The 82272-nt window shown below is 58.2% G+C and carries 76 protein-coding genes and 1 pseudogene; 16 read left to right on the top strand and 61 right to left on the bottom strand.

Annotation, left to right across the window (positions count from 1 at the left end):
• The 3 genes and pseudogenes from HMPREF1153_RS12725 to HMPREF1153_RS07580 all read left to right on the top strand — a co-directional run.
• Positions 1-172: pseudogene (locus tag HMPREF1153_RS12725) on the top strand (IS110 family transposase); the annotation flags it as partial.
• A gap of 193 nt (positions 173-365) precedes the next feature.
• Positions 366-1331, top strand: a complete 966-nt coding sequence (locus HMPREF1153_RS07585) for a hypothetical protein (RefSeq protein WP_009646345.1) — start codon at positions 366-368, stop codon at positions 1329-1331.
• A 282-nt stretch (positions 1332-1613) separates the two neighbouring features.
• On the top strand, positions 1614-1814 hold the full coding sequence (locus tag HMPREF1153_RS07580; protein ID WP_009646335.1) for a DUF1858 domain-containing protein: 201 nt from the start codon (positions 1614-1616) through the stop codon (positions 1812-1814).
• Between the two features lie 127 nt (positions 1815-1941).
• Here the strand turns inward: HMPREF1153_RS07580 and HMPREF1153_RS07575 are convergent, their stop codons facing one another.
• The 54 genes from HMPREF1153_RS07575 to HMPREF1153_RS07305 all read right to left on the bottom strand — a co-directional run bounded on the left by HMPREF1153_RS07575 (position 1942) and on the right by HMPREF1153_RS07305 (position 64551).
• Positions 1942-2478: a YbjN domain-containing protein gene (locus HMPREF1153_RS07575; RefSeq protein WP_009646308.1), complete on the bottom strand. Its 537-nt coding sequence runs from the start codon at positions 2476-2478 to the stop codon at positions 1942-1944.
• 90 nt (positions 2479-2568) lie between these two features.
• Positions 2569-2991, bottom strand: a complete 423-nt coding sequence (locus HMPREF1153_RS07570) for a resolvase (RefSeq protein WP_009646304.1) — start codon at positions 2989-2991, stop codon at positions 2569-2571.
• Positions 2988-4223, bottom strand: a complete 1236-nt coding sequence (locus tag HMPREF1153_RS07565; RefSeq protein ID WP_009646295.1) for a DUF3084 domain-containing protein — start codon at positions 4221-4223, stop codon at positions 2988-2990. Before HMPREF1153_RS07565 ends, HMPREF1153_RS07570 begins: the two co-directional genes overlap by 4 nt.
• Before the next feature lie 67 nt (positions 4224-4290).
• Positions 4291-5382, bottom strand: coding sequence for an LptF/LptG family permease (locus HMPREF1153_RS07560; RefSeq protein ID WP_009646330.1), 1092 nt, complete (start codon positions 5380-5382; stop codon positions 4291-4293).
• 10 nt (positions 5383-5392) lie between these two features.
• Positions 5393-6112 carry an LPS export ABC transporter ATP-binding protein gene (lptB, locus tag HMPREF1153_RS07555; protein WP_009646291.1) on the bottom strand — a complete coding sequence of 240 codons (720 nt, stop codon included), beginning with the start codon at positions 6110-6112 and terminating at the stop codon, positions 5393-5395.
• Between the two features lie 34 nt (positions 6113-6146).
• Positions 6147-6923: an LptA/OstA family protein gene (locus HMPREF1153_RS07550; RefSeq protein ID WP_009646281.1), complete on the bottom strand. Its 777-nt coding sequence runs from the start codon at positions 6921-6923 to the stop codon at positions 6147-6149.
• On the bottom strand, positions 6920-7480 hold the full coding sequence (gene lptC / locus HMPREF1153_RS07545; protein ID WP_009646292.1) for an LPS export ABC transporter periplasmic protein LptC: 561 nt from the start codon (positions 7478-7480) through the stop codon (positions 6920-6922). The genes HMPREF1153_RS07550 and lptC overlap by 4 nt, the downstream gene beginning before the upstream one ends.
• Entirely contained in the window at positions 7470-8387 is a 918-nt protein-coding gene (locus HMPREF1153_RS07540; protein ID WP_198003331.1) for a lysophospholipid acyltransferase family protein, read from the bottom strand. Before HMPREF1153_RS07540 ends, lptC begins: the two co-directional genes overlap by 11 nt.
• Positions 8388-8476: 89 nt before the next feature.
• Positions 8477-9037 (bottom strand): KdsC family phosphatase, encoded by a 561-nt coding sequence (locus HMPREF1153_RS07535; protein ID WP_009646313.1) that lies wholly within the window; start codon positions 9035-9037, stop codon positions 8477-8479.
• A complete protein-coding gene (kdsA, locus tag HMPREF1153_RS07530) occupies positions 9038-9871 on the bottom strand; it encodes a 3-deoxy-8-phosphooctulonate synthase (protein WP_009646311.1) in 834 nt (277 codons plus the stop codon).
• Positions 9872-10027: 156 nt separating this feature from the next.
• Positions 10028-10762, bottom strand: coding sequence for a 3-deoxy-manno-octulosonate cytidylyltransferase (gene kdsB / locus HMPREF1153_RS07525; RefSeq protein ID WP_009646350.1), 735 nt, complete (start codon positions 10760-10762; stop codon positions 10028-10030).
• A complete protein-coding gene (gene lpxK / locus HMPREF1153_RS07520; RefSeq protein ID WP_009646353.1) occupies positions 10759-13266 on the bottom strand; it encodes a tetraacyldisaccharide 4'-kinase in 2508 nt (835 codons plus the stop codon). The genes kdsB and lpxK overlap by 4 nt, the downstream gene beginning before the upstream one ends.
• A gap of 12 nt (positions 13267-13278) precedes the next feature.
• Positions 13279-15048 (bottom strand): lipid A export permease/ATP-binding protein MsbA, encoded by a 1770-nt coding sequence (msbA, locus tag HMPREF1153_RS07515; protein WP_009646320.1) that lies wholly within the window; start codon positions 15046-15048, stop codon positions 13279-13281.
• Positions 15045-16196 carry a lipid-A-disaccharide synthase gene (gene lpxB / locus HMPREF1153_RS07510; RefSeq protein ID WP_009646314.1) on the bottom strand — a complete coding sequence of 384 codons (1152 nt, stop codon included), beginning with the start codon at positions 16194-16196 and terminating at the stop codon, positions 15045-15047. Before lpxB ends, msbA begins: the two co-directional genes overlap by 4 nt.
• Positions 16197-16346: 150 nt before the next feature.
• Positions 16347-17153 carry an LpxI family protein gene (locus HMPREF1153_RS07505; RefSeq protein ID WP_009646300.1) on the bottom strand — a complete coding sequence of 269 codons (807 nt, stop codon included), beginning with the start codon at positions 17151-17153 and terminating at the stop codon, positions 16347-16349.
• A gap of 18 nt (positions 17154-17171) precedes the next feature.
• A complete protein-coding gene (gene lpxA, locus HMPREF1153_RS07500; protein ID WP_006190689.1) occupies positions 17172-18035 on the bottom strand; it encodes an acyl-ACP--UDP-N-acetylglucosamine O-acyltransferase in 864 nt (287 codons plus the stop codon).
• A gap of 221 nt (positions 18036-18256) precedes the next feature.
• Positions 18257-18700: a 3-hydroxyacyl-ACP dehydratase FabZ gene (fabZ, locus tag HMPREF1153_RS07495; protein WP_006190687.1), complete on the bottom strand. Its 444-nt coding sequence runs from the start codon at positions 18698-18700 to the stop codon at positions 18257-18259.
• Between the two features lie 83 nt (positions 18701-18783).
• Positions 18784-19611, bottom strand: coding sequence for a UDP-3-O-acyl-N-acetylglucosamine deacetylase (gene lpxC, locus HMPREF1153_RS07490; RefSeq protein ID WP_009646301.1), 828 nt, complete (start codon positions 19609-19611; stop codon positions 18784-18786).
• Between the two features lie 273 nt (positions 19612-19884).
• On the bottom strand, positions 19885-20376 hold the full coding sequence (locus HMPREF1153_RS07485; protein ID WP_009646319.1) for a deoxycytidylate deaminase: 492 nt from the start codon (positions 20374-20376) through the stop codon (positions 19885-19887).
• Positions 20373-22121 carry a methyl-accepting chemotaxis protein gene (locus tag HMPREF1153_RS07480; protein ID WP_009646307.1) on the bottom strand — a complete coding sequence of 583 codons (1749 nt, stop codon included), beginning with the start codon at positions 22119-22121 and terminating at the stop codon, positions 20373-20375. Before HMPREF1153_RS07480 ends, HMPREF1153_RS07485 begins: the two co-directional genes overlap by 4 nt.
• Before the next feature lies 1 nt (position 22122).
• Positions 22123-22569 carry a universal stress protein gene (locus HMPREF1153_RS07475; RefSeq protein WP_006190680.1) on the bottom strand — a complete coding sequence of 149 codons (447 nt, stop codon included), beginning with the start codon at positions 22567-22569 and terminating at the stop codon, positions 22123-22125.
• A gap of 120 nt (positions 22570-22689) precedes the next feature.
• Complete coding sequence (fliB, locus tag HMPREF1153_RS07470; protein WP_009646324.1) at positions 22690-24114, bottom strand: flagellin lysine-N-methylase; 1425 nt, start codon at positions 24112-24114, stop codon at positions 22690-22692.
• A complete protein-coding gene (rfbG, locus tag HMPREF1153_RS07465) occupies positions 24111-25199 on the bottom strand; it encodes a CDP-glucose 4,6-dehydratase (protein ID WP_009646337.1) in 1089 nt (362 codons plus the stop codon). Before rfbG ends, fliB begins: the two co-directional genes overlap by 4 nt.
• Positions 25200-25213: 14 nt before the next feature.
• A complete protein-coding gene (locus tag HMPREF1153_RS07460; protein WP_009646343.1) occupies positions 25214-25897 on the bottom strand; it encodes a glycosyltransferase family protein in 684 nt (227 codons plus the stop codon).
• On the bottom strand, positions 25894-26706 hold the full coding sequence (locus HMPREF1153_RS07455) for a hypothetical protein (protein WP_232208245.1): 813 nt from the start codon (positions 26704-26706) through the stop codon (positions 25894-25896). Before HMPREF1153_RS07455 ends, HMPREF1153_RS07460 begins: the two co-directional genes overlap by 4 nt.
• Before the next feature lie 109 nt (positions 26707-26815).
• Positions 26816-28114, bottom strand: coding sequence for a glycosyltransferase family 9 protein (locus tag HMPREF1153_RS07450; protein WP_009646333.1), 1299 nt, complete (start codon positions 28112-28114; stop codon positions 26816-26818).
• Positions 28115-28184: 70 nt separating this feature from the next.
• A complete protein-coding gene (rfbH, locus tag HMPREF1153_RS07445) occupies positions 28185-29525 on the bottom strand; it encodes a lipopolysaccharide biosynthesis protein RfbH (protein WP_009646347.1) in 1341 nt (446 codons plus the stop codon).
• A gap of 4 nt (positions 29526-29529) precedes the next feature.
• On the bottom strand, positions 29530-31056 hold the full coding sequence (locus HMPREF1153_RS07440; protein ID WP_232208244.1) for a glycosyltransferase: 1527 nt from the start codon (positions 31054-31056) through the stop codon (positions 29530-29532).
• A gap of 87 nt (positions 31057-31143) precedes the next feature.
• Entirely contained in the window at positions 31144-32442 is a 1299-nt protein-coding gene (aepX, locus tag HMPREF1153_RS07435; protein WP_009646296.1) for a phosphoenolpyruvate mutase, read from the bottom strand.
• Between the two features lie 10 nt (positions 32443-32452).
• Positions 32453-34555, bottom strand: coding sequence for a sulfatase-like hydrolase/transferase (locus HMPREF1153_RS07430; RefSeq protein ID WP_009646342.1), 2103 nt, complete (start codon positions 34553-34555; stop codon positions 32453-32455).
• A complete protein-coding gene (locus tag HMPREF1153_RS07425; RefSeq protein WP_232208243.1) occupies positions 34555-35292 on the bottom strand; it encodes a phosphocholine cytidylyltransferase family protein in 738 nt (245 codons plus the stop codon). Before HMPREF1153_RS07425 ends, HMPREF1153_RS07430 begins: the two co-directional genes overlap by 1 nt.
• A 26-nt stretch (positions 35293-35318) precedes the next feature.
• Positions 35319-37088, bottom strand: a complete 1770-nt coding sequence (locus tag HMPREF1153_RS07420; protein WP_009646282.1) for a glycosyltransferase family 2 protein — start codon at positions 37086-37088, stop codon at positions 35319-35321.
• A gap of 30 nt (positions 37089-37118) precedes the next feature.
• On the bottom strand, positions 37119-38555 hold the full coding sequence (locus tag HMPREF1153_RS07415; protein ID WP_071530765.1) for an O-linked N-acetylglucosamine transferase, SPINDLY family protein: 1437 nt from the start codon (positions 38553-38555) through the stop codon (positions 37119-37121).
• A 22-nt stretch (positions 38556-38577) separates the two neighbouring features.
• Entirely contained in the window at positions 38578-39447 is an 870-nt protein-coding gene (locus HMPREF1153_RS07410; protein ID WP_009646289.1) for a CDC27 family protein, read from the bottom strand.
• A 178-nt stretch (positions 39448-39625) separates the two neighbouring features.
• Complete coding sequence (locus tag HMPREF1153_RS07400; protein WP_009646349.1) at positions 39626-41089, bottom strand: O-linked N-acetylglucosamine transferase, SPINDLY family protein; 1464 nt, start codon at positions 41087-41089, stop codon at positions 39626-39628.
• Positions 41086-46137: an O-linked N-acetylglucosamine transferase, SPINDLY family protein gene (locus HMPREF1153_RS07395; RefSeq protein WP_009646331.1), complete on the bottom strand. Its 5052-nt coding sequence runs from the start codon at positions 46135-46137 to the stop codon at positions 41086-41088. The genes HMPREF1153_RS07400 and HMPREF1153_RS07395 overlap by 4 nt, the downstream gene beginning before the upstream one ends.
• Positions 46112-48496, bottom strand: a complete 2385-nt coding sequence (locus HMPREF1153_RS07390) for a glycosyltransferase (protein WP_009646299.1) — start codon at positions 48494-48496, stop codon at positions 46112-46114. The genes HMPREF1153_RS07395 and HMPREF1153_RS07390 overlap by 26 nt, the downstream gene beginning before the upstream one ends.
• A complete protein-coding gene (locus HMPREF1153_RS07385; RefSeq protein ID WP_156810562.1) occupies positions 48493-51324 on the bottom strand; it encodes a glycosyltransferase in 2832 nt (943 codons plus the stop codon). The genes HMPREF1153_RS07390 and HMPREF1153_RS07385 overlap by 4 nt, the downstream gene beginning before the upstream one ends.
• Complete coding sequence (locus HMPREF1153_RS07380; protein ID WP_009646305.1) at positions 51321-52667, bottom strand: glycosyltransferase family 2 protein; 1347 nt, start codon at positions 52665-52667, stop codon at positions 51321-51323. Before HMPREF1153_RS07380 ends, HMPREF1153_RS07385 begins: the two co-directional genes overlap by 4 nt.
• Positions 52668-52797: 130 nt before the next feature.
• Complete coding sequence (locus tag HMPREF1153_RS07375; protein ID WP_009646316.1) at positions 52798-54102, bottom strand: flagellin N-terminal helical domain-containing protein; 1305 nt, start codon at positions 54100-54102, stop codon at positions 52798-52800.
• Between the two features lie 329 nt (positions 54103-54431).
• Positions 54432-54770 (bottom strand): hypothetical protein, encoded by a 339-nt coding sequence (locus tag HMPREF1153_RS07370; protein WP_009646283.1) that lies wholly within the window; start codon positions 54768-54770, stop codon positions 54432-54434.
• Complete coding sequence (fliS, locus tag HMPREF1153_RS07365; protein ID WP_009646340.1) at positions 54767-55216, bottom strand: flagellar export chaperone FliS; 450 nt, start codon at positions 55214-55216, stop codon at positions 54767-54769. Before fliS ends, HMPREF1153_RS07370 begins: the two co-directional genes overlap by 4 nt.
• Positions 55217-55240: 24 nt before the next feature.
• Positions 55241-56953: a flagellar filament capping protein FliD gene (fliD, locus tag HMPREF1153_RS07360; protein WP_009646294.1), complete on the bottom strand. Its 1713-nt coding sequence runs from the start codon at positions 56951-56953 to the stop codon at positions 55241-55243.
• 12 nt (positions 56954-56965) lie between these two features.
• Entirely contained in the window at positions 56966-57493 is a 528-nt protein-coding gene (locus tag HMPREF1153_RS07355) for a flagellar protein FlaG (protein ID WP_009646354.1), read from the bottom strand.
• Between the two features lie 129 nt (positions 57494-57622).
• Positions 57623-57847: a carbon storage regulator CsrA gene (gene csrA / locus HMPREF1153_RS07350; RefSeq protein WP_006193745.1), complete on the bottom strand. Its 225-nt coding sequence runs from the start codon at positions 57845-57847 to the stop codon at positions 57623-57625.
• Positions 57848-58318 (bottom strand): flagellar assembly protein FliW, encoded by a 471-nt coding sequence (gene fliW / locus HMPREF1153_RS07345; protein WP_006193746.1) that lies wholly within the window; start codon positions 58316-58318, stop codon positions 57848-57850.
• An 11-nt stretch (positions 58319-58329) separates the two neighbouring features.
• Positions 58330-58920, bottom strand: coding sequence for a DUF6470 family protein (locus HMPREF1153_RS07340; RefSeq protein ID WP_009646288.1), 591 nt, complete (start codon positions 58918-58920; stop codon positions 58330-58332).
• A 28-nt stretch (positions 58921-58948) separates the two neighbouring features.
• A complete protein-coding gene (gene flgL, locus HMPREF1153_RS07335; RefSeq protein ID WP_037370207.1) occupies positions 58949-60289 on the bottom strand; it encodes a flagellar hook-associated protein FlgL in 1341 nt (446 codons plus the stop codon).
• A 10-nt stretch (positions 60290-60299) separates the two neighbouring features.
• Complete coding sequence (gene flgK, locus HMPREF1153_RS07330) at positions 60300-62045, bottom strand: flagellar hook-associated protein FlgK (RefSeq protein WP_009646336.1); 1746 nt, start codon at positions 62043-62045, stop codon at positions 60300-60302.
• A 68-nt stretch (positions 62046-62113) separates the two neighbouring features.
• Entirely contained in the window at positions 62114-62587 is a 474-nt protein-coding gene (locus HMPREF1153_RS07325; RefSeq protein WP_009646284.1) for a flagellar protein FlgN, read from the bottom strand.
• Positions 62588-62591: 4 nt separating this feature from the next.
• Entirely contained in the window at positions 62592-63077 is a 486-nt protein-coding gene (gene flgN / locus HMPREF1153_RS07320) for a flagellar export chaperone FlgN (protein ID WP_009646310.1), read from the bottom strand.
• A 40-nt stretch (positions 63078-63117) separates the two neighbouring features.
• The gene (locus tag HMPREF1153_RS07315; protein ID WP_009646328.1) at positions 63118-63411 is read right to left on the bottom strand and encodes a flagellar biosynthesis anti-sigma factor FlgM; all 294 of its coding nucleotides are present in this window, start codon (positions 63409-63411) and stop codon (positions 63118-63120) included.
• Positions 63412-63615: 204 nt separating this feature from the next.
• Positions 63616-63957 (bottom strand): flagellar protein, encoded by a 342-nt coding sequence (locus HMPREF1153_RS07310; protein WP_009646338.1) that lies wholly within the window; start codon positions 63955-63957, stop codon positions 63616-63618.
• Positions 63958-64191: 234 nt separating this feature from the next.
• On the bottom strand, positions 64192-64551 hold the full coding sequence (locus tag HMPREF1153_RS07305) for an arsenate reductase family protein (RefSeq protein ID WP_009646290.1): 360 nt from the start codon (positions 64549-64551) through the stop codon (positions 64192-64194).
• 266 nt (positions 64552-64817) lie between these two features.
• Between HMPREF1153_RS07305 and HMPREF1153_RS07300 the strand changes: the two genes are divergently transcribed.
• Both HMPREF1153_RS07300 and HMPREF1153_RS07295 read left to right on the top strand, forming a co-directional pair.
• Positions 64818-65165, top strand: a complete 348-nt coding sequence (locus HMPREF1153_RS07300; protein WP_232208242.1) for a type II toxin-antitoxin system Phd/YefM family antitoxin — start codon at positions 64818-64820, stop codon at positions 65163-65165.
• Positions 65162-65503 carry a type II toxin-antitoxin system RelE family toxin gene (locus HMPREF1153_RS07295; protein ID WP_009646327.1) on the top strand — a complete coding sequence of 114 codons (342 nt, stop codon included), beginning with the start codon at positions 65162-65164 and terminating at the stop codon, positions 65501-65503. Before HMPREF1153_RS07300 ends, HMPREF1153_RS07295 begins: the two co-directional genes overlap by 4 nt.
• A gap of 22 nt (positions 65504-65525) precedes the next feature.
• Here the strand turns inward: HMPREF1153_RS07295 and HMPREF1153_RS07290 are convergent, their stop codons facing one another.
• The 4 genes from HMPREF1153_RS07290 to HMPREF1153_RS07275 are packed head-to-tail and all read right to left on the bottom strand — an operon-like array spanning position 65526 to position 68420.
• Positions 65526-66143 carry a Type 1 glutamine amidotransferase-like domain-containing protein gene (locus HMPREF1153_RS07290; protein ID WP_009646329.1) on the bottom strand — a complete coding sequence of 206 codons (618 nt, stop codon included), beginning with the start codon at positions 66141-66143 and terminating at the stop codon, positions 65526-65528.
• Positions 66144-66152: 9 nt separating this feature from the next.
• Positions 66153-67274: an aminofutalosine synthase MqnE gene (gene mqnE, locus HMPREF1153_RS07285; RefSeq protein WP_198003330.1), complete on the bottom strand. Its 1122-nt coding sequence runs from the start codon at positions 67272-67274 to the stop codon at positions 66153-66155.
• Between the two features lie 9 nt (positions 67275-67283).
• Complete coding sequence (locus HMPREF1153_RS07280; protein ID WP_009646293.1) at positions 67284-67796, bottom strand: ECF transporter S component; 513 nt, start codon at positions 67794-67796, stop codon at positions 67284-67286.
• 60 nt (positions 67797-67856) lie between these two features.
• Positions 67857-68420, bottom strand: coding sequence for a beta-class carbonic anhydrase (locus HMPREF1153_RS07275; protein ID WP_009646303.1), 564 nt, complete (start codon positions 68418-68420; stop codon positions 67857-67859).
• A 207-nt stretch (positions 68421-68627) separates the two neighbouring features.
• On the opposite strand from HMPREF1153_RS07275, the gene trxA reads away from it, so the two are divergent.
• Positions 68628-68936, top strand: a complete 309-nt coding sequence (gene trxA / locus HMPREF1153_RS07270) for a thioredoxin (RefSeq protein ID WP_009646309.1) — start codon at positions 68628-68630, stop codon at positions 68934-68936.
• Positions 68937-69100: 164 nt separating this feature from the next.
• Here the strand turns inward: trxA and HMPREF1153_RS07265 are convergent, their stop codons facing one another.
• A complete protein-coding gene (locus HMPREF1153_RS07265) occupies positions 69101-71203 on the bottom strand; it encodes a methyl-accepting chemotaxis protein (RefSeq protein WP_009646322.1) in 2103 nt (700 codons plus the stop codon).
• Positions 71204-71416: 213 nt separating this feature from the next.
• Entirely contained in the window at positions 71417-72289 is an 873-nt protein-coding gene (locus HMPREF1153_RS07260; protein ID WP_009646321.1) for an NAD(P)/FAD-dependent oxidoreductase, read from the bottom strand.
• A gap of 215 nt (positions 72290-72504) precedes the next feature.
• On the opposite strand from HMPREF1153_RS07260, the gene HMPREF1153_RS07255 reads away from it, so the two are divergent.
• The 3 genes from HMPREF1153_RS07255 to HMPREF1153_RS07245 all read left to right on the top strand — a co-directional run bounded on the left by HMPREF1153_RS07255 (position 72505) and on the right by HMPREF1153_RS07245 (position 75137).
• Positions 72505-72855, top strand: coding sequence for a hypothetical protein (locus HMPREF1153_RS07255; protein ID WP_009646348.1), 351 nt, complete (start codon positions 72505-72507; stop codon positions 72853-72855).
• A gap of 147 nt (positions 72856-73002) precedes the next feature.
• Entirely contained in the window at positions 73003-73914 is a 912-nt protein-coding gene (locus HMPREF1153_RS07250) for a PD-(D/E)XK nuclease family transposase (protein ID WP_009646306.1), read from the top strand.
• A 26-nt stretch (positions 73915-73940) separates the two neighbouring features.
• Positions 73941-75137, top strand: coding sequence for a glycoside hydrolase family 3 protein (locus HMPREF1153_RS07245; protein WP_009646334.1), 1197 nt, complete (start codon positions 73941-73943; stop codon positions 75135-75137).
• 490 nt (positions 75138-75627) lie between these two features.
• Here the strand turns inward: HMPREF1153_RS07245 and HMPREF1153_RS07240 are convergent, their stop codons facing one another.
• Positions 75628-76272, bottom strand: coding sequence for a lactate utilization protein (locus HMPREF1153_RS07240; protein ID WP_037370195.1), 645 nt, complete (start codon positions 76270-76272; stop codon positions 75628-75630).
• A 172-nt stretch (positions 76273-76444) separates the two neighbouring features.
• Between HMPREF1153_RS07240 and hisC the strand changes: the two genes are divergently transcribed.
• From hisC to HMPREF1153_RS07205, 7 genes are all read left to right on the top strand, one after another.
• Positions 76445-77497: a histidinol-phosphate transaminase gene (gene hisC, locus HMPREF1153_RS07235; RefSeq protein ID WP_009646318.1), complete on the top strand. Its 1053-nt coding sequence runs from the start codon at positions 76445-76447 to the stop codon at positions 77495-77497.
• Between the two features lie 67 nt (positions 77498-77564).
• A complete protein-coding gene (locus HMPREF1153_RS07230) occupies positions 77565-78539 on the top strand; it encodes a polysaccharide deacetylase family protein (protein WP_009646332.1) in 975 nt (324 codons plus the stop codon).
• A 107-nt stretch (positions 78540-78646) separates the two neighbouring features.
• Entirely contained in the window at positions 78647-79720 is a 1074-nt protein-coding gene (locus tag HMPREF1153_RS07225; protein ID WP_232208241.1) for a serine hydrolase, read from the top strand.
• A gap of 104 nt (positions 79721-79824) precedes the next feature.
• A complete protein-coding gene (locus HMPREF1153_RS07220; RefSeq protein ID WP_006193774.1) occupies positions 79825-80229 on the top strand; it encodes an Asp23/Gls24 family envelope stress response protein in 405 nt (134 codons plus the stop codon).
• Between the two features lie 91 nt (positions 80230-80320).
• Positions 80321-81007 carry a DUF4234 domain-containing protein gene (locus tag HMPREF1153_RS07215; protein WP_009646344.1) on the top strand — a complete coding sequence of 229 codons (687 nt, stop codon included), beginning with the start codon at positions 80321-80323 and terminating at the stop codon, positions 81005-81007.
• A gap of 54 nt (positions 81008-81061) precedes the next feature.
• Positions 81062-81433, top strand: a complete 372-nt coding sequence (locus HMPREF1153_RS07210) for a DUF4234 domain-containing protein (RefSeq protein ID WP_009646315.1) — start codon at positions 81062-81064, stop codon at positions 81431-81433.
• 3 nt (positions 81434-81436) lie between these two features.
• A complete protein-coding gene (locus tag HMPREF1153_RS07205) occupies positions 81437-81913 on the top strand; it encodes a DUF2752 domain-containing protein (RefSeq protein ID WP_009646351.1) in 477 nt (158 codons plus the stop codon).
• The last annotated feature ends 359 nt before the right edge of the window (positions 81914-82272 follow it).

The raw sequence follows: 82272 nt of genomic DNA, 5'->3' as shown, positions 1-82272 counted from the left end.
AGGACTCTTGATGCGTTCTCCCGATGATGCAGTCTACAACTTCATGGACAAGAAACGCTCCGAGGGAAAGCCTTACTACGTCTATATGACGGCAGGAGCGAATAAGTTCCTGCGCATCTACTACGGGCGCGTAAATGAGTATTTGGCAAGCCTTTCCAAAGAACAAGAATAGCATTTCACTACCGTCCCTTTGGTCGGCGCTCCTGCGGCGACCTATTTGTGTTGCTCAAATTCCACTTGCCACAACTCCTCATCTTTTTTCATCTAAGGGCTTGACTTTTTATTTGCAGGCTTAAGTTTTCCTCCCAAATAAACGAATAAATCAAGGGAAGATATCTAATCTTTTTTTAATGAGGAGGCTCATCATGCAGATATCCAGATTTCTGATGTCACCCGTCCTGCAGCGTCGTGCTGCAGGCGGCATGACTGCTGCAGCCATGCAGAACAAAACGGAAAATCTCGTGCAGTCGTCCAACGGTGCTCCTGCTGCAAATCCTACCGACTCGAAAAAAGCCAATCCCTTGGAGGAAAACATTTCACGCTTGCAGGCACGCATCGAAGAAGTTAAGGGCAACGACGAGATGCGCCCGGAGGCGAAGGACGCCCTGCTGAAAACGATGATGCAGCAGCTTGCCGATTTGCAGAAGCAAATGGCGGAAGCGATGCGGGCGGACAAGAAGAGCGAGGACGAAAGCGATGCGTCCGGCAGCGCTCGTGACCGCTTCGGCACGGCGAGCGTGCAGGACAAAAAGGTCGACAAGAAGAGCCGAGAAGATACACGCCTCGCCGATCTGCTTTCTGCAGGAGCATCGCTGCAGCAGTCGAAAGAGAGCGGCGCATTCGCAGCAAAGGCGCAGTCTGCAGCACAGCGCATGGAGCGCGAGCTTGACTATGCGACAAACCATCCCATAGAAGCGCTTCGGCTGACGAATCCGGAGGCCATGCAAAACAGGCAGAAGGAAATCGCCTCGCTGCAGCTCGGCATCAACCAGATGCGAGCCGCGCAGGCGTACGGAGTCCAGGCAGCCAACGCGCCGGCATCCGACGCCCCTGCCCCTGCCGAGGACGCAGATCCGAACGCGAGCGCTGCTCCTGCGGCGAAAGACGCAGAGGCCGGCCAAGAGGTGACAATGTCCTCCGACAAGAACGTGGACGACGAGATTCAGAAGCTCAAGGCCAAGAAGCAGCAGATGCAGGCGCAGCTCGCCGAAGCAGCCTCGCCCGATGAGAAGACGGCGATTCAGCAGCAGCTGCGCCAGTTGGACGCGCAGATCAAGGGCAAGGATTCCGCCGCCTATCGTCAGTCGCACGCCCACTACTGGCAGGCATAGCGTACGAAATGCAAAACACGGAAAAGGAGCTGTCGCAAGCATGTACGACAGCTCCTTTTCGCATCCTATAGATGCGCTGCATTCCACGCAACATGACAGCAACTATTCTCAAGAATCGAAATATCCTCTAGCTATCGGCTAGGAAACATGATATAATTTAGCCAGTAGTAAGGTGTTTTTCGTATGCGGCTCTGCCGTATACTCGCCCTTACAAGGAACCAATCAACCGGCTGACTTCTGTCGGCTTCTTGGGAGTTTCCCTGTAACAAAGGAGGTTTTTGTATGACCATAACGAAAGATATGGGCATCGGAGAGGTTGTCCAGAAATATCCCGCCACCGTTCCCGTATTCATGAGTGCCGGCATGGGTTGCATCGGCTGCGCCGCCTCGCACTTCGAGAACATCGAGCAGGGTGCACTCGCGCACGGCATCGACATCGACGCCTTGATGAAGGGTCTGAACGAAGCTGTCACCGCGGGCTGATTTGCACGAAAAAAACTGCCGCAAGCCAGAAGGCTTGCGGCAGTTTTTTCATGCGCTTTCCAAGCAAAGAGGGCTGCTCCAAGAAGCGAAATCTCGCTTTTCGGAGCAGCCCCTCTTGATTCGTTTCTCAGTTGTCCGCCCAGATGGTCTTCATCGTATCGCCGAAGGTCTCATCGAGGTGCTGCAGGATGACGTCGAGAATCGTGCGCACGATGTCCGGCTCGAATCCCTCGTCGGAGGCGGGCAGGCAGGCATCGAGGACGAGGCTGCCGTCTTCCACCGTGTAGTACTTGAACACCTTGTAGCGGCTGTTCATCTCGTTGATGTATGCCGCGAGGTCGCTCTCGTTCTTCTCGTTGACGACCTTGCTGCCGACGATGACGCGCACAATACCGTAGATGGAGGCGTCAAGGATGACGATGACGGGCAGGAACTGCCCCTTGATTTCCATCGAGGAGCGGTAGAGCACCGTACCGTACTCATCGCCGACTTCCTGCTTCTGGAACGCCTGAATGTCAAGCTCCTTGAGCATCGCGTCAAACTTCGCGGCTTTTTCGGATTTGACAGCTTCCGCAGTCTCCACTGCCTCTGCTATCTTTGCTGCCTTCGTCGTCTTCTTCGCGCCTTTCGTTTCTACCTCGAGGTTTTCTTCTTTTTCTGCCATGTGAACTCTCCTTTTCATTGTGGAAGGATTGTGCTGCCCAAAGGTTCGTCAACACATCTTTAACATTTGCGGAAACCAAGTTTCCTGCTCTCAAACATCGCTTAACGGCGCTTTTTCAAGAAAGCGCCGTGCAAGGATGATGGCAACAAAATCATCGACAGGCTCGGGCGGCACGAGCATCGAGGCGGGCAGAAGCCTCCGCCAGCCACGCGGCGGACGTGCCTGCCAGTACGCCCGCTTCGCCATGTCCGTCGTACGGTACTCGTCGACAAGCACCACGCGCAAACCAGGCACGGCCTCTTCTATGCGTTCCTTCGCTTCCTTGCTCGTCGTGCCGTTTCCAAGCACAAGAACAGTAAACGCATACCTAGAATGTTTATCGTTGATTTCACGCGCAAGATTAAGCGTCTCGATCACTTTTTGGAAAAGCACCACGCCATGTACATCGAGAACCGCAATCCCGCACTTCTCGCGACCGGGATCGACGGCGGCGAGCGTCCCGTTCTCCATCATTCGGCTGCTCGCTCAACCTTGATGTTGAGCCGCAGAGGACCGAGTGCATCAGTGTCATCTCGCGCATAGGCGGAGAGGAGGATCATGCCGTAAAGCGGTTCGAGTGTCTGCATGATGCCATACATCTGCTCACCATCGATGACGCCGACCGTGCCGCGGATCGGATCGGGCAGAATGCCGTGTGCCGAAGCAGCGGCATTCACGCGCTTCAAGAAGTCCATGACGACTTCCTGTGATGCCTGCGCACCGCCCGTACCCGTCAGACGGTACGATTGCGCGAGGATGAATTCTCCCTGCCGATAGACGATGCTGTTCGGATGCAAGTCGAGGGCGGCGCGCACGGCTTCGCCGCGCACGAGATTGCCCGCTGCGACGATGCGCACGACCATATCGCCTGGACCTTTAGCTATGCGTGCGACGGCGTCATCGACCTCGGGCGAGTAGACCCAGATCTCGCCGTCGGGCAGATCTTTGCCGAGGTGTGCTGAGACGTTGCGGCTCGCGAGCTGTGCGAGTGCAGCGACATCGGCGCGCACATCGTCCTCGGGCCGTCCGCCCTTGATGACGCCCGCCGCGATGACCTCGCCCGCGCGATAGACGATGTCGCCCTCGCGGATGATCTCAAGCCCGCGGCGCAGCTCCTGCGTGCGCGTTTCCAGCGCCTTCTTATCGCCGGCAAGCTGCGCGTTGCTCGTCGCAAGCGCCGCATTCTCCGTGCCAAGCGTTTCGTTCGCCGCACCGAGCGCATCGTTTTCTGCCGCAAGTGTACGGTTCACCCCATCGAGCGCAGTGTTTTCCTTTGCGAGCTCATCGTTCTTCGCTGCGAGCGCACGGTTGCCCGCAGAAAGCTTTTCGGCTTCCTCCTCTAGTGAGCGTACACTGCCCTTGAGATCGGCAAGCGCCTTGTCCGCCGCCGCCTGCTCGGCGCGCGCCGACGTAAGTTCGGCCGACGCATCCTTGAGCTTTTCCTCCGTTTCCCGCATCGAGCGGTTGAGCTGCTCCATGCCGAAGAGCGCCGTGCGCACGTTTTCTGAAGCGGCGGCAAGGATGATGAACGTCAGCGTCGTGATGACGAAGCCCGTGACGATGGTAACGATGGTCGACGTATGACGCGGCCTGAGGCCGAAGAGAGACAAGCGCTTCTTGCCGACCTTCGTGCCCACGCGGTCGCCGATGACGGCAATGACGCCACCCGTGATGATCAGCACGAGTATCAAGACGATCCCGTACATCAAGACATGCTCCTTTCTCTCCCGAGAGTTTTCCCTTGGCAAGGCGGGAAAATCCGCCTTTTCCTTATCAGTGCGCCGCCTCGCGCATCAGATACGCTCCAATGAGAAGCCCTGCGACATTCGGCAGCCAGACGGCGTAAGCGGGGTTCAGTGCACCCGACTGCCCGAGCGCCCCCGCGAGCGTCATGAGAACGTAGTAGCAAAAGAAGATCAAGAGGCTCAAGCCGATGCCGCGCGAGGAGCTGCTGCGCGTCGGCTGGATGCCGAGCGGCACGCCGATGATGGCGAAGACGAGGCTCGCCATCGGAATCGTGATGCGCTGATAAAGCTCCGTCTCCAACTTCTTCGTATCGACGAACTGCGTGCGCATGAGTTCGATCTGCTGACGCAGCTCCTTCATCGTCAGCTCCTCCGGCTTCTTCTGCTCACGCACGATGCGCCCGGGACCAGCGTTGATGGGCAGCACCTGCTTGTCGAAGCGCATCGTATGCTCCGACTTGCCGCCGGAAACCTCGTAAATCGCTCCCCGATACATCGTCCACTGCGTGCCCTCCCACTTCGCATAAGCGGCATCCTGCACGTACTTCGTCTCACCCTGCTCGAACGACTGCAGCGTCACGCCTTCGAGCGTTTCCGTTGCAGCATCGTAGCGACGCGCATACATGAGGCGCTGCATCTCGCCGTCCTTGATCTCCTTGATAACGATATGATCCTGCGACTTGGGTGCGGCGTTTCCCTGAATCTCGTAGGCGATGACATTCTCATAGGCGTTGTTCGCTCGCGGTACGACATACTCCGTGAAGAGGATGGAAAAGATGCTGACGACGACGCCGAGCACAATGACGGGCGCAGCGATGCGGTAGAAGCTCACGCCGCACGACTTCATCGCCGTGATCTCACTCGAACTCGACAGCCTGCCGAACGTCAAGAGTGCCGCCAAGAGCATCGACATGGGAAATGTATAGATGGCGATAGCGGGCAGGCTAAAGATGAACATCTTTACGACAGAGCCAAACGATGCGCCGTATTCCGTAATGTACTGTGCGATGCGAAAGAGTGTGCCTGAGCCAACGAATACGGCAGACGTGCCGCATATACCGAAGAAGAAGGCGAGGCAGACCTCACGAAAGATGTATTTGTCCAAAAGTCGTATCTGCATAAGGACGCTCCTATAACGTGAAGTTGTCGCCAAGGTAGAACTTGCGTGCGAGATCGCTCGCAGCGATGGTCGCACTGTCCCCTTCGAGGAGGATCTTGCCGTCGTTCAGGATGTAAGCGCGGTCGACGATGTGCAGCGTCTCGCGCACGTTGTGGTCGGTGATGAGGATGCCGATACCGCGCCTGCGCAGATACGCGATGATCTCCTGTATGTCGGCGACGGCAATGGGATCGACGCCGGCAAACGGCTCGTCGAGCAGGATGAACTGTGGCTCGATGGCGAGGCAGCGCGCGATCTCAACGCGGCGGCGCTCACCACCCGAAAGCTCCGTACCGAGACGGTTACGTACATGGCCGATGCGGAACTCCGCGAGCAGATTCTCCATCTTCTCCCTGCGTTCCTGCGCGGAGAGCTTCGTCATCTCCAGGATCGAGAGGAGATTTTCCTCGACGGTCATCTTGCGAAAGATCGAGGCTTCCTGCGCGAGGTAGCTGATGCCGAGACGCGCACGCGCATACATGGGCATGCTCGTGATGCGCACATCGGAAACGAAGACATCGCCCGAGGTCGGCCGCTCAAGCCCCGTAATCATGTAGAACGTCGTCGTCTTGCCCGCGCCGTTGGGCCCTAGAAGCCCGACGATCTCGCCCTTGTCGACGCGCAGGGACACATGATCGACGACACTGCGCCGCTTGAACGTCTTGACCAGATCTTTCGCTTCCAGATGCAAGACCCTCCACCTCTCTTCTTATATTGAATCCTTCTCATTCTACCGCAAGATTGCCCGTGTTGGCAAGGTAAACCGTCAGATGCTTGCTCTTGAGCATGTTATTTCCCTGATATGCCCAGGCGTTGCCATCGAGCACGCACTTGCCCTTGCCGTCCTCAGCTTTGGCAAAGTAGTCGACCGTATCGCCGCCGCCCTCGAAGCTTCTCGGTGGACTGACGACATGCACGTTGCCCGTGCCGCGGTAATGCTCTTCTGTCAGCCAGCCTTCCATGCGATCTGCCGTGAAGGTGCCGTCCGCCGTCGTCATCGTGCCGCCCGCCGGAACGAGCATGTAGTTCGCCGACTGCGTAAATTCGGCGCGCGCGCCTGTAAACGTCTTATCCGCCTTCACGGCACGAACGTCACCTTCCGCGACGTAGCGATCCTTATCAAATACAGAGAGGCTTGCAGCAGTCAGACAAAGATCATCCTTCGTGATCTCTGCACCGCCCGTCGCATGGATGGCGTCGACAGATTCGAGCGTCACGGTCTGTGCCGTCAGACGCATCGCATCGCGCACAGCGATGACGCCGCCCGTGATCTCGCCCTGCTGTGTCTTCGTGTTGTAGCTGGCTCTCGCCCCTGTGATGGTCGCCGCGCCTCGCTTCAATGTAATGCCGCCCTCCGCCGTGATCTCGCCCGTCGCCATGTCGTAGCTGACGCTCTCTCCCTCCAAGGACGATGGCTCATCCGCCGCCTGCAGCGTCCCCATGTTCAGAGCTGCAGCCAAGGCGGCAGCTACGAGTGCAGCCTTCCCTTTTCTCTTCCTCAATTCGCTCCACTCCCCTTTTCAATCCGCGCCTTCTTGCCTTCCTTGCCACTCGCCGTGAACTTCGCGAAGCCGTCTGAGCTTTCGATGCGCTCCGCGCTCACGCGAAGCTTCTCTTTATCCTGCGTGAGCAGGACGTCGCCGACAGCGGCGAGCGTCTCCTTTTCTGACGACCAGATGACCTCTCGGCTCGTCAGGTGTATGCCGTCCGATGTCTCGATCCTCACGCCGCCGTCGACGGTAAGATCCTTAGACGTCAGATCATAATGAGCACGAGGCGCAGTGAGCTTCAGTTCGCGCCCGCCTTCCTCATGAAAAACGCCTTCGATGTTTCTCGCCTCTGCCACCTTGCCATCAGCATCCGCCTCGATCGATTCCGCCGTCAGCTGCCAGACGGTACGCCCGTCCTTCTCCAAGCTCAGCGTATTTCCCTCATAACGCAACGTGCGCGCAGGATCGTTCAAGGCCGGAACCTCGGGAACGGAGAGCACTGCCCATGCGAGTGCAGCGGCGAAGAGGGCTGCGGCGAGGACTGCGAGAAGAGTCTTCCTATGCTTCATCTTTCCCTCCTTGCAGCATCGCGCCGTGGCGCTTCTCCTTCTTCATCTCAGGCGGCGTATTCCAGCGTTTCTGAAACCACAGCCACTGCGTCGGGTTCTCGCGGATGACCTCCTCCATAAGGCGCGTCATGCGCACGGTCAGGTCGTAGAGATCCTTTTCCGTATCGCCCGTGTCGACGTACTCCATGCGCTCATAGACGCGCACCGTATGCTTGCCGTCGGGGCGGCGCAGGATGAACGCGGGAACGACGGGCGCACGAAACTTGCGCGAAAAGACGGCAGGTCCCAAGGGCGTCGCAGCCGTCTTGCCGAGAAACTCGATGAAAGCGCCGCCGGGACCTGCATCCTGATCAGCGAGAAAACCGAGGATCTTGCCATTCTTCAAGGCGCGCCCCGCCGCCAAAAGTTCGCTCGTGCCGCGCGAAAAGATCTCCGCACCGATCGTCGCACGAAGATCATCGAGGACGCGCGAATACTCGGCATTCGGCTGCGTCTTAGCGATTGCCGTGACGGGCAGGCCCGACAGTGAGAAAGCGGCGGACAGCCACTCCCACGTGCCGATGTGACCCGTGAGGACGACGACGCCGTGCCCTTCGGCTAGCGCGTCTTTAAGGCGCTCCAGGTGCTCGATCTCGATGTATTCATGCAGGTTCTCTCGGTTGAGCTTCGGCATGTAGAGAATCTCCAGCATGTTTTGCGCGAGGTTCACGAAGGAGGCGCGCACGATTTTCCGTGCTTCCTTCTCCGAAATGGAAAGCCCCTGCATCATCTGGCGCACGGCACGCTCGCGCTGCTTCTTGATGATCATATAATAGAGCCTGCCGAGCAGCGCGCCGAGTAAGAGCAACGCGCCGTGCGGCAGGAAGCGCAGCGCACGGCTCAGCGCCATTAACGAGTTGTAGAGCATGAACATTCACCTGCTGTCTTCAGATATGTGAGATCTTGGGCGCACGCACGTCCGCCTCATATAGCGCTGCGTCGCCCTTGCCAAAGCCATCACTGCGAGACGTTTGTGACCTTCGCCGGCGCGGTGAAGCGTGCGACGACGTTTTCCCAGCGCCTCTGCGCCTTCAGAAGGAACTCGATGATCTCGCGCACAGCTCCCTTGCCTCCCGGCTTTCCGGACACAAGGCATGCGAGTCTCTGCACCTCGGCCACCGCATCAGCGGGCGCGGCAGGAAAGCCGACCTGCGCCATAACAGCGAGGTCGATGAGGTCATCGCCGACATAAGCGACCTCATCATCTTGAAGACCATGGCGCTCCTTGATCTCAGCATAGGCGCTACGCTTGTCGGCGTGCCCGAGGTAGACATCCCCGATCTTCAACTCGGCGGCACGTCGGGATACAATGGCAGAGTCGCGCCCTGTGATAATCGCCGTACCGAAACCTTCGTTCTGCCACTGGCATATACCGAGACCGTCGCGCACATGGAACGGCTTCATCAGTTCGCCCATCTCACCCGTATAAATGCCGCCATCCGTCAGGACACCGTCGACATCGAAGATGAGGAAGCGCACGCGACGCGCACGCTCCATCGCATCTGCAGAAAGAATCATTTAGACCAGCTTCCTTTTCACCACGTCGTAGATTGCCAGCACTTCCTTCAAAAGCTCTTCGAGCTTGTCGAGGTAGAGGCTGTTCGGGCCATCGCAGAGCGCCTCCTCAGGATTGTCGTGCACTTCCATGAAAAGTCCGTCGACGCCAGCGGCGACGGCGGCGCGTGCCAAAGGCTCGACGAATTCGCGGTTGCCGCCTGACGATGTGCCCGCGCCGCCCGGCAGCTGCACGCTGTGTGTCGCATCGAAGATGACGGGAGCACCAAACGTGCGCATGATGGGAAAACTGCGCATGTCGACGACGAGGTTATTGTAGCCGAACGAGGCGCCGCGCTCCGTCAGAAGGATGTCAGAGCAGCCGCCTTCGTGCAGCTTGTCGACGACGTTTCCCATGTCGCGCGGCGCGAGGAACTGCCCCTTCTTGACGTTGACGACGCAGCCGGACTTTGCCGCCGCGTAGATGAGGTCTGTCTGGCGGCACAGAAACGCAGGGATCTGCAGCACGTCGACAACCTTCGCCGCAGGCGCGATCTGCGACTCCTTGTGGACGTCGGTCACGACGGGCACATCGAGCTCTTCCTTGATCGCCTGCAGCATTTCGAGTCCCTTCTTGAGCCCCGGGCCGCGGAAGCTGTTGAAAGACGAGCGGTTCGCCTTGTCGAACGAGGCCTTGAAGATGTAGGGGATGCCGAGCCTCGATGTGATTTCCTTGATCGTGCGTCCGATCAAAAGGCAGCGCTCCATCTCCTCAAGGACGCACGGCCCCGCCATGAGCACGAGCGGGCTTCCCCCGCCGATCGTGAAATCTCTGACCTTCACCTTGTTCATCATCATAGTACCGCCTTTCTCTTAAGGAGTCACGGATAAATTCAGTCGCCCAGCTTCACACATCCGAGCGACTTCATTTTATCAGGGTTTCTTTAAAAATGCTTAAAGATTCGCTGATAGATTCTTTCACCGCACCGCGTTTGTCCAAAACACATTTATTTTTTACGCCAGCCCCTGCTCTCGATAGATCTTGTTCACAAGTGCAAGGTCTTCCGGCGTATCAACGCCGACGAAGCGGCAGTCCGTTTCCAGCACGCGGATGCCATAGCCGTTTTCCAGCGCCCGAAGCTGCTCCAGCGACTCCGCCCTCTCCAAGGGCGTCGGTTCAAGGCGCGCGTAGCGCAGCAAAAAGTCGCGCCGATAGGCATAGATGCCGATGTGCTTGTACACGGGGCCAGCCGCTGCACGCGGATAGGGCACGAGCGAGCGCGAGAAGTAGAGTGCGTAGCCAAGCTTGTCCACAACGACCTTGACGTTGTTCGGATTGAGCTGTTCCGCCGCGTCGTCCATACGTGTCATGACAGTAGCCATCGGCAAGTTCTCATCCATCTCAAAAGGCGCGATGAGATCGTCAATCACGGAAGGTTCGATCAGAGGCTCGTCGCCCTGCACGTTGACGATGAGGTCGACCTCAGGGTATGCCTCTGCCACCTCAGCAAGCCGATCCGTGCCCGTCGGATGGTCGGCACGCGTCAGGATTGCTTCGCTGCCTTCCGCTCGCACGGCATCGTAGATGCGCTGGTCGTCCGTCGCCACGATCACCTTCTCGGGTTTTTGGGCGCGGCTCGCACGCTCCAGGACGCGGCAGATCATGGGCTTGCCGCAGATGTCGGCAAGCGGCTTGCCCGGCAGACGCGTCGACGCGTAGCGCGCCGGAATCACGCAAAGTGTCCTCATGTTTCTTCTCCTCCCTTTCGCAAGGCAGCGATCCTTTCCTGCAGATGTGCGGCGAGCATATTCTGAAACTCCTTCGCTCCCTCCTGAAACGTGACCTCGACGCAGATGACGAATACAGGGATCGGCACCTTCGCCTCAATGATCGTCAGCGGAATCTTCACGGCGTCTTTCTCCGTAATGACGATGGCTTCCGCCCCGAGGGAGATCGCCTGATCGAGGACGTCCTGCAGTTCCTTCGTCGTATACTCGTGGTGGTCGGGGAAGCGCAGGCTTTCGACGATCTTTGCGCCGATGTCGAAGAGCGTCTGCTCGAACGACATCGGATTGCCGATGGCGGAGACCGCCATGACGCGTTTTCCCGCAAGCGTCTTGATGTCGACGCCCTCGCCTGCGATGTCGCGATGCCAGTCCTTGAGGTTGACGAAGCGGCGCGGCTGATGGATGCTCTCCATGATCAGCGCCTTTTCGTTGTACTTGCGTATCGTGTTCTTGATGTGCTCGCGCGAGACGCCGACCGCCTGATCGACCTTCGTCAAAAGGCACACGTCGGCGCGCTCGATGTGCGAAACAGGCTCTCGGAGCGTGCCGCGCGGCAGCATGTAGCCGTTGCCGAAGACATTGACCGCGTCGACGAGCAGGATGTCCATGTCGCGGGCGAGCTGCCAGTGCTGGTATCCGTCGTCCAAGATCGCTACCTCGGCGCCGAAGTGCTCGATCGCATACTGTCCCGTAAGTGATCGCTCGGCGCCGATGAGCACAGGCACTTCAGGCAGATGCTTGGCAAGCATGAAGGCTTCGTCGCCCGCCTCGATCGCGTCCATGTAGAGCTTTTGCCCGTCCGAGACGATGCCGACGTCGCCGCGCCACTTCGCACGGTAGCCGCGATTCAAGATGACGACGCAATATCCCATGTCGCGGATCGCAGTCGCCAAGTACTGTGCAGTCGGCGTCTTGCCCGTACCTCCGACCGTGATGTTGCCGAGGCTGATGACATAGCAGGAGAGATGCTTGCGCTTGAAAAGCCCCGCCTTGTAACCCCAGAGCTTTAGATTCACGAGTTGGCGATAGATGAGAGAAAAGCTGTAGAGCGTCCCCATGATGATGCGCAGGCAAAAGCCATCGGCATGACGGCGGCGCATGAGGTCGGTGACATAGGTGCGAAAGTTCTCGACGCGCTCCGTCGTGCGCACCTTGCCCGCGCTCTCGCCCTGTTCGAAGTCCTCCAAGAAGCTCCTCAAGATCACGGCGGTCTTTCGGGATGCGCCCTTGTTCTCGCCGATGATGGCGAGCGTCTCGCGCTCCATGCGCCGCCTTTCCCCTTCGTCCTCGAAGAGTCTGCAGACAGCTGCAGAAAGCTCCTCTCCATCGTGCACCGTGATGCAGGCGTTCCTCTTTGTAAAGAGTACATGCGTATCCTTGAAGTTGAACATGTTGTGCCCAACGATGATCGCCTTGCCGTGCGCTGCAGGCTCCAGGATGTTGTGACCGCCGTGCGCGATGAGGCTGCCGCCGACGTAGATGACGTCGCCGATGCTATAGACCTTGCCGAGCTCACCGATCGTATCGAGGATCACAATGTCGTGATCTTCGCTCGGCTCTTTCAAAAGTTCTGTACGGCGCGCGACGGAAAATCCCTTGTGTCTGCAGAGCGTGGCGACTTCCGTCGTGCGCAGAAGCTCCCTCGGCGCAATGATGAGCTTGGCCTCGGGGAACTTTTCCCGAAGTGCGGCGAACGCCTCGAGGACGGGCGTCTCCTCACCGCGATGCGTGCTGCCTGCGAGAAAAATGCCACCATTCTTGCGAAGTCCCATTTCACGCAGGAGCTTTTCCTTCTCCGCGAGGCTCACGTCCGTGTACGTCTGATCGAATTTCGTATTCCCCGTGACGGTCACAAGCTCAGGCGGTGCGCCGAGGCGCATGATGTACTCGGCGTCGATGGGTGACTGCATGGCGAACTTTCGGACCGTGCCGATCATGTCATCAAGGACACTGTGCAGATGCTTATAGCGCTTGACGCTCTTGTCGCTGATGCGCCCATTGACCATCATGACGGGAATCTTGAGCTTCTTCGCCATCCGCAGGAAGTTCGGCCAAAGTTCCGTCTCGACGGGCATGAAGACGCGCGGATGGATGCGGCGCAGAATGCTGCCAGCACGCCACGGCAGGTCGAGTGGGAAGTAGATGATGCTGTCCGCATCTTTGATGATGCGGTTTGCCATCTCGTAACCCGCTGTCGTGACGACGGAGACGAGGATCGGACTCTTCGGGAATTCCTTGTGGAACTCGCGGATCAGGGGGCTGGCGGCGACGATCTCGCCGACGGACGCCGCATGAACCCAGATGCAGTTCTTCTTCGCCACCTTGTCGAGCGCGTGCTCAGGAAAGAAGCCGAGGCTCTGGCGCACACGCTCGACGAAGCCGCGCTCGCGCACGGCGCGAACGAGGAACACGGGTATGATGAGGACGACGGCGAGGATCGCCGCGAGATTGTAGAGTAACCGCATATTTCCTCTCCTTCATGTAGCGGGCTGCAAAGCTCCTTCACCCTTCTTTTCGCCCTCTCCCTCGCCTCGGAACTGGATATTGTAGAGCGTGCTGTAAAGTCCGCCCGCTGCCAGAAGTTCCTCGTGCGTTCCCTGCTCGACGATACGCCCGCCGTCGATGACGTAGATGCAGTCGGCATTGAAGATCGTCGACAGCCGGTGCGCGATGGCAAAGGACGTCCTGCCCACCATGAGCTTATCGAGCGCCGCCTGCACGATCTTTTCGCTCTCCGTATCGAGCGCCGACGTCGCCTCGTCAAGGATCAGGACGCGTGGATTCTTCAGAATGGCGCGTGCGATCGCAATGCGCTGACGCTGACCGCCCGAAAGATTCAAGCCGCGTTCACCGATCTTCGTCTCATAGCCTTGGGGAAGCTGCAAGATGAACTCCTCGGCGTTCGCCGCACGCGCCGCCTCCTCAATTTCCTCGTCCGTCGCTTCGAGTCTGCCGTAGCGGATATTCTCGCGCACGCTGCTCGAAAAGAGCATCGTTTCCTGCGGCACGATGCCGATCTGCTCGCGCAAAGAGTCGAGCGTCACGTCGCGCACGTCGTGACCGTCGATCTCGATCACACCTTCGTTCACCTCATAGAAACGCGGGATGAGGTTCGCGATCGTCGACTTTCCCGCGCCCGAAGGGCCGACGAAAGCGACGAGCTGTCCGGGACTCGCCTCAAGCGACACATGGGAGAGCGCGGGAGCGCCCTCCTTGTAGGAAAAGGACACGTCCTTGACGGCGACGCGTCCTTCGATTTCGGGCAGCGGAACGGCACCTTCCTTGTCATGAATCGTCTCTTCCATATCGATCACGTCAAAGACGCGATCGGCCGCCGCCATCGCACGCTGCACGGTGCCGTAGATGCGGCTGATGCGCTTGACCGGGTTCGCGAGATTCACGGCATACGTCAGAAACGCAACGAGAGCGCCTGCCGTCAGATCGCCTTGCACAACCTCGTAGCCACCGATCCACAAGATAAAGGTGACCGTGATCGCCGCTAGGAACTCCACGGTCGGGGTCAGGAGACTCGTAAGCTGCACGTTCTTCATCTCAGCCTGGAAATTCAACTCATTCTGCCGATGAAAGCGTTCAATCTCGTAGCGCTCGCGCACGAAGGACTTGACGACGCGCACGGCAGAGATGCTTTCCTGCAGAAGCGAATTGATGTCGGCAAGCCTTTCCTGTATGACGATGCCCGACTGCTTGAGCTTTTTGCCAAAAATATTCATCGCTTGTCCGACGAGCGGCACGGTGATGAGCGTGATGAACGTGAGCTTCCAGTCGAGATAAAACATGAGCACGATGGAGCCAACAAGCACGGAGCTTTCCGTCACAAGCTCGATGAGCTTGTCAACGAGAGCATTCTGCAATGCCTGCACGTCGTTCGTCACGTAGCTCATGATCTCCCCCGTCTGATGGCGGTCGAAGTAGGCGAGCGGCATGCGCTGGAACTTCTCGAAGAGCGCCTCGCGGATGTCGATGACGACGCGCTGCCCAACGAAGGAAACGAGGTAGCTCTGCCCATAGTAGAATATGCCGCGGAAGAAAAAGACGACGATGATGCCGACCGCGATGAGGTTGAGCATCGCCATGTCGCGCTCCATGAGCACCTTGTCGATCATGTCCTTGATGATCCACGGCACATAAAGGTTCGCTGCCGCCGCAAGCACGATGCAGACGATGGCAAACGCCAGATGCTTCACATAGGGCCGTATGTAGTTCATCAAACGGATGTAGTTCTTCATGCTTCCCTCTCGTTTTCCCTTCCTGCGGCCGCCGCGAGCACATGCGCCGCGACGCGCACGGAAGCGCCCGGAGGTCCGAGCTGCAGCACGGCGACCTTGAGACGCGCCATGACGGAGTCGCGCTGCGGCTCGCCCTTATAGAGCTTCGCAGCTTCCTCGGCGATGCGCTCCGGCGTCACCTCGTCCTGCAGCAGCTCCGGCTCCGCCTCCTCTCCGAGGATGATGTTCGGCAGGCTGAAATGGTCGATCTTCACGAGCATCCTGCCGATGGCGTAGTTGAGCCTGCCCATGCGGTAGCAGACGACGGCGGGCAGATCCATAAGCGCCGCTTCCATGACGACCGTTCCCGATGTCGCTATGGCGAAGTCGGCGATGCCCATGAGGTCGTAGACGTGCTCCTCCGTCAGTTCGACGGAAGCGCCCGACTTTTCGATATGGCGTTCGAGCTCTTGGCGCTCGAGTCCCGGCGCGACGGGCAGGAAAAAGCGCGTCTCGGGGCGCTTCTCCTTCAAGATTTGCACCGCCTTGAGCATGTCGGGCAGAAGAAACGAGATCTCCTGCCGTCGGCTGCCGGGCAGGAGCAGCACGGCACGCTCGCCCTCCTTGAGTCCGAAAAAGGCGCGCGCCGCCTCCGGTTCCATATCGGCGCGTACGGTGTCGACGAGCGGGTTGCCGAGGAAGGAGACGTTCGCGCCCGCCGTGACGTAGGGGCCGATCTCGTGATGGAAGATCGTGACGATCTCCTTGGCGATCGCCGCGCACTTCTTCGCACGCCCCTTGCGCCATGCCCAAGCCGACGGCGGGATGTAGGAAAAGACGGGGACGCCGAGTGCCTTCGCCTTCGCCGCAAGCCGCCAGTTGAAGTCGGGATAGTCGATGATGAGAAGGAGATCGGGCTTTTCCTCGCGCATGGACTCGACGAGCGTCTTTTCCAACTGCAATAGGCGACCGAGTCCCAGGACAACCTCCCACACGCCCATGATGCTGTAGTCGCGACAGTCGCGCACGAGGCGCACGCCCGCCTCCGCCATCTTGGCTCCGCCGAAGCCGAAAAGCTCCACGTCCGGCTCCATCTCCAGAATTTCTTTCGCGAGGCGTGCGCCGTGCAAATCGCCTGACGCCTCGCCCGCCGACATCATGATCTTCATCTTGCCCCTCCTCTTCGAAAAGCACGGACAAACACCGCCCCCATCTTCACGCATCTGCCATCTGCGCAAATCCGGGAACTTCATTTTATCAGCGCTTCTTTAAGCCGAAAAAGCGCGAGGATGCAGATCTTGCATCCACCGCGCAAATCGTCAAATCGCCGCGATCGCTATGCCGTTTTCGTCAGCGAGCGCCGTGACCTTCGCTTGATCGACGACGAGTACCTTGCCCGCCTCGATGGCGAGGGCTTTCGCCCCGGCGGCGATCATCGACTCGATCGTCGCCGTGCCGATCGCCGGCACATCGAAGCGCATGTCCTGCTGGGGCTTCGCCGCCTTGCCGACGGCAGCGCCGCCGCCCGAAAGCTCCCCGCCGCGCCTTATGCAGGCGTCCGTCCCCTCGATCGCTTCGAGCGCCATGACCGCCTTCGCCTTGACGACGGCGGTTTGCCCGATGTCGAGCCGGCCGATCTCCTTTGCCATGGCGAGCGCCATTTCCATATCGGCGCGTTCCTCTGCGGTAGGTTCACGCTTCGTCAGCGTGCCCGCAGGCGGCATCAGCGTCTTTAAGAGAGCCGTCTGATCGAAGGCTTCCAAGCCTTCCTTCGCAAGCTCCCTGACGAAGGCGAGCATGATCGTGTCGTCCTTCTTGTCGGGCAGCGACATCAGGAGCTGCATCATGCGCATGTCGGGCTGCTCGTGGCTGCCCGTAAAGAGAAGCTCCTTCGTAACCTTGCCGAGAAGCGTCACCTTCGTCACGCCGCGCTCCTTGAGGTAGTCGATGATCGCGCCGAGCTGTGCGACGTTAATCGCGCGATGATCGGAAGCGACTTCCGCAAGTTCTTTATCCGTGCCCGCGAGAAGCGAAACGGCGCTTACCTCGATGCCGAGCGCCTTCGCCGCCTGTGCGCAGACGACTGGCAGTCGCCCCACGCCGGCCAAAAGACCGATCTTTTCCAAAGATTTTCCCTCCGATTTCTATTCGTTCTCGCGGCGCTCGCGGCAGATGCCGCGATCCACGTTGCGCAGGAAGCGCAGGAAATGCTCGACCTCTTCGGACGTCTCGACCTCCTGCTCGATGACGGCGATCGCCTGTGCGAGGCTCAAGCCCGAGCGGAAGAGGATCTTGTAGGCGCGCTTGATATTGCGCCGCGCCTCGACCGCGATGCCCGCACGCGCGATGCCCACGCTGTTGAGTCCGACGACGCGCGCCGGATGACCGTCGACAATCGTGTAGGGCACGCAGTCCTGCACGATCTTCGACATGCCGCCGATCATGACGTTGCGGCCGATCTTCACGAACTGGTGAATGCCGCACATGCCGCCCAGAACCGCGCGATCTTCGACAATGGCGTGGCCTGCGATCATCGCCGCGTTCGACATGATGACGTGATTGCCAACGACGCAGTTGTGCGCGACATGCGTGCAAGCCATGAGCAGGCTGTCGCTGCCGATGCGCGTCTCCTCGCCCTCGCCCGTCGCACGGTGGATGCTCGAATACTCGCGGATCGTCGTGCGGTCGCCGATGATCGTATAGCTCTTCTCGCCCTTGAATTTCAAGTCCTGCGGCTCCGCGCCGACCGAAGCGAACTGAAAGATATGGCTGTCTTTGCCGATGCTCGTCCAACTGTTGATGACGGCATGCGGCTCGATGCGCGTGCCCTCGCCAATCGAGACGTTCGCACCGATGACGGCGTGCGCACCGACCTTGACGTTCTCAGCGAGCGTCACATTCTCTTCAATCACAGCATACGGACCGATCTCCACGCCCTTCGCCACATGGGCACGAGGGCTTACGACCGCTGTTTCGTGGATATATGCCACTACTTTGCTGTCCATCATTTTTTCCACCCCTTATTCCACTCGAAAAGAGCTGACAGGATTTTCAATCTATGCTTTCTATAGAAATCGCTGAAACTATCCGCGATTCCTGTGCGGATAAAGCGCCATATTGTTATAATCCTGCAAATCCTGTCGTTTTTTGCCTGTGATATTCAGGCAAAATCGGCAATTTTCGGGGGTTGATAAAAGACTGGCACTCATTTTCCCGGCAAATCTACCCCTTAAGAGAGATTTTCAGCTCTTTGCAGGGCAAAGGTGAAGTCCGCTTTGGCGACGAGCACACCGTCGACGTAGCCGTCGGCATGAAGCTTGCCAAAGTCGCCGTGCACCTTCGTGATCTTCGCCTTCGTCACGAGCTGATCGCCGGGCACGACGGGCTTCTTGAACTTCACGCCCTCCATGCCGCCAAAGAGTGCAAGCTTGCCGCGATTCTCCTCGGGATAGAGCATCGTGATGCCGCCGACCTGTGCCATGGCCTCCAGAAGGAGCACGCCGGGCATGATCGGCGAGCCGGGGAAATGACCGCGGAAGAAGTCCTCCATCATCGTCACGCACTTGATGCCCGTCGCCGACTCGAACGGCACGAGTTCGATGATGCGGTCGACGAGAAGCATCGGCGGGCGATGCGGCAGGATCTTCTGAATTTCATTGATGTCCAAAATCATATAGTTTCGCTCCTTCTTTCTTAATTGAAACCGACACGAAATGCACCGGATTTCACCGTAAGCAGAAACACCTTTCTGCGCTTTCACACCAGCGAGGCGCAGAGCGCCTTCGCGAGCTGCGCATTCAGCGCATGACCCGACTTCACGGCGAGAATATGCCCGCGCACGAAGCCCGCGAGACGCAGATCGCCGATGAGGTCGAGGATCTTGTGGCGCACAAGCTCGTCGGGGAAGCGCAGCTCGTTGAGCCAGCGCTCATCGTTGTAGACGATGACGTTTTCAAGCGTGCCGCCGAGTCCGAGTCCCGCTTTCTTCAGCGCCTCGACCTCGCCTTCATAAGCAATCGTACGCGCAGGGGCGATTTCCTTCTCGTAAGCGTCCTCTCGCACGAGGAAATCCCGGTACTGCGTGCCGACGAGCGCATGCTCGTTGAGCGACGTAAAGCTCACACGCAGGCCGCCGCCATAGGGAACGGCAACGAGGAAGCGTTCGCCGTCGTCGATGCGGTAGACGTGGTCGATGACGATCTCCTGCCGCTCCTTTTCCTGCTGCACCTTCCCCGCTTCTTTCAAAAGAGAGAAAAAGACGAGCGAGGAGCCATCCGCGACGGGAGGCTCCTCGGCATCGAGTTCGACAAAGCAGTTGTCGATGCCGAACGCCGCGAGCGCACTCATCAGATGCTCGACCGTGAAGACGCGCACGCCGCCCTCAGAGAGCGTCGTCGCGCGCACCGTCGACGTCACATGCGGCGCGGTCGCGCGAATCTTCGGCTCGCCCGCAACATCCTTGCGTACGAAGACGATTCCCGCATCGACAGGCGCCGGCAGGAGTGAGAGATGCACGAGGACGCCGGAATGAAGCCCCACGCCGTCGTAATCAACGCGCCGGGCGATCGTCGTCTGAAAGGGCAATAGAAATCCTCCTCCGCTGGAAAATGCAAAAGCCGGCAATATAAAGTCGCAGCTGCCAAATGCAGCCCTCCGTTTCAACGTTCTATTATTGTACCATGAAGCCCCAAGAAGTCAAGCCGAAGGCGCAGACTGATTGGCTAGGCTTCTGGTAAGGGCGGCGCACTATGTCCACAAAGTGGACGTTTGTGCGTGTAGCTTACCATGAAACCCCAAGAAGTCAAACCCGAAGGGTGCAGACTGATCGGCCAGGTTTCTGTAAGGGCGGCGCACTATTCATCCTTCCTGCTCGCCTTTTGGCAGCGCAAAATTCACGGGCAGCTCTTCGATGTCCGTTTCCAGCCGCCGATAGTGAACGCCGGCAGCAGCGAACATGCGTTTCGAGGCGCGCGTGCTGTCGGTCGCCGCGTACTTGTCCGACAGGTAGATGACCTCCTTGATGCCGCTTTGGATGATCGCCTTGCAGCACTCGTTGCACGGAAAGAGCGACGTGTAGATGCGGCAGCCCTTCAAAGATGTGCTCGCGTTCAATATGGCGTTCAGCTCAGCATGCACGACATAGGCGTACTTCTTGTCACCGAACTCGCCCGTGCTGCCCCACGGAAACTCCGCATCGGAACAGCCGTTGGGCATGCCGTTGTAACCGACGCCGACGATGTGCTTGTCCTCGTTGACAATGCAGGCGCCGACCTGCGTGTGCGGATCCTTGCTGCGGTACTTGGAAAAAAGGGCGATGCCCATGAAGTATTCATCCCACGATATGATCATGGCTTTTCCTCCCCTCGCATCTCAGGCGATTCCGCCACGTCGTCTGCGGCATCCGCGTCGCTCGCTTCAGACGTTCCGTCCGTGCCTCCCGCCGCTCCAAGCGTCGGCAGAACCGTACCCAGAAGGGCGCGCAGGCCATCGGCAGCGGCGTGCAGTTCGGCGATCTTCGCTTCCTCGCCCTCCTTGATTGCGAGGAGTTTCCCCGCATCCTGCGCCATCTTCTCATGCAGCGCACGCGCCTCGGCAAGAGCCGGCAGGAATCTTGCCGTCCCGTTTCCGCGTCCTGCCGTGCGCCTTGCTGCCTCCTCCAGACGCGCCGCCGTATCGGCGAGCGCACGAAGCGCCGTGCGGCTCTCCCGTGCGCCTGCACCGCCCGCCTCGATGGCCTCGGCCGCCTTGGAGACGTCACTGGCGAGCGCCGTCAAAAGCTCTGCCGCATTTGTGGAAAGCTTGCCTGCATCCTCCGACAACCGGCGCACCTCGTCGGCGACAGCAGCGAAGCGCCTGCCCGCATCGCCCGCACGCGCCGCCTCGACCGCCGCGTTGAACGCGAGGAGGTTCGTCTGGCTCGCAAGCTCCGCGACTTCGGCGAGCGTATCGCCGATCGCCGCCGCACGTTTTCCCAGATCGCGCGCCATCTCGTCCGCCGCCTTCAACTCCTTCGCGAGCGCGTTCGTGCGCTCTGCCGCATCGTGCGCCGCCCTCCGATTCTCGCCCAATTGACGGCGCACTTCTTCGGCTTCTTTCTGTGCTTTGTCCGACGCATCTTCGTCCATGCCGTCCGCAGCTTCGGCGAGCACCGAAGCCGCTTTCTCCGCCCGCTCCTTCAATGCCCCCACCTGTGCGAGAGCTGACTCCATCGCCTGCGCCTGTTCCTGCGACCCCGCGAGAAGTTTCGTACAAAAGGCGCCCATGCGCGAAAGCGTCTCCGATGGCACGGCCTCGAACGCTGCATCTCTTTGAGGCGTCCCCAATTCCTGCGCGGCAAACACTTCACCAGCAGGAACATCCGAAACCTCGGGCAAAGGAGCCTGTTCCTCTTCTTTCTGCCCCTGCAGCGGGAGTGCGATGCGCCCGGCATAAGCGAGCAGAAGCCCCAATCCCGTGAGCACGAGCAAGAGCAGCAGCAGCCCCGCCAGAGTCATGGAGTTCGTCAGTGCGCCGAGCGAGCGTTCCTCCTCCGCCTCAGGCACGCCGACGAAGATCATGCCGACCGCCTCGCCGTCCGCATCGAAGAGCGTACGATACGAACCGACGGGTCGCCTGCCGCCGAAATCAGAGCGGCCGAGATACGGCGTGCAGCCCGTGAGCACGATCCTCGTGACAGCGGCGTCCGCCTTCTGTCCAACAAGTCTCTTGCCGCTCATCTCATACGTCGAGGATGCGACTGCATCGCCGACGAAGAGCGCGACGTCCGATCCCGTAACCTCTTTCAAGTGATCGACGAAACTGCCATTGTCGTTGAGCAGTCTGCCTCCCTTGTAGATGCGTCCGTCCTGCACCGTCCAATCGCCGGGATGCGTCGAGTCGATCAGCAAGAGAATGCCGCGCATGTCAGCGTCGACCTTCTCCTTCCAGATCGTCGCGTTCGACGTGCGTGCGCTGTCGTAGGCGCGATAGCCGAGCGCGAGGAACGCTGCGAGAAAAAAGACCGCAAAAAGGACGACGCCGCGCCTCAGTCGCGCTGCGTCATCCTTGCTCTGAAAGAATCGGGAAAGGAAGCTTTTTTTCTTGTCGTTCTGCATATCAGCGAACCACCATGACGGGGCAGTGGACGTGCTGCAGTACATACTGGCTGACGCTGCCCATCAAGAAGCCCGTCAGACGGCCGAGACCGCGGCTGCCCATGACGACGAGGTCGTAGCCTTCATCGTCCGCCGTCTCCACGATGACCTCGGCGGGCGAGCCAAGTTCCACTACACTGTTCGTGCGGATGTCTGCGGGCACCTCTCGCAGGATTTTCGCCAGTTCCTTGTAAGCGCCCTCTTTCAGAGCCGCAGGATCATAACCGTCCATGCTCACGCGCTCGAAGGCCGCGACCTCGGCATTGAGATCGACGACCGAGAGCAGCATGAGCGTCGCCCCCTGCAGCCGCGCGATGTGCGCCGCCTGCCGCACGGCCTGCTGCGCCTGCTCCGAACCGTCATAAGGCACGAGAATCCGCCGGATCTCGCTGTCCTTAAAATCCATCATCTTGCTTACCTCCCGGAATCTCCCAAACTCCCATAAGTGTTTTTTATTTCGCCAACGAAGGGAAAAATTCCTCTTTTTTCTGCGGCTTAGCTGCCAATTTCTCGCACCCCGCTGCGTTGATTAAACAATGTGCTCGCCGTCAAGCAAACTAAGCAAACGCCCGCCGGGCAACAGGCGGGCGATCTCTTCCGCCAACGCATCGATATAACCGTAAAAGTGATTCGTGCGCACGGCAAGCCATTCGACAGCGGCAAGGATGCACTTCTTTGTACGATCATCCTCGTCTTCTGCACTCTCCACGCCAGCAAAAGCCGTCCGCACCACGCTGTGCGGCGCAGACACGCCGCCCCCATCGAGCGAGGCATCCACAAGAAGCAGGAACTCCAGCAGCTTGTAAAGCACGACGAAGACCTCATAGTTTGCCAGAAAGCTCGTGCCTCCTGTCAGAGGGTAGCGTCCGAGCATAAATTCATTGACGAGCCAGTTTTCCAAGGCATTGCCGTACTTTGAAAGGATGCCCTTCGCATATTGTCTGCGTCGTTCCAAAAAAGCGGCGATGCTGCTTTGCCGAGCCTGCGTCGCGCCCGTATGCGCCGCATCTGCCCGTTCTCCCGCCGCGTCGCCATCCCCTTCGCCGAAGGCTCTGCGAATCCTCGCCAAATATGCCGCCGTTTCGGGCAAATCATCTTCCGTCGCCTTCGCCAGAGCAGGGAAGAGCCGTTGGAAGAAGCGCAAATACAGCGCCACATCGAAGGGATTCGTCGCGAGAAGAGCCTTTGCCTCCCCTGCGGCGGCATCGGCGATGGCGGCGGCATCCCTTGTCAGTTCTTCCGCCGCCCCCTGCTCGACATACGCTTCGGCACGCGCGAGCAGGAGTCCGAGCGCCGCGAGACGCGCGTCGAGCGAGAGGCGACGCTCGGACAAGAGCGCGATTCCGGCAAGCTGCAGGCTGCGGAAGGCCGCCGCCGACAGCGGTGCGCCAAGCGGCGTGCGGTCAACATAATCGGGGCGCGGTGCGGCGACTTCCATCCACTCGAACGCCAGCGGCTCTTCGGCAAACAAGACTTCCTCTGCCGCCACAGGACAGCTTAGGCACAGGGCGCGGTCAAGCGTATCGCCAACCTCGTGCATCTTGCGCGGATACTCAGCGCAGACGTCGGAGATCGCGCCGATGCCGAAGCGTCGCTGCAGCGAGCAAAGTCCGTCAGCGCGCAAAAAAACGCAGCGTCCGTCTTCGTGGCGCATGATCCAGCCGCCCGTCGCCTCGCTGCGTTCCAAGCCTTTTTTCAATTCGTGCAGAAGCTCCGGCCGCCCCTCATAGCGCGCCAATGTCGCTGCATCGAGCGCGACGCCCCACTTCGCACAGCAGCAGAGCGAGCCGCATCGCCTGCCGTCGCAGACGAAGTGGCGCATGTAAACGAGCTGCAGGCACAATCGCGGTGCAGCGGCGGGCGCAAGGATAGGCGCAGCGTCCTTCCTGCCGCCTTCCCTTCTCTCCTCGCCCCAAGCCGCAATCTTTTCCGGACACTCGTCTTGCCGCTTCACGCCTCCGCCTCCTCGAAGTAGGCGGCGATCTGCGCCTCCATGACGTCGCCGACGTCCTCGCCTGCCCGCCATGCTTTCGCCCAATCGACAGTATGCTCGATCGCCTCCTCGATGTGCCAGCGCGGCTGCCAGCCGAGACGCGCCTTGATGCGCGAGGAGTCGAGCTTCAGGAAGCCCGCCTCGTGCGGCGCGGCGCACTCCTCCTCAGCACGCCACGAAGCGCCCTCGCCCCAAGCGCGGCAGAAGAGCTCGGCCAGATCGCCCGTCGTCACGCAGTCGGAGTCCGCAGGCCCGACGTTGTAGCTTCCGGCAAGCGACGCATCGCATGCCTGCGCGTGCGCGATGCGCAAATACGCAGAGAGAGGCTCCAAGACATGCTGATAGGGCCGCGTCGATGCGGGATTCCTGAGGACGACGGCGCGTCCTTCGCTCGCCGCGCGTATGCAGTCGGGCACGATGCGCTCGGGCGAGAAATCTCCGCCGCCGATGACATTGCCCGCGCGCGCCGTCGAGATGCGCACGCCGCCGTCCGCGAAGAAGCTCTGACGATAGCTCGCCGTTACGAGCTCTGAGCAGCTCTTGCTGTTTGAGTACGGGTCGAAGCCCATGAGACGCTCGTCCTCGCGGTAGCCCCACTCCCATTCCTTGTTTTCGTAAACCTTGTCCGTCGTCACATTGAGAAAGGATCTGACCGTATCGCTTTCCCGCACACATTCGAGGACGTGTGCCGTTCCCATGACGTTCACGGCATACGTCTCGACGGGCGTGCGGTAGCTCTCGCGCACGAGCGGCTGCGCCGCAAGATGCACGACGACCTCGGGACTAGCCTCGCGAAAGGCCGCGCGAAGAGATGCGAGGTCGCGCACATCGCCCTCGATCGAGCGCATAGAATCCGCCAGCTTCAGCTTCTCAAAGAGCCGTGCGCCGTCCACCGTCGGCGAAGCGAGCGAAAATCCTGTAAGATGCGCTCCTGCGCCGAGCAGCAGTTTCGAGAGCCATATCCCCTTGAAGCCCGTATGCCCCGTCAAAAGCACGCGTTTGCCGCGATAAAAGGCAAGGTCATCCTGCCGCGTCATTTTCTTCATCTGCGCTCCCCCTCTCAGCCACGCTGCAATTCTTTTCCGTATTCGGCAAGAAAGACCTGCCGCGCCGTCTCCCATGCGTCATCAAGGCGCTTGCGCCCCGTCTCATGGATGCACGGCGGTTTTTCAAAATGCGGAATCATGAGGCGCATGCCGCGCCGCCGATACTCCATGGAAGCCGAAATGTCATAAAAGTGCCAGCCCGTGAAAATATCTTCGCGCCACGGCACATCCGTCCGCGTCGCCAGAACCATGCCGTCGAGTGCCTCCACTTCGATGCCCGCAGCTGGTACAGGACGCTGCTCCAACAGATTCATCGCCTCAGGATCGCGGATCTGCCAAACCGAGCCATAGCACTCTTTCGAGTTCCACCATACGCCATCGGGTGACATGTGGCGGCAGCCTGTGAGACCAATAAGCCCCACCTCTGGTTTCTCACGAAAGATTTCCAATAGCCGGAAGATGATTCTTTTTTCCGTCAGCAAGATGTCCTGATGCATGTACACCTTATACTGTGCCGACGATGCCCGCCGCGCCGCCTCGTAGCCCGCCGCCATCGACGGTGCACCGCGCACGGGAACAAGCTCCGCCGAAACGCCCTGCGGCAGATCGAGATGCCTGAGGTAGCGCACGCACTCGGCGTACATCTCCTCATCGTTCACGCATGAGATGAAGGCGATCTTCTTCGCATCTTCGCTCATCGAAGCAGCCCCTCCTTTCGCAGGATGTCGCACATGGAGTCGGCATCTCCCGCCGTATTCAAGACAAACTCTTCGAGGTAGCCGCCGTCGATTCTGCTTTCAGCGAGCAAGCGCCGCAGAGCTTCGACGGTTTCCGCCGCTTCAATGCCGTTTTCCAATCTATGCAGCAGACGCGCCAAGAGACAGCGCTCCGCATCGGTGTACCGCTTCTTGAGGCGTGCCGTGCGTGCATCGAGTACGGAAAGCCGCACGACCCACCACGATGTCTCCATCTCCTGATGTCCGTTCTGCACGCCGCAAGCCTGCATCACCTCCAGCATCTCCGCCGTCCCCTTTTCTATGACCTGACGCACGGCGAAATCCTCGTAGTGCGCAAGCTTAGCAAGGCGCACTAATTCGGGAAAGGAGAAGAGCCGTCCCTGCCCATCGAGCAGAGGATTCGCCCCATAGCGCAAATCGCCCGCAAGCCACGCGCGAAAGACACTCCAATGCCAAGGATTTCGGAATGGTACGACGACCGCGCCTTTCTGCGGCACGAGAAAATCCTGCAGAGACTCCAACAGGCTTTCGGGCGCAGACAGTTCCTCGACTCCCGGTGCAAGCACAATCCATGAAAAGCGACCGTGCCACGCGGCGGGCAGAGCTTCTTCCCACGCTGCCGCTGCAAAAGCGCAGTTTGCAAAGTCTTGCTGAAAGCGCCTCTGCCACGCCGCGCTCATGCCGATAAGCAGTGCGTCTGCCGCCGTCCTCTCGGAGAAGAATGCTGCCATTTCCGCATAAAGCCTTTCATCGAAGGGCATTTCTATCATGCCGCGCCACCTTCCCCTCGCCGCTATTTTTTTTTGCGTCTTTTTTACGAGGACGCTACTCGGGTTCATTTCCATCATGCCGCGCCGTCTTCCTCTCGCCGCCCCTCCGTTACGCTTCTTCCGCGACGAAGACCGGCTCTCTTTTTCCCTCTTTCACCTGCTGCAGCAACAGACGATACGCTTCCAGCACTGTCTGCGGCTCGATCAAGGCGATGCAGTGCGCTTCCCCTGTGTGCTTGCAGCCGTAGGCGTCGCGCGGCTCCTCGGCGCAATCCGCCAGAGCCCTTGCGGGCTGCACGATGACGGAAGCCGTGCGGTAGGGATAATGGTGCATGGGAATCGCCTTTTCATCGAGCGGCAGATCGGCGCCGTAGCAACAGATCTCCAGCACGGGCAGACCAATGACCGCCGCTATATGCAGGAGGCTCGTATCGTTGCCGATGTACGCCGAACAGAGCGTGACGGCAGAAGCCGTCTCGCGAAAGTCGAGCGCGCCCGCGAGGGAAAGCGCCCGCTCCTCGCCGAGCGCACGGGCTACTTCCGCCGCTTCCGTCGCATCGTCCCTGCCGCCCAGGAGCAGGAAGAACGCCTCGCTCTCCTCTGTCAAAAGCAGGCGCAAGAATGCAGCGTAAGCGGCGGACGGCCAATGCTTGCGCCGCGTGCTGCCGCCCAGACCGATGGCGAAGAGCTTTCGCCCTGCCGAAGGTGCTCCGAGATATGAGAGCTTTTCGCGCACGCCCGCGATGTCCGTCTTCGTCAGCCAAAGCTCCAGCGAGCGATCGGCCACGGGAGCGGCAAGCATCTGATCGAGCACATCGAAGCACAGGTCAGCCATGTGCAAAAGACGCGCAGGCTCTCTCAACGGACGCGTCAAAAGCGCGGCACAGTCCTCGCGCGAAAGTCCTCCCTCCGCGAAGTCCCCTGCATGACCGATGCGCTCCTTCGCGCCTGCCATGTAGGCGAGAAGGTAGGCGCTCGCATAGTGCCCGAATACGAAGGCGAGATCGAAGCGCTGCCCCAAAAGATGCTCCGCCGCATACCCGGCATGCGCTGCAAAAAGCTCTGACACATGTCGTAGCACGGGAAGCTGCTCATTGCCGAGCAGGAAGTCGATGTACGGACATTGCTCGGCAAGCTTGAATCCCGGCGGAAAGATCATGAGCGTAATCGCCGCCGCAGGATAGAGGCGGCGAAGCTCGCGCAGAGCGCCCGAAAAGCACAGGAAGTCGCCGACGCCCGCATCCATGATGACGAGCATCTGCATCTTCTCGCCTGCGGTGCGCGGTGTGCGGTACCCTTCCGCCGCAAAGACAGGCTCCATGACGCGCATGAAATCCCGCGCGGGAAAAGGCTCATCGGGCGAAAGACGCTCGCCAAAGACCTCGAATGCCTCAAGTATCGTTTTCATAAAGCCTCCTGCGCTTGCAAGATACAAAGCCGCGTGACGAATCCGCTTCCCTGCCGCGCCGCAATTTTCTCTATCCGTTGAGGACGCTGTGCAGGACCTCCGCCATATAGTCAATCTGCTCTGCCGCCATGCCCGGGTAGACGCCGAGCCAGAAGGTATCGCGCATGATGCGGTCGGTCGCCGAAAGCTCGCCGACGACGCGGTAGCCACTTTTCGCTTCACGTAGGCGGTCAAAGCACGGATGCTTGACGAGGTTGCCCGCGAAGAGCATGCGCGTCTGTATGCCGTGCGCTTCGAGGGCACGGACGATCGGCTCTCTTTCGACGCCCTCGCGGCAGGTCAGGAGGAAGCCGAACCAGCTAGGCTCACTGTGCGGACACGGCTCGGGCAAGATGAGCTTTTCTTCGATGCCTTGAAGCGCCGCCTTGAGGCGTGCAAAGTTTTGCCTGCGCTTTTCGACGAAGGAGGGCAGCTTCTTGAGCTGCGCGCAGCCGACCGCCGCCTGCATATCCGTGACCTTGAGATTGTAGCCGAAGTGCGAATAGACATACTTGTGATCATAGCCCTTCGGCAGTTTGCCGTACTGCCCGTCGAAGCGGTGGCCGCAGAAGCCGTCCTCGCCCGGCGGGCAGATGCAGTCGCGCCCCCAGTCGCGCAAAGAACGCAGGATGCGGAAGAGCAGCGCGTCCTTCGTATAGACGGCACCGCCCTCGCCCATCGTCATGTGGTGCGGCGGGTAGAAGCTCGACGTGCCGATGTCGCCGACCGTGCCCGTATAGCACTGCTTGCCGTCAATCTCATAGCGCGAACCGAGCGCGTCGCAATTGTCCTCGACGAGCCAAAGCTCGTGCTTTTCGCAAAATGCCTTGACCGCCCGAAGGTCGAACGGGTTGCCGAGCGTGTGCGCGAGCATGACGGCACGCGTCTTGGGCGACAGCGCCTCTTCAAGCCGCGTGACGTCGATGTTGTACTGCGGGATCGTCACGTCGACGAAGACGGGCACGGCGCCGTACTGGATGATCGGCGCGACCGTCGTCGGGAAGCCCGCCGCGACCGTGATGACCTCATCGCCCGGACGCACGGCGCGCTCGCCGAGGAGCGGTGAAGTCAGCGCCATGAACGCCAGCAAGTTCGCCGCAGAACCCGAATTGACGGCAAGCGCGTGACGCGTGCCGAGAAATGCGGCCAGCCCCTTTTCAAACTGTACGGCATAGCGTCCCGCCGTCAGCCAGAATTCCAAAGAGCTGTCGACGAGGGCTTCCATCTCCTCGTGATCGTAGACGCGCCCCGCGTAGGGAATGCGTGCGCCCTTCGTCCATGGCTCAGGCTTGTGGTATTCGTCGGCGTACTCGCGCACGAGCGCGAGGATCTTGTCATGAAGTTCCTGACGCTTCTCTTCTCTTTCTTTCATAACGTCATCTCCCTCTCGCACGCAAAAACATCTCGATGAGTTCCGCCTGCTCGAACATCTTCTTGCGTCTCATGCCGCTCTCCTGCGCCGCACGCTCGCGCAGGAGCTTCACCCAAGCGCGCGCGCATGCAGCGTGGATGGCAGGATCATTGCTCGACTGCCCCTCATGCTTGCGGAAGTAGCTGAGCGTATCGACGATGTAGAGAAGATCGCCCTTCTCCAGCAGGCGAATCCAGCACTCGACATCGACCAGCGCACTTCGAGGCTCCTCCGTCAGAACCTCGCGCACCGTTTCCTTCGCCGAGCGCGGCAACAGAACAGTCGTATACTCTCCGATGAAGTTCGCCTGCTTTTCGAGAAGCCCGCAGATCGCCAAATCGCCCGGGATGCGTGCGGTTTCCTCGACGGGCAAGGGGTCGATCGCCGGATCGGGGACGATGTTTCCCGCCTCGTCAATGGCGCAGCGATGCGAGGTCACGAAGGCAATGCCGTCCTCCATGCTCAAAGCGTCCGCCATGCGCTCGATCTTCTCGGGCGCATAGAGGTCGTCATCGAAAAGATAGGCGAAATACTCACCGCGCATTCGTTCGAGCGGCCTCACCCAATTCTGCATGGCGGGGAGTCCTGCATCATGCGTATAGTGTATGCGCTCATCGTCGGCATAGGCCTTCATCAGCTCTTCCGTCCGCGCATCCTCGCTGTTGTCGCTGACGATGACCTCGATATTGCGATACGTCTGCGCGAGCGCACTTTCGAGCGCCTGCTTGAAAAGTTCCGGTCTCTCGTGCGTCGGGATGATGATGCTCACCAAAGGCAGAGCCTCCGTCGCGTACTCCGCAAGGAACGCCTGCCTTCCTTTCTCGTCTGCGGGGAAGCTCTCACCCAAGAACTCCACGAGCGGCTCTTCCTGTCCCACGACGGCAGAGCGCAGCCCTTGACGACGAAACTCCAAGCACTGCGCCGCATCAAAGAACGCCGCGCCATGAAAGAGATCCTCGCGCCACGGCAGATCGACCTGCGTCGCCATGAGGAAGCCGTCGACGGCGAGCACATTCTCCATCTCGCCGAGCACCCGCCCCCAGGACACCGTGCGCGCACCCTCGGCAAGCCGGAGGGCGCCGATGCGCCGCGTCGAATGAAAGGCGATGCCGTCGGGCGGCAGGCGCTTCGTGCCTGAAACACCGAGTATGCCGAGATCGACGTGCTTTTCAAAGAGGCGGACGAGGCGCACCAAGAGATGCGAGTCCAGGATGCGCACGCGCTCATCGAGATAGACCTTGTACTTCGCGGCGCTCGCTTCCATCGCCTGTCCGTATGCCGCCGCCATGCCGGCCTTGCCCTCGACTTCGACGAGTTCCATCATGAAGCCCGCCGGCTGCTCCAGAAGTCGAATCGACATCAGGAGATCTTGGGGAAGTTCCTCTCCCTGACGTGCGACGATGACGGCAATCTTCTTCGCGTCCTGCACAATTTCCTGTCGAGGCTGCATTTCCTGCTCCTCCATCTCCTCTTCCCTCTTTTCCTTATTCATCCATGCACGCTCCATCCTTTCATCCGTTCATCGCCCACAGCTTACTTTCGTACGTTAGCCGCCCGCGTCTCCGTCTATGCAAAACAACTAGACATCGTCGATCAGGCGGATGATGTCCTTGAAAGGCATGAGATCCGCATCCGCCTCAAGAGCACGATGGTGCTTCAAGATGGACATTGCTGTGCGCTCCATCGCGGGAAAGGCGCTGCGCGTCAGTTGGTTCGCATAGATGACGATGTTCACGCCGTGCACGGCGAGTTCCGCTTCCGTCACCGCGCTGTAGGATGTCGGAACAGCGACGAGCGGCACAGTCGGATGCGTCTTGCGGAAAGCGTCAGCAAAGGCGAATACCTCGTCCGGCTCCTTCTTGCGCGAGTGGATCATGATACCGTCCGCACCCGCCGCCACATAGGCGGAAGCGCGTTCCAAGGCGTCTGCCAGTCCCTTTTCAAGAATCAGGCTCTCGATGCGTGCGATGATCATGAAATCATCCGTTCGCTGCGCCTCCTTGCCCGCCCGAATCTTCGCCGCGAAGTGCTCGATCGTATCCTGCTGCTGCTCGACCTCCGTGCCGAAGAGCGAGTTCTTCTTGAGGCCGATCTTATCTTCCAGTATGACAGCGGAAACGCCCATGCGTTCCAACGTGTGTACATGGTAGACGAAATGCTCTGTGAGTCCGCCCGTATCGGCGTCGAGGATGATGGGTTTCGTCGTGACGTCCATGACATCATCGATCGTGCGGATGCGCGACGACATGTCGACAAGCTCGATGTCGGGCTTGCCCTTCGCCGTCGAGTCGCAGAGGCTCGAAATCCAAAGCGCATCGAACTGATCAAGACCGCCCTCATGTTCGACGACGGTCTTTTCTGCGAGAAGTCCCGTAAGCCCGTCGTGCACCTCGATCGTCTTGACAATCGGTACGATCTCCAAGAGACGGCGCAGACGCCGCCGCCGAAACTCCGGCATGACGAGCCGCTCTTTCACGCGCTCGTCAATCTTCTTGACATCCGGATTCCATGTGTATGGCACCTCAATGAGTTTACCGCCCGTCTTCTTGAGATTTGCCAGCACGTTCTCGCGAATTGCAGACATCGGACCGCCGCGCCAGTTGTCTCCGTGCACGACGAAATCAGGTCTCAGAGATGCAATGACTGCATCGTACATGATGGCGTCCTGCACGATGACGCGCTCGACCTCCGGCTCGGCCTCCAAAAGTGCAATGCGCTCTTCAAGCGATATGGAGGGAAAGCGATTGTAACGCACCATCTCGCGGTCAGAAAGGACGCCCGCAATGACCGTGCCGTGCTTCTTGGCTTCACGCAGGATGTTTCGATGCCCTTCGTGAATCACATCCGTGCAGAAGCAGGCGTAAGCAATATTTCCCATAGATTCCTCCTCATGCGTGCCATGATTCCTTCACTTTTTCCATGAAGTGCTCTGGCCATTCATGCCCCTCTGTATTAAATGAGCGTGTATGGTCATCGAGCAGAGAAAGAAAATAACGGTAAAGCTCCTCATCTTCCACCTGCTCATGACCCTCGCGCGTATAAATCTCGATGGCTGCTCCCGCAAGATTGACGGTGCCTTCCGGCGTCACGGGAAAAACGCTTTCCATGCGGCATTCATGCAGTTTAGTGCGTATGCTTACGCGATACGGCTGCCCGGGAAACTGCGTGCTGGAAACCACATATTCACGCTCCTTACCGCCCAAGACTTTCGGCAGATTGCCGTCGATGGACGCGCTGGGCGAGAATCCCAGGCTGTGCGCCACAATCGGATAAAAATCGAGTCCGCTCACGAGTTCCGCACAACGCCCGATCTTTGGAATTCCCGCGCCGCGCAGCATCAATGCAGCGCAGGCCTGGTTTTCGCTCGTCGGATAAGGCTCCTTCTCGTAAACGGGAACCCCGTGATCGGAATAGAGATGAACCACATACTCCTCCGGCGCAAAGCGGCTCTCCAGATACGAAAAAAACTCCCCTAGGATCCGATCCACCCGACGTATCCCCTCTCGATTGGCATGGGAATAAATGGCGCGTTCCGAGAGAAATACACTCGTTTTTTCGCCTTCCGCCCCCAGTAAGCGCTCTTCCAGCGGCAGATGCGTCTGCGTCGCAAGAGGCAGGGCATCCATCAATATGGAGCGCGTATGCGTATCGGAAAAATGCAGGAATACATACTGATCGCATTCATCAAATGCTTCGATCTGGCGGATCGCCCTTTCCACAGCCTCGGCAGACGACAGGTGATTCGGGTTGACGATGAGCCGATGGAAGCCGCGCGTGACACCGTTGTAAACGCCCTCCGAGGCTCCCATGACGTTGACGCAGTAGTACCCGAGCTCCGCCGCGCCTTCCGAGAGCGTCTTGATTCCACTATCGATCTCCCCGCCGAAACAGTTATCAAACACCTGCAAGCGGTGCATGTAAAGGCCCGTTTCCATTGCAGCCAACGATGGGTATGTATATTCTGCAGCAGCATAGTGATTGTCGAATATGATTCCCGAGGAGAAAAATTGCATGAGATTGGGCACCGCCCTGTAGCCTTCCCTTTTGATCTCACCCCAACTAAGGGCGTCGACAAGGATATTGAGCACTAGGCGATGACGACGTGGGCTATGCCCTAAGCGAATCGGCTGCCCCAGAATCCACGGCTCCTTGGAAGAGATTTTTATCTCCTTATCCACGCGAAAGAACGAAAACGACTTGTACGCCAGAGGCACGCTTCCCGCTTGCATAGCTCCTGCAAACTCTGCCTCCTGCCCTGCGGACAGGCCGGCTACAGGCAAGAGCCATGTGTCTTTTCCCGCCGAAAAAGTGATTTCCTGTACCTTTTTCGCCCGCATGAGATCAAAAACAAACTCTGCCCCCTGGTTCGCGGCAAACTCCGGATCGTCCTTCATCCTTTCGAGAAGCCAACCCTTTTCGTTCAGCGGTTCCTCGGAAATATAGGCGCCCGCCCAATACGGCCATTCCTCCGAATAGAAAAGCGTGGGCAGGAATTCCCCCGCAAAGGATCCCGCACGATAGGAAAGGACGCCATCCGCCCAAACAGCTCGCGCCGTAAGCAGTGGCGCGTAAAGCGGCGCGCTCATAGCGCGCGAAAGCACGCTCAGAAACTGCTCCAATTCATCGTGCGACAGTGAAAGATGCATCGGGCGCTGGTAGAAGCAGCGAGCCATACCGCTGTAAACAACGGCCTCACGCACATCACCCCGCCGCGAGCAGCACGCGATAAGGATCTCCCATACAGGAAGGGACATGCGCCTCTTTTTTTCTGCTTCCCTCACCTGTTCCATGGCGATATCAAAATATCCCTCGCTCATGGCACAAAAAGCAAGAAACAGCGACGTTTTCTCCGATAGCGGATACATCTGACGATACTGCTCAACAAGATCAAAAAAGGCCTCATCGTACATGCCGTCGCGACTCTTCTGCAGCAGAGCCTGAAAAACTTCCGCTCCCCTTGCGTTTCCCGGCGGAAATGCGCGCGTAGCCATCACTTCTCCTCCATTTCCCCGTACTTCCGCCTCAACGTCTCCAACTCCTCAACCGTATCGATTTCCTGCACATCCTTCTCGCTGCAGGCACGCACACGGACGCAGAAATCCTCGATGTCGGCCGAAAGAGCCGCCTCGTCCCAATAGCGTTCAGACCCGCCAGGCGTCTCATAGAGCCTTTGCAAAGACTCGGAGAGTTTCCTGCCATCCTTCGGCGTCCAATAGGATATGCCGACCATCTTCCAGCACTCCTTGCCGCCAACCGCCATGCGACGGATGACGCCCTCCTCATCGGGGAAGAAGCACCAGTCATCCGTCTCTTCGACGGGAATCGCCAGATAGTTCGTCCCTGGCTGCTCACGGCAAAGGAGCGCGGGATTTTGCAGAAAGAGATCGCCCTCGACGATCATCGCGTTCTCGACAAGATCTCCCACGGCGAGCAACGATGCGATGTTGTTCGCCTCGTGCCAGTGCAGGTTATCGATGAAGCGGATCATTGGGTACTCCTCCTTGAGAGCCTCAAACTTCTCGCTCAAGTAGCCGCGCACGATGCAGATCTCAGGGTAATCCGCCGCCACAAGCGCCGAGAGCAGAGTGTCGATGATGCGGCGCTCGCCGACGCGCACCAAGGGCTTCGGCGTCTCATCGGTCAAGGGACGCATCCTCTCGCCGCGCCCCGCCGCAAGGACGATGGCGCGCTCAGCGATGTACGGCGCTTTTTGCATAATCTCGGTCATCCTCCTTTGCCTTCGGGAACAGCGCCTCATTCGGGAAGAGCCGCAAAAAGTTCCTCAAACACGCGGCGCGCACACGCAAAGTCTGCTCTGCTACAAAGAGCTTCGCGCGCAAAGATATTCTGCGCTTGCTGCGCCAGAGTCTCCCTAGCGCTCTTTCGTGCCGTCATGTCAACCTCGCCGTCGCACGAAAGGAGCAATGCCGCCCATTCCGCCGGATGCCATAAAATCTCGCCTGCGTCCTGCGTTCCGCGGGCGAGCAAAGGAATCTCGAAGACGCCGGCACGGAAATCCGCCCGCGTTTGGAAGAGCAGGACAAACGCTGCCAGAGGGAAGAAGCGTCCCTGGAAGAACGCCGGTTCCAACCACGCGCACTCGTCCAGCACGCTGCGGCGCAGCAGTGTACCCGACAGCCCCCCTGCGGGCGAACGTCCTTCCGAGAGCACGAAACTGCGATGCCATGCGCCAGAGGCGACGATGCAGTGCGACTGCCTCATACGGAAGGCGAAGCGCTCCAACGCATCATTCTCTTCATTCGCCGCTTCTTCTGGATCGGCAATTACGAAATCAAGTTCATCGTCAAGTTCCAAAGTCGTCACCATCCGCACGACCTTCTCAGCAAGAAGCCGGTCGCCGGGGACGATCCATTGAACGTATGCTCCGCGCACTGTGCCGGAAAGCCGTGCGCCCCATCCCGAAGAGACGGCGGGAACAATTCCATGCGGCGCTCCCAAAGCCTCCAGAGATTCCTGCAGGCGCGCTTCATCGCCTACGAAATCAAGCGCAACGACTTCGATATGCGGATACGTCTGTGCTGCAGCGCTTTCCAAAGAACGCTGCCATAAGGAAAAGTTCCCAAGATACGGCACGACAATGCTCACGAGCCTCTGGCGCGCAAGCACACGCTCCTCGGCAAAATCCTGCGCGAGCTGCTCAGATAGACGCATCAGGCTCTGCAGCGGAGAGAATGCCGCACCTTTTGTATAGCGCAGTTCAATCTCTCCCTGCGGCAAGACCAATCCCTGTACCGCCTCGCTTTCCTCTGGCGAAAGCGCGACGGGCGGCACTCTGCCCTCGAATACCGTGTCGAAGTGCTCCTTCCAATAATAGCAGCGCGCCGTGTGCACGGAATACTTCGCCGCATTGCCAATCCAACCGTTCAGGACCTTGACCGCCGTATGCAGAGTGCCGCGCCATTGAAAATGCGCGAAGTGCAGGAAACTGATGGGGAGCGCAGGCGCCGGCACGCGCTCCTCTCCTTCCATGCGGTAGAGATAGTGCGTGCCCTGCGCCAACAACGGATACGAACGTGCAGCCTCGCGCCCAATGATCGCCTTCTGCACCGGCTCATGCCGCTTCTTTCGCCGCAGCGGGCGCGAAAGCAGGAACCTTCCTGTATCTTCTTCCGGTTTTTCCAACTCGTACATCCAATGCCATGCGCAGAATGTCACATCGGTGCGCAAATGCGAAAGGACAGCACGGCAAGGTTTCGCCGCGTCCTGTGTTACGAGAAACTCATCGGCATCAACAGGAACAACGATGTCGGCATCATACTCGTCAAACGCCCTGTGCATCAGAGCCGTCATAATCTCGTCATGGCGAAGCTCCGCCGCCTCGTAGCGCTCAATGCAAAGGGGCAGTCCTTCCTCTTGAAGTGCGTGCAGGACATCTCCCGTGCCGTCCGCCGCCGCATGGTCGACCACGAGCATCTCATCCACGTACGTCAGCGTGTGACGCACGAAGCTTTCGATGATGTCAGCACAGTCCGCGACCAGGGATATAGCGATAATCTTGTTCATTCCCTCGCATCTCCTCCTACGGTGCTTTCCCTATTGCAGCCATGCCAGCCACGCTTCTTCATAGAGCGCCTCAACCTCGCGCGCATAGCCAGCGCCATCCATCAAAGGCGACTCTTCCATACGCACACGCAAAGTCTCGTGCAGCGCAGTCAGAAGTTCCGTATCACGAGCGAGCGACACGGCCTTCGCCGCATACTCCTCAGGCGTCGCTGCCGCAAGCTCCGAAAGCCCTGCAGCCGACAAAAGACTCAGGCCAAAGCGCGAGCCGAAGCGCCTGCCATAGCGCGTGACGACAGGCACGCCCATGTAAAGCGCGTCGCATGTCGTGCCTCCGCCCGGATAAGGGTAAGTATCGAGCGCGATATCGATGTCGAGATACTGCGCGAGGTAATCGCTCGACGCACGCCGAAATTCGACCACTCCCTCGGCGAAGCCCGCACGCTTCGCCATGCGGCGCATGCGGCGCTCCTGCACCTCGCTCGCCGCCGTATTCTTGAGCACGAGGCGTGCGCCCGGCACACGCTCTACAATCTCACGCCAAAGAAGGAGCTGCTCGTGCGTGATCTTGTAAAAGTTGTTGAAGCTGCCGAAGACGGGCGCCTCGTGTCGCTCGCGCCGCTTCGTCACATACTGCACCGAGGACGGCGGCATGTAACAGAGCATGGAGTGATCGTGCAGGCACAGCGTTTTTTCGAGGAAAAGCTCTTCGTTGTCTGCCGTAGCCGAAAGGCGGTCAGCAAGCACATAGTCGATCGCAGGCAGCCCCGTCGTATCGAACCAGCCGATCGCCGTCACCTGCACGGGGGCGGGGCGATGGGCGAGAGCGGCGAGAGTTTTTCCGCCTGCTGCATGCCCCGAAAGATCGACGAGGATGTCGATCTCGTCTGCGTAGATACACGCTGCCTGCTCCGCCGCAGGCAAGGACGACACATCTCGCCAAGCATCCGCGAGAGAACGCATCTGCTCCGTCACGCTGTCGCCTGCGCCGCGCGTGTCATAGCAGTAGACCTCAAAGCGCTCTTTCGTCCGATGAACAAGAAGCGGCATGATGAAGAAAGCATTGATCTGCATGGCGAAATCCGGCGAAATATATCCGATGCGCAATCTCTCATGGCAGTGAAGCAGCGCATCGTGCGCATATTGCCTCACGCCCTCAAAAAGCGCCGCAAAGCCGCAGTGTTCACGAAAAAGCCGGGCATCTTCCACGCCCGGCAAGTAGTGAAGCGCAAAGAGACAGTTGCTGTACGCCATGCGATGTTCTTCCGGCAGAGCTCCGCCCGAAGAGCATGCTGCACGGTACGCCTCGACGACTCCGTGCGCATCGCCCAAGGCGGTGTAGGCAGATGCTTTCGCCGCCGCCAGTTCGAAGGCGGCACGCGGCGAAAGAGGCGCCCGCGCCAAGCGGCGCAGCGCCTCAAGCGCAGCTCCTCCCCTGTCTTCAGCAAGGAGGGCACGAACGCTTGTCATCGCCTCCGCAAAAGAGTGCGCCTCAGCCACGGACAGCGACCAGAAGGCCAAAGTCGGGCACTTTCATCCTAGTGACAAGTTCCAGCGCTGCATCGCGCTCTCCAAGGGCAGCGAGCGTATATCCCATGTTTTTGAGCGTCATCTCATCGTGCGCATCGAGGCCAAGCGCCTGCTTCAAGAGATGCTTCGCGGCCTTGAAAGAGCCTGCGAGGAAGAACCCCCCTGCGAACGAATTCAAAAGGCGCACCTTCTCCGAAAGCGCGACATCCTTCCCAAGAATTTCCTGCGTCAAGCGCATAGACTCATTCTCATCATCCGCCGCACTCTGCTGCACAGACTGCTTCTGCTGCGCCAACGGCATTTCAATGCGCTGCACCTGCTGTGCCAACGGCTGAAATGCCGCCGTCTGCTTCTCCGATGCCGCATGATCGAGCTGTAGGAAATGCGCGATGGCGGGATAACCTGCACGGATCTCATCTTCCTTCGTCGCAGCATAGTAATCGAGCACCTCGGAAAGGTCTTCCTTATCTTCTGTCGAAAGGGATGCCGCATAATTCTTCAGCACAAATTCGAGGATGGCAAGGCCGTCCGACGTGCGCTCTTCCAGGAGGCAGATGCGAGCGAGCAGGATGCGCGCCCTGACGTGCTGCGGCACAAAGCTCAGCGTGTTGTCTACCCACTGTATTGCGCGTTCATAGTCACCGCTCATGAAGTAGCTGTATGCTGCATCATAAAAGGCGTCGGCATCCTTAATCCCCTTTTCAATCATCGCCGCGACCGTGCCAAGCGCCTCTGCGTACTCTTCATCTGCCATCTGCGCAGCAAGCTTGCGCTTCATCTCATCTGCCGAGATCACCGTTCCCTGCGAATTTCTCGTATTCCAATTTGACAAGATATATTCCTCCTAAATTTTCTTTACGTCCATTATATCATACGTCTCTATATCGAAAAAGCTCGATATAGGCTTAAGGAAGTACGGATAAACTTTCAGTCCATACATGAAAGAGCCAATCAGCCTGCGCCCTTCGGGCTTGACTTCTTGGACTTTCATAGTAACTCCAATATTTTCCTCAACGATTCTCCCCATAGAGCCATTCCTTCCAAATCTTCTCATACATCGCCTCGACCTCGCGCACATAGCGTCTGCCGTCCATCACAGGGGATCGCTGCATCATGGGGCGCAGGTTTCGGTGCAGCGCCGTCAAGAGTTCGCTGTCCGAGGCAAGCGCCGCAGCTTTCTCGATATATTCTTCCGGAGTATGCGCCGCCAGTTCGCCAAGGCCGACATTTTCCAGAAGCGACAATCCGAAGCGTGTGCCATGGCGCGTGCCCGCGAGCGTGATGACGGGCGTTCCCATGTAGAGTGCCTCGCACGTCGTGCCGCCGCCCGTATAGGGAAAGGTATCGAGCGCTATATCCATGTCCATATACTCGTGGATATAATCGAGCGTCATGGGGCGCACCTCGATCTGATCGGGACGATAGCCGAGAGCAAGCGCCCTTTTACGCAGGTTCTTAGGCTTCCACGCCTTGAGCACGAGCTTGGAATCTGGAACACGCATAAGGAGCGTGTACCAGAGGCGCAGCATATCGTCAGAAATTTTTGCGGAGTTGTTGAAGCAGCCGAACACCAGTCGTTCATGTGGCTGCCAGTCAATCGTACTTTTGAACACGGCTTCGAACGGCGTGTAGCAGAAGTGTGAATGTGGAAGACGCAGAAGTTTTTCGGAGAAATACGCATCGCCCTTGCCCTCTGGATCTAGAAAAATATCCGACAGATAGTAATCGACCGCCTTGAGCCCCGACGTGCTCATGTAGCCGATTCCCGTGAGCTGTACGGGCGCCGCCTTGTAGCCGAGCGTCGCCAAACCATGTCCTCCGTCCGTATGACCACTGAGATCGAAGAGAATGTCGATCTCATCTGCAGCAATCGCCCGTGCACGATCCTTCGCCTCAGACAGGACGATGCTGCGCCAAATGTTACCAAAGGATCTCATCTGCTTGGCCGCCGCATCGGCATCGTTGCCAAGATCGTAGCAATAGACCTCGAAACGACTGTGATCAGCGATGGCGAGCAGTTGCATCATGAAGCAGCTCATGATGTGCGTCTTGAAGTTCGACGAGAGGTAGCCTACACGGATCTTCTTGTGGCGGCGGTGAAGCTCTCGCTCGTGATGCAGTTCCTCCTCCGAACGGAAAAATTGATTATAGGTGAAATGGCGTATGGCAAGCTCCTCGTCACCGATCTGCGGCAGATAGTGACAAACCATGAGGTAGTCACTGTAGAGCTTTCTCTGATGTGCAAGGTACGGCGCAAGGGCGACCGCCTCTTGATAAGCAGCAGCCGCCTTCTCGATGCGGCCAACGAAATGCAGGAAGTAGCCGAGCCTGCCGCAGAGGAAACTCTTTTCGCCGCGTTCAAGCTCTGACGCATGCCTTCTAATCAGGTATTCTACGCGCTCGATTCCCGCCTCCCATCTCCCCTTGTCCTGCAAAATAGCAAGCTCCCCAGCGATTTTTGAAAAATCTTTCATCCTTCGTCCGACTCCTCCTTCTTTCGTTCAACTGCCGTGCAATAGAAACGTTCCAGCTCCTCCATATAGTGCGCAGCCTGCATGACGGGCGAAGCAGCAAGATGCGCCCGAAGCGTCCGGTGCAGCTGATCGAGCAGATCTGCATCATGAGCGAGCGCCACGGCTTTCTCAATGTACGACCTCGCGTCAGCAGCGGCAAGGTCCGAAACGCCCACGTTCTTCAGCAGCGACAATCCGAAGCGCGAACCGCGCCGCCTGCCATAGCGCGTGACGACGGGCACACCCATGTAGAGTGCGTCACACGTCGTGCCGCCGCCCGGGTACGGGAATGTATCTAGCGCAATGTCGACCGCCAAATATCGCTCCATGTAGTCGCTCGTCGCAGGCTCCAGATCGACGCGCTCGATGTCGATCTTTGCCTCTGCCATGCGGCGCAGTACCTCTTCTCGCATCTCTGGCGCAAAAAGCTCCTGGCACTTGATGAGCAAACGACTCTTCGGCACGCGCTCCAAGATCTCGCGCCAGCAAAAGAGCATTTCTTCCGTGACCTTGTACCAGTGGTTGAAAACACCGAAAACGATATATCCTTTCACTCTGCATGGTGCACTCGAAGGATTCGGCACATCACTCTTCGCCGTGTAGAGGAACTGGCTCGTCAGGCATACAGGCTCTTCCGTGAAGAACGCGTCGTGCCTTCCCGGCGGGTCGACGATATCGTCCGTGAGGAAGTAATCGACCGAGGAAAGCCCCGTCGTATTGACATAGCCAAGACCCGAAACCTGCACGGGAGCGGGACGATAGCAGAATATGGGGAGTGCGCCGCCCGCGCTGTGCCCTGCGAGGTCAACGAGGACATCGATCTCATCGGCACGAATCCTTTCGGCAATCTCCGCATAGGAAAATCCCGCCATCTCGCGCCAAGCCGTCGCGTGCTCCTTTAGGGCAGCGGTGAAGCCGTCCTCCTCCTCTGCGAGCGAATACGCGTAGACCTCAAAATGCGTGCGGTCAAAGCGTACGAAAAGGCCGTAGATGAAGGATAACATGACGTGTCGGCGAAAATCGGGCGACATGTAACCGATGCGAATCTTGCTGCGTATCTGCAAAATACGCGCGGCAAGCGGCTCGATCCCTTCGAGAATCCTCTCATAATCTCGATGCGCAGCAAAAAGCGCCTCCCGCCCAATCGCTGTATTGTGCAAAGCGAGCAGATGCGAGCTGTAGGCTGCCGTGCGTGTGCGAAGCTTCTCTGCTAAGTCAGAAGCCTCCCGATAGGCTGCAGCAGCCTCGTCGGCATGGCCGAGCATGTATGCGGCATGACCATGTGCAAGCGCAAGACGATAGCGGAAGGGGCGCGTCTCGTGCGTCTTTTCCGTCAGCGCAGCCGCCTCTTTCAAACTCGCGAGCGCCGCCTTATGATCGCCCGACAGCTTCTGCGCTTCGGCGAGAAGCTGCAGGATTTCCGGCTTATTCTCCTGCGTCTTCTCAAGCGCCATTTCAAGATAAAGACGTGCCCGTGACACCTGCTGCAGCTGCAGGGCGGCAAAGCCCATGCTCATCAAGAGTCTCTCCGAGGCAGCATGGAGAGCCCTAAGACGTGCGGCGACAGAGAGGAACCGCCGCCAATCACGTGCGTTGAAGGCCGCATCCGTCTCTTTTTCCATCTTGAGCACAAGCGCCTTGCGTACCTCTCCCTCATCTTCTCCGAGTCGATGTGCCCAGATCTTTTCATACGCCGCTTCGAGATGGAGCATGTAGCGCGCGGCGTCCATGAGGGGAGACGCCTCCATGCGCGTGCGCAAGGTACGCCGCAGGACAGCGAGCGTCTGCACATCAGCGGCAAGCGCACACGCCTTCTCCACATATTCGTCCGCCGTATGCGCACAGCAAGCGTCGACAAGACCGAGATTTGCCAAAATGCTCACGCCGAAGCGTGCGCCATGGCGCACGCCTGCCAATGTGACGACGGGCACGCCCATGTAGAGTGCGTCGCACGTCGTACCACCGCCCGGGTATGGGAATGTATCAAGCGCGATATCGACCTCGCCGTATGCCGCGAGGTACTCTGCCGTATGGCCTTCGGTTTTGACGCGCACGAGATCGATCCCCGCCGCCTCGATGCGGCGGAGCGCCTCCTGCCTGCCGTCCACCGCATCGAACGCTGCCGTCTTGAGGAAGAGGCGCGAGCGCGGCACGGTGCGGAGAATCTTCGCCCAGAGATGCAGCACCCGATCCGTGACCTTCGCGAAGTTGTTGAAGCTGCCGAACGTAATATAGCCCTTCTCCCGCGCGGGCAAAGGCGCGATGCGCGATTTTTCCCCCGCGCGGCTCGCACGGTAGCAGAGGTGACTCTCGGGCAAGCGCAGGAGCTTCTCCGTAAAGCAGTCGTCGTTTTCCCCCATAGGGTCGGTATACGCGTCCGTCAAGAAATAATCGACCGCTGAAAGCCCCGTCGTATCGAAGTAGCCAATACCCGAGATCTGCACGGGTGCAGGACGCAGCGCGAGCACGGGAAGCGCGTTGTTCGCACTGTGCCCCGAGAGGTCGAAGAGGATGTCGATCTCATCGGCGCGAATCTTCTCGGCAATCTCCGCGGGAGTCTCGCCGTCCACATAGCGCCAAACTGACGCATGAGAAGAAAGCTCCGCCGCCATCGCATTCTCTCCCGCAAGCGAGTAGCCGAAGACCTCGAAGCGGGTCTTGTCGAAGTGCGTGAAAAAGGCGAAGCTGAAGAGTGCGACGATATGGAACGTGAAGTCGGGCGAAATGTAGCCGACGCGAATCTTCTCGCGCCTTTTCGGCGTTCCCTTCCATCGCGGCGCTTCTTTGAAAAGCTCCCCGTAGAGGCGTGCCGCATCGAGCAGGAAGCGCGGCTCGCGCTCGACATAGTGCAGGGCGAAGAGGTAGTTGCTCCATGACGCCGCCTTATCTTCGAGCGTATCGGCGACATCAAACGCCGCTTTCTCCGCGCACAGAGCTTCTTCAATCTCACCCATACTGCGGCAGATGCGCGCGACGAGGTTGTGCGCGAGCACCTGCTCCCCCCGTGAGAGTGTGCCGAGGGCGAGTGCGCGGCGTGCATCTTCGAGCGCATCGCGCCAACGGCCGAGCAGGAATACGGCGCGCGCGCGCAAGAGAAATCCAAAGCCATCCGCCTTGTCTGCAAGGTACAGTCCAGCCGCACGCGCGGCATTCTCCCCCTCTTCGGCATCGACGTAAAGCCCTGCCAGAAGCCGCCATACATCGCGCGATGCCCTGCCTGCAGCAAGGAGCGCGTCGGCAGCGGCAAGCGCCTGACGCAAGTCCCCTGCCGCAAAAAAGCGTTTGAGCACAATGGCGAGCCTCGCAGCTTCTTCGGGCGAAGGCAGCGTCTCAGTCGCATCGTGCGCGGCGAGTGCCGTTTCATAGCCGGCTTCGAGAGCGGCGACGTAAGAAGCGCCGTCCATCAAAGGCGAATTTTCCATCATGGAGCGCAGATTCCCGTGCAGGGCGGCAAGAAGCTCCGCATCCTTCGCCAGCGCCACAGCTGTCTCTACATAGCTTGCCGCATCCGCTGCCGCCAGATCCTCCAACCCGAGATTGGCGAGAATGCTGAAACCGAAGCGCGCACCGTGCGAATCTCCCTTGAGCGTGACGACGGGAACACCCATGTAGAGCGCATCGAACGTCGTACCGCCGCCCGGATAGGGGAATGGATCGAGCGCGATGTCGACATCATGATACTCGTGCAGGTATTCACGAGTATCGGGGCGCAGCTCGACGCGTGCAGGCTCGATGCCTGCCGCTTGCAGCCGCTCAAGTGCGGCGGCGCATCCCTCCTCGCTCGAAAAGGCGGCGGATTTCAAGAGCAGGCGCGAGTTCGGAACTGCTGCAAGGATCTGCGCCCACACCGCGAGCACTTCGTCTGAAGCCTTGGCGAAAGCATTGAAACTGCCGAAGGTCACGAATCCCTTCTCCATGCATGGCGCAGTACCCGCAGGCGGCGCATCCGCTGCGGGCGTATAGCAGAGATGTGTATGCTCGAGCACGAGCAGTTTCTCCGTAAAAAACGGCGCTTCCTTGATACCCGCCGGTGCGCCGTCGAGCCATACATCGCCGATCATATAGTCGACCGTGGGAAGCCCCGTCGTCGCGAAGTAGCCGATGCCTGACATCTGCACGGGCGCAGGGCGATGAGCGAGCACGGGAAGCGCCGTGCCGCGCGTATGACCGGCGAGATCCACGAGGACGTCTATGCCGTCCTCGTAGATACGCCGTGCCGCCTCCTGTGGCGAGAGCGGCGAGATATTGCGCCAAGCGTCGACGAGACGCATGATACGGCGACTCTCCTCGTCCTCCGGGCCGTTCTGGTAGCAATAGACCTCGAAGCGCTCGGCATCGTAATGCGTGAAGAGCGCCTCGGCAAAACGCAGCACGACATGATGGCGCAAGTCGGGCGAGATATAGCCGATGCGAATCTTGCGCCGCTTTGGCCGAAGGCGATGAAGAAACGGCGTCACGTCACAGAAAAGCTCTCCATAAGCGCAGTGCGCACGGTACACTTCTTGCTGAGGCACACGCAGAAAATGCAACGCGAAGAGGACGTTGCTCCATGCCACGGCGCGAAGCTCAGGAGTTTCCGCTGCAGCCGCCGCTTTTTTGTAGGCGGCAGCTGCTTCTTCTGCCAATCCCATAGTACGCGCCGCCTGCCCGAGAAGGTTGCAGACCTTCTCGACGTAGAGAGGGGCAATCCCTTCCTCACGCTGCAAGAGCGACGTCAGCGCATGATGCGCCGAGAGCAGCTTTCCTTCGGCGAAAAGGATTCGCGCATGGAGAAAAGCGCCGTAGACAGACTGCGACTCCTTCTGCAGAAGCGCCTCGACCAAGGGCGCCGCCCCCTCATAGTCGCCCGCCTCGATGTGGATGCTCGCAGCGGCGCCGAGCGCCTCCGCCTGGGTCGCCTCGTCCTTTGCCAGCTCGCGCACAGCGTCCATCGCTGCGTCGAAATCGCGCACGGCGAGACATGCGCCGATCCTCTCGCGCAGCCTATCTTTTTCCTTCTCGCTTGCCATGCGCCCGCTCCTTTTTCTTCATTTTTTCCAGCGTGCGCCGGGTGGAGCGCATCGTCTCTTCGTACTTGCGCCAATAGTCACCTGCCGCCGCACGGTCAAAACGATCGCGCTCCGCCAGATACTCACCATAAAGAAGCTCCAATGGCTGTATATACTCTTCTTCCGTCGTGATGTATATGCAGCGCTCAAAATACTCCTTGATGAGCCGCAGCCACTCCAAGCGGCTCAAGAGGATGACCGCCTCCTGCTGCCCCTCCTGCGCCGCGTGACGCCGATAGCAGCTCAGGGGCTTCTGGAAGAAAACGCAATCTCCTCCTTCCAGAAGTTCCAGCCACATCGCCACGTCGGAAATCGTCTTGTAGCCACGGCTCTCGGCGCGCCAATAGTGGTGCTTGAGATCGGCTCGTCGAAAGAGGACGGCCGATGGCTCGCCAAGGAAGTTTCTGCAGCCGAGCAGCGTCTCCTTGCCGACGGCCTCGCCCTCGAATACGGAATAATCCGCTTCACTTTCGGGCACTCCCTCCGTACAAGGATTCGGTTGCACCCTGCCCTCCCCATCAATCTGAGCGCGCCTCGAAGTCACTAGTCTCGCCGCAGGATTCTCGCGAAACGCCTGCATCATCTTCTCGACCTTGCCGTCGAGCAGGATGTCGTCGTCCATCAGCCACTGCAGGTACTCGCCCCTTGCGAGATGCTCAAATGGCACGAAGTTCTCCTCCTTCGTCTTCGCCGTCCTGTTTCGGTGATAGCACAGCCTCGGGTCGCCCAAATACTTTTCAATCAGAGCTTCCGTTCGGTCGTCCGTGCTGTTGTCGCAAACGATAATCTCAAGATTCTCATACGTCTGCCGCAGGGCGCTTTGGAGCGCAAGCTCAAAGAACTTCGGGCGGTTGTACGTCGGGATCATGATGCTGACGAGAGGCAGCGCCTTCCTGCGCCACTGCTTTCGGTAAGCATCGGCAAGCAGGAGCGAGGCGCCATCCATCTCGGGCAGGATGTGCATCTCACCCTTCGCCTCGGCGAGCACAGAAGAAAAGCTCTTGAGCCGTGCAGAAAATTCCACCGCTGCGGCATCCATGCGATTCGCTGCCACATAGAGATATGCTTCATCCTTCTGATCCTGCGGCAAAAATCGCGCATAGTAAAGCACGATCGGCGTCGCCTCCCGTGCGCGTAAAGCCTTCATAAGAAACAGCGCATCGTGCTCCTTGTCGTAGAGCGTATCGAGGAGTGCGATGACGTCCGCCGCTTCCTGGCCTGCGAGAGCATCGTAAAGGGCGAGGAAAAGCCCCTCGTCATACGGATATTCCCGGAGACCGCGCAGGAAAAGATCGAATGCCTCGTCCGCTCTTCCCTGCATTGCCGCTATCTTTCCAAGAGATGCACAGACAAAGGGAAACATCTGCAGCGAGTTGTCCGATCGAAGCGACGCAGGCGCCTTCTCCTTGAGCTTCATGCCAAGGCGGAACATCTTTTCTGCAAGCAGATAGTCGTGCTCCTCCCACGCCAGGAGTCCATACTCCATGGGAAACTCTGCGAGATCAGGGTACTTCTCCATCGCCTTTTCCAGGACGGCTACGATCTCTTCCTTCGGCCGTTTCTGGGCAAGTAAAGCGCGCGTCAATCCCCAGTACTCAGCACCTTCACGCCCCAGATAGATGATCTTGCTTTCAATCGCTCTGCGTGCATATTCTTCCGCCTTGGCAAAATCGCCCAAGCCATAGTAGCAATCCATATAATGCAGAGCGTCATCCGTCGACTCGCCCTCCGTCTCTTCCTTCTGTTGAAGGAATTCGAGGTTGCGCTCAAGCTTTTTTTGTACGAGATGCTGTGAATAACCCGTATGGAAAATCACAAGTTCCGGCGTCGCGAACATCTCATGCTCCGCCCTACGAGCATCTACAACATGCTCATGAATCTTGCCCTCGTAGCGAAGGTCGGGACTATTGCGGAAAATGCGCAGTTGGAAGATTGCTCCCGTAAAGCGGTTTCCCTGATCCTTGTCGATGTTGACGAGCCGGCAGATCACGCCGACGATGGGCTTCGTGCTTTTCTCCACCTCCATGAGGAGCGGGCGCACCTTGGCAATCGTCTGCGAGCTGAAATATTCGTCAGCGTCAAGGAAGAGGATCCAGTCGCCCTTCGCCTTTTCCAGCGCGCAGTTCTTCGCGGCGGCAAAATCGTTCTGCCACGCATGATGAAAGACGCGTGCGCCCGCCGCCTTCGCCATCTCGACCGTACGATCGGTCGAGCCGGTATCGACGACAATCATCTCGTCAGCAATCTTCTTCATTGAAGAGAGCCACGTGCCGATATTCTCTTCTTCATTCTTCACGATCACGCAGGCGGAAAGCTTCATGCTCCGACTCCCTTCATCCATGCCTCATAGGCGGCGATATCTTTCGCCGCTGAACCCAAAGCCCGCGCACGCGAAAAGCACTCGCGCGCTGCAGGAAAGTCTCCCATTTGATAAAAAGCGACGCCTGTGTCATGCCAAAAGGCATCATCTGCTGCTGGAGAATCTGCAGGAATCTCCGCCAAAAGAGCCATAGCGGCTTGCCATCTTTCCGCTGCCAAAAGGAGCGACGCCGCCTCGCACTTCTTTTCCGGCGTCAGCGCAGAAAGGATCCGGACGTATCGCAGCAGGACTTCGTTCGGCAGTCTTTGTGCGAGCACGGGAAGGAACGCCCGGCACTCTTCCCAAAGATCTGCGCTGATCGGCTGCTTCTTGGTAAAGCTGCGCAGGATCTCCTGCAGCTCAGGCAGAAGAGACTGCATCTCCGATGCATGTGCACGCACGGAATCCCCTTTGGCCAGCGCCAGCAACAGCACGAGGAAGAGTTCCTGCATCACAGCGGCAACGTTCTCCATCGCCACATCCGCCATTTTTTCCCAATCTTGCACCTGCCAAGCGGCGAGGCATGCCGCCTCGGGCAAATATTCACCCGAAAGGTCTGTAAGCTCTGCAGAAGCATCAGCAGCGAGCTGCGCCTCTCCCGCAGAAATCGCCCAACGCGCCAGAAAGCGCAACGCCTCAGGCGTATGCGGGAAGAACTTGTACAGTTCCTCACCGCAAGGGACACCCCCGATTCTCCGCCAGAGTCCGAGCGCTTCCTCATTGAACGGGTTGAGGCGCAAGGAGGAAGTGATCGCCGCCTTCGCCTTTTCCTTCTCGCCGAGAGCGAGGCGAATCTCGGCCAGCTCGCGCCAGGCGACGGGAGACTCTGCAGAAAAGCGCGTGGCCTGTCCTGCGTCATCTTCATGTGTAAAAATATCGAGTGCCTGTTCAAGACAAGCAGCAGCACCCCTGAGTCTTCCTGACGAAAAGAGAATCCTGCCCTTTTCCGCATGAAAATCGGGCAGACTTGGAAATTCCTCCGCCGCTTTTTCTGCCAGGGAAAGCATATCCTGAGCCGACATTCGGCATTCGCGCATCGCGCGCAGCGCCGTTCGATACATATCGCTGTCACTGCCGACGGCAGTCGCTGAAGAATCGAGCGCCGCCAGAGCATAGTACAGCGCCTTTCTCCAATCGCCAAAAGCGGTGTAGCAGTCTGCCAAATAACGGTAGTGCCTGTCCTGTTCGCCGTTTTCTTTGATATCTTCCTGCAGCAGGGCAAAATTGCGCTCCATCTTCTTCATCACGCGCCCCGATGAGTAGCCGAGATGATGGACGGTCAGATGCCTTCTTTCCATTTTGATCTCAAGTTTGCCATCCATCTTGCAAATGGTTTCGTGAATTCGGCCGGCAAAGACAAGATCTTTCCTGCGCCGAAAGAGACGTACGGCTGGAAAGCGCTGGATCTCCCTGAGTCGATCATCCTCGTCGAGATTTACGATCGTCAGCATGACTGCCTCAATCTCCGGCTGCTCGACGGAAAGCGAGGCAAGATACGGCCGCACTTGCTGCGGTGCAGCAAAATACTCATCGGCATCGAGAAAAGCGACCCATTCTCCCGTTGTATGAGCAAGAGCCGCATTCTTTGCCACTGCAAAATCATCGCTCCATGGATGATCGTAAACACGCGCCCCCGCCGCCTCAGCAAGTTCCTTCGTATCATCCTCGGATCCCGTATCAACGACGATGCGCTCATCGCTGTAAACCGCCGTATTTTCGAGCCAGCGCGGAAGATCATGCGCCTCATCACGCGCGATGGTGCAGGCTGAAATTTTGAGCGTCTTCTCCCTTTCCGCGATCTTCTGCCAAAGGGCTGTGCGCTCCTTCGCCACGGCGAGCATCGCATCATCAAACTCCATGGCTTCGCCGTCTTCCTCATGCTCGGCATAGGCACGAAAGGCTTGCTGCATTGCCTCTGACGCCTCCGAAAATCTCAAATCGCGTGCGAGATGCTCAGCATATTCAGCATGGAACTCCGGCAGGCCTGGAAAGTCCCGTACGGCCTTCTCCAACAATCGGGTGCGTTCCTCTCCTTCCGGCAGCATATAAAGCAGCATGCGATAGCAGCGACTGGCGAAGATCACAGGACGAGGTCCCGCCGCAACGTCAAGCCTTGCATAATGAAGGGCGCGCTCTGTATCACCCACGCCCTCATACGCCTCGGCCAGGTAACGATAGAGATCCTGCGGACTTTCCGTCTGCTTCAATTCCCGCAGGAGGAGTTTCAAGTTGCGCTCCGCCTTTCCTTTCAAGCGACTCTCCGTATAGCCCGTATGAAGCAGCACCAACATAGCCTCTGGGATGAATGCGAGCCGCAGTTCCGCCCCCTTTCGCTCAATGTGCTCGTGGATACGCCCCACATAGCGAATCTCAGGTGAGCGCCGGAAAGCACGCACGACGTAGGTGTGATCGATTCGTCGCGCCTTCTCGCCGTCGATGTCAAGATTCACGATCTTTACGGCAAGCGCGTCATATTCCTTCGCTTCTTCAAGAATGACGCGCAGATTCCCCCGCGTTTCTTCGGAAAAGCGCTCATCTGCATCGAGGAAGATGATCCAGTCGCCTGTCGCATGAGAAAGCGCCTCGTTTCGTGCTGCCGCAAAATCGTCATGCCAAGAACCTCGAAAGAGCTTTGCCTTGGGAATCTTCTCTACGATGCGGCACGTATCATCCTCTGAGCCTGTATCGTAGACAACAATCTCATCTACACTCGCAGCGACACTTGCGATGGAAGAGCTTATATTCTTCGCCTCATTTCGTGTAATCCAGCATGCCGATATGCGCATCATCGATCTCCTTTTTTCTTCTTCACAATCTCATAGCCTTTCCACTTTTCCTGCAGAGTCTTCGGCAAAAAAGCGAGCATTTCTGCCTTTGCCCGCGGCACACGAGCCGCTGCCACAAGAAGCAAACCACAGCGGCAGATCCGTGTCAGAGCAGGTGAAGCCGAACACCTGCCCTGCAACAAACGCCTCTGCAGTAAGGCGGGAAGCATCATCGTGCTCCCATTCCCTGCAAATTCCTTCATCTGAATCCCACAAATGCGGCACATTTCTTCCAATAGTTCCTTTGCAGAAGGAGGCATCCCTCCATGAAAGCAGCTGCTTTTCAGAAAATTCAAAGCTGCTAAATCATAACGCCCCAGAACGCGATAGATCTGTGCAAGGCGTTCATAGGCAATCCCACCGCCCTTATAAAAGTACGGAAACACCTCATCTTCCCGAACAGCCTCAAAAAGGACGGCTGCTTTCTCCAAATTGCAAACTGCCTGCTCCAGTTCTCCCCTGCAGGAAAGAAGAATGCCTTTTTCCGCATAGAACTCGGGAAGATGCGGAAATTCCGCCTGTGCACAATCCATAAGATCACACATCAAGTCCAAGGGAATACTAAGGGATCGCATGGCTTCCAGTGCAACGTGATAAAGGCCCCTGCGGGTATCTCGTGGATACGTAGGGAATTCCAACCCCGAAAATGCCATCTCTAAACAGCGTTCGTATTGGCGAAGGTGGTAGAAACAATCCGTAAGTCCGGGATAAAACCGCTCCGCATGACCATTCTCCCTGATGTCCTTGAGCATCAGGGACAGATTGCGTTCGATTTTTTCCTCAATCATGCCGCCGCGATACCCGTCATGATTGAGTACGAGTCCTTCGGGATAAGAAACTCGCAGGCGGCCTTTGCTGCTGTATACATTTTCATGAATCTTTCCATGATAGCGCAGCCATGGTGCATTGCGAAATATGCGCAGACTTCTGTCGCGTGAAAATTCTTTGCCTTGATCGTCGAGATTCAGGCGCAGAAGCATCATCGCTTCCAAATCGGGAGCGGCGCCGATCTCCGCTTCAATCATACTGCGCACACCTTGCGGTTCGACAAACCACTCATCTGCATCAAGAAAAACGATCCAATCCCCTGAAGCTGCTTCAACAGCAAAATTTCTCGGAGCGGAGAAATCGTCCTGCCAGGAAAAATCCAATACGCGCGCTCCCAGCGCCTCGGCAATTTCTCGTGTCCTGTCCGTCGATCCCGTATCGACCACGATGATTTCATCCACAGCGTCTGCCAGACTCTGCAAGGAGCGGGCGATATTTCGTTCTTCATTTTTCGTGATATAGCAGGCAGATATTTTCATGATGCCCTCCCGATAAGCTCATGTCTTGTTATCGTGATAAGCAAGATGAAACTTAAAACGACAAAGAGCAAAAAAGAACCTCCCCCTTTTGGGGAGGTTCTTTTTTGCTCTTTGTGTAATTCTGACGAAATTACTGGAGCAGGCTGAGAACGCCGGAGCTGGACTGGTTCGCCTGAGCGAGCATAGCCTGAGCAGCCTGCATGAGAACGTTGTTCTTCGTGTAGTTCGTCATCGCCTTTGCCATGTCGGCATCGCGGATGGTGGACTCGGAAGCCTGGACGTTCTCGCTTGCCGTCGTCAAGTTCTGGCTCGTGTAGTTCAAGCGGCTCTGAACAGCGCCGATCGTCGTCTGCTGGTCGAGGGCCTTGCTGATCGCGTTGTCAAGAACGTTGATGGCAGCATTCGCCTTGTCACGCGTGCTGATGTTCAGCGTGGAGCCGTCCGAACCCTGGAGGCCGAGAGCCTGGGCGCGCATATCGGTCATGCCGACGCGGATCGCCTGGTTGGCGCGCGTGCCGATCTGGAAGTTCATCGAGTTGTCCTGCGAGTTATCCTGCGCACGAACCGTCTCGGAGAAAGCGTCGAGAACAGCGTTCGCGGACTTGTTGATGTTGCCCTGCGTGTCCGTGATGCTGAACGTGATGCCGCCGATCGAGTTGCCGACACCCGTGCCGCCAGCGTAGATCGAAACCGCACTCTCACCGGAAGCCGTATAGACCGTATCGCCGGCGACGTTCGTGCCGATGATGGACGATGCACCAACCGCCGCAGCCATCTTGCCAACGCCGGAAATCTTGCCGATGATATCCTTGAAAGTGCACGTACTGACCGTGAAAGACGTCGTCACCGTCTTGCCCTGGTTGACATAGGAAACCGTGATCGTATCCTGCGAATGGATGTTGAGGTTGCGACCCGTGCGATCGAGCAGACCCGTCAGAGCCGAAGTAGCCTCCGTCGCCGTGCTCATCGCCTGGTTCGTGAACGTCGTCGTCGTAGCCGTAACCTTCTGGTTGTGCGTACCGTCGACGAGGTACTTGCCGTTGAACGTGATGTTCGCATTGTCGTTGATCTGGTCGATGCTCTGGTTGAGCTCCTTCTGGATCGTCAGACGATCGTCATCCGTGTTCGTGTCGTTCGCAGCGTTGATGACCTTCTCCTTGAGGGTCTTGAGGATGTCAACCGTGCTGGAAACAGCGCCCTCAGCAACCTTCATCATGCTGTTGCCGTTCTGCGTGTTCTGGTTGTCCTGATCGAGCGAACGGATCTGGACGCGCATGCGCTCGGAAATCGCATAGCCCGAAGCGTCATCGACAGCGCCGTTGATCTTCATACCGGACGAAACCTGCTTGAGGCTCGTCGAGAGCGCGCTCTGATTCTTGTTCAACGTGTTCAGCGTGTTGACCGCCATCATGTTGTTCTTAACTACCAATGCCATTTGTCTTTTCCTCCCTGGTTGTTCCTAGTTCTTCTCCTGCCGGGCATCCTTGTCCGGTGCTTGAGACGGCTTGCCGTCCCTGCGCCTTCCGGCGCAAATAAGCAAAGCAGGCGTTTTCCGTCATTGCTGCATGCCGCCGCTAGCTAGCTTCATGCAACGGGTTGATCGGAGACCCGCCTGGTTGCTGACACTTTTTGAGCAGCAAGTATCTCTTGCCTTTGCTCAATTAGTTTATCGGTGGGACGCGTCATTTCCTTAAGTGTTTTTTGAAACTTTTTTCCCGCCGACGAAAATTTATTTTACGGAAGGCTGCACCGCCCCGTACTTCCTCACATTTCTCGATTCACGAGATGGCCACTGGGGTCAAAACCCCTGACCTCATAGTCGCGTACGGTTTCATGCTGCATGCGCGACTTGTTCAACCAGACCTTCGTGTTGTAGATGATCTGCATCTCGATAGGCTTGAGTTCTTCGACGAGAGCTCGCCCTTCCTGCGTCACCTTGAAGGCCTCGATGCTGCATTCTTCCATCTGTTCAAACACCTTGGCCCTCTGCTCTTCAAGGTCGAGGAAACGATCAATATCGTCCTCCTTGATGAACTTCAGCATCTCGTGCGAAAGCTCCAGGTACAGCTGCCAAAGCTCTTCGGGTGTGCGCATCTCCATCATGCGCCCTCGGTCGGAGGCGTCGTGGAGATCTCGGGCACGGGCGGCGCCGCCCCTTCGAGCGTCTCTCCCGATTTTTCGGCACGCGCCTTCTTCATCGCCTGTGCCCAGGCGTCGCGCAGCTCGCGGATAATGCCCGCCGCCTCATCAATCTTGCCTGTATCACTCGACAAGTTTCCTTGTACGAGGCAGTCATAGACGTAGTTGTACAGCGGCAGTAGCTGATGCGAGATCTCATAGTCGAAGTCGAGCGTCACGCGAAATTCCGTGATGATCTTCTCCGCCTTGATGATGGAGTTGTTCGCCGACTCGTAGTCCTTCTTCTCCAGCGCTTCCTTGCCCTCCGACATGAAGCGCAGGGCGCCGTTGTAAAGCATGAGCGTCAGGGCTTCAGGCGTCGCCGTCATGATCTGCTGTCTCTTATATGCTTCCGCTGCTGCATTTACCATTCGTTTTCCCCCTGCCTTCCCCTATCACTTCGCGCCGAAAATCGAGCTGTAGGTGCTGTTCATGCGCTGCAGCGCCGATTCCATCGCGTCGTATTTCTTATAGAGCTGTGACTGGAAGTCGTCCAAGAGATTCTTGAAGTCCTTCATCTTTTTCTTCTGCGAGCGAATCAGGTTGCCGAGCGTCGACGCATCGTCCCAATCAGACTTAGTGCCCGCTTCCTTGCTGATCTCCTTGAGGCTGTCCAGAGCGACTTTCGACAGGCGCATCGAAACGCCCGAGTTCTTGAAGTCATCCTTCTCGTCCAGCGAACCAAAGACGCGGTAGACGGAGTCAGGATCTTCCGCCAGCGCCTTCTTGAGCTTGTCCTCGTCCAGCGACAGATGACCGTGGTTGTTGCCGACCTTCGTCGTAATGCCGAGCGAGGATGCGGAGTTGTACTTCGACTCGGCAGCCGCGACAGGCGTCGCGACGGCTTCTCTCATCTTGCTGATGAGCCTGCCGAGGTAGGTGTTGTGGTAGAGAAGCCCGCCCTTCGCCTTTTCGTTCCAGCGCTTGACCTGCTCTTCCGACATGCCCTTTTCCTGATCTTTCGTCAGCGGGTCGTAATCCTTGTCGTGCTGCGTGTTGTATTCTTTCTGCAGCTCGTCCAGGAGCTTGTTGTAGCTCTCGACGAACTTCTTGACCTTGTCGACGACGGCGTTGACGTTCTGCGAAACGGAAACCGTGACGGTCTGTCCCGTCTGCGTCTTGTTGAGGAAGTTGTAGGTGACGCCCCCCGCGACGAGGCGATTCTCATCGACAATGTACTCTCTGCCGTCGACCTTGACCTTGCCTGCTGTGCCGCCGAACTGCTGCTCTGTGCCCTGCACGAAAGAGGGCAGGTTCGTCAAGGTGTTCGTCGACTGGTCGAATTTCGCGAGGTGAAGGTTGTTCACGAGCTGTGTCGAACCTTTGTCGAGCGTCTTGATGTTGATGACATTCGCCGCGCCGCCGCTCTTGTTGTAGATGCTGAACGACCCTGTCGCGGCATCATAAGCCGCGTTGAAGTTCGCCTTGTGCGCGACATCCTTCGGCCCTTTCGGCGGACGCTTGGCGTTCTGTATGCTGCTCGCGAGGTCATTCAGCGTCTTCTTGTTTTCCACGAGATCCTTGAACGTATACTTGACGTGGTAGATATCGTCGGCAGATGCCGAACTCTTGTCCGCGAGATCCATCTCAATCGCCGTGTCGCCTTCATTGACGACGGCATCCGTACCGTCCGCATAGTAGACGTGATACTGCTGCACGCCGCCGGGGCCGGGCGTCGTCAGCTTATCGATGCGCTTGAAAGCGATGTCGGCAAGCTCGGTCGACAGTGCTTTACTCGGATTATCCGAGGAGCGCGTGATCGGCGCGTTCGACACGAAATAGGAGTTCGACGCGAGCTTTTCAACCGTGACCGTATGGCTCATGACCGCCGCCGCACCGTTCGCATTGACCGTGACCGTCTTGTCGTCCGAACTCGACGCGCTCTTCGCTGCCATGTCGGACTGCTGCTTATAGTTCGTAAGCTCGGAGAGGTTGTACGTGTTGACCTTGTTGTAAAGCTCGTTGAGCGCGGTCTTCGTGTACTCATTCGTCATCTCGCGCTTGTACATCTTGTCATATTGGTTCTGCTTGCCCTTCATGCCCATCTTGACGAGGGATTCTACGTCAAGACCCGAGCCGGAAAGGCCGTAAATTCCGTTTACACCCATAATTCTTCCTCCTTAGGCCGGCTGATCCAGGAACGTGCCCAGCCATTCGCGCGTCTTTTCCATGCCCTTGATCATGTACTCGGGCGGCATCTCCTTGATGAGCTTGCCCGTCTTCTTTTCGAGCATGCGCACGCTCATGACGTCGACTTCCTTGTGGTACTCGAAGGCGATGTTGCAGTTCATGCGGCTCATGATGCGGTTGATCTCCTTCATGAGGTACGTCATCTGCGACTCGTCGACCGGCTTGTCCTTGCCGGCCTTTTCCTTGCGCTCTTGCTCTGCCGCCTCGCTCTTCGCCTTCGCCGCTTCGCTGATCTCCCGCGCCTGCAGCTGCGTGCTCAGATGCTCGTCGACGACGGCGGCGGGCGAAGCCTCGCCGGCAAGGCCGCTCGCCGCGGGGTTTTCCACGCCCGTCGCCGCTGCCTGCTGTCCGCTGTTTGCGGGTGCTGCAGGAGCGGGTGCCGGACTCCCCCCCACGGCAAGATCGGTCATCTGCATGACGGCCGCCGCGCCGAGCGCGTCCTGAATCTTGCTTATCATGTTTTCTCCCTCCATAGATAAAATATATGCAATCCCTTGTTTGCCGAGCGCTTCCTGCGCGGGGCAATACAGGAGCTTCCTGCTCCTGCAAGGAACGACTTGCTAAAGCCTTGCCCCGGATGAGGCGCTTCACTCCGTCCCGGGCAACGCGCCGCTGAGGTCGATGTCAGCAGGCGCTGCCGCCCGCTTATTCTCGTCCTGTATGGCGCGATATATCTCGCCGCGGTAGATCTTGACCTCGCGCGGCGCTTCGATGGCGATGCGGACGTTGTCCCCCTGCACTTCCACGACATGAACGACGACGTCGTCGCCAATCATGATCTGTTGGCGCGGCTTGCGCGTCAATACCAACATTCAGTTCGCCTCCCGCTCGCTTGCTTCCTTGTCCTCCGCCTTCTTGGAAAACAACTTGTGCTTCGTGCAATAGCCGCTCTTGTCGAGGACGATCTGGCATCCCTCATTCGTGCGGCTGTTGATGACGATCGGCGCAAGAAGGTTTGCCGTCATCTCGCGGATATCTTTTCCCGGAATCGTCAAGAGCGTATAAAGCAGAAGATCTTCCTGCCGCTCAAGAGCAAGGCTTTCGAGCACATCGTCTTCCAAACGGAACTCGTAATCGGGGAAGAAGATGAACGGAATCGCCATCAGGAAGGCGAGGTCAGGCGTCACCGCCGACTGCAGGAAGACGTAGGGGCTTTCCTCGTCGTATGGTATGATGATGAACTCGTGCTCGTCTTCGAAGGCAGGAAGTCCTGCAGCAAAATGAACGATCTTGCTCTCGTCTTCCTCTATTTCTCCAAAGCGCGTCGTCGTGATCTTTCTCATGTTCTTCTCCCCTATGCGTATACATCATAATGGCCGATAGATGTCCACATATGAATGGAACCTTCCACTTTCATATGATAGTCGATACTGCCCGGCTCATAGTCGTATGTGGCGAACGGATCGGAGCGTATGTCGATCGAGTGCTCGCCGACATCGGGCGAGCCTTTGACCTCGGCCGGATAGACGGTGATCTTCGGGCGTGGAATGGGCCTCAGCTCGATCTCCTTCTGCTCCTTGATCTCGGCTTCGATCTTGCCCTTCGCCTGCTTCTGGAAAAAGTCGGCATTTGGCTTCGCCGCACCGTCGATCGCCTGCCAAGCCTCCGATGAGCGGCGGCTCGTGCCGCTTTTCACGCCCGAAAGGCCTGCGTTCTTGAAGTCCGCGCAGAGGTCGGCGTCCTTCCGAAAGCCGTACGCCTTGCGGCTCTCGTAGCTGTCGATGTCGATGCGCACCTGCGTCGCGCCGAGATTCGCGCTCGCTTCGCGCCGCCTTCCTTGCATCTTGGCAGGCGTCATGCTCGTCTGAAGCTTGAAGGAGCGCGCCTGCCAGCCGAGCATGGGCAGCGTATGGCGCACGTTCAGATACGTCATATTGGAAAGCATCGCACTCCTCCTTTCTTCCGGCTTTCTCTTACCTCAAGTAATCGGTCAAGGTCGGCGGCAGGATGCGCGAGCCGACGGAGAGCGACATGTTGTAGATCGCCGACGCCTGCATGAGCTGGACGGCGAGTTTCGCGACGTCCGTGCTGTTCGTGTCGGAGATGTCCTGCTTGATGGAAACGGCGTAGTCGTCGAGGATGTCCGCCATGCCCTTGTAGACATTGTGTCGCGCCGCGATATGATCCTGCGATATGACGACGTTGTTGTGTGACTCGTCGGCGAGCGTCACGCCGTCGGAAATCAGCCAGTTGACGTCGGAGGAATCGACTTTCGCCGCCACGGTCAGCATATCGTTGATCGCCGCCGTGCCCGACTGGGTGTTGCCCGAATTTTCATCGTCAAAGATGTCTGTGCCGAAGATGTCGCCCGCCGTCGCATTGACGGTGTCGGCGGTCGGCTCGACGGCGCCGTTCTTTTTGACCATGGAGATCTGTTTGAAATCGCCTTGGTACTTGACGATCTGCTGGTCGATGGTCTTGAGCTTCAAGTTAACCGTATTGCCACCGACCGTGATGCTCTGTGACCAGCCTGCGCCCTTGCCGGCAGCAGCCGGCGGCGTCGTCGAGGCGTCCTTGATCTGCCCCGTATTGAGGAAGTTGTCTGACACGTTGAATGCGCCACCGAGGGTGCCTGCACGGTCTGCCGACGGGTTGACCTCCGTCTGCCCTGCCGCGACCTTCTTCTTGTAGCCATCCTTCATGAAGTCGTAGGAATAGATGTCGCCCGTCTTCGTGTCGAGATAATATTCATTATTGTCGTCGCCCTGGAGCGTGATCATCTGCTTCATGCGGCCCGACACGTTCGTATTGTTGAAGAACTTCGACTGCTGATCGTCGAGCGTCTTGGGCACGCCGCGCGCGACCTTCTTCTCCGTGAGGAGGAACGGCTGCGTGAGGTCGGACTGGCCAGAGAAGATGTAGCGGTCGCCCTGCTGCGAATTGCCGAGGGAGACGATCTCATGCAGCTTTGCTGTCATCTCCTTGGCAATTGCGTCCATATCCGTATCCTGGTGCGGCGACTGCGCCGCTTGAATCGTCTTTTCCTTCAACGTCTTGAAGATGTCTGCCATGCCCGAGACGGCGCCGTCCGTGCGCTGCATCCACGATTTGCCGGCGTCGACGTTCTTCTGATACTGCTCGTTCTCGTTTTGCTCCGTGCTGTAGCGAAGCCAGTTCGAGTAGCGCACGGGATCGTCCGACGGGCGGTGCAGCGACTGTCCGTCCGACTGTTCCATGAGCTTCGCCTGCTCCTCCGCGGCGGTGTTCAGCTGTTTCTGATAGCGCGAAACCATCTGCAAGCTGCCGATTCTCATCTATTTCACCTTACCTTCCCACCATCCCCGTGTTGTTCACGAGACGGTCGAGCATTTCGTCCATTGTCGTCATGCAGCGTGCGCACGCACTGTAGCCCTGCTGGAACTTGATCATGTTGGAAAGTTCCTCGTTCCAGTTGACGCCCGAGACCGACGTGCGCCAAGCCTCGATCTGCGTCATGACATCCTGTTGGAACTTGACCTTCGTGTCCATAGCGTTCGAATCGATGCCGAGTGCACTCGTCACCGAATTGTAGTAGTTGTTGAGCGAGACCGTGCCGGTCGGACGGTGCTCCGTCGGGCTGCCCGCCGTCGGGTTCTTGTATATTGTGAGGCCCGTGTCCTTCTGTTCCATGTTGAAGATGTTCGTCAAGAGAACGGCGTTGCTGCCGTCCGCCGTGCCGTTCATGTCGCTCGTCGTATGAACGACGGTACCCGCGCCCGTAAGATTCGGCGGGATCGTCGCATTGTTGTAGCCGAGATTCTGCACGTAGGAGTTCTTCGCATCGCTGTTGTCACCGAAGCCGCGTGCAGCAAGCTTGAGCTCGCCGTTCTGTGCGACGAGTTCGGCACTGACCTTCATCGCCTTGATGATTTCAAGGCCTTCAAGCTCCTCCGTATCGCCGGCCGCCGTAGAGAGCGTCGTCGTATGCGTCGTCACGGGAGGCGAGCCAGTTGTCGTCGACGCCGTACCCGTCACCTTCGCCGCGAGGAGCGACTGACGTTCCTTGTCCCAAATATAATACTTGTCATTTCTGCCAAAGAAGTTGAGGTTCGAGGTCTTGTCCTTGTCAATTCCGGCACCCGCGCGATGCTGGTCATTGAACTGCGTCATGAACGTCGCTGCGATGTTCGCGAGCTTATCCATGTACGCCTTGTCCTCCTTGATGGAGTCGACGGCAGCTTGCAGCGAGCCATTTCCCGGCACGAAGAGTGTGTTCGTATCCTTGAAAATCAACGAGTAGTCATTGACGCCGTAACGCTTATTCTCAACGGGACCGTCCATCTTGAGTTCGAGACGTGAAACGCCGTTGACGATGGACGCGCCGCCCGAGACGACCTGGTACATGCCGTTATCCATCTCGTAGACGTGCAGGCTCATGTAGCCCGAAAGTTTGTCAACAAGGAGATCTCGCTTGTCGCGAAGATCGTTCGCCATCGCACCATTCGCCTCGGCGAGCGATATATTCTTATTGAGTTCGACAATCTTCCGCGTGATCTCGTTGACATCCTTGACCTGCGTGTCCATCTCGCGATAAACGAGATCAAGCTGTTTCTGCACGTTCTGCGCCGATTCTTCGAGGCGGTCGGCAAACTGTTTGCCCGATTCAATGACGGAGACGCGCTTCGCGGGATCGCTCGCATAGACGCTGAGGTCGTTCCACGCACTGTAGAACTTGTGCATCTCGTTCTGCAGGCCCTTGGTCTTAGAATCATTGAAGACCGCCTCGATCTTGTCGTAGTTCTTCTGGCGGTACTTCGCGTAGGACTCCGTCGCCTCCTCCTGCCAATACTGCTTGTCCGCGAAAAAATCGCGGGCTCTCGTCAGCGAATCCGAATCGACGCCGGTGCCGACGAAAAGTCCGCCATACAGACTGCTGTGCTCCAATGCCCGCGTAGTCGCAGGATTCACGCGCTGGCGCGAATAACCCTCTGTATTCGCGTTCGTGATGTTGTGTCCCACCGTATCAAGGGACAGCTGATTGTTGTAAATGCCGCGAACCATCGTGTTCAGTCCGGAAAATGTTGATCGCATTCTTTCACCCTTTTCCCTCGGAAGCGCCGCCTCGCTCCTGCGAATCTGCGCTTTCTCTATCTATCCCGTCAGACGTTTGCATCAAACACCTTCGTTTCCGCGCTCGTCTGCTTCTTCCCTTTCCGCACGTCCTTCACCGTGTACGTCGCCTCTGCAGGCGTCCCCGCCATCACATTGATGTTGAAGAGGATAAACTGCATGTGGCGTTCGAGCAGGGCGCCGTTCATGGCGACCGCTTCCTGCATCTCACGCATGATCCCGTTCGTTTCCTCCAGCAGGCGTCTCGCAACAGCACGTTCTTCAGACGGAGCCGTGCGCGAGAGAAGCTCCGCGAGGTCGTGCGTTGCCGTGCCCTTCAGGAGTAGTTCCTGGCGCTTCTCTATGCGTCGCAGCTCGATGAGAAGAACCTCGATTGCCTTCGTCTCCTTGCTCATCGAATCGCCCGAACCGTCGCAAAGAGCCTGGCGCTGACGTTCCACCGCGAGAAGAAGCCTCTGACACAAGTCGATCTGCTGTCTGAGCAGCTTGATGATCTCTCCCATAGCTTCACGCCTTGAAGTCGAAGCGGCGCTCGCGCGTCACGCTTTCCTTGCCGCCCGCTCCGTAGGACGCGCCCGCCGCCGTGCCGCCGATGCGGTTGAGGTTCGCCGTCACTGCGGCGAGTGCACCTTCGGCAAGCAGCGTATTCCGCTCGCCGAGGCGCTCGACCTCCTTCATGCGTCGATCAAGCTCCTCGTGCAACGTCTCAAGTTCTCCGGCAATCTGCCGATCTGGACAGCGTGCCAGAAGCTCACGCAGTTTCATCGTCGCCTCTATGCCCGTGTCCTTTTCCGCAAGGCTTCGGAGAACCGCCTTGCGGCGCGTCTCAAGCCGCTCGATCTCCGCCGCGAACCGTTCCTCTTCCTTCACGACGCGCTCGATCGCCTTGAGATCCATCGCAGCCAGTGCCTTGTGCTTTGCCCCGCTGACTTTTGCAAGCTCCGCATAACACGAAGAAAGTGCCTTCATGACTTCCTTCATTTCACGCCACATAAGCATCCTCCTCGTGACAGCACGTCAAAACAAGGTTTTCTCAAATGCGCTGGTCGAGCATTTTCGCAGCTATATCGCGCCCGGCAACATAATAGTCACCTGCGGCGATGCGCTCTTCATAAAAACCAACTCTGTCCTCTCGAACCTTATCGTTATCCGCTTTCAAGCGGTTGAGAATCTCACCGAACGTCCTGCCTTCCTCGGAAAGCACAACGGCGTCCTTGCGCGGCGCTTCCGTCCGGTATCTGTCCTGCGTCTGCACGGCGGAAAGAGCTTCATTCGCTGCATAGACACCGTAAAGAGTCTGCACACGTCCCTGCACCTGGATGGACATCGCACCTCACCACCTTTCTTGTTATAGACGGAAACGGAGCATCCTCACTCACATACCCGTCTTTCATGAGTAGTATCGGAAAAAAATTCTTTCAGCTTAAGCGCCGCTCCATGAGAAGTTTCTGCGAAAGAGCGGCTCTCAAGCGTCCTGTTCCTTGCCAACGGGCACGGAAGTGCGCCGCCGGAAAGAAGCGGCCATCCGCCCTCAGCCGATGCGGTCCGCCCCCGCCTTGAAATCGCGCATACAGCCCGCGCAATAACGCCCGCGCGAGATCAGCGTGCCGCAGCTCTCGCATGGATAGCGGATCTCCCGATCCGCCTGCAGGAGGCGGGAGTCGTGGATCATGCGCAGGATCTCCTTTGGCTCAGCCCCCGTCCCTGCGGCGATCTCATCGAGCGTCGTCACCTCCGGATGCGCATTCACATAGCGGATGATACGCTCTTCTTCCTCGCGCTGCTTTTCGAAGCAGTCCATGCACAGTCTCTGCTTCGGCTGTGCGATAAAGAGCTTGCCGCACGAAGGGCAGTTTTTCAAATTTCCGTTCATCTTGTACCTCTCTCCGTAAAAGTAGCCAAAATATATACGCCTAATGTATCTATCGTCGCGAACGCCTCTATTCCTAAGGGAAGATTCAAGGATTTTTCCAATGGCTTCCCCCCGCCGTCAGATGCTTCCCTCCAAGGAGTAAAAAAGGCTGCACCCCAGACAGAAAGCCTGGGCACAGCCCCGAAAGCACGGATAAAACGAAGTCACTCATCCCAACGTATCTGCGACAGAAATTCATTCAAAGCGCTCCTGCCACTCCTTTTCCTTGAAGCCGACGAGGATGAAGTCAGCAGCGACGAGAAGCGGACGCTTGACGAGCATGCCGTCGGAAGCGAGCAAGTCATACTGCTCGGCCTCACTCAGGGTGGGCAGTTTGTCCTTGAGCCCAAGTTCCTTATACTTCAAGCCGCTCGTATTGAAGAAGCGCTTCAGCGGCAGGCCGCTCTTCGCGTGCCAAGCACGCAGTTCGTCGGCCGTCGGCCTCTCCTCCTTAATGTCGCGCTCCTCGACCGCAGCGCCGTGCTCTTCCAGCCAGCGACGCGCCTTTTGGCATGTCGTGCAGCGCGGATAGCATACGAAAAGCCCCTTCTTCATGCAAATGCTCCTTTCGTTCATAAGCTACACGCACAAACGTCCACTTTGTGGACATTGTGCGCCGCCCTTACAGAAGCCTAGCCAATCGGTCTGCGCCTTCGGCTTGACCTCTTGGGGCTTCATGGTAAACTACACGCATAAAACAGTTCTTTTCTCGACCATGCGTTATACCACTGGATACTCTGCTCCGATCCCCGCAGCAGAGGTGTCGACAAATTCGTTGCCATTTTATCGACATCTTGCTATACTGAACGCAGAGTACCTGCATGATCTGGAAAGGATGGTTCATCATGCCGCAAATACGCCCGCTTCCCCCTACGATTCCCATCACAGCCTTCAATCGCGGCCAAGCCGGAAAAATTTTCTCCAACGTAAAACAAACCGGCATGACGGTCGTTATGAAGAACAATGAACCGGAGTGCGTCCTGCTGTCGCCTGCCGATTACAACGCCCTTGTCGAGCGCTTAGAAGACGCTGACCTTCTGCATCTCGCCTCCGAAAGACTGAAAGACTTCGACAGCAAAGAGCAGGCGGCTATTCCCTTTGAAGAAGTCTGCAAGCGAAACGGCATCGACCTTCCTTCTCTCGATTTTGAGAGCTTTGAAATCGAATGATGTGGCAAGTACAGTTTCTGGAAGCAGCGCAAAAAGATTTCGAGAGTCTTGACGGCAGTCAAAAGCAGGAAACGGCAAAAGCCATCTGCAAGGTTTCTCAGAATCCACTGCCTGCAAGTGAGGGCGGCTACGGCAAGCCATTGGGCGCACATGCCGACACGAATCGCGTCGGTCTATTAAAAATCAAGCTGAAGCGTGCAGGCATCCGTATCGTCTACAAACTGGTGCAAGACCGCGATCACATGCTTATCATCGTCATTGGTCTGCGCAGCGATTCTGCCGTATATAAAACCGCTGCACGCAGAATTGCAAAACTTGACGACAGTGAGTCCCTATAAGCCTAAGCGGAGCCGATCGCACCTACGCTTCTCTCTCCACTCTGTGCTCCGCACCATCAACAATCACTGCCTCACTGTTGTCCATTGTCAAAAATTCCAGTTTCCCATCGTATACACGAAGCGTTTCTTCCACAGCTTCAACAAACGGTTCTTCTCCTCGATGAGGCAAAATATAAAAATCCACAACAGATAAACCGCTCATGTCTTTTAGGTCTGGTGCGGCTTTTTTGTCGTCCATGATTTGACCATAGGCAATATCCCTAGCCGTGATCATTGCTCCTGCCGACTCTCCGATATAAAGCATCCCCTCTTCAATTCTCTCATGCAAAGCCCCCAGAAGATTTTTGCGGCGCAGCTCCTGCAGCAAATAGAAGGTATTACCGCCTGAAACATAAAGGCTATCGCACATTTGCAATTCTCGTTCACATTCTTCCCGTGCGAATTTGCTAAAATCCATACGTTTCACACGGTAGCCAAGAGCGGCGAATGTATCCGCCGCTTCCTCCACATAGTCGGTATATTCTTCGACATTCGCCGCCGTTGGAACGAAGAGAATCTCTTCCGGCCTTTTCTCCTCCAACCATGTTCCAACCAACGTCTTCACTCCGGCCAAATAAGATGCTAGAAAAAGTTTTTTCATTTTTCCACCTCATTCATACACATGAAGGATATTGAAGTTGCAGTCACATGCCGCGGGGATGCGGCCGGCTTCCTTGACGATGCGGATGATGCGGTCCTCCGTCAGCGCGCGCGGGCTCTTCGCGCCCGCGTCGTGCAGAATCGTCTCCTTGTGCACCGTGCCGTCGATGTCGTTCGCGCCGAAAGCGAGCGCTACCTGGGCGACAGGGACGGTCAGCATGACCCAATACGCCTTGATGTTCGTGAAGTTGTCGAGCATGAGGCGCGAGATTGCCATCGTCCTGAGGTCGTCCCACATCGAGGTCTGAGAGATGCCGCTTTCCGCGGCAAGAGCCGTATTCTTCGGCAGGAACGGGAAGCAGATGAAGGTCTGGAAGCCGCTCGTCTCGTCCTGCAGAGAGCGCAGCGCGAGCAGATGGTCGACGCGCTCGGCGAGCGTCTCGATATGCCCGTAGAGCATCGAGGCGTTCGACTTGATGCCGAGTTCATGCGCCGTGCGCGCAGCGTCGAGCCACTCCTTCGCCGTCGCCTTGTTCGGACACAGCTCTTCGCGAATGCGGTCAGAAAGGATTTCCGCACCGCCGCCTGCGATGGCGTCAAGTCCGGCCGCCTTGAGCCTTTCCAGCACCTCGCGCACGGAAAGCCCCGAGATCTTGGAAAAATGCGTGATCTCGACGCCCGTGAATCCCTTGAGGTAGAGCTTGGGAAACCTTTCGTGCAGTGCCGCCAGACGCGCGAGGTAGTCATCAAACGTCCACGCAGGATGCAGCCCTGAGACGACGTGCAGTCCCGCAAGGTGCGGATCCTTCATCGCATCCTCGACGACGGCGATGGCGTCGTCCGCCGCCATCTCGTAGGCGCCCTTGTCCTCGGCATCGCGGCCGAAAGCGCAGAACTTGCAGTGCGCACGGCATATATTCGTAAGGTTCACATGGCAGTTCACGTTGTAGTAGACGACGTCGCCGCATTTTTCGCGCCGCACATGGTCGGCGAGTGCACCGAGCCAGGCGATGTTCCTGCAGTCAAAGAGGCGGACGCCGTCCTCGCGCGTCAGGCGCTCTTTCGCCAGCACCTTTTCTTCAATATCTTCATAGCCCTTGGGAGCGAGCAATTCCGTCACTTCTTTCCTCATCCATAAAATTCAAGCCTTGCGCAGAAAACGCCCGCGCAAAAACGGCAGGGCGGCAAGCGCCAAGGCGCTGTTGACGACGCCCTCCACGAAAAGCCCGGGGAAAGAGGCCAGCGCCGCCGCAAAGCTGTCGTAAAGGACAGCACCTGCGAGCGTGTAGGCCGCCGCCATCCAAAGGCTCGCGAGAGCCAGCGCCGCCGCGATCCGCCAGAGCCCGCTTCGCTCCTGTGCCATGCGGCAGACGATTTCCGCCATGACGAACTTGATCACGAGTGTCGGCACGATCCAAAGCGCGAAGCCGCTCATGAAGTCGGCAAGCGCCGAGCCGAGGCACGCGGCAACGAGCGCCGAGCGCCGCGGCGCCAAGAGCGCGAAGAGAAAGATCGCGGCATCACCCAAATGCGCGTAGCCGAGCGGAATCGGGATATGCGGCACGAAGGTGGCGAGAAAGACGATCGCCGTCATCAGCGCTGTCAAGACAAGATCCTTCGCGGCAAACTCACGGTTCTTTCTTCGAACAACCATCACGACTTCTCCTCCGGCATACCTGCAGCAAAAAACTGCTCCTCATATCCGATGCTGTCTTCACGCATCGCCGCTCTCGATCAGGTCGACCTTGCCCGTCCTCGGGTGCAGCATCAATCCATGAATCTTGAGATCCTTCGGCAGCAGCGGATTCTCGCGCAGTTTTCGGACAACTTCCTTGACATTTTCCGCCGGGTGGCTGAAGCTGTCCGCCCAATGCACAAGCTCCTCGCGCAGGGGCGCGATCGCCGCATCGTCAACGCCGCGCGCGTGCATGGCCTCGATGAGGCTCTTCGCCGTCGTCTTCGCCATGCCGCATTCGTCGTGTCCGACGACGAAGATCTCCTCAATGCCGAGCTCGTATGTCGCAACCATGAGGCTTCGCACAACACCGTCGAAGGGGCCGACGAGCGTGTTGCCGACGGTCTTGACGAATTTCGCGTCGCCGCGCTTTAGCCCCAAGGCAGGCTCCAAAAGCTCTACAAGGCGCGTGTCCATGCAGGTGAACACGGCGATTTTCTTCTTCGGCAGCTTGCTCTCGTGCACATCCTCCCCCGTGTAGTCGACGGGCGGGTTCTTGCAGTACGCCTCATTCGCCTGCAGCATCTCTTCCAATCGTGTCATGGAATCCACCTTTCCAGGGAAGCACGAATAAATTCAGCGATTCCCCATCATTATTTTTCGTTCATCATTGTAGTGGAAAAAGCGCGATATTGCAAGAGATTTGACGGCAAGACGGAAGAAATCGCACGCCTTCCCGCTTTTCCCGAGGAAAAAGATGTGATATAATGGCGAAAGAGCTCCATCAAAAAAAGATTGCGAGGGATAAACATGAATGCAATAGAGATTACAAAGGAAAACTTCGAGAGCGAAGTCACGGCCGCCAAGGGCGCGGTACTGCTCGACTTCTGGGCGCCGTGGTGCGGCCCGTGCCGCATGCTCACGCCCGTCATCGATGAAGTGGCTGCAGGGCATCCCGACCTCAAGGTCGGCAAGGTCAACATCGACGAGCAGCCCGATCTCGCCGTCCAGTTCGGCGTGCAGTCGATTCCGACGCTCATCGTCTTCAAGGACGGAAAGAAGACGAAAGAATCCGTCGGCTTCGTGCCGCGCGAGATGGTCGAGAGCCTGCTCGACTGAAGGGATCGCGGATAAATTCCGCACTTCCTCAAGACGTACGAGAAAGAGCCGCCATGGTTTTGCAGCCGTGGCGGCTCTTTTTTTGATAGGCGCTGCATCCATCCGTGCTTCTTCAGATGAATACGAACTGTATGAGCAGCATGTAGCAGCCTGTGCCCGCCCACCTACGCGCCGCGCTCGATGTTTCGGATCAGGAGGTTGATCGCCTCCATGCGCATATTCGCCGACTCGCTGACCTTTTCCAGCTCGCTGACGGAGCGCGCCGACTCGGCGATGTGCACGAGGCTTCCTTCGAGCGTCTTCTGCAGCACGGTCATCTGCTCGTTGAACTGCGCGTCGAAAGCACGAATCTTCTTCTCCATTTCCTCGTTTGCCTCCATGATGGCGTCGATCTTGCGCACTTCGTTCAGCAGCTTTCGCACCGCCTCGTCGGATGCCGTGAGGTTTTCCTGCGTCGTGCCCGATAGCTTGCTGACCTCCTGCGCGACGACGGCGAAGCCGCGTCCCGCCTCGCCCGCACGCGCCGCCTCTATGGTCGCATTCAAGGCGAGCAAGTTGATCTGCGAAGCGATGCCTGCAATCAGGCGGATGACCTCGTCGATGCGCTTCGTGTCCTGCGCCAGCTTTTCGAGCGTCGGCCCAATCTCCTCGCCTTGGCGCACGATCTGCGCGAAGAGCTGCTTCTGCTCGGCCGAGCCGTCCGAAAGATTCTTGAGCGCCGCCTGAATCGCATGAACCTCATCGGCAATGCGCGTGATGGAGGCGATGATCGCAGGAATCTTCTGCTGATAGTCGCGGAACATGGCGACAAGGTCATCTTTGAGTGCCCCCACATGCGCCTGCCGGTCGATCATGCGGCGGAAGAAAAAGGCGTCGCAGTCGGCGTAGATGCTCGCGAAGTTATCAATGTAATCATCGCGGAAACTCACGCCCGAAGGCACATGATAGAAGAAGAGTGCCGTCAGCGTCTCGTTGACATGCAGCCCCGCGATTTCGCCGAAGCTCGAAAAGCCTGCGACAGGCACATCGCGGAACTCGTCAATGTGCCCCGTCTCCGACGCATAGCAGAGGCGGCGCAGGATGCAGTCGTTCAGAATACCGCCGAGCGGCGCAGGCTTGCCGCGCTGGAAATCGGTGAGACCCTTGGCGAGCGTATCGGCGAGAGAGCCGCGCTTCATCAGATGAAGCCGCTCGCCCGTCACGATGTCGCAGTAGAGATTCAGGCGGCCTCGCGCATGGTCGAGCGCACTGACCGAGCGGATGAAGAAGTCTTCGTTGATATCGGAAGCGAACGTGTACTTCTGCATTGCCGCATCAAGATCGGCGGCAGAATGCACGCCAAGCGTGCGCTTCAAAGCCTCCAACGCCGGCAATGTCTCGCCCGACGAAAGCTGCAGCGTCTCGACGGAGCGAAGCGCCGTCGAGGCCTTGTCGATGATGAAGGAGGTATCCGTCTTTTCGACCGCCTGCGTCTTGAAGATGCCATAGCGGTAGCCGCGCCTGAGACGTACGAGCGTGATGACGGCATGATCTTCAAGACTCGCTTCGCCGTCGTAGACACAGGCGCGCCCGTGCGCATCAGGGGCAGACGAGCCGCCGATATAAGGGCACGGGAACTTGCGCGACTCGTAGAGCGCCTGCATGAGGAACGTCTCCGAGCGCGAAAGCCCGTCGATGTAGACGAGCGCGAACGTGTGGTAGAGACTGATGCGAAACGGCGGCACATGCCGCTCAAGCTCGCCCTTGATCGCCTGGAGACGCGCCTCAAGGCTCATGTCGATGCGATCCGCCTTCAAGTCCTGCGAGTGGAGCGGCACGCTCATCGTGAAGACGTCCTCGATCATGCGGCGCGAATATCCCTGCAGAAGCACGCGTGCGCGTCCTTCGCCGGCCTCCTGGTAGAGCGTCGCGCTGCCCTGCGGACGACAAAGCTCACCCGCGTCCGTCATGAGCACGACGCGCACCTCCTTGCCGAGCGCCTGCTGCACAGCTCTGCCGACGTCCGTCAAGTCGAGATCGGGCGAGACGAAGCCGAGGACGAGCGCCGCGCCGTCGGGCAGGGAGGCGATGGGCGCGAGGTTTTCCCGCGCGATCTCGCTTCGATGCAGGTAGCAGACGGCGACATCAGCGCCCTGCAAGTCTCTGCCTGCCGGCGCTCCGTTCTGCGCGGCCGCCTTTTGAACCTGCGGCAAGGGCTTCGCATCCACGCGGTCGCGCAGAGAAGATTTCCCTTCCTCATCTTTTCTGCTCTTCAAAAAATCAAACACCTTCGAACCTCCTGACAAAAGAAGCACGGATAAATTCGGCCGCCTATCCTTACACTTCTATGCGGCCTCAACTTATCATCATTTCCCAAAGAAACCAACCGGACACGCCCGCGCCCAGCTGCCGTACATACCTTGACCATCATTATAGCATGGAAGGGGCGTCTCTTCCCAATTTTTTCAAAGAAAACTTTCCTTCAGCCGCACGTCTTCCATTCAAGCCTTTTTGCCGCGCAAAAACTTCAGCGCCGAAAGCCCCGCGACCGCGCCCTCGTGCACGGCCTTCGCCACCTGCAGGAGCCCGCCCGTCGCATCGCCCGCGGCAAAGACGCCGGGCACGTTTGTCTCCATCTTCTCATTCACTTTCAGATATACGCCGTCGAGAAGAATTCCGAGTTTCTTGGCAATCGCCGTGCTGCCCGCCGTGCCGAAGGCGACGAATATGCCGCTGACGGGAAGCGTCGCGCCGCCCGCGAAGACGACGCGCTCGACCCTGCCCTCGCCCTCGACCGCGGCGAGCCGTTCCGTATGCACGAGAAGCCCTGCCGGCACATGCGCGGGCGCCGCCTCGCCATTCGTCAAAAGATGCACCTTCGCCGCGTGCGTCAGGAGCGCCGCAGCTTCTGCAAGCGCATAGTCACCCGCGCCGAGGACAGCGGCCTCCTTGCCGCGATAGAAGAAAGCGTCGCAGATCGCGCAGTAGCTCACGCCGTGCCCTTCCAGCTCCTTGAGTCCTGCGAGCGGCGGCGCGAGGCGCGAAGCTCCCATGGCGAGAACGACCGCATCCGCTTCGAGCGTTCGATGCACGAGCTCGGCGACGAAGCCATCCATCGTATCCTTGAAGCGCAGGCCGACAAGCTCGCCTTCGACGAAGTCCACGCCGAGGCGCTTCGCGCCCTCGACGCCCTGCGCGGCCAATTCCCTGCCCGTCAGCGGCTCACCGAAGCCATAGTAGTTTTCAATCTGCTCCGCCTTTTCGAGCGCACCAACGCCGTTCGCAACGACCGTGACCGCCGCCCCGCCGCGCTTCGCGTAAACAGCCGCCGAAATGCCCGCAGGCCCCTGTCCGATGACAAGAAGATGCTTCATGCCTGAATCTCCTTTCCGTTCCAAAGGAAGCACGAATAAGCTCAAGCGCCCATCTTCGCATATCCGGACGACTCCATCTCAGCCGCGCTTCCACCGTTCTTCCATTACTATACTACGTAAATTTCCCGCGCTTTGTCAATAACCGCTTGCAATTCTGCCCCATTTCTTCTATAGTCGTAATAGGCAATGTCAACGAAAGAGAAAGGATGTTGTTCATGGACAAGCAAACCCTCATTGAAAAGGTCAAAGAGATCGTCAGCGCCCCGAGCTGCTACGAAGGACTCCGAAAGCTCGGCGAAGACTGGCTCGCCGCCATCGGCACGGACGCGGAAAAGAAGCTCTCCGAAAAGCTCATCGCCGCTCTCAAGGAAGATGTCTCCAGCATCGACGCCTCACTCGCCTTCTTCCAGTCCGACGAAGCGAAAAGCATCTTCGGCAACGAAGAAGCTGCAAACCTCGCAAAGAAGGCCGAAGAGTTCAAAGCTGCCGGCAACAAGATCTGCTTCTGCCCCGCCTGCCAGGCAGGCAAAGCCGTGCTCGAGAATGCGAGCGTTCTGCTCAAGTAAGACACGGAATCAAACAGACTGCCAAAGCCGGATGCAGAAAAAGCTGCACCCGGCTTTTCCTGCATCGAGAAGCGCGAATGCTTGCCAATGGGACGGATTTTTTATAAAATATGAGGTAAGCGAAGCCTCGTTGCAAAGGAGCGGCACATGACGATTTTCAACACGCCGGAGCGACAAAAAATCTATCGTGACATCATCAAGAAACTGCGTTTGATTGACGACGCTTTTTTCAACAGCTGTTTCGACGGCGACATCGCCTGTATGGAACTTTTGCTGCAAATCATCTTTGGCAATCCGCAACTGCGCGTCAAAGAAGTATTGACGCAAAGATCTGTCCCAAACCTCTTCGGACGCGGTGTGCGTTTCGATGCAATTGCCACTGACGGTGAGCGCATCTTCGATGTCGAAGTCCAGCGCGATGACGAGGGCGCCGATCCCAGGCGAGCGCGCTACAACAGCTGCATGATGGACGCACGCGAGCTCGACAAGGGAAAGGACTTCAGGGAACTGCCCGAAACCTACGTCATCTTCATTACGGAACACGATGTATGGAAAGGCAATCGACCACTCTATCATGTGCAGAAGTCCTTTGCTGAAACAGGAGTCGCCTTCGACGACGGCGCACATATTATCTACGTCAATGCCGCATATCAAGACGACACGCCGCTCGGTCGCCTGATGCATGATTTCTTCTGCGAAGACCCCGACGACATGCATTACAGCGTCTTAGCAAATCGAGCGAGATTTTTCAAAGAAAACGAAAGGGGAGCCTCCACCATGTGCAAATTAATTGAAGACCTCGTCAAAAGTGACTTGGAACACATTCTCAAAGCCGAAGTAGCCGAAGCCGAGGTTCGCGGTGAGGCCCGCGGTGAAGCTCGCGGTGAAGCTCGCGGTGAAGCTCGCGGTGAAGCTCGCGGCAAAGCACATGGCGAAGAACGCGCCTTTCTCAGCAGCATCCGCAATCTGATGAAGAATGCGGGCGTCTCGGCAGAAAAAGCCATGGATCTGCTCGGCATTGACGCCATGGCTCGCAGCAAGTATATGTCGTTGCTATGAAACACACTCCCAGCAAGGAACCAGCCATGACGAAAAATCGCGCGAACCGCAAGACCTCCCTCGTTCCTCTGCTCCTCTGTCTGACCATCTTCTGCACTAGCCTGCTCCTCGCGGGCTGCCTTGCGCGCTCTGACGATGCCGCCTCGAAAGATTCCGCTGCGAGCCATACGCAAAAAAGCCTCTCGCCCGATGAAAAAGCGGCCGCCATTGTACAGAAGATGAGCGACGCCGAGAAGGTCGGGCAGCTTCTCATGATCGGCATACAGGGAACGGAGCTCGATGCGGACAGCCGCTTCATGCTTTCGGAGTACCATGTTGGCGGCATCATTCTCTTCGACCGCAATATGAAGAGCCAGGAGCAGGTGCGCGCGCTGAACGATTCCCTGCAGAAAAATGCCTCGGATGCAGGACTGCCGCTTTTTCTGGCCATCGACGAGGAAGGCGGCGCCGTCGCTCGCATGAAGGAGGCATTCCCGCCGCCGCCTGCCGCCGCAGAAATCGGCCGCACGGGCGACCCCCAAGCGGCATACCGCTATGCCGCCGACACGGCGCACGGACTCAAGGCGATGGGTTTCAACCTGAACTTCGCTCCCGTCGCCGACCTCGGTGCGACCTATGGGCGCTCCTATGCCGACGATGCCGCCACCACGACAAAGTTTGTCGCCGCCGCCCTCGAAGGCCACGCGGACGCCGGGCTTCTCGCGACGCTCAAGCACTTCCCCGGTCTCGGACGCGGCGAGAGCGACACGCATGAGGACACGGTCACCGTGCACGCCGACCGCGCCACCCTCGAAGCGAGTGACCTCGTGCCGTTTCGCGAGATGATCGCCAAGAGGAACGCTGCAAAGAATGCGAAGGGGGCGAGCGGCTGGTTCGTCATGGCAACGCACACGATGTACCCGGCGCTCGATGCCAAGAATCCTGCCAGCCTTTCGCCCGCCATCCTGCAGGGTCTTCTCCGAGAAGAGCTCTCCTACGACGGCGTCATCGTGACCGACGACCTTGAGATGGGCGCGATCTCCCGCCACTATGGCTTCGACCGCGCGGGCGTCGAAGCGATCCTGGCGGGCGCAGACCTCGTGCTCGTCTGCCACGACTACGCGCACGAAACCGCCGTCTACAACGGCCTCCTGAAAGCCGTGAAGAGCGGCGAGATCTCCAAAGACCGCCTCGACGCTTCCGTCCGGCGCATCGTCAAGGCAAAGATCGAATATCTCGAATAGCTGCTTGCAATCATAGCCGAGAAGATTGACAGCAACGTACAAAAAATCTATAATTACAAAAGAAGAGTGACTGGCGGGTGGTAGCGTCGGTTTCTCCTTCGGAAATTTTTAGTTTCATTGGAAAGAGGAGCCGCCGCAACCGCAGAGCGGTTCTTTTTTCTACTTAGAATCTAAGCAGATGAAAAGTGATGTCTACTGCAAGCGCAAGCGCTGCAATGAGAAGTGAGAGCTTTTCATAAAGCGTCACACACATCACCTCCTCGCATGGAGGAGAACCGACTGAAGCCAGTCACTACGGCGATTATAGCATAGGAATTGCCGCAAGGAAAGCGCCAGCCTCTACTATAACGAAAACCATGTTCTGAGAATCTTATCGCAACCATTTTGAAGACCAGCCGTCATGGCAAGCTGATATAGCAAGCAGCCTCCTGTTTCGCCAAGCGAAGTGCAGGAGGCTGTTTGCGTTCATGCAGCGTCTTCGTAACTCTATCTACAGCCCCAAACACTCCTCAATCAAAACCAGTTCCATCGGTCGATAGCTCATCTTCTTGTAGTGGATCGTCAGTGCGTTGCAGATGCGCTCGGGGCTTGTACAGTCGTAGCACCTGTCGCCCTTTGCGGCGCACGGCGTGCGCTTCTTCTTCCTCGCTGCATTTTGTGGCGCAGCAATGGCGTGGATGCGCTCGATTGCCGCCTCCACATCCTTGACGAGCTTGTTCACGCCGCAGACGAAATACGTCTTCTCATGACCAAAGAGAGAACCTGCGATGCGGTTTCCCGCGCCGTCCATGTTGACGATCTGCCCCGCCTCCGTGATGGCGTTCGCCGACAATAGGAAGACATCGGTCATCAGCGCCTCCCTGCCTGCCGCGAGGAAAGCCTCCAAACCGCCGCTGTGACCGCTCCTCGCGGGATCTATGACCTCGTTTTTCACGCTGAGCTTCTCGTAGAGCCTCAGTGCTCGCAGCGTCTCCGAGTCGCCGAAGCCCACGCGCTTTCCTGCGATCTCCCGCGCGAGGTAATCTGCCGCCTCCTCCTTCGTCTGAAACAGCGATACGTCGTAACGATTGCGGCGAAACGCTTCAAGCGTGCGCTCGATGCGCTCCTTTTCACGCACTTTTCCATCTTCCGTCATGACTTTCTCTCCTTCCGTCAAACACGCGAAAAATCCCCTCTTTACCCTAAAGAAATTTTCGGCAAAAGCCGCCGCTTTCCTGCCGCCCCCTTGCCCTTCGAGCAAAAAGGACGTAGAATAGAAAATATACCTTAAGAAACCGCTTATAGCATAATGAAAACGAGGGAAAGCCATGAGCCTGTACGATAACATCCGCCGCGTCACCCCCTACGTCCCCGGCGAGCAGCCTGCGGGCAAGGTCATCAAACTGAACACGAACGAATGCCCCTACGCGCCCTCGCCGCGCGTCGCCGAAGCCATCGCCGCCTGCGACGCCGGCCGCCTGCGCCTCTACCCCGAGCCAGACTGCCACACTTTGAAGGAAGCGATCGCCGCGCATTACGCGGTCAAGCCAGACGAAGTCTTCGTCGGCGTCGGCTCCGACGACGTGCTCGCGCTCGCCTTCCTCACGTTCTTTGCCGGGCAAAGGCCCGTGCTTTTCCCCGACATCACCTACTCCTTCTACGATGTCTGGGCTGAGCTTTACACCATCCCCTACGAGACCGTGCCGCTCGCCGCAGACTTCACGCTCCGCCCCGAAGACTACGCGCGTGAAAACGGCGGCGTCATCTTCGCGAACCCCAACGCGCCGACGGGACTCGCGCTTCCCCTCTCAGGCGTTGAAGAAATCCTCGCGAAGAATCCCGAATCCGTCGTCGTCGTCGACGAAGCCTACGTCGATTTCGGCGCAGAAACAGCGCTCCCGCTGCTCAAAAAATACGAGAACCTCATCGTCGTGCGCACGATGTCGAAATCGCGCGCTCTCGCCGGCATGCGCATCGGCTACGCCTTCGCAGCAAAGCGGCTCATCCGTGCCATGGAGGACGTCAAGGCGTCGATCAACTCCTACACGATGACGACGCTCTCTCTCGCCGCAGGAAAAGCCGCCATCGAGGACGAAACCTACTTTCAGCAAACGCTTGGAAAAATCATCAAGACGCGCGAGGAAACGAAGGCGTCTCTTCAAAAGCTTGGCTTTTCCGTCACGGAATCGAAGACGAACTTCCTCTTCGCGCGAAATCCCGACATCCCGGCACAAACGCTCTTCGAAACCTTGCGAAAGCGCGGCATCTATGTGCGCTACTTCAAGAAACCGCGCATCGACGAACACCTGCGCATCACCATCGGCACGGACGAGGACATGAAGCAGCTTCTCGAAGAACTCCGCTGCCTCAGCCAAAGGTGAAAAATGCGCCAGGACGGAGAAACGGAATGTAAGAAATCACGGAACATACGGAAAGGATGATTTTGTCTTGCAAAAGAACACGGAAAACACCAGCGGCAAGAACTTCCTGCAGAACCGCCACGCGAAGATGTTCGTGCTCATCGCTTGCCTCATGATCGCCTGCATCGCAGGCTGGCGCATCGCATGGAGCGAACTTCATACGGAAGATAACGCTGCGGAACCCTCGACGGCACAGACAACGGACAGCGGCGCTCCCGCAGCCGACCCTGCGAAAAAGACGCCGCCGAGCGGCAACTACGTCGTCGTCAGTGACGACTTCAGCAACCTCCAGATCACCGATGCGCAGACGCCCATCTACGACATCTATACGCTCGCCGAACGCCGCGAAAAAGGCCTTCCCACCGAGATGCCGGACCTCACCCCCTATACGATGCCGAATGTCGCCTACCTGACCTTTGACGACGGCCCCGACGCGAAGAACACGCCTGCCATCCTCGACATCCTGAAAGAGCGCGGCATACACGCCACCTTCTATGTCATCGGCAGCATGGCAGAAGCGCACCCCGACGTCCTCAAGCGCATCTTCGCCGAAGGCCATGCCATCGGCAACCACAGCTACAGCCACCGCTACGACATTCTCTATCCGAACAAGGAAAACTTCCTCGAAGAGATTGTCCACACCGATGAAGTGATCTACAACATTCTCGGCGTGCGTCCGCTCATCGTCCGCGCCCCGGGCGGTGCCGCCAGCATGTTCAAGCCCGGCTACAGCGCCATGCTCAAGGAAAACGGCTATGTGAACCACGACTGGAACGTCAGCAGCGAAGATGCGACGGGCAACAACGTCAGCGTACAGAAAATCCTCGGCTCGATCAGCTACACCTGCGCCAACCGCCCCAAGGATCGCGGTGCCATCGTCCTCATGCACAGCAAGGACGGCAAGGAAACGACGGTCGAGGCGCTGCCCGCCATCATCGACATGCTGCAGGGCGCAGGCTTCACCTTCGGCGTCATGACGCCGCGGACGGCGCAGCCGTGGTAAAGAAGCGCACGCAAAAATCGGGAAAAGCCGGCGAACGTGCAGAACTGCAAAGGAAGCTCAATCGTCTCCACGCGGATAAAAAAACGCCGAAGAAATCCTCCTCGTGGATGAAAAAGGCGATGCTCTGCACCACCCTGCTCATCCTCGTGCAAACTGCCCTCTGCCTCGGCGTCGCCGAATACATGTGGCAGAAGCAGAACCCGGACAAGCCCTCGCCGTTCCTCGTCGCCCTTCTCAATGGCAGCGACGCCGCGCAAAAAGAACTGCAAGAGCATTGGCAGAGCCTTACGAGCGCCGTGCGCGCCAAGCAAAGGGGCGGCGAGGCAGAGGCGGCGGAACGCAGCGTGCAGCAGGATTCTTCGGCTGCAGCAGCTAAGAGCGCACCACCTGTGCCGAAGCTCGCCGAACGCGGCAGCGACCAGGAAGCGCTGCGCGCCGACTTCTCCGCCATCCTCGCCCAAAAATCTCCCGACTGCTCCGTCTTCCTGCTGCGTCCGCGCGAAGAAAAAGAGCCGCTTCTCTACCAGTCGCATGCCATGCAGCCTGCGAGCATGATCAAACTCTTCATTCTCGCCTACGCCATGCAGCAGGCGAAAGACGGCACTATCTCCCTTGCCGAACCGCTCTCCATCACCGAGGCGAACATCGTCGGTGGCGCAGGGCAGCTCAACTGGTACGACAGGGGCAAGCAGCTCACGATCGAGCAGCTCTTGGAGCGCATGATCACGGACAGCGACAATACTGCGACGAACATCCTTATCGACCGCCTCGGCATCGAGAACATCGACGGCTACATCCGCCAGAAAGGATACGCAGACACGTGCCTGCAGCACAAGATGATGCTCTCCAACCAAGGCCGGCCGAACCTCTCCAGCGTCAAGGACATCGGCACGCTCCTTTCGCTCATCTACCGCGGCGAATGCGTCGACTATGAGCACGACAAAAAGATGCTGCAGATCCTCTCGCGCCAGAAGGACAAGGACTGTCTGCCCTCGGCACTCCCCGCCTTCCTCGTCGCGAACAAGACGGGCGAAATCACAGGCGTCTACGCCGACGGCGGCATCGCATGGAGCGACGCGGGCGACCTGATCCTCGTCGTCATGGACGAGAACTGCCGCGACCGCCAAGAGACGATTGCTCTCTTTCAGCGAATCGCCCAAAGAGCCGCCGCCTCGCTCTGATGCTTTGCAAACCGATGTCGTTGCCACCCATGTGATTTTCTGTTATACTGGAATGGCAGAGATATTGAAGAAGTTGTTTTAGTAGCAGCAAGGAGGTTTTTTCCATGGCAGAAGATACAGCTCCGCTCATGACGAGCAACGAAGGACTCGGCTCGATCCGCGTCGCCGATGAGGTCGTCAGCGTCATCGCGGGACTCGCGGCGATGGATGTCGACGGCGTCGCAGGAATGAGCGGCGGTCTCATCGGCGGCATCGCCGAGATGCTTGGCCGCAGGAATTTCTCGAAGGGCGTCAAGGTCGAAGTCGGCGAGCAGGAAGCCGCTGTCGATCTCTCCATCGTCGTGACCTACGGCGTCGACATCCGCCACGTCGCAACCGACGTACAGAAGAACGTGCGCCGCGCCATCGAGTCCATGACTGGTCTCAAGGTCGTCGAAACGAACGTACAGGTGCAGGGCGTCGTCTTCCCCGAAGAGGAGAAGGAAGAGCCTGCCGCACGCGTGCGCTGAAGAAGAAGCTCCATGAGGCAGGCGCCCCATGGAGCTTCTCTCGTAAAAGAGCCATTTTGAAGGAACTCTAATATTTGATAAGGAGGTTTTCATGCAGATACAGAAGCGCGACATCGCGCTCTCCATCGTCTTGACCGTCATCACCTGCGGCATCTACGGACTTTACTGGATGTACAAGCTGACGAACGAGATCCACGCTCTTTCGGGCAAGCCGCGCACGGTGGACGGCGGCACGGCCGTACTCTATACGATCCTCACCTGCTCTCTTTACTTCTACTACTGGCTCTACAAGATCGGCGGCGAACTCGTCGAACTGCGCCGCGAAAACGGCTTGTCTCCCGACTCCGTGAGCAACAAGACGTATACGATCGTCACCATTATCATGACAATCATCTACATCGTCTTCACGATGCTCGAATACACCTTCCAATTCATTCTCAGCGCCGCTGCGGAAGCCGCCCCGATGCATCACGATTCCACCGAAGATGCCATGGCCATCGGCATTGTCATCCTGGCATTCATCATCGGGCTTCTCGTCACTGCCATCGTTCAGGCCATTCTTTCCGGCATCGTCCTCTGGGCGGTCTACAAGCGCAAGGACGACAGTCCGACGCTCGTTTACCTGCTCATGGCGATTCTGCGCACCTACAATTTCACCATGGCATTCCTGCAAGCCTCGCTCAACGACTTTCTGCAGCAAAGGAACTGCGGCGCACCGTCCGAACCCATCTTTTCGGCAGATGCACCGCGCGTATCTCTGCAAAAGCCGCACGCCTAGCGCTCGCCAAGAGCCACCGTTTTTATCCTGTTCAACCAGAAAGGAAGATTCCTCATGACAAAAAGAAGCATTCCCCTTGCCATCGTTCTTTCCTTCATTACCGTCGGTCTCTACGCCCTTTATTGGGTCTATATGCTCACCGAAGACGCCCATGCAGCAGCAGGCGAGCGTACGACAGCTTCAGGCGGCATGGTCATCCTCTTCTCCTTCCTCACCTGCGGCATCTACAGCTTCTACTGGCTCTACAAGATGGGCGAGACCATCGTCATGGCGAAGCAGAAACGCGGCATGACGGCAGACACGAACCTCCCCATCATCTATCTCGTCCTCGCCCTCTTCGGCTTCGGCATCATCAGTTACGCCTTGATGCAGAGTGCGCTCAACGCCATCATCGACCACGATGGCGGCGCATCACAGGCTTTCTAAATCATGAACGATACAAAAAGCAAGAAGCCGTCCGCTCTCGGGCGGTTTCTTTTTGCCGCAAAAAACATCACAGGCAATGCAGAAGGAGCAGCAAGATGGCTTGCTGCCGAGCAGCGAACACGCGCCAAGGTCATTTTTCAGCGCTATGCCCTGCTCCTCGCCGTCGGCATCGCCTATCTCATCTTCTGCCGCACGACGGGGCTCAGCCTGCCATGCCCCTTCCACGCCATGACAGGACTCGACTGCCCCGGCTGCGGCATCACTCGATTGATGCTCTCGCTCTCCGAAGGCGACCTCACTGCCGCGTTCCATGCGAATGAAGCCATATTCATGCTAGGCCCGATTCTGTGCATCTTTCTCCTGCGCGACGATCTACATTGGATTCTGCACGGCGAAAGAAAAGAACCGCCTCGCCCCTTCGTTTTCTTCCTCCTCATCGTCTTCGCAGCTTTTACGATCTGGCGCAATTTTTTGCGGTAAGCAGATGATCGGGATACTCATGGGAGGTTGGCTTGCAGTTTCCTCAAGTTCCCTCCCTCAATATGTCCAAATAAGATTCCTGCCTATTTAAGGAAGCACCGATAAATTCAGCCGCCCATCTTCACACATCTGCGCTGTCCTCTCGTCGTCGACAAAATCTCGACGTAGCACCGTTACGCCTGTGTTTTGTCTCCTTGCTGAGCCGTCCAAGAGGCAAGTCCGAAGGACGCAGGCGATTGGGCAAAGGCTCGTATGCGAAAACGTCCCAAGAATGCAAGCGCGAAGCGCGCCGCATGATTGGTTGACGTTGACCGCTATAGATACAGCGCATCTGTGCAAATCTGGGCGACCTCATTTTA

This window comes from Selenomonas sp. CM52, assembly GCF_000292955.1.
Classification (GTDB): domain Bacteria; phylum Bacillota; class Negativicutes; order Selenomonadales; family Selenomonadaceae; genus Selenomonas.
This window is presented reverse-complemented; position numbering and strand designations above follow the sequence as displayed.

Excerpts from the sequence above, each read along its gene's own strand:
- lpxA (WP_006190689.1), bottom strand. The coding sequence starts at position 18,035 with ATGATGGACAGCAAAGTAGTGGCATATATCCACGAAACAGCGGTCGTA.
- lpxB (WP_009646314.1), bottom strand. The coding sequence starts at position 16,196 with ATGAAGATCATGATGTCGGCGGGCGAGGCGTCAGGCGATTTGCACGGC.
- HMPREF1153_RS07245 (WP_009646334.1), top strand. The coding sequence starts at position 73,941 with ATGACGAAAAATCGCGCGAACCGCAAGACCTCCCTCGTTCCTCTGCTC.
- HMPREF1153_RS07475 (WP_006190680.1), bottom strand. The coding sequence starts at position 22,569 with ATGATGGATTTTAAGGACAGCGAGATCCGGCGGATTCTCGTGCCTTAT.
- fliW (WP_006193746.1), bottom strand. The coding sequence starts at position 58,318 with ATGAGAAAGATCACGACGACGCGCTTTGGAGAAATAGAGGAAGACGAG.
- fliD (WP_009646294.1), bottom strand. The coding sequence starts at position 56,953 with ATGGGTGTAAACGGAATTTACGGCCTTTCCGGCTCGGGTCTTGACGTA.
- HMPREF1153_RS07255 (WP_009646348.1), top strand. The coding sequence starts at position 72,505 with ATGGACAAGCAAACCCTCATTGAAAAGGTCAAAGAGATCGTCAGCGCC.
- HMPREF1153_RS07430 (WP_009646342.1), bottom strand. The coding sequence starts at position 34,555 with ATGGCTACGCGCGCATTTCCGCCGGGAAACGCAAGGGGAGCGGAAGTT.
- HMPREF1153_RS07220 (WP_006193774.1), top strand. The coding sequence starts at position 79,825 with ATGGCAGAAGATACAGCTCCGCTCATGACGAGCAACGAAGGACTCGGC.
- HMPREF1153_RS07280 (WP_009646293.1), bottom strand. The coding sequence starts at position 67,796 with ATGGTTGTTCGAAGAAAGAACCGTGAGTTTGCCGCGAAGGATCTTGTC.
- HMPREF1153_RS07565 (WP_009646295.1), bottom strand. The coding sequence starts at position 4,223 with ATGTACGGGATCGTCTTGATACTCGTGCTGATCATCACGGGTGGCGTC.
- flgL (WP_037370207.1), bottom strand. The coding sequence starts at position 60,289 with ATGAGAATCGGCAGCTTGCAGATGGTTTCGCGCTATCAGAAACAGCTG.
- HMPREF1153_RS07325 (WP_009646284.1), bottom strand. The coding sequence starts at position 62,587 with ATGGGAGAGATCATCAAGCTGCTCAGACAGCAGATCGACTTGTGTCAG.
- HMPREF1153_RS07560 (WP_009646330.1), bottom strand. The coding sequence starts at position 5,382 with ATGCAGATACGACTTTTGGACAAATACATCTTTCGTGAGGTCTGCCTC.
- HMPREF1153_RS07210 (WP_009646315.1), top strand. The coding sequence starts at position 81,062 with ATGACAAAAAGAAGCATTCCCCTTGCCATCGTTCTTTCCTTCATTACC.
- flgN (WP_009646310.1), bottom strand. The coding sequence starts at position 63,077 with ATGTGGCGTGAAATGAAGGAAGTCATGAAGGCACTTTCTTCGTGTTAT.
- msbA (WP_009646320.1), bottom strand. The coding sequence starts at position 15,048 with ATGAAGAACTACATCCGTTTGATGAACTACATACGGCCCTATGTGAAG.
- HMPREF1153_RS07355 (WP_009646354.1), bottom strand. The coding sequence starts at position 57,493 with ATGATAAGCAAGATTCAGGACGCGCTCGGCGCGGCGGCCGTCATGCAG.
- hisC (WP_009646318.1), top strand. The coding sequence starts at position 76,445 with ATGAGCCTGTACGATAACATCCGCCGCGTCACCCCCTACGTCCCCGGC.
- aepX (WP_009646296.1), bottom strand. The coding sequence starts at position 32,442 with ATGGGAAATATTGCTTACGCCTGCTTCTGCACGGATGTGATTCACGAA.
- HMPREF1153_RS07585 (WP_009646345.1), top strand. The coding sequence starts at position 366 with ATGCAGATATCCAGATTTCTGATGTCACCCGTCCTGCAGCGTCGTGCT.
- HMPREF1153_RS07415 (WP_071530765.1), bottom strand. The coding sequence starts at position 38,555 with ATGACAAGCGTTCGTGCCCTCCTTGCTGAAGACAGGGGAGGAGCTGCG.
- HMPREF1153_RS07575 (WP_009646308.1), bottom strand. The coding sequence starts at position 2,478 with ATGGCAGAAAAAGAAGAAAACCTCGAGGTAGAAACGAAAGGCGCGAAG.
- HMPREF1153_RS07275 (WP_009646303.1), bottom strand. The coding sequence starts at position 68,420 with ATGACACGATTGGAAGAGATGCTGCAGGCGAATGAGGCGTACTGCAAG.
- mqnE (WP_198003330.1), bottom strand. The coding sequence starts at position 67,274 with ATGAGGAAAGAAGTGACGGAATTGCTCGCTCCCAAGGGCTATGAAGAT.
- HMPREF1153_RS07310 (WP_009646338.1), bottom strand. The coding sequence starts at position 63,957 with ATGAACGGAAATTTGAAAAACTGCCCTTCGTGCGGCAAGCTCTTTATC.
- csrA (WP_006193745.1), bottom strand. The coding sequence starts at position 57,847 with ATGTTGGTATTGACGCGCAAGCCGCGCCAACAGATCATGATTGGCGAC.
- HMPREF1153_RS07390 (WP_009646299.1), bottom strand. The coding sequence starts at position 48,496 with ATGAAGCTTTCCGCCTGCGTGATCGTGAAGAATGAAGAAGAGAATATC.
- HMPREF1153_RS07375 (WP_009646316.1), bottom strand. The coding sequence starts at position 54,102 with ATGGCATTGGTAGTTAAGAACAACATGATGGCGGTCAACACGCTGAAC.
- HMPREF1153_RS07295 (WP_009646327.1), top strand. The coding sequence starts at position 65,162 with ATGATGTGGCAAGTACAGTTTCTGGAAGCAGCGCAAAAAGATTTCGAG.
- HMPREF1153_RS07570 (WP_009646304.1), bottom strand. The coding sequence starts at position 2,991 with ATGATGGAGAACGGGACGCTCGCCGCCGTCGATCCCGGTCGCGAGAAG.
- HMPREF1153_RS07250 (WP_009646306.1), top strand. The coding sequence starts at position 73,003 with ATGACGATTTTCAACACGCCGGAGCGACAAAAAATCTATCGTGACATC.
- HMPREF1153_RS07215 (WP_009646344.1), top strand. The coding sequence starts at position 80,321 with ATGCAGATACAGAAGCGCGACATCGCGCTCTCCATCGTCTTGACCGTC.
- HMPREF1153_RS07225 (WP_232208241.1), top strand. The coding sequence starts at position 78,647 with ATGAAAAAGGCGATGCTCTGCACCACCCTGCTCATCCTCGTGCAAACT.
- kdsA (WP_009646311.1), bottom strand. The coding sequence starts at position 9,871 with ATGATGATGAACAAGGTGAAGGTCAGAGATTTCACGATCGGCGGGGGA.
- HMPREF1153_RS07540 (WP_198003331.1), bottom strand. The coding sequence starts at position 8,387 with ATGCTCTACAACTCGTTAATGGCGCTGAGCCGTGCGCTGCGCTTCCTG.
- HMPREF1153_RS07420 (WP_009646282.1), bottom strand. The coding sequence starts at position 37,088 with ATGAACAAGATTATCGCTATATCCCTGGTCGCGGACTGTGCTGACATC.
- HMPREF1153_RS07455 (WP_232208245.1), bottom strand. The coding sequence starts at position 26,706 with ATGATAGAAATGCCCTTCGATGAAAGGCTTTATGCGGAAATGGCAGCA.
- HMPREF1153_RS07380 (WP_009646305.1), bottom strand. The coding sequence starts at position 52,667 with ATGAAAATATCTGCCTGCTATATCACGAAAAATGAAGAACGAAATATC.
- HMPREF1153_RS07315 (WP_009646328.1), bottom strand. The coding sequence starts at position 63,411 with ATGTCCATCCAGGTGCAGGGACGTGTGCAGACTCTTTACGGTGTCTAT.
- HMPREF1153_RS07535 (WP_009646313.1), bottom strand. The coding sequence starts at position 9,037 with ATGATTCTTTCTGCAGATGCGATGGAGCGTGCGCGTCGCGTGCGCTTC.
- HMPREF1153_RS07450 (WP_009646333.1), bottom strand. The coding sequence starts at position 28,114 with ATGAAAACGATACTTGAGGCATTCGAGGTCTTTGGCGAGCGTCTTTCG.
- HMPREF1153_RS07370 (WP_009646283.1), bottom strand. The coding sequence starts at position 54,770 with ATGATGGAGATGCGCACACCCGAAGAGCTTTGGCAGCTGTACCTGGAG.
- HMPREF1153_RS07480 (WP_009646307.1), bottom strand. The coding sequence starts at position 22,121 with ATGCAGAACGACAAGAAAAAAAGCTTCCTTTCCCGATTCTTTCAGAGC.
- HMPREF1153_RS07440 (WP_232208244.1), bottom strand. The coding sequence starts at position 31,056 with ATGAATAAGGAAAAGAGGGAAGAGGAGATGGAGGAGCAGGAAATGCAG.
- rfbG (WP_009646337.1), bottom strand. The coding sequence starts at position 25,199 with ATGAAGAAAATGACGCGGCAGGATGACCTTGCCTTTTATCGCGGCAAA.
- flgK (WP_009646336.1), bottom strand. The coding sequence starts at position 62,045 with ATGCGATCAACATTTTCCGGACTGAACACGATGGTTCGCGGCATTTAC.
- HMPREF1153_RS07240 (WP_037370195.1), bottom strand. The coding sequence starts at position 76,272 with ATGACGGAAGATGGAAAAGTGCGTGAAAAGGAGCGCATCGAGCGCACG.
- HMPREF1153_RS07385 (WP_156810562.1), bottom strand. The coding sequence starts at position 51,324 with ATGATGCGCATATCGGCATGCTGGATTACACGAAATGAGGCGAAGAAT.
- lpxK (WP_009646353.1), bottom strand. The coding sequence starts at position 13,266 with ATGCGGTTACTCTACAATCTCGCGGCGATCCTCGCCGTCGTCCTCATC.
- HMPREF1153_RS07340 (WP_009646288.1), bottom strand. The coding sequence starts at position 58,920 with ATGCTTTCCAATATGACGTATCTGAACGTGCGCCATACGCTGCCCATG.
- lptC (WP_009646292.1), bottom strand. The coding sequence starts at position 7,480 with ATGAAGCATAGGAAGACTCTTCTCGCAGTCCTCGCCGCAGCCCTCTTC.
- HMPREF1153_RS07485 (WP_009646319.1), bottom strand. The coding sequence starts at position 20,376 with ATGATCATATCGTGGGATGAATACTTCATGGGCATCGCCCTTTTTTCC.
- kdsB (WP_009646350.1), bottom strand. The coding sequence starts at position 10,762 with ATGAGGACACTTTGCGTGATTCCGGCGCGCTACGCGTCGACGCGTCTG.
- HMPREF1153_RS07425 (WP_232208243.1), bottom strand. The coding sequence starts at position 35,292 with ATGACCGAGATTATGCAAAAAGCGCCGTACATCGCTGAGCGCGCCATC.
- fabZ (WP_006190687.1), bottom strand. The coding sequence starts at position 18,700 with ATGATTTTGGACATCAATGAAATTCAGAAGATCCTGCCGCATCGCCCG.
- rfbH (WP_009646347.1), bottom strand. The coding sequence starts at position 29,525 with ATGAAAGAAAGAGAAGAGAAGCGTCAGGAACTTCATGACAAGATCCTC.
- trxA (WP_009646309.1), top strand. The coding sequence starts at position 68,628 with ATGAATGCAATAGAGATTACAAAGGAAAACTTCGAGAGCGAAGTCACG.
- HMPREF1153_RS07460 (WP_009646343.1), bottom strand. The coding sequence starts at position 25,897 with ATGAGCGAAGATGCGAAGAAGATCGCCTTCATCTCATGCGTGAACGAT.
- HMPREF1153_RS07400 (WP_009646349.1), bottom strand. The coding sequence starts at position 41,089 with ATGAAAGATTTTTCAAAAATCGCTGGGGAGCTTGCTATTTTGCAGGAC.
- HMPREF1153_RS07300 (WP_232208242.1), top strand. The coding sequence starts at position 64,818 with ATGATCTGGAAAGGATGGTTCATCATGCCGCAAATACGCCCGCTTCCC.
- HMPREF1153_RS07205 (WP_009646351.1), top strand. The coding sequence starts at position 81,437 with ATGAACGATACAAAAAGCAAGAAGCCGTCCGCTCTCGGGCGGTTTCTT.
- fliS (WP_009646340.1), bottom strand. The coding sequence starts at position 55,216 with ATGGTAAATGCAGCAGCGGAAGCATATAAGAGACAGCAGATCATGACG.
- HMPREF1153_RS07395 (WP_009646331.1), bottom strand. The coding sequence starts at position 46,137 with ATGGCAAGCGAGAAGGAAAAAGATAGGCTGCGCGAGAGGATCGGCGCA.
- HMPREF1153_RS07290 (WP_009646329.1), bottom strand. The coding sequence starts at position 66,143 with ATGAAAAAACTTTTTCTAGCATCTTATTTGGCCGGAGTGAAGACGTTG.
- HMPREF1153_RS07580 (WP_009646335.1), top strand. The coding sequence starts at position 1,614 with ATGACCATAACGAAAGATATGGGCATCGGAGAGGTTGTCCAGAAATAT.
- HMPREF1153_RS07305 (WP_009646290.1), bottom strand. The coding sequence starts at position 64,551 with ATGAAGAAGGGGCTTTTCGTATGCTATCCGCGCTGCACGACATGCCAA.
- HMPREF1153_RS07260 (WP_009646321.1), bottom strand. The coding sequence starts at position 72,289 with ATGAAGCATCTTCTTGTCATCGGACAGGGGCCTGCGGGCATTTCGGCG.